Raw genomic sequence first — 110336 nt, 5'->3', positions numbered from 1 at the left:
CGGTCTGCACGAGAAAGCGCGCGCCAATCTGCGCCCGTTTCGCATTGCAACGGTGCACCTGTTGCTAGGCGACGGCATGATCGGTTACGCCAAGGGTGCGCCGTACGCAGGCATCATCGCGGCAGCGGGCGGCGAGTCAGTGCCGGAAGAATGGGTTTCGCAACTCGCGGTGGGTGGGCGTATCGTGGCGCCGACACACGCCATCTCGGGCGGACAAGCGCTCGTCGTGATCGACAAAACCGCCGGCGGCGTGCAGCGGCGCGTTCTTGAGGCGGTCCACTTTGTCCCCCTAAAATCGGGAATTGCTTGAAGGAAGAACTAATGCAGGGTATTGGCAATCGGAGCTGGGTCGCCGGCGTTGCGCTGGGGTTGACGCTCGTGATTGCGGGTTGTGCCACGCCACGCAGTCCCGCGCCCGTCGAGGACCGTGGCGTGATGACGAGGACGCCAGCAGCTTCCGTACCGGTTGTCCCCAACCCCGGTGGCTCGCCGTTGACCGTCGACCAGCAGGGTCGCCCGCTGGCTGGCATCGAGAACTACGGCAAGCCCGGGTACTACGCGGTGCGTCCCGGTGACACCATTCGCCGCATCGGCATGGACACCGGACAGCGCTGGCAGGACATCGCGCGCTGGAACAACCTTGAAAACCCCGATCAGATCGAAGTAGGCCAGGTGTTGCGCGTCATCCCGCCACCAGGCGGTGGTGCTACAGCGCCGACATCGGTTGCAGCGATCCCCTCGGCCGCCACGACGGTGCCCAGCACGACGACGGCCGCCGCCCCTGCCGTCGCGGCCACGGGGGCCGCGAGTGCCGCCGCCATCGCTGCGACTGCGGCTGCCGCGGCGCCCGCGCCAGCCAAGCCGCCTGTCACGACATCGTCAGTCGCCCCCGCGGCGGCGGCTTCGGGCGACGAGGACGTGGGCTGGATCTGGCCGGCCCAGGGCAGCCTGGTCGCTGGCTTCGACGAGGTCAAGAACAAGGGCCTGGACATTGCCGGCAAGGCCGGCGAGCCGGTGCTTGCGGCCGCTGATGGTCAGGTGGTGTATGCGGGTGCCAACCTGCGCGCCTATGGCAACCTGATCATTCTCAAACACAACAGTACCTACCTCACGGCGTACGCCCACAACCAGACGCTGCTGGTGAAGGAAGACCAGACGGTGCAGAAGGGCCAGAAGATCGCGGAGATGGGTAACAGCGGGACTGACCGCGTCAAGTTGCATTTCGAGATCCGCCGCCAAGGCAAGCCGGTCGATCCGGCCCGCTACCTGCCGCCTCGATAGCGACGTGCGCCCCGCCCCGGTCGAGCACAGGGGCGAGAGGCGACGGATTGCCAATGTGATCTCGCACAACGCCTGCGGATGCCGCTGGCTTGGAGGGAACAGATGGAGTCCCAAAGCGACGAGGACCCGCAGCGCCTCGCGGGTCAGGAACCCTTGCCGGGGCTTGAAGGTGGCGACTCGCTGACGCGCTACCTGCGTGAAGTCCGGCGCACGCAGCTCTTCACTTCCGCCGAGGAATTCCAGACCGCGTGCGCGGCCCGCGCGGGCGACTTTTCGGCGCGCCAGTCGATGATCGAGCACAACCTTCGGCTGGTCGTCAACATCGCCAAGGGCTACCTGGGCCGCGGGGTGCCGCTTGCCGATCTCATCGAAGAGGGCAACCTCGGGCTGATGCACGCCATCACCAAGTTCGAGCCTGAGCGTGGCTTTCGCTTTTCGACGTATGCGACATGGTGGATACGCCAGTCGACCGAGCGTGCCGTGATGAACCAGGGTCGCGCGATCCGCTTGCCGGTGCACGTGGTGCGGGAACTGCAGCAGGTGCTGCGTGCGCGGCGATCACTCGAAGGCGATCCCGATTTTGCCGCGCGTCGCCCTGAGGGCGTCCGCGTCGAAGACATCGCCGCGCTGCTTGGCCGTGACGTGCAGGAGGTGAGCGATCTGCTGGTGTTGGCCGAGACGCCGCGCTCGCTCGGCGCCGGCGGCGAGCATGGCGGCGAAGACGGTTTCAGCCTGGCTGACACGATTCCCTCCGATGACGAAACAACTGATCCGTCCGGCGTGACGCAATCGCATGAAGTCGAGCGGTTGCTCGACAACTGGATCGAGACGCTCAGCGGCCGCGAGCGCGAGGTGCTGGAAGGTCGCTACGGCTTGCATGATCGAGAGCCTGAAACGCTCGAAGTACTGAGCGTGCGTCTCGGCCTCACGCGCGAGCGCGTGCGCCAGATCCAGAACGAGGCGCTGGCCAAGATGCGCCGCCACCTGACGCGCGCAGGCATTGGGCGCGACGCACTTTTTTGAGGCGACGACGGACCCGGCGCCGCGCGGTGCGCCAGTACCCCCTTGCTGCGTCGAGCCGATGACAGTGCATGCGGCGCTGAGACAATCGGCGCATGACAACAGAAACAGCAGAGAAGAAGGCGCCGCCGTCCCCCGATGAGTGGCTGCAAGTCGAGTCCCTCGACCTGGACGCGCAAGGTGTCGCACACAAGTCCGATGGCAAGGTGGTTTTCATCGAAGGCGCATTGCCTTTCGAGGAAGTGCAGATCAAGGTCTTGCGCAAGAAAAACAACTGGGAGCAGGGCGTGCTCACCGCATTGCAGCGCGAGTCTTCGCAACGCGTGCGCCCCGGCTGCCAGCATTTCGGGCTGCATGCCGGCGCATGCGGCGGTTGCAAGATGCAGCACCTCGACGCCGCCGCCCAGGTGGCCGTCAAGCAGCGCGCGCTGGAAGATGCGCTGTGGCACCTCGGCAAGGTCAAGCCGGACAACATGTTGCGACCCCTGGAAGGGCCATCGTGGCACTACCGCTACCGCGCGCGGCTGTCGGTGCGGCACGTGATCAAGAAGGGCGTGGTGCTGATCGGCTTCCACGAGCGCAAGAGCAGCTACGTGGCCGACATGACCGAGTGCCCGGTGCTGCCGAAACAAGTGAGCGACCTGCTGGTGCCACTGCGCGGCCTCATCGATTCGATGGAGGCGCGGCAGACCTGCCCGCAGATCGAACTGGCTTGCGGCGATGCGCCTGGTGGTACGACGCTCGGTGTGATCGCGCTGGTGCTGAGACACCTCGAGCCCCTGGCCGCAGCCGACATCGCACGACTGCGGGCCTTTGCGGCCGCGCATCCCGCCGTCCAGTGGTGGCTTCAGGCCAAAGGCCCGGAAACGGTCAAGCTGCTTGACGAAGGCGGTGCGACGCTGTCTTACGATCTGCCAGATTTCGGCATCAGCATGCCGTTCAAGCCCACCGATTTCACTCAGGTGAACCCGCACATCAACCGCGTGCTCGTCACGCGCGCACTGCGCATGCTCGGCGTGCGCCGCGAAGAGAGGGTGATCGACTGGTTCTGCGGACTCGGCAATTTCACACTGCCGCTGGCCACCTGTGCCGGCGAAGTGCTGGGCATCGAGGGCAGCGACACGCTGGTCGCGCGCGCCAACGAGAACTTCATGCGGAACCAGGCTGCCGCGCCCGCCGGCCGCCCGTTGAGCCCGACCCGTTTCGTCTCGCGCAACCTCTTCGAGATGACGCCGGAAATGCTGATCGCCGATGGCCGTGCCGATCGCTGGCTGGTCGATCCGCCGCGCGAAGGCGCCTTCGCGCTGGCCAAGGCGGTGGCCGAGTTGCACCAGCAACCCGAACGCCGCGGCGACTGGACACCACCGAAGCGCATCGTCTATGTGAGTTGCAACCCGGCCACCCTGGCGCGCGACGCGGGTCTGCTGGTGCACCAAGGCGGCTACCGCTGCAGCAGCGCGGGAGTGATCAACATGTTCCCGCATACGGCACACGTCGAGTCGATGGCTGTCTTCGATCTCGAATAGTCCGCGATGCAAATGGAAAAAGGGGCCGAATGGCCCCTTTTTCATGTGCGCTCCGAGAGCGCTCGATCAAGCGAGGCACCTCGCGGGCACCTGCGCAATTCAGTCGCGTTCGCCGCCGAAGATGCCCAGCAATGCCAACAGGCTCTGGAACACGTTGAACAAGTCCAGGTAGAGCGAGAGTGTTGCGCTGATGTAGTTGGTTTCCCCGCCGTCGATGATCTGCTTCAGGTCATACAGCATGTAGGCCGAGAAGATGCCGATTGCGGCGACCGAGATGGCCAGCATGCCGGCGGTGGATCCAACGAATATGTTGATGATCGAGCCGATGAACAGCACCATCACGCCGACGAACAGGAACTTGCCCATGCCTGAAAGGTCGCGCTTGATCACCGTCGCCAGGGAAGCCATCACGAAGAAGACGCCCGCCGTGCCGCCGAAAGCCGTCATGACGAGTTCCGGGCCGTTCTTGAAACCGAGCACCTGCGCGATCAGGCGCGAGAGCATCAGGCCCATGAAGAAGGTGAAGCCGAGCAGGACCGGCACGCCGGCGGCCGAGTTCTTGGTCTTTTCGATCGCGAACATGAAGCCGAATGCGCCTGCAAGGAAGACCATCAGCCCGAGCCCGCCACCGAGGCGCATGGTAATGCCGGTCTGTACGCCGATCCAAGCGCCCAGCACGGTGGGAATGAGGCTCAGGGCCAGTAGCCAATAGGTATTGCGCAGCACGCGCTGTCGCTCTACCTGCGGTAGCGCCTGGCCGTAGCCGGCAGCGACGTCGATGGAAGTGACGCGGTCGTTCATCTTGAAATGCTCCTTTGGTACTGCTGACTGCAGTTGGGCGCATTTTAGGGGTCTGCAAGGGGGGCTCAGCAAAAACCGCGCCGACCTGTCGCCGTTATGCTTGAGCGTTCACTTCGCAACATACATCGATCATGAAGACCAAGTCCTATCTCGAACTTGCCGACGTCAAGGCCATCGCCGCCGGTGCCGAGGCGGAAGCGCTCAAGAACAACTGGGCGGTGACCATCGCCATTGCCGATGACGGCGGCAATCTGCTGTGGCTGCAGCGCCTCGATGGCGCCAATGCCCTGTCGGCGCACATAGCGCCCGCCAAGGCGCACACCGCCGCCATGGGCCGGCGCGACAGCAAGGGCTACGAGGACATCATCAACGGCGGACGCACTGCCTTCCTGACCGTGCCGGCGCTGCACGCCATGCTCGAAGGCGGCGTGGCCATCGTCAAGGACGGGCAGGTGATCGGCGCGGTGGGCGTGAGCGGCGTCAAGTCGAATGAGGATGCGCAGGTCGCCCAGGCCGGCATCGCTGCCATCGGGCTCTGATTTCTCGCTGCCGCCATGCAAAACGCCGACCCCATGGTCGGCGTTTTCATTTGGCTGTCATCGTGAAAAAAAGCTTGGCTAGTCGGCGAACCGTTGGCTAGCAAAAAACGACCTTTGGAGAATTGCTCTCCTCGGTCGCCCCACGATGAAACTTGCCCGGGGCGGCAGGCCGGCCCTACTTGGTGAGGATCAGCTTGCCCAATTTGGTGGCTTGAAGTCGGTACAGCGATCCGTTGTGCAGGATGCCCACCGTCTTGTTACCTTGCAGCAGCGCCGCGCTTTCAACCAGCGGCACGGGTTTTTCGCCGGGCGCCACGCCTCGGCCACCTGACCGATCCAGCGACGGATGGCTCAGCACTGAAAAGGAGGTCAGGGTGGTTTGCATGGCGAGGACCTTTGCTGAATCGATAAGGTAATGATAATGATTCGCAATACATTTGTCAATCGAAATGATCGAGAAATGCAGTCGAGGGGCTCTTGACTACTTCGCGTCGGGTTCGGTGATGAAGCCGATCTTGCGCACGCCCGCCTCGCGCGCCGCAGACATCGCCTTGGCCACGCGCTCATAGCGGACGTCCTTGTCGCCGCGGATGTGCAGTTCGGGCTGGGGCTCTTTCGCGGCTTCTGCAGCGAGGCGCGGTTCCAGCTCGGCGTCGCTGACGGGCTGGTCGTTCCAGAAGTAGCTGCCGTCGGCCTTGATGCTGAAAACGATGTTCTCGGGCTTGGTCAACTCGCGCTCGCTGCTGGCGCGCGGCAGGTCGATGGCGACGGCGTGCTTCATCACGGGCACGGTGATGATGAAGATGATGAGGAGCACCAGCATGACGTCGACGAGCGGCGTCATGTTGATCTCGTTCATCACCTCATCGGGTTCGTCCTGGGTTCCGAAAGCCATGGCGCTCAGCCTTTCTTGAGCGGCAGCACGGTGGCCGGCTCGCTGCTCTGGACTCGGGCGCCCGTCACGAAGTAGGCGTGCAGGTCGTGGGCAAAGCTGTTGAGCTTGGTCAGCACGAACTTGTTGCCGCGCACCAGCGCGTTGTAGCCGAGCACGGCGGGAATCGCCACGGCCAGGCCCAGCGCCGTCATGATCAGCGCCTCGCCGATCGGGCCGGCGACCTTGTCGATGGTCGCCTGCCCGGCAGTGCTGATGCTCATCAACGCGTGGTAGATGCCCCAGACGGTTCCGAAAAGGCCGATGAACGGCGCGGTGGAGCCAACAGAGGCCAGGATGGCCAGTCCGGTCTGCAGGCGCGCGGTGAATTCGTCGATGCCGTTGCGCAGGCAGCGGGTGACCCAGTCGCTCACGTCCAGCGTGTCGTGCAGGTGCGCCTTGGTGTTGCGATGGTGCGCGGTCGCTTCGCGGCCCTCCAGCGCGAGGGCGCGGAACGGGTTGCTGTCGTCCTTGCCCAGCTTGTTCAGCGCGGTGGCGAAGTCTTCGCTGTGCCAGAAGTCTGACGAGCCGCGCGCCAGACGCTTGTAGCGAATGACGTCCAGCGCCTTGACCAGGATGACGATCCAGGACGCAAGCGACATGCCGATCAACAGCAGCGCAACGCCGCGTGTGACGATGTCGCCCTGTGCCCAGAGGTTCATCAGTCCAAATTGGGAATCCATGTGTTGCTCCAGATCTACTCGGGTTTCGTGAAATTGATGGGCGCCAGGAAGTAGCGCAGCGTTTCGTCGCTGGCGCCGGGGCGGTTCAGCGGGGTGATTTGGGACTTCAGGACGGCATCGCGCGCGGCCTGGTCCAGCCGTTCGTAGCCGCTGGATGTCCGGATTTCGGCGCGTTTCGGAAAGCCGGCGTTGTTGAAGTACACGGCGATGACGACGCGGCCGTATTCGCCCATGCGTGCGCTCATCCGGGGATATTCGCGGGGCGGTTCGCGCACCCACTGAACATCGCCTTCCGACAGGTTGATGATGCGTGGCGGCGCAGGTGGCGCGGGTGGAGGCGGTGCTGGTGGGGCTGGCGGCTCGGGGGCGGCGACCGGCGCGGGTGGCGGTGGCGGCTCGACCGAGCCGGTCGGCGCGTTGGGCGCAGGCGGCGCGGGCGTGCGAATGGCCTGCGGACGCGGCGGCGGCGGGGTCTTGGTGATCTCGCGTTTCACCTGGGGCGGTGGCGGCGGTGGAGGAGGCGGAGGCTCTGCCGGCTTGGGCGGCGCGATCAGCTCGCTGAGGATCTCGACCGGGATCACCACTTCGGCGGCCTTGCGGATCAACCCGGTCTGGAGCGCCCAGAGGGCAGCGAGATGGAACACCACCACGCCACTGGCGATGACGGCATTGCGGGACATCCCCGCAGGAGCATTGAAGCGGTCAGACACGTTCGATCTTTTCGACAAGATGGGCCGCGTGATGCGCCCGGATGCAGCAAACGAACCGCTAGGTTTTTCGAAGAATCCACCAGGCCGAGCCGGCCACGAAAATCAGGCTGCCGCCGAGTGTTGCGAAGAGTTCCATGACTTGCTGCCCTTGATGGAGTTGGCAAGCTGGATCACTTGTGCCTCGTCGCCGCGATGAATCGCGGCAACCGGATGCGAGGCGCTGCACTGCGCGACCAGATCGCGCGCACATCCTTCGCACTGGCCACATTGGGTGGCCACGCCAAGTTCGAATTGCACTTCGTCGAAAGTCATGCCGGCTCGCGCATGACGCGCGATTTCTCGGTCGGACACTCGGCGGCAGACACAGACGATCATGGCGAAGAGGCAGCGGTTGGCTGGCTGTTGGTGAAGACCTGATTATAAATACGAATCTCTCGCATTTGCAATAACTATGCGATTGGCGGGGTCGGGCCGGGCCTTCCGCGAGGCGCAACCACACGCTTCAGACTTCCGACCAGAGCCTCAGCAGGTTGTGGTAGTGGCCGGTCAGGGCGACCGTCTCATCGCATTCGCCGATGCGCGCGCGCAGCTTCTGGATCTGCTGGTCGAGCTCGAACAGCATGGCGCGCTGGTGGTTCTCGCGCACCATGCTTTGCACCCAGAAGAACGAGCACACCCGCGCACCCTGCGTCACCGGCTGGACGCGGTGCAGGCTGGTCGAGGGGTACACGATGAGGTCGCCTGCGGGCAGCTTGACCTCGTGCGTGCCGTAGGTGTCGACCACTTCGAGTTCGCCGCCTTCGTATTCCTCGGGTTCGCTGAGGAAAAGGGTGCAGGACAAGTCGGTGCGCAACTGCTCGCCGGTGCCGGGCACGGAGCGCACCGCGCCGTCCACGTGCAGGCCGTAGTGCTCGCCGCTTTCATAGCGGTTGAACAGCGGCGGCACGAAGCGCAGTGGCAGTGCAGCGGAGAAGAAGAGCTGGTTGCGCGACAGGGCCGTTAGCACGCTCTTGCCCAACTCGCGGCTCACGGAAGAGTGTTCCGGCAACTGGCGATTGCGCTTGACCCTCGCACCTTGCTCGCCGACGGTTTGCCGGCCGTCGACCCAATCGGTGGCCTGGAGCGCGGTGCGCAGGCCACGCACCTGCTCCGGCGTGAGCACATCCGGGACATGAAGCATCATTTTTCGGGGTACCTCACAAGAAGAAAAGGCCCCGGCGGTGAAGCCGGGGCCCGAGTGTCGCACCGCGTCCAGCGCAGTGCGTTGTGATAGATCAGAACGTGAAGTTGGCCATGATCCGGCCCGAGCGCGGCGTACCCGGCAGGTAGCGGTAGCCGCTCTTGTTGATGGCCCCGACGTATTCCTTGTCGGCCAGGTTGTAGACGTTCAGCTGAATGTCGACGTTCTTGTTGATGCGATACGACGCCATCGCGTCGAACACCCAGTAGGCGTCGACGTAGGCCGGTGTGCCGACGGCAGCGTCATAGCCGCGCGTGAGCTTGCCGTTGTAGCGCGCGCCGCCGCCGATCGTCAGGCCGAACGGAAACACGTAGGTGGTCCAGGCGCTGAATGCGTTCTTCGGCGTGTAGGCCACCACCGCGATGGTGTCCGCCACGTTGGTGGTGCCATCGACCTTCGTGTCCTGCGTGGTGAATCCGGCGCTCACGCCCCACGCATTGGTGATGGCGCCGGCCACGCCCAGTTCAATGCCCTGGACGCGCTTCTTGCCGGTCTGGTAGTAGACGGTCGGGTTGGTCGCGTCCTGCACCACTTCGTTCTTCACGTTGGTGCGATAGAGCGCGGCCGTCAGCGAGAGCTTGTTGTTCAGGATGTCCCACTTGGTGCCGACTTCATAGGTCTCCGCTTCTTGTGGCTTGAAGTCGGTGCGTGCGGCGCTGTTGCCCGTGCCGCTCGCTGCCAGGGCGAAGTTGGAGCCACCCGGGGGCTGGGCGCCGTTGCTGTAGCCGGCGTAGATGCTGCCGTTGGGGGCTGGCTTGTAGACCAGGCCGAGCTTGCCGGTAAGCAGGTTGTCCGACGTATTCAGGCTGGTCGGGACCAGCGTGCCCACGGGCAGCGACGGGAAGGTCGTTGCCGTCGAGAGCGTCCTCGCGTCGAAGTCGGTCTTGTAGTGCTCGTAGCGCAGCCCGCCGGTGAGCGACCATTGCTCGTTGAACTTCATGGTGTCGAACACGTAGCCGGCGACCGTCGTGGTCGTGCCGTCGCTGTCGGCGCCGCTGCGAAGGCGGTTGTAGCCTGTCACGTACGGCTGGGGCGCATAGAGGTTGGCGGCTGGCCAGAACCCGTTGTTGACGGGGCGGCCGTTGAACGTGGCGTTCGGGCCGAAATAGCCGAGCGCTTGCTGCTCCTCGCGCATCAGTTCGAGGCCGACGTTCATCGTGTGCGAGAACGAACCCGTGTTGAACCTGGTGCTGACGTTGGTCTGGTTGACCAGGATCGTGTTTTCCTGGTTCTTGTTGGTGGGCAGGTTCCGGGTGACGGTCCAGCCCAGGGGGTTGGCCGGATTCGGCGTGGCCAGGAAGCCGGTGGTCGGCAGCGGCGGAGGCAGCCCGTTGGCCGCGAGGCCACCTGCCTGGAACGAGGTCAGCATGTAATCCTGCGTCGTCTTGCCGTAGCGCGTGGTGTTGCGCAGCTTCGTGTCGGGCGTGAAGTCGTGTTCCACGCGTGCCGTGAACATGTCCGACTTCACCTTGTCAAAGTCGGAACTGGTGCCGTAGAAGTTGCTGGAGTCGACCGGCTGCGCGTAGTTCAGGAAAGTGCGGCGACGCGCTCCGAGCGACAGCGGATCGGGGTTGGTGTAGCCGGGCAGGCCGACGGTGGGAACGCCGCCGTCCGGGATGTTGTTCTGGTCGATGTGGACGTAGTCGAGGTACACGCGCGTCGGCGAGTTCAGGCCGAATGCCAGCGAGGGCGCAATGCCCCAGCGCTTGTTCTTGACGAAGTCGCGGCCGGCCACGTCGGTGTCCTCGGCGACCGCGTTCAGGCGGAAGGCGGCGCCGATGCCGTTCTCTCCGCTCAGCGACTTGTTCCAGTCGACGTTGCCGCGCTTGTAGTTGGCGCTGCCGAAGCCCAGCGAGCCGTAGAAGCTGTCTTGTGTTTGCGGCTTCTTGGTGATCATGTTGATGTAGCCGGTCGGCGCGGTGCGGCCGATGTCGACGCCAGCCGCACCCTTGACCACTTCGACCTGCTCGATGTTGAAGGTGTCGCGGGACACGGTGCCCAGATCGCGGATGCCGTCGACGAAGATGCTGCTGGAGGTGTCGAAGCCACGCAGGTAGATCGAGTCGCCGGTGCTGGTGTTGCCGTTCTCACCGAGGTAGAACGCGCCTGCGCCGGGGGTGTTGCGCAGTGCTTCGGTGAGCGTCGTGGCGCCTTGCTCGCGAAGGATCTGCTCCTTGATCACCTGCACGGTCTGTGGCGTGTCGACCAGGGGCGCGGTGAACTTGGGGTTGGCGGAGGTGTCGGCCTTGTAGTCGACAACTGGGCCCTGGACCTGGATTTCCTTGAGGGTGCCGGTCGTCTGGGCGACTGCCGGCGAGGCAAACGCGACGAGAGTGGCTGCAGCGACGCTGCCAAAGGGGGGAACGGCACGCGCAACCGCGTGCTTGCGACTCTTGATGTACGCCATGAGAGAACTCCGGAATGAAGATGGGAAATCGTCTCGACTGGCGGGTCTGGCATTGCGCGGCCAAGGGCAGCAAGCAGATTGGCTGGGTCAGAGGGGCTGAAGCGCCCGAGGCCAAATGATAACCAATCGCATTCAGATTTTGTTCATCTAGTAGCAACTATTTCTGCGAAATGGCTCGCGCGTTGCATGACAGACACAATGCGTTAACCGGGAGGGTCCAGCGCGGAGTCAGTAGATGTCGCGTCGATAGCGTGCGGCTGCCACCATCGCTGCGAAGCGGTTCGTGCCGGCCACCTGACGCAGTGCGGCGTCGACATCGGTGGCCATGCCTTGCAGGCTGCCGCAGACGTAGATGGCGGCGCCGCGGTCGAGCCAGGCGTTGAGTTCATCCGCCGCCTCGAGCAGGCGGTGCTGCACGTAGTGCCGTTGGGGCTGGTCGCGGGAGAAAACCATGTCGAGCCGACGCAGCAGGCCTGCCGAGTGCCATGCCTCGATCTCGTGGCGGCACAGCCAGTCGTGCTCGGCGTTGCGCTCGCCGAAAAGCAGCCAGTTGTCGCCACACCCTGCCGCAGCGCGGGCGCGCAGATGGCTGCGCAGGCCTGCCAGGCCGGTGCCGTTGCCGATCAGCACCAAGGGACGCGCCACGTTATCGCCCAGCTGGAAGCTCGGATGAGGCTTGATTCGCAAGGACACCTGGCCTCCTGGCGCCAGCGTGTCGGTGAGCCAGCCCGAGGCAAGGCCCAGCCGGCCGTCGGCGCGCATTTCCTGGCGGACCAGCAATTCGATCGCGCCGTCCTCGGGAATCGAGGCGATCGAATATTCGCGCGGACGCGTCGGGTCGCCAGGCACTTCGATTTGCACCAGGTCGCCGGATTGCCACACGGGTGGATTGCCCTGTGGCGGTGCGAGCACCAGGCGATGGATCGACGTGCCGACGCTGCCCGGGTTGAGCAGTTCGCGCTCTGACAATCGCCACTGCGTGAAAGGCTGCTGGCTTTCCCCTTGATCGTCTTCCGCGAGCCCGAGCCGGGTGTTCCATTGCATCAGCGCCGCAGGATCGGCGTTGTCGACTTCGACGCATGCGAATTCGCGCTTCGCGCCCCTCGCGTGGAGCCATTCGTCGAGTTGCCGGCCGAAGCCGCAGAAGTTCTGATACTGCCGGTCCCCCAACGCCAGCACGGCATAGCGCAGGGAGGGCAGCGAGGGCAGGGCGCCAATGCCCGCCATGATCTTCTCGACGAAGAGGCTCGCGCCGTCGGGCGCATCGCCTTCGCCATAGGTGCTGGCCACGAACAAGGCGCGTGGTGCGGATCGCAACATGTCGGCATCGAGGGCATTGAGGGCCAACACGCGCACGGGTGTGCCAAGCGCATGCAAGCCCCTGGCGGTTTGCCACGCGAGGGCTTCGGCCTGGCCGGTCTGCGTGCCGAACAGCACCAGGGCGGGTGTTGCGCCGTTGCCCGCCAGTGCGCGGGCGGCTGCCCGGTCTGAGGCATGCCGGCGTTGCTCGCGCCACCAGATCGCGCCGCACAACGCTGCGTAGGCGAGCACGGTGCCGGCCGCCGCGGCGCCGCGAAGGGCATCGATGGTCATGGACGGTCCTGCGCTGCGCTCATTTCCAGGCCCGGGAAGTGTGTGCGGCCAAGCCGCCGGGTTCGCGCACAAGGAACAGGGCGGCGACTTTATGCGCGTCCGCAAAGGCAAGTCCATCGACGGGGCCGAGGACGGTGAGCACGGTGGCCAGCGCATCCGCATGCATGCATTCGGCGTGCATCACGGTCACGGAGGACAGCGCGTGACCTATCGGTTCGCCGGATCGCGGATCGATGGCGTGCGACCAGCGGCGACCGGCTTGTTCCCGGTGGTGCCAGCGGTCGCCCGATGTCGCGATGGCCATGTCGGCGAGGGCGATGGCCTGTGATGGCGCAGTGCCTTGTTCGGGCGCGGCGAGCTGAACAGACCATGGCCGGCCGCCAGGCCGGCGGCCAACGCCGCGCAGTTCTCCGCCGACTTCGACCAGGAAGTCCTTCAAGCCCAGCGCCTGCAGCCCGTCGACCATGTGGTCGACCGCGAACCCCTTGGCGATGCCGGAGAAATCCAGCGTGAGTCCGCCCGGCTGCGACAAGGTTCGGCCCTGTGCATTGAAGGAAAGACGGCGCCAGCCACAACGTGCCCGGGCCGCGTCTACGGCTTGGCGCGTGGGCGCCGGGGCGTCGGGGCTGGCATCGGGGCCGAATCCCCAGAGGGCCACCAGCGGCCCCACGGTCGGGTCCAGCGCGCCGCCGCTGGCTTCCGCCCAGTGCAGCGCACAGGCCAGCACGGTGGCGAACTCGGGCGCCAGCGCATGCACGCTGCCGGCGCGCGCGCGGCCATACAGGCTCAGGTCCGAATCGTGTTCCCAGTGACTCATCTGGTCGACCACCCGTCCGAGCGCGGCCTCGGCCGTCGCCCGCACCATGTCGAGCGCGAGCATGCGCGGATTGTCGAAACGCAGCGACCAGGTCGTGCCCATGCTGCGACCGGCCAGGGAATGCAGCGTGGCCGGGTCGGCCTGGCGTGGCGTGACCGCACCGGCGTTCGCGTAGCCGCCCGCGCGCCAGGTCGCAAAGGAAGGTCGCGGATTCAGGGCATCACTTCCAGCGTGGCCGCATAGCTCAGGCGGCGTTCCTTGGCTTGCGGCACCGAGGTCTTGTTGTCGCGCGTGTTGACGTCGAGCCAGTACATGCCGGCGGTCGGCCATGTCACGCTGAACTGGCCCTTGCCGTCGGTCTTGATCTTCAGGTCTTCGAGCTTGTCCCGGTATTGCGTGTTGCCCGCGGTCACGGTCACGTCGAGGTCCTTGGCCGGCTGGCCATCCAGATGGATCGTGAAGGTCGATTTTTCGCCCTTGACCAGGTCGGTCGGTGCAGCTGTCGAGATCAGTTCCAGGCCCTGGCCGATCGGCTTGAGCGGCGAGGGCTTGCCCACCGTGATGAAGGTCTCGATGCGGCCCATCGATTGCGTGATGTTCACTTCTTGCGCATCGGCCGGTATCTCCTTGCCGATGGATTCGGCCGTGCCGCGTGCGCGCTTCTGCTGGCCCGTGGCCTTGTCTTTCCACGCCGCGAACACGCCGGTGTTGAGCACGGCGATGCGGTAGGTGCCCGGCTGCGAGGCGTTCACGTCGAAAACGTTGCGTTGCTTCAGCTTGGCTTCGGACTCGGGCTTGAGGGCGCTGCCGTCGGGTGCGGTGATCTGCAAGCCTTCGAGGCGCAGCGGGTTGTGGTTGGCGACGAACAGGTCGTTCGACACAGCCGCATCGATCGTCACGATGTCGCCCTTCGACAGCACGGTGGTCGACGGCAAGAGCCAGGCGTTGTGCGCCTGGGCGGTGCCCAGTGCGGCGGTAAGTGCGATGGCAAGCAGGGAAGTCTTCATGGTGGCTCCTTTGGAAGGGTGCGCTGTCAGGGTTTGAGTTCGAGCTTGATGCCGCCGAGTTCGTCCTTGCCAGTGGCGGCGAGCGGCTGCGCCGACGTGGGCGGCCATTGGAAGGGGATGCTCACGACCTCGCGGCCGCCTTGTTCGCGCGCGGCCTCGACCACGAACTTGTAGGCGCCCGGCGCCAGCTTGGGCAAGGCGGCCGAGCCTTCGCTGGCGTTGATCTGGTGCGTGCCGGCGGGCTTGGTCGCACCGGTGATGCCATCGACCGGCACCGCCAGTTCACGCCCGCCCCGCCGCCACCACTGGCGCAGGTCCTTCAGCCACTTGGTGCCTTCGCCTTCGGGGTTGTTGGTCTTGACGCGGATGTCGTACCAGACGCTGAGCGTTGCGGCGACGGTGTTGTCGGCTCGTTCGATCCAGGCGGCGACATAGGGCCGGTGGTACTCGGCCACGTTCAGGCGCGGCACCTCGATGCTGGCGCCGAGCCCAGCCGCGAACGCCGGAGCGCCGAACAGTGCGCCGAGCGCGAGGGAATAACGGACTTTCACGAAGCAACCTCGTTTCTCTGGAATAAAGTCAATGGATCAGGAGGAGCGCGAGCAGCATCGGGATCACCAACCCCATCCCGACCATGGGCCAGGTGAAGGGGCGATTGCCGGCGTGCATCTTCAGGATGAACAACCCGGTGATGGAGAAGACCAGCGTGGCCGCCGCGAAGATGTCGATGAACCAGCTCCAGGCCACGCCGGTGTTGCGGCCCTTGTGCAGGTCATTGAAGTAGGAAAGCCAGCCGCGGTCAGTGCGCTCGTACTCGACCTCGCCATCTCCCAGGTTGAGGCGCAACCAGGCGTCGCCGCCGGGGCGGGGGAGGGAGAGATAGATCTCGTCGTCCGACCACTCGGCCTGCTTGTCGGCGGTGTCGATGGCCCAGCGCTCGTGAAGCCAGCTCTGCAGGTCGGGTGGCAATGGGGCCTTGCCTTTGGCGCGCTGCTTGACCTGCTCCAGTTGTGCTTCAAGCGTGGCGAGCAGCGGCGCCTCGACGGTGCCGCGCTGCGTCTGGACGATGGGCCTGGCCTCGATTTGCGCCGAATGATTCAGCGTGAATCCGGTGATGCCGAAGAGCAGGAGGCCGATCAGGCAGACCGCAGAACTGACCCAGTGCCACTCGTGCAAGGTCTTCAGCCAATAGGCTCGGCGGCGGTTGTCAGGAGGGCCACTCATCTCGTGGTGCGGGGTCGAATCAGCATGGAAATGCCGGCGATTCTAGCCACACAGATGAGAATGAATGTTATTTACACGTAAAGTCCGGGCATGAAAAAGGGGCCGAAGCCCCTTGGTAGTCCAGCCTCTTGCGGGGCGGGCTGTAGTTCAGCTCGCTTCGCCCATCTGGCTCTGCAGGTAGTTCTGCAAGCCGACCTTTCCCACCAGGTCGATCTGGGTTTCGAGGAAGTCGATGTGCTCCTCGGTATCGTCCAGGATCTTTTGCAGGAGGTCGCGCGATACGTAGTCACGCACCGACTCGCAATGCGCGATGCCGGCCTTGATGGTGGCTTGTGCACCGGTCTCGCTCTTCAGGTCGCAGTCCAGGATTTCCGGCACGTCTTCGCCCACGTTCAGCTTGCCGAGGTCCTGCAGGTTGGGCAGGCCATCGAGCATGAAGATGCGGTCCATGAGCCAATCGGCATGCTTCATTTCGCCGATCGATTCTTCGTATTCTTTCTTGGCCAGCTTGTCCAGGCCCCAGTGCTTCAGCATTCGGTAGTGCAGGAAGTACTGGTTGATGGCGGTCAGCTCGTTCTTGAGCTGCGCTTGCAGGTGTTCGATGACTTGAGGGTCGCCCTTCATGGTGTTTTTCCTTCTTGTAGAACCCGGGATTGTGCGAGTTTGTTCACACTGCATGCAAGGTGCGTTCCACAAGGCCCCGTGTTGACACTCTGCATGCGTTTGATCGTGATAGGCGTTCGCATTGGCGTCTCATAGTTGAGACGGCAGCGCTTAATAGTTAGGACCTATCAAAATGCGAAAGTGAATTGGGTATACTCATGGCTCACCCTTTTCATTCACGTCTCTCGATCAAGGATTCCAGGCATGTCTCTTATCAACACCGAAATCATTCCCTTCAAGGCGACCGCTTATCACAACGGCAAGTTCGTGCCGGTGAGCAACGAAAACTTCAAGGGCAAGTGGTCGGTCGTGGTGTTCTATCCGGCGGACTTCACTTTCGTCTGCCCGACCGAACTGGGTGACCTGGCCGACAACTACGCTGAATTCCAGAAGCTGGGCGTCGAGATCTATGGCGTGTCGACCGACACCCACTTCACGCACAAGGCCTGGCACGACACGTCGGACACGATCCGCAAGGTGCAATACCCGCTGGTCGGCGACCCGAGCGGCCAACTGGCTCGCGCCTTCCAGGTGATGATCGAAGAAGGCGAAGACGCCGGCCTCGCCTATCGCGGCACCTTCGTGATCGACCCCGAAGGCAAGATCAAGACCGTTGAAGTGCACGACAACGGCATCGGCCGTGACGCCGCCGAACTGCTGCGGCGCGTGAAGGCTGCCCAATACGTTGCGGCCCACCCCGGCGAAGTCTGCCCGGCCAAGTGGACGGAAGGCGCCGAAACGCTGAAGCCTTCGTTCGACCTCGTCGGCAAGATCTAACTCGCCTCTGCGACGAAGCCCGGGCGCTCGACTGGCCCCCGGGCTTTTTTGTTCCCAATCAATCCTTGAAAGTGAATTCTTCATGCTCGACGCAGCCACCAAAGCCCAGCTCAAAAGCTATCTCGAACGCGCCACGCAGCCGATCGAAATCGTCGCCTCGCTCGACGACGGCAAGGCGTCGGCGGATGTGCTGTCGCTGCTGAAGGACGTCGCTGAAGTCTCGCCGCTGGTCAAGCTGACCGAAAGCCGCGACGACGACCATCGCAAGCCCTCGTTCTCGATCAATCGTCCGAGCGAGAACCACGGCCCGCGTTTTGCCGGCCTGCCGATGGGCCATGAATTCACGTCGCTGATCCTTGCGCTGTTGCAGGTCGGCGGCTATCCCCCCAAGGTCGAGCAGGCCGTGCTCGACCAGATCCGCGCGCTCGATGGTGATTTCGAGTTCGAGATCTATGTTTCGCTGACGTGCCACAACTGCCCGGACGTCGTGCAGGCACTGAACCTGATGGCCGTGCAGAACCCGCGTATTCGCGCCACGATGATCGAAGGCGGCACCTTCCAGCAGGAGGTGAAGGAGCGCCAGGTCATGGCCGTGCCGACCGTGTTCCTCAATGGCACGGAATTCGGCCAGGGTCGCATGAGCCTGGAAGAGATCCTCGCGAAGATCGACACCAGTGGCGTCGAGCGCGAGGCGAAGAAGATCGCCGGCAAGGATCCGTTCGATGTGCTGATCGTGGGCGGTGGGCCCGCCGGTGCGGCCGCAGCGGTGTACGCCGCGCGCAAGGGCATCCGCACCGGTGTCGCATCGGAGCGCTTCGGCGGCCAGGTGCTGGACACCATGGGCATCGAGAACTTCATTTCGATCAAGGAAACCGAAGGACCGAAATTCGCCCATGCCCTGGAAGAGCACGTACGCGACTACGACGTCGACATCATGAATCTGCAACGCGCCAAGGCACTGGTGCCGGGCAAGGAATTCATCGAGGTTCAGCTGGAAAGCGGCGCCTCGCTGAAGAGCAAGTCCATCGTCATCTCGACCGGCGCACGCTGGCGCAACATCAACGTGCCCGGCGAGCACGAGTTCAAGAACAAGGGCGTGGCGTATTGCCCGCATTGCGACGGGCCGTTGTTCAAGGGCAAGCGCGTGGCGGTGATCGGCGGCGGCAACTCGGGCGTCGAGGCGGCCATCGACCTGGCCGGCATCGTCGGCCACGTCACGCTGATCGAGTTCGACACGCAACTGCGTGCCGACGCGGTACTGCAACGCAAGCTCAAGAGCCTGAAGAACGTCGACATCTTCACCAACGCACAGACCACAGAGATCACTGGCGACCAGAAGGTCACTGGCTTGATCTACAAGGACCGCGCGACGAGCGAGCTGAAGACGGTGCCGCTGGAAGGCGTGTTCATCCAGATCGGCCTGGTGCCCAACACCGACTGGCTCAAGGGGACGGTCGAGTTGTCGAAACACGGCGAGATCATCGTGGACGCCAAGGGCCAGACTTCGGTGCCGGGCGTGTTCGCTGCGGGCGACGTGACGACGGTGCCGTTCAAGCAGATCATCATCGCGGCGGGCGAGGGCGCGAAGGCGGCATTGAGTGCGTTCGATCACCTGATCCGCACGTCGGCACCGGCGGAAGAACCCGCGACGGCGAAGGATCTCGCGGTCGAATCAGTTGTCTGAATGAGAACGATTCGCATATAATCTGCGGCCCGGGCACATATCGCCCGGTCCACCGCCAGCCAGTCCCCGGCGCGCACGCGCGCCCGTCCAGCGAGCAGTTTCACGACGACTGTTTCCCTGGACCTTTTGTGCCCACTCACTGCGCCCCTGTATTCCGTCTCCGCCCCTTGACCCTGCTGATCGCCTGCGCTTACGCCGTGGGCGCCTCGGCCCAAGACAGCCCGCGCACGTCCGTGCTCAAGGAGGTCGTCGTCACCGCGACGCGCTCCGAGCAGAACAAGGACGACCTGCCCGCGACCATCGAGGTGATCGATCGCAAGACCATCGAGTCGGAGCAGATCAACGACATCCGCGATGCGGTGCGCGACGTGCCGAACGTGTCGGTCAAGCGCGCACCGGCCCGCTTTGGACTCGCGCTCGGCAACACGGGGCGCGACGGCAATGCCGGCTTCAACATCCGCGGGCTCGACGGCAACCGTGTGCTGCTGCTGACCGATGGCGTGCGCACGCCGCGCAGCTATGTGTTCAGCGCCAACGCCTTCGGGCGCGACTATTTCGACGTCAACCTGATCGAGCGCATCGAGATCGTCAAGGGCACGGTGTCGGTGCTCTATGGCTCCGACGGCCTGGCGGGACTGGTCAACTTCATCACGCGGGAACCGGCCTCGTACTTGCGCGACGGCAAGACCTTCGGCGGCAGCGCCAGCATTGCGTACAGCGGTGATGACGACGGCTGGAACACCGGCGTGACCTTGGCGGGCAAGCCAAGCGAGACAGTGCAATGGTTGCTTTCTGCAAGCGTCGGCCGCACGAATGAACTCGAGAACATGGGCCAGAACTACTCGGCCAACACCGACCGCACGGCCCCCAATCCGGAGCGCGACAAGAACCAGGGCCTGCTGGCCAAGGTCATCCTCACGCCAAATGCCGCCCAGCGCCACACCTTCACGCTGGAGCACGTCGACAAGACGGCGAAGTACGACCTGCTGTCGGGCCTTTCGAAGCCACCGCTCAATTCGACTTCGGTGATCGGGCTCGACGCCAAGACCGACATGCAGCGTGACCGGCTCACGTGGGACGGCCGCGTGCGCGTCGACACCGCGGTGGCCGACAACCTGCAAGCGGTGGTGAGCTACCAGAAGGCCAAGTCCCGCGAGTACATCTTCGAAAACCGCCTGTCCGCTGCCGACCGCTCGCGCGACGTGACCTTCGACGAAGCCACCTGGCAACTCAACCTGCAAGCCGGCAAGGCGATCCCCATGGCCAACGGCTGGGGTCAGCGCATCACCTACGGCGCCGATTACATCCGCACCGATGTCGAAAACCTGCAGACCGGCCTGACGCCGCCGGCCGGCGAAACCTATCCGCTCAAGCGCTTCCCGGACACCCGCGAGACCAGCGCCGCCCTCTACATCCAGGACGAGTTCATCCACGACCGTTGGAGCATCACGCCCGGCGTGCGCTACGACCGTTTCGACCTCGACGCGGACCAGGCCGGCTTCAACGCCACCGCCGTCTCGCTCAAGGGTTCGGCCGTGTCGCCCAAGCTGGGCGTGCTGTTCCATGCGACGCCGGACCTGGCGCTGTACGGCAACTACGCCTCCGGCTTCAAGGCGCCCAATGCCTTCCAGGTCAACAACTTCTTCGAGAACGTGATCCAGGGCTACAAGACGATTCCCAATCCGAATCTGAAGCCCGAGAAAAGCCAGAACTTCGAACTGGGCCTGCGCGGCCGCACCGGCATCTTCCGCTTCGAGGCCGCCGCCTTCACCGGCGACTACAAGAACCTCGTCGAGAACGACAGGCTGGTCGGCGGCCGCGGCATCCCGCGCATCGATCCGCTGATCTACCAGTCCGTCAACATCGGCCGCGCGCGCATCAGCGGCTTCGAATTGAAGGGCGAGTTCGACTGGCGCGAAGACGGCACCGGCATCTCGATGCCCTTCGCCTACGGGCAGACCAAGGGCACCGATCGCACCAACGGACGGCCGCTCAATTCGGTCGACCCGCAGAAGTTCAACGTCGGCCTCAGGTACACCGCGCCGACCTGGAACGTGCGGCTAGACGCGGTCTACCATGCGGCCAAGAAGCGTTCCGATGTCGACCCGACGGAAGTCGCGACCGGCCTGCAGTTCCTCACGCCATCGGCGACCACGCTGGACCTCAGCGCCCAATGGAGCATCCGAAAGGACTTGCGCCTCAACATGGCCATCGTCAATCTCACGGACGAGAAGTATTGGATGTGGAGCGACGTTCGCGGCGTCACACAGACCTCGCCCATCCGCGACGCCTACACGCAGCCGGGCCGCCATCTCAACGTCACGCTGGTGGCGGACTTTTGATCTTTGAACAACAAAGGAACCACACGATGAACCTGCAAGAGATTCGAGAACGCTTCGCCGTCCTGCGCGCCGAGGGCAAGCGCCACAAGGATGCCGCGGAGGCGATGGGCCTGAGCGAGGGCGCAGCCATCGCGGCCCACGTCGGCGCGCACGAGGCGCCGATCAAGTCCGTGCCCCTGCGAGGCCCCTGGCTGGACCTGTTGCAGGCGCTGGAACTGTGCGGCCCGGTGCTTGCGCTCACGCGCAACGCTTCGACGGTGCATGAGAAGACCGGCGTCTACCAGAACCTCTCGGGCAGCGGCCATGTCGCGCTGGCGCTCGGTGAAGACATCGACCTGCGCATCTTCTTCAATCAATGGCACGCAGGCTTCGCGGTGACCGAGGGTGCGAGCCTGAGCCTGCAGTTCTACAACGCGCATGGCGTTGCGGTGCACAAGGTTTTTGCACGCGATGCCACGGACCGCGATGCGCTGCAATCGGTCATCGACGCGCATGCGGAACCGGGGCAAGACGTCCTGTTCTCTCCCGCGGATCCGAAGCCTGCGCCGCGCGCCGACAGCGCGATCGACGCCGCCGCCCTGGCCGAAGCCTGGGGCGCCATGCAGGACACGCACGAGTTCTTCGGCCTGCTGAACAAGTTCGAGGTCGAACGCCAGCAGAGCTTCCGCCTCACCCAGGGCACGTTCACGCAGCGCGCCGAAAAGACCGCGGTGCGCGACCTGCTCAACGAGGCGGCCTTCGACGGCACGCCGATCATGGTGTTCGTCGGCAGCCCCGGCTGCATCCAGATCCACACCGGCCCCGTCGTGCGCGTGGAGCCGATGGAGATGCGCGGCATGCAGTGGCTCAACGTGCTGGACCCAGGTTTCAACCTGCACATGCGCGAGGACCTGATCGACGCGGTGTGGATCGTCGAGAAGCCGACCAGCGATGGCGTGGTGACTTCCGTGGAGGCCTTCGACCGCGAGGGTGGGTTGATGGCCATGTTCTTCGGTGCGCGCAAGCCGGGCGTGCCGGAGCGCGAGGCCTGGCGCGAGATCGTGCGCAAGCTGCCGCGGATGGAGGTGGTCGCATGACCAATCTCAAGACCGTGGAGATCAAGGCCTTCCTGCCCGCGAAGGACTACGCGCTGTCGCAGCGCTTCTACCAGGACCTGGGCTTCACCATGGCATCGGACGGTGGTGGCGTCTCCTACTTTCACTACGGCAACTCGAGCTTCCTCCTGTGCGAGTTCTACGTGCAAGCGTTTGCAGAGAACCTGTCGATGCACCTGCTGGTGGAAGACGTGCATGCCTGGTTCGAACAGGTGAAGGCCAGTGGCGTGGTCGAGAAGTACGGTGTGCGCCTCACGCCACTCGAAGAGCAGCCGTGGGCCATGATCGACTTCACGTTGGCCGATCCTGCGGGCGTGTGCTGGCGCATCGGCCAGAACATCGATCGAAAAACATGAGGAAGCCGTCGAATCTGCAGCGCCGCGACGTGCTTCGGGGCATCGCCGCATCGGCCGGGCTGCTTGCGCTGCCGGCGCTGGCGCAGGAGAAGATGCCGCGGCTCATCACCATCAGCGGCGCCATCACGGAGGTGGTCTACCTGCTGGGCGCGGAACGCCAGCTGGTCGGCACCGACACCACCAGCCTCTATCCGCAGGCCGCGCAGAAGACGCCCAAGGTCGGGTACATGCGCCAGCTCTCGGCCGAGGGATTGCTGTCGCTCAAGCCCGACGCGGTGATCGCGACGACCGAGTCGGGACCGCCCGTGGTGCTCGACCAGTTGCGCGGTGCCGGCGTCAGGCTGGAACTGGTCGAGGCCGATCACAGCTGGAGCGAGGTGCAACGCAAGGTGCAGGCGGTGGGTCGCGCGGCGGCGCGCGAGGCGCAGGCGCGTGAGCTTCAGGCGGGGCTCGACGGCGAGTGGAGCGAAGTGCAGAAGCGCGTCGCGGCGTCCACGGCGCGCAAGCCACGCGTGCTGTTCGTGTTGTCGCACAGCGCCAGCCCGCAGGTGTCGGGCGAGAAGACGGCAGCCCATGCCGTCATCGGATTCGCCGGTGGCATGAACTGCCTCGGCGGCTTTCAGGGCTACCGCCCGATGACGGCCGAGGCCATGGCCAGCGCGGCGCCCGACATCATCCTCACCAGCACGCAGAGCATCGAGGCGCATGGCGGCATCGACAAGTTCTGGGAGCGCCCCGAACTCGCCTTGACGCCCGCGTTCAGGAAGCGCGCGCTGGTCACTCGGGATGCCTTGCTGCTCCTCGGCTTCGGACCGCGACTGCCCGGGGCCATCGGTGAGTTGCACCAGCGGTTCCTCTCGGTATGAACGCCCGGCTATCGATGCGCGCCGCCATCGTGGGTGGCGGCGTACTGCTGGCAATGTCCGTCGCGCTGGGCGCCGCGTCGGGTGCCTACGCCATCAGCGTCTCGCAGCTCTGGCAAGTGCTCGCCGCAGTCTGGAACGACGCGGCCGACCCGTCGCCCCAGCAGCTGGTCTTCATGAACATCCGGTTGCCGCGGCTGCTTCTCGGCGTGGCCGCGGGTGCGGGCCTGGGCATGTCGGGCGCGCTGATGCAGGGCCTGTTCCGCAATCCGCTGGCCGACCCGGGCCTGATCGGCATCAGCAGCGGCGCGGCGCTGGCCGCCGGCGTGACCATCGTGCTCGGCGCCTGGCTGTGGCCGGTGCTGCCGCGCACGCTGGGGAGCTGGACTCTGGTGACCATGGCATTTGGCGGCGGCTTCCTGGTCACCTTGCTGATCTACAGCCTGTCGCGCAGCGAGGGCGGCACGCGCATGGCGCTGATGCTGCTGGCCGGCATCGCCATCAATGCCCTGGCCGGCGCGGGGCTCGGCCTGTTGAGCGTGATGGGCACCGATGAACAGCTGCGCAGCCTGCAGTTCTGGCTGCTCGGCAGCCTTGGCGGTGCGCGCTGGAGTGCAGTGATCCTCGTGAGCATGGTGGTTCTTGTCGCCTGCGCCTTTGCCTTGACGCTGTCGGCGCCGCTCAACGCCATCGCGCTGGGCGAATCGCAGGCCGCGTTGCTCGGTGTCGACGTCGAGCGCGTGAAGCGGCGCGCCATCGTGGTGACGGCCTTCGCGGTCGGCTCGGTGACGGCGACCACCGGGATCATCGGCTTCATCGGCTTGATCGCGCCGCATTGGGTGCGCATGGTCGCGGGGCCGGACCATCGGGTGGTGCTGCCGGCCTCGAGCCTGCTGGGCGCGGCGCTGGTGCTGGCGGCCGACACGGTGGCGCGCACCTTGATGGCGCCGGCTGAACTGCCGCTCGGCGTGCTGACGGCCTTCATTGGCGTGCCGATTTTCCTGCTGATGCTGCGCCACTTCCGGGATCGCGTATGACCTTGTCGTGTATCGCCGCAAGCGTGCTGATCGGCGCGAAGACCTTGCTCACGGAGTCCACGGTGCACCTGCATCCGGGTCGGGTCACCGCGATCCTCGGGCCGAATGGCGCCGGCAAGTCGACGCTGCTGTCATTGCTCGGCGGCCAGCGCCGGCCGACGCAGGGCGCGGTGCTGCTGGACGACCGGCCGCTGGACGCCTATCCGCCCGCGACGCTGGCCTTGCACCGGGCGCTGATGCCGCAGGAGAGCGCGGTCGCGTTCGACTTCAATGCGCAGGAGATCGTGGCGCTGGGCCGCTTCCCCCACCGACTGAAACCCGGCCGCGACGAAGACCAGATCATCGCCAGCGCAATGTCGCTGACCGACGTCTCGCCGCTGGCGCCGCGCATCCTCAACACGCTCTCGGGCGGCGAGAAGGCGCGCGTTCACATGGCGCGGGCGCTGGCGCAGCTCTGGCATCCGCGGCCCGACAAGGCGACCCGCTGGTTGCTGCTGGACGAACCAACCGCCGCGCTGGACATCGCGCATCAGCATGCCGCGATGCGCCTGCTGCGCGACTGGTCGGCCAAGGGGGTGGGCGTGGTTGCGGTACTGCACGACCTCAACCTGGCACTGCGCTATGCCGACGATGTGGTGGTGGTCCGATCCGGCCATTCCGCGATCCAGGGCGCGGCAGCGGGCGTGTTGCGGCCGGAGTTGATCGAGGAGGTCTGGGGCACCACCTGTCAGCCGGTGGCCGGCCGCGATGGGGCGGTCCAATACCTGTTCGGCTGAATTGCGCGAGTCGATGTGGCCATGCCATCCCGAGTGGGCGGGCATGGACCGGCGCTAGTACGTCAGCCGCTCCGGCCGCAACTCCTGCAGGATCGTCGTCGCGATTTCCTCGATCGACTTGGTCGTGGTCGACAGCCAGCGAATGCCGGCCCGCCGCATCATCGCCTCCGCCTCGGAGATCTCGTGCCGGCAGTTCTCGATGCTCGCGTAGCGCGAATTCGGCCGCCGCTCATTGCGGATCTGCGCCAGGCGCTCGGCCTGGATCGTGAGCCCGAAGATCTTCTTCTTGTGCGGCAGCAGGGCCGGTGGCAACTGCCGCCGGTCGAAGTCTTCCGGAATCAACGGGTAGTTGGCCGCCTTCAGCCCGTGCTGCATGGCCAGGTACAGCGAGGTCGGCGTCTTGCCGCTGCGACTCACGCCGACCAGGATCACGTCGGCGCCATCGAGGTCGCGATTGCTCTGCCCGTCGTCGTGCTGCAGGCTGAAGTCGATGGCCGCGATGCGCGCGTCGTATTCCTTGCTCTTGCTCACGTCGCTGAAGCGGCCGATGCGGTGGTTCGACTTCATCGCCAGTTCGATCTCGAGCGGCCGCACGAAGGTGCCGAACATGTCGAGCAGCATGCCCTTGCAGCCAGTCTCGATCACTTCGAGCACATCCATGTTGGCCAGGGTGGTGAATACGATGGGCCGCTGCCCCTCGATCTCGGCCGTGTGGTTGATGCGCCTGACGGCCTGGTGCGCCTTGTCGACCGTGTCGGTAAAAGGCAGTCGAACGTGGCGAGGCGTCAATTCGAACTGCGCCAGGACCGCGTTGCCGAAGGTCTCTGCGGTGATGCCCGTGCCGTCCGAAACAAAGAAAACTGTGCGAGTGTGCATGTTGGGTTGCCTTTGCTTGCGGCGCGCAGAAACGGTGCGGCGCCTACAATTCGGGCCAATTATGGGGAATCCGTTTCCCCCTGCCTCATTTCTCCCCATGCTCTCCGCGACCGCACCCAAAGCAACGACAACGATCGTGCGCCGCCGCCGGCATGGCCCAAAGGTTTTAACTTCTGGAGCTTTCCCATGTCTGACCTCTTTGAAGCGACCGCCCTGGTCGTTCCGTTTGAGAACCTGAGAATGACCGACGTCGAGTCGGTCGGCGGCAAGAACGCCAGTCTCGGCGAGATGATTTCCCAACTGCCGCAAGGCGTGCGCGTGCCTACGGGCTTCGCGACAACGGCGCATGCGTTCCGTCAGTTCCTGGCGCATGACGGCCTGGCCGACAAGATCAGCAAGCGCCTTGCCGCGCTCGACACCGAAGACGTGCGCGCACTGGCTGTGGCCGGTGCCGAGATCCGCGCAATGGTCGAGGCCCAGCCTTTCCCGGAAGACTTGCAAAAAGCCATTGCCGATGCCTTCGCCACGCTGAGCGCCGGCAACCCGCAAGCCAGCTTCGCCGTGCGCTCGTCCGCTACGGCAGAAGACCTGCCTGACGCATCCTTCGCCGGCCAGCAAGAGACTTTTCTCAACGTGGTCGGCATCGATGACGTGCTGCACAAGATGAAGGAGGTGTTCGCCTCCCTCTACAACGACCGCGCCATCAGCTATCGCGTGCACAAGGGCTTCGCGCATGACGTGGTCGCACTGTCCGCCGGCGTGCAGCGCATGGTGCGCTCCGACCTCGGCGCGGCCGGCGTGATGTTCACCATCGACACCGAGTCCGGCTTCGAAGACGTGGTGTTCATCACCTCCAGCTATGGGCTGGGCGAGACGGTGGTGCAGGGCGCCGTGAACCCCGACGAGTTCTACGTCCACAAGCCGATGCTCAAGGCCGGCAAGCGCTCGGTGATCCGCCGCAACCTCGGCTCCAAGTTGATCCAGATGGAGTTCGCCACGCCGGAGGAAAAGAAGGCGACCGGCAAGCTGGTCAAGACCACCGACGTGCCGACAGAGCAGCGCAACCGTTATTCGCTGACCGATGCGGACGTCGAGCAACTCGGCAGGTACGCGCTTGTCATCGAGGAACACTATGGCCGCCCGATGGACATCGAATGGGGGAAGGACGGCACCGACGGGCTGCTCTACATCCTGCAGGCGCGCCCCGAGACCGTGAAGAGCCAGCAGCAAGGCAAGGCCGAACAGCGCTACAAGCTGCTGGGCAAGGGCGCCGTGCTGGCAGAGGGCCGTGCCATCGGCCAGAAGATCGGCACCGGCCCCGTGCGCCTCGTGCACAACATCAGTGAGATGGACAAGGTGCAGGCCGGTGACATCCTCGTCACCGACATGACCGACCCGAACTGGGAGCCGGTGATGAAGCGCGCCTCCGCGATCGTCACCAACCGCGGTGGGCGTACCTGCCACGCGGCCATCATCGCGCGCGAACTCGGCATTCCGGCCGTGGTCGGCTGCGGCGACGCGACCGAGCTGCTGAAGGAAGGCACGCTGGTCACGGTGAGCTGCGCCGAGGGCGACACCGGCTTCATCTACGACGGCTTGCTCGAAACCGAAGTCACCGAGGTCACGCGCGGCGAGATGCCGCCGATCGACCTCAAGATCATGATGAACGTCGGCAACCCGCAGCTGGCTTTCGACTTCGCGCAATTGCCCAATCACGGCGTGGGGCTGGCGCGGCTCGAGTTCATCATCAACAACAACATCGGCGTGCACCCGAAGGCGATCCTCGACTATCCGAATGTCGACGTCGACCTGAAGAAAGCCGTGGAATCGGTGGCGCGCGGGCACGCGTCGCCGCGTGCGTTCTACGTCGACAAGGTGGCGGAAGGCATCGCCACCATCGGCGCCGCCTTCTGGCCCAAGCCGGTGATCGTGCGTTTGTCGGACTTCAAGTCGAACGAATACCGCAAGCTGATCGGCGGCTCGCGCTACGAGCCCGAGGAAGAGAACCCTATGCTTGGCTTCCGTGGCGCCGCGCGCTACGTGAGCGAGGAATTCCGCGAAGCCTTCCTCATGGAGTGCGAAGCGCTCAAGCGCGTGCGCAACGAGATGGGCCTGACCAACGTGCAGATCATGGTGCCCTTCGTGCGCACGCTGGGCCAGGCCGAGCGCGTGACAGGCCTGCTGGCCGCCGAAGGTTTGAAGCGCGGCGAGAACGAACTCAAGATCATCATGATGTGCGAGGTGCCGAGCAACGCCATCCTGGCCGACGAGTTCCTGCAGTACTTTGACGGCTTCTCGATCGGTTCCAATGACCTGACCCAGCTCACCCTGGGCCTGGACCGCGACTCGGGCCTCGAGCTGCTCGCCGCCGACTTCGACGAGCGCGATCCTGCCGTCAAGGCCATGCTGAGCCGCGCCATCAAGGCCTGCAAGGCGCGAGGCAAGTATGTCGGCATCTGCGGCCAGGGCCCCAGCGACCATCCCGACTTCGCGTTGTGGCTGGCAGAGCAGGGCATCGAGTCGATCTCGCTTAACCCCGACAGCGTGATCGACACCTGGAAGCAACTCGCGGCGCGCTGAAGGCCCGTCAGGCGGCCCGGGCTGAGGCGGGCCGGGCCGGGCGACACGCGCTGTGTTGCTCGCGCTACGCAATCGATCACACTGCGACGCTATTTGCCGCGACTGATTGTGTCAATTTGCAACTTGTTGCCAGTTTGGTGTCAGACTTCTATGTCATCAGGGAATGGAAGTCTGCCGTTTGCCATGGGCGCAAGACCCCGCACGGCTCCTGCGAATCAAATCGCGTGAGAGATAGCCATGATTCTCGTGAAGACCGAAGCCGGGCAACAGGCGTTCAGGGACCGGACGATCCGGCTTACGCCCCGCCAGCGCTCGGCATTCTTCCTTTGCGACGGCAAGCGCACCATCGAAGAAGTTCAAGCTGCCGGCGTGAACATTGCACGCGAAGACCTGGACGAGATGGTTTCGCTCGGCATGCTCAGGGCGATCAACGGCGTGACGCACGATGTCGTGCTGGGTGAGGTCGTCGCTTCGCCAGTCATCGTCACCGCTGAGGCGAGCAATGACGGTCGCTCTGCCCAGGACCGATACAAGGCTGCGTATCCGATCGCGACGCGCCTCTCCGGCAGCTTGGGCCTGCGTGGCTTCAGGCTCAACCTGGCGGTCGAAGGCACGTCCAGTTACGAGGAACTGCTCGCTTTGGCCCCCAGGATCCGCGCTGCCGTCGGGCCGGACAGGGCCGCGGAACTCGATAACGCGTTGGGAACCTGAGGCCGCTAAAACCGGGCTATAATAATCGGCTTTGCCTTGCCACACCGCGCACGACGCTGCGGGTGGCTTAACCCCTTCCCCAGGGAAGACCCATAAGGAGCGCCATGCGTCACTATGAAATCATTTTGCTGATCCACCCGGATCAGAGCGAGCAAGTTCCGGCCATGCTGGAGCGTTACAAGGGCCTGATCACGGCCGGCGGCGGCAAGATCCACCGCGTTGAAGACTGGGGCCGTCGCCAGTTGGCCTACCAGATCAACAAGCTCAACAAGGCTCACTACCTGTGCGTGAACATCGAGGCTGAACAAGCTGTGATGGCCGAACTGGAACACGCGTTCAAGTTCAACGACGCCGTGCTGCGCCACCTCACCGTCCAGAAGAAGAAGGCCGACACCGGTCCTTCGTCGATGATGAAGACGGTCGAGCGCGAAGAAGCCCGCAAGGCTCAACAGGCCGAATACGCTGCCGCCAACAACAACTGATGGCGTGAAGGCTGCCGCAGCCAACCAGGTCCGCCTGACTGCCTGCGTCGCCGAACTCGGAACCTTGCGATACACGCCTGCCGGATTGCCCGCCATCGACCTGAAGCTCGAACACGAGTCGACTGTCGAAGAGGCCGGAAAACCAAGGCAGGTGAAGGCGGCCCTCAAGGCCGTGGCGTTCGGCGCAATAGCCGAGCGACTCGCAAGGCAGGCGATGGGAAGTCTCTGGTTGTTTCAGGGCTTCCTTGCCACTCCGGGGAACGGCAAGCATCCGGTTTTGCACATCCAGGATTTTCAGCAAGATTAATTTTTCAGAGGTCCAACCATGGCCACGTTCAAGAAATTCAACAAAGACAAGCGCCCGAAGCGCAACACCCAGTCGCTGCTGTTCAAGCGCAAGCGCTTCTGCCGCTTCACCGTCGCTGGCGTCGAAGAGATCGACTACAAGGACATCGACACGCTGCGCGACTTCATCAGCGAAAACGGCAAGATCATCCCCGCACGCCTGACCGGCACGCGCGCGATCTACCAGCGCCAGCTCAACACCGCCATCAAGCGCGCACGCTTCCTGGCCATGGTGCCGTACAGCGACCAGCACCGCGTCTAAGGAGCCAGACACCATGCAAATCATTCTTCTGGACAAGGTCGTCAACGTCGGCGCCCTCGGCGACATCGTCAAGGTCAAGGACGGCTACGCCCGCAACTTCCTGATCCCTTCGGGCCGCGCCCGTCGCGCCACCGAAGCCAACAAGGCCGAATTCGCCGCCAAGCGCGCCGAACTCGAAAAGGCTGCGGCCGCCAAGCTGGCCGAATCGCAAGCTCAGGGCGAGAAGCTCGGTGGCACCGCCATCAAGCTGACGCAAAAGGCTGGCGTCGACGGCCGCCTGTTCGGCTCGGTCACCAACCACGACGTCGCCGAAGAGCTGAACAAGCAAGGCTACAAGGTCGTGAAGTCGCAAGTGCGCATGCCCAACGGCCCGATCAAGACCGTTGGCGACAGCACCGTGAGCGTTGCACTTCACACCGACGTGGTGGTCGACATCACCGTCACCGTGTACGGCGAAACCGCTTAAGTCACGCTGATCAGGGGCTGCCTTCGGGTGGCTTCGAACCAAAGGCCGCCTTCGGGCGGCCTTTGTCTTGTGGCGCGCAGGTTGTCCTTTGCGCTCCACCGAAATCCCACTGTTTATCCACAGCGTTATCCCATGACGCAAGCTGCCGTGCGCCTTAGCATGTCGGGTTGCAAGGAATTCCATGTCCGCCGTTTTTTCCTATGCCGACAATGACTCGTCGGCCGATCGCCAAGTCGCACAACTGCGCATCCCGCCCCATTCGATCGAGGCCGAGTCGAGCGTGCTGGGGGGGTTGCTGCTCGACAACGGCGCGTGGGATCGCGTCGCCGACCTGCTCGAGGAAGGCAACTTCTACCGCTACGAACACAAGCTGATCTACACGGCGATCAGCACCCTGATCAACGGCAGCAAGCCGGCCGATGTGATCACGGTGTTCGAGAACCTGCAGAGCCTGGGCAAGGCCGACGAGATGGGCGGCCTGGCCTATCTCAACTCGCTCGCGCAATACGTACCGAGCGCGAGCAACATCCGCCGCTATGCCGAGATCGTTCGCGAGCGCTCGATCCTGCGCAAGCTGGTGAGCGCGGCCGACGAGATCGCGACCAATGCCTTCAACACGCAAGGCAAACCGGTCGACAAGATCCTGGACGAGGCCGAGCAGAAGATCTTCCACATCGGGGAAGAGGGGACGCGCGGCAAGCAGGGCTTCCAGAGCATGGATTCACTCGTGGTCGAGTTGCTCGACCGCGTGACCGAGATGGCCGACAACCCGAACGACATCACCGGCATCCGCACCGGCTTTGATGAGTTCGACAAGATGACCTCGGGCCTGCAACCGGGCGACATGATCGTGCTGGCCGCGCGCCCGTCGATGGGCAAGACCTCGCTCGCGATCAACATCGCCGAGCACGTGGCGCTCAATGAAGGCCTGCCGGTGGCCGTGTTCTCGATGGAAATGGGCGCCTCGCAATTGGCGGTGCGCATCGTCGGCTCGATCGGCCGCATCGACCAGGGCCACCTGCGCACCGGGAAGCTCACCGACGAGGAATGGCCGCGCCTGACGGAAGCCATCGAGAAGCTGCGAACCATCTCGCTGCACATCGACGAGACGCCCGGCCTCACGACCAGTGAACTGCGCGCGAACTCGCGCCGGCTCGCGCGCCAGTACGGCAAGCTCGGCCTCATCGTGGTCGACTACCTGCAGCTCATGAGCGTGTCGAGCTCGATGAACGACGAGAACCGGGCCACGGCGGTGGGTGAAATCTCGCGCGGCCTGAAGATGCTGGCCAAGGAACTGAAGTGCCCGGTCATCGCCCTTTCGCAGCTGAGCCGCGGTGTTGAAAGCCGTACCGACAAGCGCCCGATGATGAGCGACTTGCGCGAATCCGGCGCCATCGAGCAGGACGCGGACTTGATCATGTTCATCTACCGCGACGACTACTACAACAAGGACTCGAAAGAGCCCGGTGTTGCGGAAGTCATCATCAGCAAGCACCGCAATGGCCCGACCGGCACGGTGAAGCTGGCGTTCCTGAAGCCGCTGACGAAGTTCGAGAACCTTGCCGGGTATGGCGGGCATGATTACTAGGGCGATGCCGTCCCTTCGGCCTGGTGATCTCCGCCAGCGCATGTGAACGGTTCTATCCGGCCACGTTGCGCTCGGCACGCACCTTGCGCATGAAGTCCGCCAGGGTCTTGCCGGGCTCGTCGTGGAAGCGTTGCGCCAACGGCTCGGCCATGTCGATGCGATCGACCCGGAAGCCGCGGAAGTCGTTGCGCATCTCGCACCAGGCCGAGAGCGTCCAGACCTTGCCCCAATAGAAGCAACCCAGCGGACGCACCGTGCGCTCGCTCGGCGCGTCGCTCAGGTCGCGATAGACCAGGTGCAGCTTCTGGCGCGAATGCACGGCTTCGCGCAGCGTCTGCAAGCGGGATCGCGTGGCGTCGTCGAGCGCCAGCGCCGGCGCATAGAGGGCGATGGCTTCGGCCGAGATGCGGGCCGCGGGCGGCAGTACCGACAGGATCTTGCCGAGCGCGCTTTCGATGTCGCGCGCCATCGCCGCGTCGACCCAGCTTTGCGCGAGGCGCGCGGCCGCCACGAGTGCGCTGGCCTCATCCTGCGTGAACATCAATGGCGGCAACTCGAAGCCCGCGCCAAGCCGGTAGCCGACGCCCGCCTCGCCCTCGATCGGCACGCCCTGATGCTGCAAGTCCGCCACATCGCGATAGATCGTCCGCTGCGAAACTTCGAGCCTTTGCGCCAGGAACGCGGCCGTGGTCAGGCGGCGTCCGCGGATGAGTTGCACGATCTGAAAAAGACGATCGGCGCGGCGCATCAGATCAGTCGTCTCTCGTAGTCTTCGACGAAAAAGCGCTTGCCGCGCTGCACGACGGTGTGGCCTTCTGCCTCGAGCTTGCGCATTTGCGACTCGATGCCACCGGGATACTTGGGGTTGAGTTCTCCGCCGATCTTCAGTGTGCGCCACCACGGTGTCGTTCCCTGCGCTTCCTCGACGGCATGCGCCACCATGTGCGCAAAGATCGCGGTGGTCACCGTGCAGCCGATGGTCGCATGGTGCCGCGCCGCGATGTCCTCGCCGATGCCGAACACGGTGGCAAGCCGACTCTCGGGCACGCCGCGCATCGCCGCCTCGACTTCCTGCGGCGAGGGCGTGGCGATGGTGCCATCGCCGCGGCGCGCGCGCATCGCGAACGGTATGGGTTTCACATTCGGCAGGTGCGGATAGCTGGCGAGGCGGCTCGTCCAACTCTTCTTCGGCGCGGTCATTCGGGAGTCAAAGCGCCAGCGATGGCAGGTCGGCCCGCATCGCGTCGGCAATCAGGCGCATGTCGTGCGCGCTGACCTCGAACAGTCCGAAGCGGAACCTGGCGCCCCAGCGCTTCGGGTCCTCGACGAAATCGAAGGACTCGATGAGCGGTGCGATCGGCGTCTCCGTTGCCTTGGCATACCTGACATCGCGACGCCATGGCACGAAGCCGTTGCCCATTTCGGCGGTGTACGGCTCGCCGGGCTGGACGATGCCGACGGAGACGAAGCTCTGCAGCTTGTCGGCGCCGCCGAACACTGTGGCCGGCGAATAGTAGGCAATCCTGTCGGCGGGCGCGACGCGCTTCAGCGGCGCGCCCTTGCCATGGCCGACCTGCATGAAGCCGACCGGCTGATGATCGCGGCCCATGCGCGCATGTTCCGCGCTGGCGATGGCGATCCAGTTGCGGGGTGCCGTCATGATCTCAGGCCGTCGCGTGCAGGCCGACCTCGTTGCCCTCGGTGTCGCGCATGTGGGCAATGAAGCCGATAGCCTGCGGCAGCTCGAATTTCGGCGAAACGACTTGACCACCGGCGCCTTCGATGCGGGCGAGCGCGGCGTCGATGCTGGGCATGCAGTCGAGGTAGATACGGATGCCCGCGCCGGGCGCCGCGCTCGCGTTGGCGCCGAGTTGCAGGCAGCCGCCGGTGGCCGGCGCATCGTACGGAAACACAGCCAGGTGTTCACCGCCGAAATCCTGGCGTCGCAAGGAGCGGCCCAGCACCGTCTCGTAGAAGCGCTGCGCGCGGTCCATGTCGGCGACGGGAATTTCGAACCAGTTGATCGCATTGCTCATTTCAAACTCTCTTTCGTTGGAAGGGAGCCCGCATGGTGCGAGGGTGCTGCTGACAGCGTATTGTCAGTAGCCTGTCACCCGGTCGCAAAAAAGCCCACTGCGTCGATGGCGACGAGCGGGCCCATTGTGGAGTGCTGGCGAGATGCGGGAACCGAACGCAGAAGTCGCAAAGGCTCGCAGAGGTCGCAAAAAACAAAGAAAAGATGGAAGCTCTCTCCTTCTGCGACTTTTGCGTTCCTTTGTCTTCCTTCTGCGTTCGGCTACCCGATCCCGATCCTTGATTTCAGAGCACTTCGCTGGCGAAATCGGCCAGCCGCGAGCGTTCGCCGCGTGCCAGCGTGATGTGCCCGCCGTGCGGCCAGCCCTTGAATTTGTCGACCGCGAAGGTCAGGCCGGACGAGCCCTCGGTGAGGTAGGGCGTGTCGATCTGCGCCAGGTTGCCCATGCAGATGATCTTGGTCCCCGGACCCGCGCGCGTGATGAGCGTCTTCATCTGCTTGGGCGTAAGGTTCTGCGCCTCGTCGACGATCACGTACTTGTTCAGGAAGGTGCGGCCTCGCATGAAGTTCATGCTCTTGATCTTGATGCGCGAGCGGATCAGTTCGTTGGTCGCCGCGCGGCCCCATTCGCCGGCGCTGCCACCGTCGCCCTTGGCCAGGAATTCGAGGTTGTCGTCGAGTGCGCCCATCCACGGGCCCATCTTCTCTTCCTCGGTGCCGGGCAGGAAACCGATGTCTTCGCCGACGCTCACGGTGGCGCGCGTCATGATGATCTCGGTGTAGCGCCGGTCGTCGAGCACCTGCGTCAGACCGGAGGCCAGGGCCATCAGCGTCTTGCCGGTGCCGGCCGTGCCGGTCAGCGTGACGAAGTCGATCTCCGGGTCCATCAGCACATTCATCGCGAAGTTCTGCTCGCGGTTCTTGGTCGACACGCCCCAGACGCCGTTTTTGGCGGAGCTGTAGTCCTTCAGCGTCTTGAGTACCGCGGTCTTGTCGCGGATCTCGGTGACGCGGGCGTACATGCTGGGCTCGCCGGGTGCCTCGAAGTACACGAATTGGTTGATGTAGAGATTCGGAACGATCGGGCCGGTGATCCGGTAGAAAGTCGTGCTGCCGCTCTGCCAGCTCTCGACGGTCTTGCTCTGGCGCGTCCAGAAGTCGGGCGGCAGCGCGAGCGAGCCGGAGTAGAGCAGGTCGCCGTCTTCCAGCGTCTTGTCGTTCTGATAGTCGTCTGCGGCAAGACCCAGCGCGCGCGCCTTGACGCGCATGTTGATGTCCTTGGACACCAGCACCACTTCCTGCTTCGGATGGCCGGGGCGATCCTGCGAGTACAGGTCGCGCAACGCGTGCACCACGCCGAGGATCTGGTTGTCGGCCTTGCCCTGCGGCAGGCTGCTCGGCAGCGAGAAGTCCATCACCTCGGTCTGGAAGAACAGCTTGCCGCCGGCACCCGTATGCCCAGTGGTGTCGAGTCGCAGGCCCTTCGCAATGTCCGCGCCTTTGGCGCCAGCAAGCGCATCGAGCGTGCGGCTGGTCTGGCGGCCGTTGCGTGCGACCTCGGTCGTGCCCTTCTTGTGGCCATCGAGTTCCTCGAGCACGATCATCGGCAGGTAGATGTCGTGTTCCTCGAATCGGAACAGGCACATCGGGTCGTGCAGCAGCACATTGGTGTCGAGCACGAAGAGCTTGGCAGGGCCGTTCGACTTGGCACGGCGCGGGCGGCTTTCCTGCGGCGCCGCCTTGGGCCGTGCGATCGGCGCGGGAACGGACACTGGCAGTGGCTCTTGCGGGCCGCGTGCCTGCATCGGCTCGGGAGCCCTTTCGACGATGCGCTCCGGCGCCGGTTGTGGGCGCGGCTTGGTTTCGACCTGGTGCATCACCTCGTTCGACGCCGGGCCACCGGCTTCGTTCGCGCGGGTGTCGAACAATTCCAGCGGCTGCGGCGCCACGCCGCGCGCATTCTCTGCGTGCCGGCTGCCGCTGCTGCGGCGCGAGGGCTTGGATGACGAATGCGCAGGCGCGTCAAGCGCGTCGGGCGAAAGAAGGGCGGCACGCTTCGTGGGGGCGGGGGGCAGGGGCATGGAGTGGTGTGCTCGCAAAGGTGATGGAACCAGAAAATAAAAAAGCCGCCTGGCGAGCCGGGCGGCTTTTTTGGGGGAGCGCGGTTGTTGCGATCAACAGCATTAGGCCACTATACACGCCGCATTACCACGTCAACCTCGCGCGTGGCGAGATTGAAACATACTGTTTCAGGCTGCCTTCTTGAGCGCCTTGACTTCCTTGAGGACGTCGTCGACATGCCCGGGTACCTTGAGGCCGCGCCATTCAGCCTTGAGGATGCCATCGGCGCCGATCAGGAAGGTGCTGCGCTCGATGCCCTTGACCTTCTTGCCATACATGATCTTGTTCTTGACCACGCCGAACATGTGACACATTTTTTCTTCCGTGTCGGCGATGAGTTCGAAAGGAAGCTCGAGCTTGGCCTTGAATTCATCGTGCGACTTCATGTTGTCGCGCGAGACGCCAAACACCGTGGCGCCGGCCTTCACGAAGTCCTTGTAGCGGTCGCGAAACTGCATGGCTTCGGTGGTACAACCGGGTGTGTTGTCCTTCGGGTAGAAATACATCACCAACACGTGGCCGAGGTGGGAGGTGTTCGAGACCTTGATGCCACCGGTCGCGTTGGATTCGAACTCGGGAATGGGTTTGTTGACAACGATCGCCATGAAACTTGTTTTCTCCGTTATGGTTCCCGAGGGAAGATTGGCCGTTGCTTACCGAAAACCGCCGGGACGGCCTTGGGCGCCCGCGGTGAGCGTCCGCCAGCCTTTTTCGCAACCCATGATTTTACCCCGAAATGCCTCAGTCTCCCGCGGCTGGGCTCTCGATCAGCAGCGCCGCCAGGACGTGCCGTCCCTCGCCCGCAAGGATGTTGTAGGTACGGCAGGCTGCGGCGGTATCCATCGTTTCCACGCCTGTGCGCAGGGCCATCAACGGCTGTAGCCATTGCGGCTGGGGGAAGCGAATGCGCACACCGCTGCCGAAAATCACCAGTTCGGCGCCCAGTGATGCAAATTGCGCGAAATGCGAGGAATTCAAGTCCTCGAAACGTTCGCAGTCCCAGGCAAAACGCTCGCCGCGAGAGCCGACCACGACGCTGTGACCGACCTTCTCGTTGTTGATCGCGACCCAGCCCGGGCCGTGTGCAGTGATGGTTTGGGTGTCGGATTTGTCGGGCTGGAGCTTCATCAGATGGGGTGTGGAACTGTGGTCAAATTATAGGTTTTCCCCAGTGACAAGCCGCCCGGGAGGGCCTTTGAAAACGCTCAAGAAATCGACCAAGCTCGCCAACGTGCTCTACGACATCCGTGGCCCGATCATGGATGCGGCCAAGCAAATGGAGGAAGAGGGTCAAAAAATCATCAAGCTCAATATCGGCAACCTCGCGATATTCGGCTTCGACGCGCCGGAAGAGGTGCAGCAGGACATGATCCGGAACCTGCCGGCATCGGCGGGTTATTCCGACAGCAAGGGCATCTTCGCCGCGCGCAAGGCGGTGATGCATGAGACGCAGAAGCAGGGCATTGCCGGCGTCGCGCTCGATGACATCTACCTGGGCAACGGCGCGAGCGAACTGATCGCGATGGCGACCAATGCGCTGCTGAACGACGGCGACGAACTTCTGCTGCCCGCGCCCGACTATCCGCTGTGGACGGCGGTGTCGAGCCTGTCAGGCGGCAGGCCGGTGCACTACATCTGCGACGAGGCCGATGGCTGGATGCCGAGCCTCGACGACATTCGTTCGAAGATCACGCCGCGTACCAAGGGCATCGTGGTCATCAACCCGAACAACCCCACGGGCGCGCTGTATTCGGTCGACCTGCTCAAGGGAATCGTCCAGATCGCGCGCGAGCACAGCCTGGTGATCTTCGCCGACGAGGTCTACGACAAGGTGCTCTACGACGGCGTCAAGCACACGGCCATCGCCAGCCTGAGCAACGACGTGGTCACGCTCACCTTCAATTCGCTCTCGAAGAGCTATCGCTCCTGCGGCTACCGGGCGGGCTGGCTCGTGGTGTCGGGCGACAAGAAGCGGGCGCAGGACTACATCGAGGGGCTCAACATGCTCTCGAACATGCGCCTGTGCGCCAACGTGCCGGGGCAATGGGCGATCCAGACGGCGCTGGGCGGCTACCAGAGCATCAACGACCTGGTGGGCGAAGGCGGCCGGTTGCGCCGCCAGCGCGACCTGGCCTACGAGCTGATCACCGCGATCCCGGGCGTGACCTGCGTCAAGCCGGTGGCGGCGCTCTACATGTTCCCCAAGCTGGACCCAAAGATTTACCCGATCGAGGACGACCGCCAGTTCTTCCTCGAACTGCTCAAGGAAACCAAGGTCATGCTGGTGCAAGGCACCGGCTTCAACTGGGCCACGCCGGACCATTTCCGCATCGTGTTCCTGCCCCATGAAGAAGACCTGCGCGAAGCGGTGAACCGCATCGCGAAGTTCCTTGAGCGCTATCGCAATCGAAATGACTGAATCCATGAAACCCATCCAGGTCGGCCTTCTGGGCATCGGCACCGTCGGCAGCGGCACCTTCAACGTCCTCAAGCGCAACCAGGAAGAAATCAAGCGCCGCGCCGGTCGCGGCATCGAGATCACGATGGTGGCTGACCTCGACACTGCGCGTGCCAAGGCGGCTGTCGGTGAAGGTGTGCAGGTGGTGAGCGACGCACGCGCAGTGATCGCCAACCCCGACATCGACATCGTCATCGAACTCATCGGTGGCTACGGCATCGCGAAGCAACTGGTGATGGAAGCCATCGCCGCGGGCAAGCACGTGGTCACGGCCAACAAGGCGCTGTTGGCCGTGCACGGCACGGAGATCTTCGAGGCCGCGCAGCAGAAGGGCGTGATGGTCGCTTTCGAGGCCGCAGTGGCCGGCGGCATCCCGATCATCAAGGCGCTGCGCGAAGGCCTGACGGCGAACAGCATCCAGTGGATCGCCGGGATCATCAACGGAACGACCAACTTCATCCTGTCCGAGATGCGCGACAAGGGCCTGGATTTCGCCACCGTGCTGAAGGAAGCGCAGCGCCTGGGCTACGCCGAAGCCGATCCGACCTTCGACATCGAAGGCGTGGATGCGGCGCACAAGGTCACGCTGATGAGCGCGATCGCGTTCGGCATCCCGGTGCAGTTCAGCAAGGCGCATGTCGAGGGCATCACCAAACTGGCGGCGCAGGACATCAAGTACGCGGAACAGCTCGGCTATCGCATCAAGCTGCTGGGCATCACCAAGCGCGCCAAGGGCGGGATCGAGCTGCGTGTGCATCCGAGCCTGGTGCCGGCCAAGCGCCTGATCGCGAACGTCGAAGGCGCGATGAATGCGGTGGTGGTGCATGGCGATGCCGTTGGCACCACGCTGTATTACGGCAAGGGGGCGGGCAGCGAGCCGACCGCGAGCGCGGTGATCGCCGACCTGGTCGACATCACGCGCCTGCACACGGCCGATGCGGCGCAGCGCGTGCCGCATTTGGCCTTCCATCCGAACGCGATGAATGACCACCTCGACGTGCTGCCGATGCGCGAAGTCGTGACGAGCTACTACCTGCGCCTGCGCGTGGCCGATGAGGCCGGCGTGCTGGCGAAGGTGACCGGGTTGCTGGCCAGTGCCGGCATCAGCATCGATGCAGTGCTGCAGCGCGAAGCCGACGAAGTCGGCGGCGAGGGGTCCACGCAGACCGACCTGATCATCCTCACGCACGACACGCGCGAAGGCACGGTCGACGACGCGTTGGCGGAGTTGCAGGCGCTGCCGACGGTGCTGGCGCCGATCGTGCGGATTCGCAAGGAAGAGTTGAGCTGATGCGGTATCTCTCGACCCGCGGCGACACCACGCCGCGCAAGTTCTGCGACATCCTGCTCGAAGGGCTCGCGCCCGATGGCGGCCTTTACTTGCCCGAGCGTTATCCGCAAGTCGACACGGCAACGCTCGCCAGGTGGCGCAAGCTGCCGTATCACGAACTGGCCTTCGAAGTCCTCTCGCTCTACATCGACGACATTCCGGCCGCCGACCTGAAGACGTTGTGCGCGAAGACGTACACCGCCGAAGTCTTCGGCACCGAAGAGATCGTGCCGCTGCGCGAGCTCGAGGACGGCGTGTACCTCGAAGCGCTGTCGAACGGCCCGACGCTCGCGTTCAAGGACATGGCAATGCAGTTGCTCGGCAACCTGTTCGAGTACGAACTGGCGCGCCGCGGCGAAGAGCTCAACATCCTCGGCGCGACCAGCGGCGACACTGGCAGCGCGGCCGAATACGCGATGCGCGGCAAGCATGGCGTGCGCGTGTTCATGACCTCGCCCGAAGGCCGCATGAGCCCGTTCCAGCAGGCGCAGATGTTCAGCCTTCAAGACGCGAACATCCACAACATCGCGATCGCCGGCGTGTTCGACGATTGCCAGGACATCGTCAAGGCGGTGTCGAACGACCTGGACTTCAAGCGCAAGTACAAGATCGGCACGGTCAACTCGATCAACTGGGCGCGCCTGCTGGCGCAGGTCGTCTACTACTTCGCGGGGTATTTCCAGGCGACGGCGAGCAATGACAAGCCGGTGAGCTTCACCGTGCCCTCGGGCAACTTCGGCAATGTGTGCGCAGGCCACGTGGCGCGCATGATGGGCCTGCCGATCCAGACGCTGGTGGTCGCCACCAACGAGAACGACGTGCTCGACGAGTTCTTCCGCACCGGCGTCTACCGCGTGCGTTCGGCCGCCGACACGCACGAGACGTCGAGCCCGTCGATGGACATCAGCAAAGCCAGCAACTTCGAGCGTTTCGTGTTCGACCTGGTCGGGCGGGACGGCGCAAGGCTGCGTGGCTTGTTCGAAGACGAACTCGGCAAGACCGGCCGCTTCGACCTGAGCCAGGACCCGGCCTTCGCGCAGGCTGCCGCACGCTTCGGCTTCCGCAGCAGCCGCAGCACCCATGCCGACCGGCTCGCTACCATCCGCGACACCAACAAGCGCTTTGCCACGCTCATCGACACGCACACGGCCGACGGGCTCAAGGCCGCGCGCGAGCACCTGGTGCCGGGTGTCCCGATGGTCGTGCTTGAAACCGCCTTGCCAATCAAGTTCGCCGAAACCATCGTCGAGGCGCTGGGCCACGAGCCCGACCGGCCGAAGAGATTCATCGGCATCGAGTCGCTGCCCAAGCGGGTCATGTCGCTGCCCGCCGATGCGAAGGCCGTCAAGTCGTACATCGCCGCGCACTGTGACTGAGCAGGGCCACGGCGCCCATCCGGCATGAAAGTCATCGGCTTCGCCGGCTATTCCGGTGCCGGCAAGACCACCCTCGTCGAACGCCTGATTCCCGTGCTCAAGCGGCACGGACTGCGCGTGTCGGTGGTCAAGCATGCGCACCACAAGTTCGACATCGACCATCCGGGCAAGGACACGTTCCGCCATCGAGAGGCCGGTGCATTCGAAGTCGTCGTGGCGTCAGACCGCCGCCTGGCGCTGATGCGCGAGTTCGAGCAGCCGGCACAACTCTCGGTGCATCAACTTGTTGCCGAACTGGACGCCGGTGTCGACTGGGTGCTGGTCGAGGGATTCAAGCAGAGCGACCTGCCGAAGATCGAGGTCTGGCGGGCGACGGCCGAAGGCGAGACGGAGCGGCCGGCTTGCTATGTCGAAGACGAACGCGTCGCCGCCATCGCGACCGATACGCCCGAATCCTTGCCGTTGCCAACGAGCCTGCCGTTGTTCGACCTCAATGACGCAGAGGCCATCGGGCAATGGCTGATCGACAGCGGTACGCGCTTCGAATACAACCGTGACCATCATGTCTGAAGCTCCTTCCAAACGCCCGCCCTTGATGCCGCTCGACGAGGCGCTCGCCACGCTGCTCGCGAAGGCTGTTCCGGTGATCGGCAGCGAATCGGTGTCGACCTTCGAGGCCGATGGGCGTGTGCTTGCGCAGGAAGTGGTGTCGGGGCTCACCGTGCCGCCGCGCGACAACAGTTCGATGGACGGCTATGCCGTGCGCGTCGCGGACTGCGGTGCGCCCGGCGCGGTGCTCACGGTCGCGCAGCGCATTCCCGCCGGTACGGTCGGCGTGCCGCTGGCCGCGGGCACGGCTGCGCGCATCTTCACCGGGGCGCAGATCCCCGCCGGTGCCGACGCGGTGGTGATGCAGGAGGACACGACGGCCTTGCCAGAGGAGGGTTCGCTGGGCCGGGTGCAGATCGACCTGGTGCCGGCCACCGGTCAATGGATTCGTCGCGCCGGCGAAGACGTCGCCTGCGGCGACGTGGTGCTCTCGCGCGGCGAGCGCCTTTCGCCTGCGGCGCTCGGCTTGGCGGCCAGCGTCGGCATGGACCGCCTGCAAGTGGCCCGGCGCCCGCGTGTCGCGTTGCTGTCGACCGGCGACGAACTCGTGATGCCCGGCGAGGTGGCGCCCGAGGCGATGAAGCCCGGTGCCATCTACAACTCCAACCGCTTCTTCATGCGTGCGCTGCTGAACCGGCTGGGCTGCGAGGTCCATGACCTGGGCATCGTGCCGGACAACCGAGAGACGACGATCGACGCGCTGCGGCGCGCGGCCGAAACCAACGACGTGATCATCACGACGGGCGGCGTTTCCGTCGGCGAAGAGGACCACATCAAGGCCGCCGTGCAGGCGCTCGGCGAATTGCAGCTGTGGTCGCTGTCGATGAAGCCGGGCAAGCCGTTTGCGTATGGGCGCATCGGCAACGCACATGTGACGGGATTGCCCGGCAATCCGGTGTCGAGCTATCTGACGTTCATGCTGCTGGTGCGTCCCTTCCTGCTCACGCTCCAGGGCGCGACGCGCGTCGCGCCGCAGCCGATCGCCGTGCGGGCCGATTTCGACTGGCCGCGCGCGGACAAGCGTCGCGAGTTCCTGCGCGCGCGCCGCAATGCGAAGGGCGGGCTCGACCTGTTTGCGAACCAGAGTTCAGGCGTGCTCACGTCAGCGGTCTGGGGCGACGGCGTCATCGACACGCCTGCGGGCCAACCCTTCAGGTCCGGCGACATCGTGCAGTTCATCTCGTTCGCTTCGCTGCTCGCATGATGCGCGTCACGGTTCGCTATTTCGCTTCGGTGCGCGAGGCGCTCGGCAAGGGCAGCGAGACGGTGGAGACCGGAGCGTCCACGCTGGCCGCCCTGCGCGACGAATTGATCGGGCGCGGCGAGCCCTATGCGAGCGCGCTTGCGCGTGGCAAGGCAGTGCGCATGGCCCTGGACCAGCTCATGAGCGCCGAGGATGCGGCATTGAAGGACGGGAGCGAAGTCGCGTTCTTCCCTCCGGTCACCGGCGGGTAAACGAGCTCGCCCCCAGGCTCCGCGCACTTCGTGCGCTTCTCCTCCCCCCTGCCGGGGGCAGCACCAGCAGCCCGGCAAGGCCTGTTCTGCGGTGCTTCGGCGGATTCACATCACGCCGAAGATCTCCAGCGCCTTGCACGCGCTCATGCCGCCGCGGATCGCGTCGGCGACCTTGTTCTCCGTTCGCACCTTCTCCAGCGCCTTGGCCACGGCCTCCGCTTCGACCGCGCGCGGTATCACGATGACGCCTTCGCGGTCGCCGAAGAGCAGGTCTCCGGGGGCGATGCGCACGCCGTCGATCTCGATGGTGCAGCGGTAGTCGATGACCTGGCCGCGCACGCCCTGGTCCTGCGCGTAGGTGCCGCGGCAGAACACGGTGAAGCCGAGGCTTTCGATCTCGTTGGCATCGCGCACGTAGCCGTCCAGCACGGCGCCTGCCGCTTTCAGGTGCTGTGCGCGGGTGGACATCAGGCCGCCCCACAGGGCGTAGCGCAGCGATGCGCCGGTGGCGATGTAGATCTCGCCCGGCTTCAGGTCGTCGAGCGCTTCCAGCATCAGGCCGAAGGACTTGCCCGAGAGCGGGCCTTTCGATTTCGTGCCGTCGTTGATGACGTCCGCCTCCAGCACCGGCATGGCGCGGCCGATGATGCGCATGGACTTGTCCAGCGGCGTGATGCCGGGCGGCAGGAACTGGTGCTGGTAGCCCATGGTGTCGAGCACGTCTCCCACCGCGGCGACGAAGAGTTCGTCGCGCATCTGCTGGAACAAGGTTGCATCGCTGTGGTCGCTCATGATGTCTCCGGAGTTGGGTGTCGGACGATGCTACGCAAGCGCGGCCAGCAGCGCATGCAGGCGAACACGCATGGACTCGGACGCGCCGGTCATGGGGGCCCGCAGGGCGTCGCCCATGAGGCCTTCCAGCGCCAGCGCAGCCTTGATCGGCGCCGGGTTCGGCTCCGCGAAAAGGCATTCGATCAGCGGCAGCAGCGGTTGCCAGAGCGACCGTGCCTCGGCGAGTCGGCCTTCGCGCAGCCGCTGGATGACATCGACGAATCGCGCCGTCTGCAGGTGCCCGCTGGCCGCGATGGCGCCGACGCCGCCTTCCGCGACCGTGCTGAAGATCTGTGCGTCTTCGCCGGCCAGCACCTGGAGGCGGCCGTCCGCGATCAGGGTGCGGACCTTGTCGGCATCACCGCTGCAATCCTTGACCCCGACGATGTTCGGGTGCGCCGCCAGCGCCAGCAGGGTGGCGCGTTCCAGCGTCGCGCCGGTGCGGTAGGGGATGTCGTAGACAAGGACCGGCGCCGTGCTCGCATCGGCGATGGCTGTGAACCAGTCGACGAGCCCTTGCTGCGACGGCCGGATGTAGTGCGGTGGTGGCACCAGCAGCCCGGCCAGCGGCTCGCGGTTCAGGTGCCGCACCCATTCGAGCGTCTGGCCGAGGTGATAGCCGGAGATGCCCATGACGCGCGGCAATTCCGGTGCGGCGCCGGCGACGGTGGCAAGGGCGGCCATTTGCTCGCGCTCGTCGAGCGCAGCGGCTTCACCGGTCGAGCCGCAGACCACGGTTCCTGCAATGCCTGCGGGCACCAACCGCCGGACCAACGCGCGCAGCGCCGCATGGTCGACCGCATCGCCCTCGAAGGGCGTGACAAGCGGGACCCAGAGGCCGGAAAAATCGGGAGTGAATGAAGAATCGATGGACACGCAGTTTCCTTTCAGGAATCGACCGATGGAATGAACCATCGTCGGATGCGCGCACATCAACACGTGGGGGCCGGGAGGGCTCCTGCTGGTTCCGTCGCTCATCCGACGACGGAACCGAGGCTCCGGTCAGACGAGCTTTGGTTTTTTGGCTTTGCCACCCATGCGTGCGAAGTCCAAGCCTTCCGCAGAAGGCGATTGGAGAAGCAGGAGCCGGGGAGACATGGCCCGCAATGTACTACGGCTTGCGGCGCAAGCGCCAGATTTGCCATGGGCCAGACGCCGCGCGTAGCCTTCCGGACACACGACCTCGACTTGATGGTCGAGAGGGGTCATTGGGGCTTGAGCGGGATCGGCTCCGGGTGCCGGGCGTGCCATGCACGCAAAGCCTGCCGATACTCGTCCATGGCCAGATCGTAGAGGTCGAAGATGCAGGGGTTGCAGCCATCGCCGCAGCAAGCATCCAGGTCGGGTTGCTCGGGCGCCTGGGGCATCGGATCGGGGTCTTGTGCAGTTGGCGATGTCATTGACGCAACAGTAACGGGTCTGTGGTGGCCTTGATGGCGACGCAGGTGTAGCAGGCGCTCATTTCAGTGGCCCATGACGCCGGGCGTCTTCTGCGACGTATGAAACTCGGACGGGGGCGCGGTCCGAGGGCGGTGGGTATCCCCCTCCAAGCGTCCCCGACTCAGCGCCTCGATTGGCACCGAACGTTGCTTTCGTCGGGATGTTTCATCTACGTGTAGCGTTTCTCCAGCGCATCCCATTCCGGCTTGCCGACCAAACGCTGGCGTTCGGCGAAGGGCGTCACCAAGGCCGGGTCTTCGTCGATGCGCCGGGTCTCGCGCAGCACGGTCAGCGCCTTCTGCATGCCGGCCACGGCGCCTTGCAGCGCGGCATTGGCGTACAGCACGATGCCGTAGCCCAACTCGCCCAGTTCCTCTGCGCCAAAGATCGGCGTGCGGCCACCGATCACCATGTTCATCAACTGCGGCTTGTACAGGCGCCTTGGCAGCGCGCGAATCTCCTCGGCCGTGGTGACGGCTTCGACAAAGAGGATGTCGGCGCCGGCCTCGGCGAATTGCTGGGCGCGCTCGATCGCTGCTTCGAAGCCTTGCGTGGCGCAGGCGTCGGTGCGGGCCATGACGAGGAAGTCCGGGTCGTGCCGCGCATCCACCGCAGCCTTGATCTTGCTGACGGCCTCCTCGGTGGAAATGACTTCCTTGCCCGAGAAATGGCCGCAGCGCTTGGGCGCGACCTGGTCTTCGAGCTGGATGCAGTCGGCGCCGGCGCGTTCCAGAACGCGCACCGTGTGGCGCACGTTCAGCGCATTGCCGAAACCCGTGTCGGCGTCGACGATCAGCGGCAGGTTGACGGCGTCGCGGATGCGCGCGGTGTGGTCGGCGATCTCGTGCAGGCCCATGAAACCCTGGTCCGGCATGCCGAACCACATGTTGGTGACGCCGGCGCCGGTGATGTAGACGGCTTCGTAGCCCAGGTCTTCGATGACCTTGGCCGACAGCGCGTTGAACGCGCCGGGCACGATCACGCCGCGGCGTGCTTCGGCCAGGACCTTGAGTTGTTTGCGGGTGGACATTGCTGGATTTCCTCAGGGATTCAAAAACTGTCGGCGGGCACGCGGACCGTGCCTTCCATCAGCACGCGTGCGCTGCGGCTCATCGTGGCCTTGGTGACCGTCCATTGGCCGTCGACGAGCGCAGCCTCGGCGCCCACGCGCAAGGTGCCGGAGGGATGGCCGAAGCGCACGGCCGTGCGCTCGCCGCCGCCCGCCGCCAGATTCACCAGCGTGCCGGGGATGGCGGCGGCGGTGCCGATGGCCACGGCCGCCGTGCCCATCATCGCGTGGTGCAGCTTGCCCATGGACAGGGCGCGCACCAGCAGGTCGACGTCGCCGGCCGCGATCGCCTTGCCGCTGGACGCGGTGTAGCTCCTCGGCCTGGCGACGAAGGCGACCTTGGGCGTGTGCTGGCGCCTGGCGGCTTCGTCGACGTTCTGGATCAGCCCCATGTGCACCGCGCCGTGGGCGCGGATGGCCTCGAACTTGGCCAACGCCTTGGCATCGCCGTTGATGGCGTCCTGCAACTCGGTGCCGGTGTAGCCGATGGATTCGGCGTCCACGAAGATGGTCGGGATGCCGGCGTTGATCAGCGTGGCGTTGAGGGTACCGACGCCGGGAACCTCAAGATCGTCGACCAGCCGGCCGGTGGGGAACATGGCGCCGCCGCCTTCGCCCTCGCCTTCATCGGCGGGGTTGATGAATTCCAGTTGCACCTCGGCGGCCGGGAAGGTCACGCCGTCCAGCTCGAAGTCGCCGGTCTCCTGCACCGCGCCCTCGGTGATCGGCACATGCGCGACGATGGTCTTGCCGATGTTGGCCTGCCAGATGCGCACCACCGCCACGCCGTTGCGCGGCACGCGGCTGGCATCGACCAGGCCGTTGCTGATCGCGAAGGGGCCGACGGCGGCCGACAGGTTGCCGCAGTTGCCGCTCCAGTCGACGAAGGCGCTGTCGATGGACACCTGGCCGAACAGGTAGTCGACATCATGGCCGGGCCGCGTGCTCTTCGACAGGATCACCGTCTTGCTGGTGCTCGAAGTGGATCCGCCCATGCCGTCGATCTGCTTGCCGTAGGGGTCCGGGCTGCCGATCACGCGCATCAGCAGCGCATCGCGCGCGGGCCCCGGCACCTGCGCGGTCGCGGGCAGATCGTGCAGGCAGAAGAACACGCCCTTGCTGGTGCCGCCACGCATGTAGGTGGCGGGGATCTTGATCTGTGGAAGGTGTGGCATCAGGCAGCCTGAGGTTCAGCTTGGTGGGTGGATGCAAGGAAGTCCTGCGCAAAGCGTTGCAGCACGCCGCCGGCCTCGTAGATCGACACTTCCTCGGCCGTGTCCAGCCTGCAAGTCATGGGCACTTCGAGGCGTTCGCCATTGCGGCGCGTGATGATCAGTGTCAGCTCGGCGCGCGGGCGGCGTTCGCCCACCACATCGTAGGTCTCGGTACCGTCGATGCCCAGCGTCAGCCTATTCACGCCCCGCTTGAATTCCAGCGGCAGCACGCCCATGCCGATCAGGTTGGTGCGGTGGATGCGCTCGAAGCCCTCGGCCACGATGGCTTCCACGCCCGCCAGGCGCACGCCCTTGGCCGCCCAGTCGCGCGAGCTGCCCTGGCCGTAGTCGGCGCCGGCGATGATGATGAGCGGCTGCTTGCGCTGCATGTAGGTCTCGATGCCTTCCCACATGCGCACCACCAAGCCCTCGGGCTCGATGCGGGTCAACGAGCCCTTCCTGACCTTGCCGTCGACCACGGCCATCTCGTTGACGAGTTGCGGGTTGGCAAAGGTCGCGCGCTGCGCGGTCAGGTGGTCGCCGCGGTGCGTGGCGTAGGAGTTGAAGTCCTCTTCCGCCAGGCCCATCCTGTGCAGGTACTCGCCGGCCGCGCTGTCCATCATGATGGCGTTGGAGGGCGACAGGTGGTCGGTCGTGATGTTGTCGGGAAGCACGGCCAGCGGGCGCATACCTCGGAGTGTGCGCTCGCCGGCCAGCGCGCCTTCCCAGTACGGTGGGCGGCGGATGTAGGTGCTTTGCGGGCGCCAGTCGTACAGCGGGCTGATCTTCTCGTCGCTGGCCACGCGGATCTTGAACATCGGGTCGTACACGCGGCGAAAGTGCTCGGGCTTCACGCTCTCGGCGACGATCGCGTCGATCTCTTCGTCGCTGGGCCAGATGTCCTTGAGCGTGACGGCCTGGCCGGCGGCGTCGATGCCCAGCACGTCCTTCTCGATGTCGAAGCGCACCGTGCCGGCGATGGCATAGGCCACCACCAGCGGCGGCGAGGCCAGGAAGGCCTGCTTGGCATAGGGGTGGATGCGGCCGTCGAAGTTGCGATTGCCCGAAAGCACGGCCGTGGCGTACAGGTCGCGCTCGATGACTTCCTGCTGGATGGCCGGGTCGAGTGCGCCGCTCATGCCGTTGCAGGTGGTGCAGGCGAAGGCCACGATGCCGAAGCCCAGCTTCTCCAGTTCAGGCAGCAGGCCGGCTTCTTCGAGGTAGAGCTGCACCGCCTTCGAGCCGGGCGCCAGGGACGACTTGACCCACGGCTTGCGCACAAGCCCACGCGCGTTGGCGTTGCGTGCCAGCAGGCCGGCCGCGATGACGTTGCGCGGGTTGCTGGTGTTGGTGCAGCTGGTGATGGCGGCGATGATGACCGCGCCGTCGGGCAATTTGCCGGGGACTTGCTCCCACTTGGCCGCGATGCCACGCGCCGCCAGGTCCGAGGTCGGCAGGCGCTTGTGCGGGTTCGATGGCCCGGCCATGTTGCGCACCACCGAGGACAGGTCGAATCGCAGCACCCGCTCGTATTCGGCGGTCGCCAGTGCATCGGACCACAGGCCCGCTTCCTTGGCATAGAGCTCGACCAGCCGCACCTGCTCGTCCTCGCGCCCGGTCAGGCGCAGGTAGTCGATGGTCATCTGGTCGATGGAGAACATCGCCGCCGTGGCGCCGAATTCCGGCGTCATGTTGGAGATGGTCGCGCGGTCGCCCAGCGTCAACGCCGACGCGCCCTCGCCGTAGAACTCGAGGTACGCGGCGACCACCTTCTCCTTGCGCAGGAATTCGGTCAGCGCCAGCACGATGTCGGTGGCGGTGATGCTGGGCTGCGGCTTGCCGGTGAGTTCCACGCCCACGATGTCCGGCAGGCGCATCCACGATGCGCGGCCGAGCATCACGCTCTCCGCTTCGAGCCCGCCGACGCCGATCGCGATCACGCCCAGCGCATCGACATGCGGCGTGTGGCTGTCGGTGCCGACGAGCGTGTCGGGGTAGGCCACGCCGTCCTTCGCGTGCACCACGGGGCTCATTCGCTCCAGGTTGATCTGGTGCATGATCCCGTTCCCCGGCGGGATCACCTCGACGTTCTTGAACGCCTTCTTCGTCCACTCGATGAAGTGGAAGCGGTCTTCGTTGCGGCGGTCTTCGATGGCGCGGTTCTTCGCGAAAGCGTCCGGGTCGAAGCCGGCGAACTCGACGGCCAGCGAATGGTCGACGATCAATTGCGTCTGCACCACGGGGTTGACCTTGGCCGGGTCCCCGCCCATGTCGGCGATCGCGTCGCGCAGGCCGGCCAGGTCCACCAGCGCGGTCTGTCCCAGGATGTCGTGGCACACCACGCGCGCGGGAAACCAGGGGAAGTCGCGCTCGCGCTTTCGTTCGATGAGTTGCAGCAGCGATTCGCTGAGGATGGCAGGGTCGCAGCGGCGCACCAGGTTCTCGGCATGCACGCGCGAGGTGTACGGCAGTCTGGCCCAGGCGCCGGGTTGGAGCGCGTCGACCGCTTCGCGGGCATCGAAGTAGTCGAGCGTCGTGTGGGGCAGTCTTTTTCTGTATTGGGTGTTCATGGTCACTTTCGCTCGCCGATCGGCACGAAGACGAGGTCTTCCGGGCCGGTGTAGTTGGCGCTCGGGCGGATGATCTTGTTGTCGATGCGCTGCTCGATGATGTGCGCGGCCCAGCCCGAGGTGCGCGCGATGACGAAGAGCGGCGTGAACATGGCGGTGGGCACGCCCATCATGTGATAGCTCACGGCGCTGAACCAGTCCAGGTTGGGGAACATCTTCTTGGCATCCCACATCACGCCCTCCAGGCGCTCGGCGATGTCGAACATCTTGGTCGATCCGGCCTCCTGCGACAGCGTCTTTGCCACGCCCTTGATGACCACGTTGCGCGGGTCGCTCACCGTGTAGACCGGGTGGCCGAAGCCGATCACGACTTCCTTGGCCTCCACGCGGCGACGCACGTCGGCCTCGGCCTCGTCGGGCGAGTCGTAGCGCTTCTGGATCTCGAAGGCGACCTCGTTGGCGCCGCCATGCTTGGGGCCGCGCAGCGCGCCGATGGCGCCGGTGACGGCCGAGTACACATCCGCCCCGGTGCCCGCCACCACGCGGGCGGCGAAGGTGCTGGCGTTGAACTCGTGCTCGGCGTAGAGGTTGAGCGAGGTGTGCATCGCGCGCTCCCAATTGGGGGAGGGCTTGCGGCCATGCAGCAGGTGCAGGAAGTGCGCGCCGATGGAGTCGTCGTCGGTCTCCACCTCGATGCGCTTGCCCTGCGTCGACCAGTGGTACCAGTACAGCAGCATCGAGCCGAGCGAGGCCATCAGGCGGTCCGCAATGTCGCGCGCGCCGGGCAGGTTGTGGTCGTCCTTCTCGGGCAGCACGCAGCCGAGCGTCGAGACGCCGGTGCGCATCACGTCCATCGGGTGCGCGCCGGCCGGCAACTGCTCCAGCGCCTGCTTGACGCTGGCGGGCAGGCCGCGCATGGCCTTCAGCCGGTCCTTGTAGGCGCGCAGTTCGGCGGCCGTCGGCAGCTTGCCGTGCACCAGCAGGTGCGCAATCTCCTCGAACTCGCAGACCTCGGCGATGTCGAGGATGTCGTAACCGCGGTAGTGCAGGTCGTTGCCGGTGCGCCCGACGGTGCACAACGCGGTGTTGCCGGCGGTCACGCCCGACAGGGCAACGGATTTCTTCGGCTTGAAGCCGTTGGGCGACGCGAGGTCGTTCATGCAATCTCCAGTTCTTTTTTCAGGTAGGTGTGGGGAATCGGGGCAGGCCGCCCTTGGGCATCGACTGCCACCATCTCGAAGACGCCGTTGAGCGCCATCTCGGCCTCTTCGCCGAAGCGCTCGGCCATGCCGGTGACGCAGACGGTCATCGAACTGCGGCCGACGCGGCTCACGAAAGCACGCAGGCGCAGCACGCTGCCGACCGGCACGCGCGCCACGAACTGCGCGTCGACGCAGCGGGCCATCACGACATCCGATTTCGCGTGCTGCCGCGCCACCAGGAAGGCGGCCTTGGACATCAAAAGCAGGGCATTGCCGCCGAACAGCGTCCCGTAGTGGTTCGCGTGCTCGGGGAACACGATTTCGGCGACCTCGATGGTGGGAGTTTCTTCAGTCATGCTTCGCAATATACGCAAAGCAGGCGCCATAATGAAGGACTGAAATGGCGAATGATTGCGAATGAAAAACCGTCAAGTTGCGAAGATTGCGAATGATAAGACTCTGGCTTGGAGTGACACCTGATGCGCAAGACCTTCATGGGCGTGCGCCTGCGCAAACTCCGCGCCGAGCGCGGCCTGAGCCAGGTGGCGCTCGCAAACGCGCTCGGCTTGTCGCCCAGCTACCTGAACCAGCTGGAGCAGAACCAGCGGCCCCTGACGGTCGCGGTGCTGCTCAAGATCAGCCGCACGCTCGGGGTCGACGTGCAGCAGTTCTCCGACGACGAGGAAGCGCGGCTCGTTGCCGACATGCGCGAGGCCGTGGCGGACAACCCCGGCGGCGAAGTCATCGCGTTGCCCGAGCTGACGGAAATCGCCTCGCAGATGCCTGCCGTGGGCCACGCACTCATCGCGCTTCATCGACGCCATCAGGAGGCGCTGGAACGCCTTGAAGCCATGTCCACCGAGCTGGGCGACGGGCGCGGCGACTTGGCGCGTGGGCGCCCGATGCCTTTCGAGGTGGTGCGAGACTTCTTCTTTGCCAACCAGAACTACTTCGACGCGCTGGACAGCGCGGCGGAAACGCTGGCCGCCGAGGCACGCGCACACGGCGGACCGCTGGGTGAGTGGCTGATGGGGAGGCTGATGAAGCAGCATGGGGTGCGCGTGGTGCCGTCCGACGAAGGGGCGGAGCTCAGCCAGCGCCGATACGACCCGGCCAGCCGCGTGCTTCGGCTGTCATCCAGTCTGGAACCAGGGCAGCAGGCTTTCCAGCTCGCCACGCAACTGGCGTTGCTGGAGCAGTCGGCGCTCATTGAGGCGCTGGTCGAAAGCGCAGGCTTTGGCGACGCCGCGGCGCACGGACTGGCACGCATCGGACTGGCCAATTACTTTGCAGGCGCCTTGCTGCTGCCCTACGCGGCTTTTCTCGGCGCTGCCGAAAACCTCCGCTACGACATCGACCAGCTGGCGCGACGCTTCGGCGTCGGCTTCGAGACCGTCTGCCACCGCCTGAGCACGTTGCAGCGGCCCGATGCACCGGGCGTGCCTTTCTTCTTCATCCGCGTGGACCGGGCCGGCAACATCTCCAAGCGCCAGTCGGCCACGCACTTCCACTTCTCCAAGACTGGTGGCACCTGTCCCCTGTGGAACGTGTATGAGGCCTTTGCGCAGCCGGGGCGCATCCTGCCGCAACTCGCACGCATGCCCGATGGCCGGGCCTACCTCTGGATCGCGCGAACCGTCTCGCACGGCCAGCGCGGCTACGGCTCACCGAGCAAAACCTTCTCGATCGGGCTGGGCTGCGACGTGCGCTATGCGCCGCGGCTGGTCTATGCCAAGGGGCTGGACCTGAAGGACCCGGAGGTGCCGACGCCCATCGGCATGGGCTGCAAGGTGTGCGAGCGGATGGCGTGCCCGCAGCGGGCCTTCCCCTTCGTCGGCCGGCCGCTGGACGTGAACGAGAACGAGAGCCGGTTCACGCCGTATGCGGTGGCGGGCGGCCAGCCCGGAGCCCCGCCACCCGCACGCAAGGGCAAGGCCACCGGTTAGCGCCGGTTCGCAGGACCCACGGAGTCGCGGTTACTGGTGCGAAACGGTGTCCGTCAACTTGGCGCCAGTTCAGCGCGCAACGCTCGCGCCGCAGCAACCATGTTCGACAGCGCAGCCTCCGTCTCCGGCCAGCCGCGCGTCTTGAGGCCGCAGTCCGGGTTGATCCACAGGTTGGCAGCCGGCACGACGGCCGCCGCCTTGCGCATCAGCCGCACCATCTCGTCGGTCGTGGGCACGCGCGGCGAGTGGATGTCGTAGACACCGGGGCCGATCTCGTTCGGATACTTGAAGTCGCCGAAGCCGCGCAGCAGCTCCATGTCGGAGCGACTGGTCTCGATGGTGATCACGTCCGCATCCATCGCGGCGATCTCCGGCAGGATGTCGTTGAACTCCGAATAGCACATGTGGGTGTGGATCTGCGTGCGGTCGGCCACGCCCGAGGCGCTGATGCGAAACGAGCGCGTGGCGCCTTCCAGGTAGCTCTTCCAGCCCGCGCGGCGCAGCGGCAGGCCTTCGCGGATGGCCGGCTCGTCGATCTGGATGATGCCGATGCCGGCCTTCTCCAGGTCCACCACCTCGTCGCGGATGGCCCACGCGATCTGCTCGGTGGTGACGCTGCGCGGCTGGTCGTCGCGCACGAAGGACCATTGCAGGATGGTGACGGGGCCGGTGAGCATGCCCTTCATCGGCAGCTTCGTCAGGCTCTGGGCATAGGCGGTCCATTCGACAGTCATTGCTGCCGGACGAGCCACGTCGCCATAGATGATCGGCGGCTTCACGCAGCGCGAACCGTAGGACTGCACCCAGCCGTGGGTGGTGAAGGCGAAGCCGTCGAGTTGCTCGCCGAAGTACTCGACCATGTCGTTGCGCTCGGCCTCGCCGTGCACCAGGACGTCGATGCCCAGCGCTTCCTGCTTGCGCACGGCCAAGGCGATCTCGGCCTTCATCTTTTCGGCATAGGTGGTGGCGTCGAGTTCGCCGCGCTTGAAGGCGGCGCGGGCTGCGCGGATCGCAGCGGTCTGGGGGAAGGATCCGATGGTGGTCGTGGGCAAGGGAGGCAGCGCGAAGCGGGCGCGCTGCGCGGCCTGGCGCTTTGCAAAGCCGGAATTGCGGCGATCGTCGCTGGTCACGCTGCGCGCAATGCGCAGGCCGACATCGGCGCGGTGCACACGCGGGCTCGCACGGCGGGCGGCCACCGCGGTGCGGGCGGCGATCAGCTCGGCCTCCACGGCGTTTTCCTCGCCGTCCAGCGCGGCGCGCAGCACGCGCAGCTCATCGAGCTTTTCCACGGCAAAGGCCAGCCAGGGCTTCACTTCCGCATCGAGCCGGGTCTCGCCCGCCAGGCTGAAGGGCACGTGCAGCAGCGAGCACGACGGCGCGATCCACAGCTCACCCCGATGCTTCGCGGTCACCGGCCCCAGGCGCGCGAGCGCGGCGTCCAGGTCGGTGCGCCAGATGTTGCGGCCGTCCACGATGCCGACCGAGAGCACCTTGTGCGCTGGCAACCAGTCGGCCACGCTGGTGAGCTCGGCCGGCGCGCGCACCGCATCCACGTGCAGGCCGGCCACCGGAAGCTGGCAGGCCAAACGCAGGTTATCCGACAGCGGAGAGAAATAGGTGGCGAGCAGCAGCTTGGGCGCGCTGCGGGCGAGCTGCCAGTAGCTCCGCTCGAAGGCGTTGCGCCAGGCGTCGGGCAGGTCCAGGCCGAGGATCGGTTCGTCGATCTGCACCCATTCGACGCCCAGCGACTTGAGCCTGGCCAGCACCTGCTCGTAGACCGGCAGCAGCGAATCCAGCAGCGTGAAGCGATTGAAGCCAGGCTGCTTTTCCTTGCCGAGCCAAAGGAAGCTCAGCGGCCCGAGCAGCACCGCCTTGACCTTGTGGCCGAGCTTCTGGGCCTGGGCAACTTCATTGAACAGCCGCACCGAGGCCAGGCTGAAGCGCGTGTAGGCGCTGAACTCCGGCACGAGGTAGTGGTAGTTGGTGTCGAACCACTTGGTCATCTCCAGCGCAAAGGTCGCGTGGCTGCCGTGCGTGCAGCCTTCGTGGCCGGCCTCGTCGGCCACGCCGCGCGCCATCGTGAAGTAGCGGGCCAGTTCGGGCTCGTCACCCGGAAAGTCGAAGCGCGGAGGCTCGCAACCCAGCATCTGGATGTGATTGGCAACATGGTCGTAGAAAGCAAAGTCGCCGACCGTCACGAAGTCCAGGCCGGCATCGCCCTGCGCCTGCCAGCGGCGTGCGCGCAGCTCGGCGCCAACGGCTTCGAGGCCAGCGGCATCGATCTCGCCGCGCCAGTGCTTTTCGAGGGCGAACTTCAGTTCGCGTTGGGCGCCCATTCGTGGGAAGCCGAGGGTGTGTGTACGTGTCATCCGTCGATCATCCCGTGCCATGCAATATGATTCAAACGAAACTTATTGCCAATCAACGTGAAATTGATTCAAGATGCAGTCGATCCTCGAAATCCGCCACCTGCGCACCCTGGCCGCCTTGCGTGACACCGGCAGCCTGGTGCGCGCGGCGCAGATGCTCAACCTGACGCAGTCGGCGCTGTCGCACCAGGTCAAGCTGCTCGAAGAACACTTCGGCATGCCATTGTTCGAGCGCAAGTCGGTGCCGCCGCAGTTCAGCGGTGCGGGCCAGCGCATCCTGCAATTGGCCGATACCACGCTCGCGCTGGTCGACGAGGCGGAGCGGGACGTCGCCCGCCTGGCGCAGGGCGCCGACGGGCAACTGCGCATCGTGGTCGAGTGCCACACCTGCTTCGACTGGTTGATGCCGGCGATGGACGAGTTCCGCAGCCGCTGGCCCGAGATCGAACTGGACATCGTCTCGGGCTTTCATCCGGACCCGATCGCGCTGGTGTTGCAGGACCGGGCCGAGGTGGCGATCGTGTCGGAACAGGATGCGGACGAGGTAGTCGACTACCACCCGCTGTTCCGCTTCGAGATCGTGGCGCTGCTGGCCAACGACCATCCGCTGGCCGCGAAGGAATACCTCACGGCCCGGCATTTCGCCGACCAGACGCTGATCACCTACCCGGTGCCCGACGACATGCTCGACATCGTGCGCCAGGTCCTGGCGCCGGCGGGCGTCGAGCCCCTGCACCGCCGCACCACCGAACTCACGGTCGCCATGCTGCAACTGGTGGCCAGCGGCCGCGGTGTCGCGACCTTGCCCTTGTGGGCGGTCCAGGGCTATCTGGAGTGCGGCTATGTCACGGCCAGGCCGGTGGGGCGCAAGGGCCTGACGGGCGAGCTGCACATGGCTTGCAGTTCGGCGACTTCGAGCCGCCCCTGGGCTGACGACTTCGTGCGCATCACGCGCGAGACCTGCTTCAAGACATTGCCGGGCATCGAGTTGCTGTAACGGAGCCGACAGATCAAGGTCGGCTTCGATTCGGAACCGGCCTGCGGCGCAAGTGCCACAATTTACCCATGAGCCAGACCCCGCGCGTAGCCATCCAGACACACGACTTTGACTTGGCCGCCGAGGTGGCACTCCTGCGTGGCACCGATACGCGCGTGGGCGCGGTCTGCGCTTTCGTCGGCACGGTGCGCGACCGCAACGACGGATCGGCTGTGGCCTCGATGGAGTTGGAGCATTACCCCGGCATGACCGAGAAGGCGATCGAAGCCATGATCGACGAGGCGCAGCGCCGCTTCGACGTCCTTGGCGCGCGCGTGGTGCATCGCGTGGGCCTGATGCAGCCGCTGGACCAGATCATGATGGTGGCGGTCGTCTCGGCGCACCGCGGCCAGAGCTTCGAGGCCTGCGAGTTCCTGATGGACTACCTGAAGACCCAGGCGCCGTTCTGGAAGAAGGAACAAACGCCCGAAGGCGCCCGTTGGGTCGATGCGCGCGTGGCCGACGACAAGGCGTTGGCACGCTGGGGCATCGACGCTGCCAACGCGGAGAAGGCGTGAATCTTTCTATCGTGGACTCCGATCCCGGGTCTGCGGCGTTGGCTCCGGCATCACAAGCGCTTCCGCGCATACGCGCTCTGGATCAGGGAGCCACAGTGCTGGAGCCCGCGATCGTCGCGCCTTCGGCAGCGCACGCCGCCGCCTGCGGCGCGCCGGCGGCACGGGCCTTGGCGACCTCGTCGCGCGCCGCTGCCAGCTGCGCGTTGAACACCGCGTTGCTGTGCAGGCGCGCCACCGTGGCGGACCCGACCAGTCGGCCGGCCTCGATGTCGCTCTGCCAGTGAACGCCGCAGATGGCGCGGCTTTGCGAGAACGCGCGGCCGCGCTGCAGGATCGCATCAGCGCGATCGGGCGCGACTTCCGCCAGCACCAGCGCCCAGCCCCAGCCGACGGACGAGTGGCCGGACGGGTACGAACCATCCTTGGCCAGAAAGGCTTCTTCCTTCGGCGTGCAGCTCGCGGTCTTGTAGACGACAAAAGGCCGCGTGCGCACGTACTTGTCCTTGGCCTTGTAGGTCGCCAGGCCGGCGTCGGTCAGCGTGCGGCGCAGCAGCATGCTGAGGTTGGGCGTGCCTTGCTCGGAAATCTGTACGCCCAGGGCGCATGAGAAGACCGACGCGGCTTCGGGGAAATGCAGGTTGGCATCCGACACGGCCATGGCGCCGCGCGGCGTGCCCTGCAGCTTGGTGAGGTTGCGGAAGGTGGCGGTGTCGGCGGCGTAGGCCGGCGAATCCGCGGCGGGCGGGGCCGGGAGCAATGCGAGGCTGTCGGGCAACTCGGCGGGCGCGAGGTAGCCCTTGAGGTAGCCGGTGCCAGCGCGCAGTTCGCCCACCTCGGCAGCCGATGTGGGCGCGACGACGCGCGGTGACGTGGTGCATGCGCCGGCCAGCAGCGCGACGGCCAAGGTGGCCGTCAACGTCTTGATCTCCATGGATGTCTCCTCCTTTTTTTCGGGAGCGCCATGGTAACGGTACAGCTACAGCGCCTTGAAGCCGCTCGCCTGGATGATGCGCTCCCACGACTGCGTGTAGGTGCGCACGCGGCCCGAGAACTGCCCTTGCGGTTCATAGCCCACGCTGAGACCCATGTTGGTGAGCTTGTCGCGCACGTCGGGCATGGCCAGCACTTTCTGCAGCGCCGTGCCGAAACGGTCAATGAAGGCCTGCGGCGTGCCGACCGGCGCGAAAACGCCGTAGTAGGGCAGGTCGTTCAGGTTGGCAAAGCCCAGTTCGGTGAAAGTCGGCACCTGCGGCAGCAAGGCCTGGCGCTTGGCGCCGATGGTGGCGACGATGCGGACCTTGCCGGCGCGATGGTTCTCGATGAAGTCCGGCACCGACGCGATGCCGGCGCTGATCTGGTTGCCCAGCATGTCCGCGGTCATGGGGGCGCTGCCGCGGTAGGGCGCCGACTGGATGTCGAGCTTCGATTTCTCCGCGATCATCTTGACCAGGAACTCCGGGATCGAGGCGGGGGCGGGAATGCCGATGGTGTCCTTGCCGCCCTTCTGGGTCTTGACCCATTTCAGGTATTCATCAAAGGTCTTTGCCGGCGTGCCGCCCGAGACGGCCAGCACGTTGGCGAAGGTGGCGAATCCGGCCACGGGCACGAAGTCGGTAGCCGGGTTGAAGCCGGGGTTCTTCACCACTTGCGGAAGGATCGAGATGGTGTGGTCGTGCGACAGCAGCAGCGTGTGGCCGTCGGCCGGCGAGGCCTTGAGCGCCTGCGCGGCAATCTGTCCGCCAGCGCCGGCACGGTTCTCGACGACGATCGGCACGCCGAGTTCGTCCTTGAGCTTTTCGCCGAGCATGCGGGCGATGGCGTCGGTGCCGGCGCCGGCCGGAAAGCCGACGAGAAGACGGATCGGGGCGCCGCCTTGCGCCTGGGCGAGGCCCGAGAACGCGGTGAACGCAGCCAGCGCCACCGCGCTGCGCACGCCGCGCGACAGGACACCTCGTCTTGAAAAGAACATGATCGACTCCAGAGCAGTGATTTGAGGAAAGTCGGCGGCCGGGCGAGATTTGCCCTTGAATCGCCGCGCAACAGTCCTATTTTGAATGCAGGAATCAAGCCATGCGCCAAGACAAACTCACCACCAAATTCCAGGAAGCCCTCGGCGACGCCCAATCGCTCGCCCTCGGCAATGACAACGCCTACATCGAGCCGGTGCACCTGCTGCTCGCGATGCTGCGCCAGGACGAAGGTCCGCGCGCGGTGCTCGAACGCGCCGGCGCCAACGTGCCGGGCCTCGTGCAGGCTGCAGAAGCCGCGATCAAGAAGCTGCCGCAGGTGCAGGGGCACGACGTCGTGCAGGTCGGGCCGGACCTCAACAAGCTGCTGCAAGCCACCGAGAAGGAAGCGATCAAGCGCAATGACCAGTTCATTGCCGGAGAACTCTTCCTGCTCGCGGTGGCCGACAGCAAGGCCGAGATCGGCAATCTCGCGCGCAGCAACGGCCTCACGCGCAAATCGCTCGAAGCCGCGATAGAAGCCGTGCGCGGCGGGCAGGGCGTGAACAGCGCCGATGCCGAAGGGCAGCGCGAAGCGCTCAAGAAATACTGCATGGACCTCACCGAGCGCGCACGCCTCGGCAAGCTCGATCCGGTGATCGGCCGCGACGAGGAAATCCGCCGCGCCATCCAGGTGCTGCAACGCCGCACCAAGAACAACCCCGTGCTCATCGGCGAACCCGGCGTGGGCAAGACCGCCATCGTCGAAGGGCTGGCGCAGCGCATCGTCGCGGGCGAGGTGCCCGAGTCGCTGAAGGGCAAGCGCGTGCTGTCGCTCGACATGGCCGCGCTGCTGGCCGGTGCCAAGTTCCGCGGCGAATTCGAGGAGCGCCTGAAGACGGTGCTGAACGAACTAGCGAAGGACGAAGGCCAGACCATCGTCTTCATCGACGAACTGCACACCATGGTCGGTGCCGGCAAGGCCGAAGGCGCGATGGACGCGGGCAACATGCTCAAGCCGGCGCTGGCGCGCGGCGAACTGCATTGCGTCGGCGCCACCACGCTCGACGAATACCGCAAGTACATCGAGAAGGACGCCGCGCTGGAACGCCGCTTCCAGAAGATCATCGTCGGCGAGCCGAGCGTGGAGGCGACCATCGCCATCCTGCGCGGGCTGCAGGAAAAATACGAGTTGCACCACGGCGTGCAGATCACCGACCCGGCCATCGTCGCTGCGGCCGAGCTGAGCGACCGCTACGTCACCGACCGCTTCCTGCCCGACAAGGCCATCGACCTGATCGACGAGGCCGCGGCCAAGATCAAGATCGAGATGGACTCCAAGCCCGAGGTCATGGACCGGCTCGACCGCCGCCTGATCCAGTTGCAGATCGAGCGCGAAGCCGTGCGCCGCGAGAAGGACGAGGCCTCGCAGAAGCGGCTCGGCCTGATCGAGGAAGAGATCGTCAGGCTGCAGAAAGAGATCGCCGACTACGACGAGATCTGGCAGGCCGAGAAGGCGCAAGCCCAGGGCAGCGCGCACATCCGCGAGGACATCGACAAGATCAAGTTCCAGATCGCCGAATTCACCAGCAAGGGTGATTTCAACCGCGTCGCCGAACTGCAATACGGGCAGCTTCCAGCGCTCGAAAAGCGCCTGAAGGAAGCCGAAGCGAGCGAGGCGAAGAAGGGCACCGCGAGCGCGCCGAAACTGCTGCGCACGCAGGTCGGCGCGGAAGAGATCGCGGAGGTCGTCGCGCGTGCCACCGGCATTCCCGTGGCCAAGCTGATGCAGGGCGAGCGCGACAAGCTGCTCGTGATGGAAGGCAAGCTGCACGAACGCGTGGTCGGGCAGGACGAGGCCATTGGCGCCGTCGCGAATGCCATCCGTCGCTCGCGCTCCGGCCTGAGCGATCCGAACCGTCCGACCGGCTCCTTCCTGTTCCTCGGCCCGACGGGCGTGGGCAAGACCGAGCTGTGCAAGGCGCTCGCAGGCTTCCTGTTCGACGCCGAAGACCACCTCATCCGCATCGACATGAGCGAGTTCATGGAGAAGCATTCGGTGGCGCGCCTGATCGGTGCGCCGCCCGGCTACGTGGGCTACGAGGAGGGCGGCTACCTGACCGAGGCCGTGCGGCGCAAGCCCTACAGCGTGGTGCTTCTCGATGAAGTGGAGAAGGCGCATCCGGACGTCTTCAACGTGCTGCTGCAAGTGCTCGACGATGGCCGCCTGACCGATGGCCAAGGGCGCACCGTGAACTTCAAGAACACGGTGATCGTGATGACCAGCAACATCGGTTCGCCCATCATCCAGGCGATGGTGGGCAAGCCGTACGATGAGATCAAGGACGCGGTGTGGGACGAGTTGAAGAACTACTTCCGTCCCGAGTTCCTGAACCGCATCGACGAGACGGTGGTGTTCCACGCGCTCGACGCTAAGAACATCGAGGCCATCGCGGCGATCCAGCTCAAGGTGCTGCAGGCGCGTCTGGCGAAGATGGACCTGGGACTGGAAGTGTCCGCTGCCGCACTGGCGGAAATTGCCAAGGTCGGCTTCGATCCGGTGTTCGGTGCGCGGCCGCTCAAGCGGGCGATCCAGCAGCGCATCGAGAACCCGTTGTCGAAGCTGCTGCTCGACGGCAGTTTCGGGCCGAAGGACACGATCCACGTGACGACCGACACGATCCATTCGCCGGGTGTGTTTCAGTTTGCGAAGTCGGAGGAACCAACCGACGAGGTGGTAGCCTAAGTGCCGATGCTGACCTTTCTACTGCGCGTGATCCTGTTTTGCATGGGGCTGGTGCTGGCCGCTAGCCTCGCCGTGGCCGTGCTGTTTTTGGCCGCGCTGTGGATCATGGGGTACGTGTGGGCCCGCATCACCGGAAAGCCGGTGAGGCCGTGGGTGATGCGATTCAATCCGGGCAGCGGCTTCGACCGTTTCCGCCAGGCCACGAAGCCGCCGGAGCCCAATGCCGCCGACGTGGTGAATGCGCGGGCACGCGGCGAGTCGGTGGAGCAACCGGCGCGCATCGTTCGCGGCGCGGCCGGCGACGTGACCGACGTGATGCCGAAGACGCCGTCGAACCGCTGATCCTCCTTCACGGTACGCGCAAACCTGCGGCCGGTTGCGCGTTGCTGGCGCCTGCGAAAATCGCCGCCTGAGAAAGTAGATGTCGAACAAGTCCCCGGCGGGGCTTTCAGCGTCTCCCTCACCCGATTTTCATAACCAGGAGCTTTTCTCATGAGCACTCGCGACATCTTCGTGGTCGGCACCGCCCGCACCGCCATCGGCACCTTCGGCGGTTCGCTGAAGGACGTTCCCAACACCCAGCTCGCCACCACTGCCGTCAAGGCCGCCATCGAGCGCAGCGGCGTGGCAGCGGACGCCATCGGCCACGTGGTGATGGGCAACGTCATCCCGACCGACGTCAAGGACGCCTACCTCAGCCGCGTGGCCGCCATCGATGCGGGCTGCCCCATCGAGACGCCGGCCTTCAACGTCAACCGCCTTTGCGGCTCGGGCCTGCAGGCCATCGTGTCGGCGGCGCAAGCCATCGCGCTGGGCGATTGCGACGTCGCGATCGGCGCCGGCTCGGAATCGATGAGCCGCGGCCCGTACTTCGACACCTCGGCCCGCTATGGCGCGCGCATGGGCGATGCGGTGCTGGTCGACTACATGCTCGGTATCCTGCACGACCCGTGGGAAAAGATGCACATGGGCATCACGGCAGAGAACGTCGCGGCGCGCCACGGCATCACGCGCGACCAGCAGGATGCGCTGGCCGTGCTGAGCCAGCAGCGCGCCGCCGCCGCCATTGCCGCGGGCCGCTTCAAGGAACAGATCGTCCCGGTCGAGGTGAAGACCCGCAAGGGCGTCGTGCTGTTCGACACCGACGAGCATGTGCGCGCCGACACCACGCTTGAGACGCTCGCCAAGATGAAGCCGGCGTTCAAGAAGGACGGCCTGGTCACCGCCGGCAACGCCTCGGGCATCAACGACGGCGCGGCCGCCATCGTGCTGGCCGAGGGTTCGCGCGTGCAGGCGCTGGGACTGAAGCCGCTGGCCCGGCTGGTCGGCTACGCGCACGCGGGTGTCGAGCCGGCGTACATGGGCATCGGCCCGGTCCCGGCCACGCGCAAGGTGCTGGAGCGCACCGGCCTGAAGGTCTCGGACCTCGACGTGATCGAGTCGAATGAAGCCTTCGCGGCGCAGGCCTGCGCGGTGATCCAGGAACTGGGCTTCGATCCGGCCAAGGTCAACCCGAACGGCTCGGGCATTTCGCTGGGCCACCCGGTCGGCGCGACCGGCGCGATCATCACGGTGAAGGCGATCGCCGAGCTGCATCGCACGGGCGGGCGCTATGCGCTGGTGACGATGTGCATCGGCGGCGGCCAGGGCATCGCCGCGATCTTCGAGCGGGTCTGATCGTGAGCTTGGCCTCTGCGCAAGTCGACGAGCGCGAGGTCGAGTTCAGCGCCATCCGCGCGCAAGGCGCGGGCGGGCAGAACGTCAACAAGGTGTCGAGCGCGGTGCACCTGCGCTTCGACATCCCGGCTTCGTCGCTGCCGGAAGGCGTGAAGGAGCGGCTGCTCGCGCTGCGCGACAGCCGCATCACGCAGGAGGGGGTGCTGGTGCTCAAGGCGCAGACGCACCGCAGCCAGGACATGAACCGGGCCGATGCGCTGGCAAGACTGCAGGAACTGGTCGACAGCGTGGCCGTGGCGCCGCGTGTGCGCAGGGCCACCAAGCCGACCTATGGCTCGAAGCAGAGGCGTCTGGAGGGCAAGAGCCAGCGCTCGGCGATCAAGCAGTTGCGCGGGCCGTTGAAGGACTGATGCCGGCCTCGGCCCGCCGGGCCAGGCTGCGCACCGATGTCGGCAATGACCGGACCATCTCTGCCAGGTAGGTCGTCAGTTCGGACTCGTCGTTGCGGCGGCGGTTCATGATCACCGGCGTCGTCACCCCTTCGTCGCCCAGCGGCAGGTAGAGCACGCCCTCGCGGTGCAGGTTCTGCACCGATTGCGGTACCAGCGCGTAGCCAAGGCCCGCGACGACGAGGCCGATGGCGGTCTGCACCTCGTTCGACTCCAGCGCGATCACCGGCTTCAGCCCGCGAGACTGGAACATTTCCAGCACCTGGTCGGCATAGCTGGGCCGTGGCTTCGAGGGGTACAGCAGCAGCGGCTCGGTCGCCAGCTTGGCAAGGGTGATCTTCTTGTGCTTGACCAGGCGATGGTTGACGGACAGCGCCACCATCACGGTCTCCTCGCGCACCAGTTCGCCCACCACGTCGTCGTCGTCGAAGTTCAGCCGGCCGAAGCCCATGTCGATGCGACCGGCCTTGAGCGCCTCGACCTGCTGCACCGTCGTCATCTCGTAGAGGTTCAACTCGACCATCGGCTGCGCTTCGCGGAACTGGCGGATCACGTCCGGCAGCTTGCCGTAGAGCGTCGAGGGCGCGAAGCCGATCGCGTACCAGGTGCGCCGGCCGCCGGCGATGCGCACCGTCGCAGTCTGGATCTCGGACATGCGGTCGAGCATCTGTTGCGCCTGGATCTGGAAGAAGCGCCCGGCCGGCGTGAGGCGCAGCGGGCGCGACGTGCGGTCCAGCAACTCGGCGCCGAGTTCCTCCTCCAGCGTCCGGATCTGGCGGCTCAGGGGCGGCTGCGCGATATGCAATTGCTCGGCCGCGCGGCTGAAGCTCAGCTCGCGCGCGACCGCGCAGAAATAGCGCAGGTGGCGCAATTCGATGTGCATGGGAGGCTCCTGTTGCGGATTCGTGTGGGTCAGTGAAAACCCGATGCCTGTATACCTTAAAGGTATTTTGCCGGACTCAATCGATATTGGACCGCAGGGCGCGTGAGGAGGACCATTCAGTCCATGAACACGAGCCCCACCATCCACTCCATCGAGGCCATCCTGGTCGACCTGCCGACCATCCGCGCCCACAAGCTGGCGATGACGACAATGATGCGCCAGACGCTGGTGATCGTTCGCATCGCCTGCAGCGACGACGTCGCCGGCATCGGCGAGACCACCACCATCGGCGGCCTGGCCTACGGCGACCAAAGCCCCGAGAGCATCAAGAGCGCGATCGACAACTACATCGCGCCGCTGCTCATCGGCACCGACGCCACCCGCGTCAACGTGGCGATGCGGCGTGTGTCGGCCTCGGTGCAGGGCAATTCGTTTGCCAAGTCGGCGGTCGAGATCGCGTTGCTCGACGCGCAGGGCCAGCGCCTCGGCCTGCCGGTGCATGCGCTGCTGGGCGGTGCGATGCGCGATTCGCTGCCGGTGCTGTGGACGCTCGCCAGCGGCGACGCGACACGCGATGTCGACGAAGCCCTCGCCCTGATCGAAGCCCGCCGCCACAACGTCTTCAAGCTGAAGATCGGCAGCCATCCGCTGGCCGAAGACATAGCCCATGTGCAGGCGATCCGCCGCGGCCTTGGCGACGACGTGATGCTCACCGTCGACGTGAACCAGGCCTGGGACGAACCCACGGCGGTGCGCGGCATCGCCGCCCTCGAAGCCATCGGCGTCGCCCTCATCGAGCAACCCGTGGCCCGCCGCAACCGGCAGGCGCTGAAGCGGCTCGCGGCCCGCTTCGACGTGGCCATCATGGCGGACGAAGCGGTGCACGACGCCATCGATGCCTTCGACCTGGCCGCGGATGCCGCGGCCGATGTCTACGCGCTGAAGATCTCGCAAGCCGGCGGCCTGTGGCCCACGCTGCGCGCCGCTGCCGTCGCCGATGCGGGCGGCATGGGCATCTACGGCGGCACGCTGCTCGAAGGCAGCGTCGGCAGCATCGCCGCGGCCCATGTGTTCGCCGCCTGCCCGACGCTGGCCTGGGGCACCGAGCTGTTCGGCCCCTTGCTGCTGAAGGACGACATCGTGGTGCAGCGCCCCGAATACCGCGACTTCGAGCTGCAGCTTCCGCAAGTGCCCGGCCTGGGCGTGCAACTCGACCTCGACAAGCTCGCCTTCTACCGCCGCGACCGCGCGTCGCAGCCTGTCGCAGCCACCGCCTGAGAGGACCAAGACCATGCTTTTCCACGTCGAAATGACCGTCAATCTCCCGCACGACCTGGCGCCGGCGCAAGCCGACCAGCTCAAGGCGCGCGAGAAGGAGATTGCGCAAGGCCTGCAACGCGACGGCGTCTGGCGCCACCTCTGGCGCATCGCCGGGCGCTACGCCAACGTCAGCATCTTCGACGTCGCCGACAACGCGGCGCTGCACGACACGCTGATGACGCTGCCCCTGTTCCCGTACATGGACATCGTCGTGCGGCCGCTGTGCCGGCACGGCTCGTCCATCCGCGAAGACGACCGCTGATCCATTCCACTTTTCCCCTCCACCCCACGATCCCAAGGAAGACAACGCCATGAACGAACTCACCCAGACCCAACTGCTCGAACGCGTCACGTTCGCCAACCGCCCCGACGGCGACCCGCGCGTGCAGAAGATCACCGCGCGCATCGTCGGCGACCTGTTCCGTGCCATCGACGACCTCGACATCCAGCCCGACGAGTTCTGGGCCGGTGTCGACTGGCTCTCGCGCCTCGCCTCGAGCGGCCAGGCCGGCCTCATCACCGCGGGCCTGGGCTTCGACCGCCTGCTCGACATTCGCCTGGACGAAGCCGACGAACGCGCCGGCCGCAATGCCGGCACGCCGCGCGCCATCGAAGGACCGCTCTACATCGCCGGCGCCCCCCTCTCGAAGTACGAGACGCGCGTCGACGAAGAAGGCGACGAGCAACGCGGCGAGACCATGGTGATGGAGGGCCGCGTGCTCGACGTCAACGGCAAGCCGGTGGCCGGCGCCATCGTCGACGTGTGGCATGCCAATGAACTGGGCCGCTACTCGCACTTCGATCCGGACCAGGCCGAGTACGCGCTGCGCCGCAAGATCGAGACCGATGCCCAGGGCCGCTACCGTTTCCGCAGCTTCCTGCCGCCGGGCTACGCGATTCCGCCGAACAGCCCGACCTCCGAACTGTTCAGCGCCATCGGCCGCCACGGCAACCGTCCGGCGCACATCCACTTCCTGGTGGTCGCACCCGGCCTGCGCACGCTGACGACACAGGTCAACGTGCCGGGCGACAGCTTCATCGACGACGACTTCGCCTTTGCCACGCGCGACGGGCTGATCCTGAAGCTCGAGCGGAACACCTCGCCCAAGGGCTACGAATCGCTCGGCGTGACGACCCAGTTCACCCGCGTGCCTTTCGACTTCGTCATGCAACCTGCCGTGGACGAAAGCGAAGCCGATCCACAAGCACGGATCGCGCGCGCCCTGGCCTGACCTGAGCCACTGCTCCTGCGCCGGCATGCCCGGCCAGGAGCCTCTCTCCCCAACCCCCGATCGTCGATGGTGAAGCAGCGTGCTTCGGCTTTGCGACGACCTCCTTTCTGCAAATCGCCAAATCGCAAACCTTTTCGGAGACACGACATGATCCCCATCTACCCCGTCAAGTCCACGCCAGACCTCTCGAAGCTCGACGCCTTGCTCGAGGACGATCCGGTCGCGCACAAGTACCGCCTGGACCGCTCGGTCTTCACCGACGAGCAGTTGTTCGACCTGGAGATGAAGCACATCTTCGAAGGCAACTGGGTCTACCTCGCGCATGAAAGCCAGATCGCCAACGTCAACGACTACCTGACCGTGTACGTCGGCCGCCAGCCGGTCGTCATCACACGCAGCAAGGACGGCAAGCTGAATGCGCTGGCCAACACCTGCACCCATCGCGGCGCCATCCTGTGCAGGCATAAAAAGGGCAACAAGTCCAGCTTCACCTGCCCGTTCCATGGCTGGACCTTCAACAACGCCGGCAAGCTGCTCAAGGTCAAGGACAACAACGCCGAAGCCGGCTACCCGTCCAGCTTCAATTGCGAAGGCAGCCACGACCTGGCGAAGCTCGGCGCCTTCGAGAACTACCGCGGCTTCCTGTTCGGCAGCGTCAACCCCGATGTGGTGCCGCTGAAAGAGCACCTGGGCGAGGCCGCCAAGATCATCGACATGATCGTCGACCAGTCACCCGAAGGCCTGGAAGTGCTGCGCGGCGCGTCGACCTATACCTTCGACGGCAACTGGAAGCTCGGCGCGGAGAACGGCGCGGACGGCTACCACGTCTCGTCGGTGCACTGGAACTACGCGGCCACCACCAGCCGGCGCAGCGTCGACGGCAAGGTCGACACCGTCAAGGCCATGAATGCCGGCAAGTGGGCGCAGCAGGGCGGCGGCTCCTACACCTTCAAGCATGGCCACCTGCTTCTGTGGACCAACTGGTCGAACCCGGAAGACCGGCCGCTGTACTCGAAGCGCGACGAGTGGATCGGCAAGTTCGGCGAGGCCCGCACCGACTGGATGCTTGGCAAGTCCCGCAACCTGTGCCTGTACCCCAACGTCTACCTGATGGACCAGTTCAGCTCGCAGATCCGCATCGTGCGGCCGATCTCGGTCGACAAGACCGAAGTGACGATCTACTGCATCGCGCCGAAGGGCGAGGCGCAGGAAGCCCGCACGCGCCGGCTGCGCCAGTACGAAGACTTCTTCAACGCCACCGGCATGGCCACGCCGGACGACCTGGAGGAGTTCCGCTCCTGCCAGCACGGCTACGGCGCACGGGCCGTCAAGTGGAACGACATGAGCCGCGGTGCCACGCACTGGATCAAGGGCCCGGACGCCACGGCCGAGCTGATCGGCTTGAAGCCGGACCTGAGCTGCGTGAAGACCGAGGACGAGGGCCTCTACATCGGTCAGCACGAGTACTGGCTCGACACCATGAAGAAGGCCGTGGTTGCCGAATCGGAAGGGGCGCTGTGATGCTCGACTACCAAGCCATCCAGTCCTTCGTCTACTCGGAAGCCCGCGCCCTGGACGAGCACCGCTGGGCCGACTGGCTCGCCTGCTACGCGGACGACGCCGAGTTCTTCATGCCCTCGTGGGATGACGACGACAAGCTCACGACCGACCCGCAGAACGAGGTCTCGCTCATCTACTACCCCGACAAGCAGGGGCTGGAAGACCGCGTGTTCCGCATCCAGACCGAGCGCTCAAGCGCCACCATGCCCGACACGCGCACCGGCCACGCGATCAACAACCTGGAGGTGCTGTCGCAGGACGACCAGCAATGCGTCGTGTCCTTCAACTGGACCACGCACAGCTTCCGCTACGACATCGTCGACGTGTACTTCGGCAGCTCGCAATACACGCTCGACACGAGTGGCGACAAGCCGCTGATCAAGCGCAAGTACGTCGTCCTGAAGAACGATTACATCCACCACCTGCTCGACATCTATCACATCTGATCCACGAGACAAGGAGACAAAGCATGACCTACAACATCGCCCTGCAGTTCGAGGACGGCGTCTCGCGCATCATCCCGTGCGAGCCCAACGAACTGGTTGCAGACGCGGCCTACCGCGCCAAGATCAACATCCCGCTCGACTGCCGCGACGGCGCCTGCGGCACCTGCAAATGCCACTGCGAGAGCGGCAGCTTCACGATGGGCGACTACATCGAGGATGCGCTCGCCGACGACGAAGCCGCGAACGGCTACGTGCTGACCTGCCAGATGAAGCCCACCTCCGATTGCGTGGTGCGGGTGCCGGCTTCGTCGGCCGCGTGCAAGACGGAGGTCGGCGCGCACGGCGGCAAGCTCACGAAGATCGAGCGCGACTCGGCAACCACCGTGTCGTTCGCGCTGCAATCGGAACGGCCGCTGGCATTCCTGCCGGGGCAGTACGTCAATCTCATGGTGCCCGGCAGCAAGGAAACGCGCTCGTACTCCTTCAGCTCCGCGCCGAACACTTCCGAGCTGGCCTTCCTGATCCGCGACGTGCCCGACGGCCTCATGAGCACCTACATGCGCAAGCAGGCGCAGCCCGAGGACTTCCTGATGTTCACCGGCCCCTACGGCAGCTTCTACCTGCGGCCGGCAGTGCGACCCATCCTGATGCTCGCGGGCGGCACCGGCCTGGCGCCCTTCCTGTCGATGCTCCAGTGGCTCAAGGACAACCCGACGGACCATCCGATCCGCCTGGCCTACGGCGTCAACACCAACGACGACCTGGTCGAACTCGAGACCCTGTCGGCGCTGAAGTCCAGCCTGCCGGATTTCGAATTCTTCACCTGCGTCGTCGACGCGGAGAGCGGACATCCGAAGCAGGGCTACGTCACCAACCACCTCTCGGGCGACGACCTGCACGACGGCAATGTCGATGTGTACGTCTGCGGCCCGCCGCCGATGGTCGAGGGCGTGCGCAAGTGGATGTCGGGCGTCGGCGTCACGCCGAAGAGCTTCCACTTCGAGAAGTTCTCGTCGGCCAACGAAGCGGTGGCGGCATGAGCGCTGCTCATCAAATGACCGGCACACGCTTCACGAACAAGGTCGTCATCGTGACGGGTGCCGCCCAGGGCATCGGCCGTGGCGTTGCGCTGAAGGTCGCCGCAGAAGGCGGCACCGTGCTGGCCGTCGATCGTGCCGAGATCGTCAACGAGGTCGTCGCGGAGATCGGGGAGGCCGGCGGCATCGCCTCCGGCTTCCAGGCCGACCTCGAGACCTTCGCAGGTGCCCAAGCCATGGTCGCGGAGTGCCTCGCGAAGTTCAAGCGCGTGGACGTGCTGATCAACAACGTCGGCGGCACGATCTGGGCCAAGCCCTACGAGCACTACGAGGAGGCGCAGATCGAGGCCGAGATCCGGCGTTCGCTCTTCCCGACGCTGTGGTCCTGCCGCGCCGCGCTGCCTTTCATGGTGAAGAAGAAGCGCGGCGTCATCGTCAACGTGTCGTCCATCGCCACGCGCGGCGTGCACCGCGTGCCGTACTCGGCAGCCAAGGGCGGCGTCAATGCGCTGACCGCCTCGCTGGCGATGGAGCACACGCACAACGGCATCCGGATCAATGCCACGGCGCCCGGCGGCACCGATGCACCGCCGCGCCGCGTGCCGCGCAATCAGGCGAAGGCGAAGCCCAGCCGGCAGGAAGCAACCTGGTACCAGGGCGTGGTCGACCAGACGGTCGATTCCAGCCTCATGCACCGCTACGGAACCATCGACGAGCAGGTCGCCCCGATCCTGTTCTTCGCTTCGGACGAGTCCTCCTACATCACCGGAACCGTGCTGCCCGTCGGCGGCGGCGACCTCGGCTGACCAGCCCCTCGACATCCACAGCAAATCCAACGAGAGACAACCATGCGCCACATCGACCTCCACAAGCTGTCAGACGAAGCCCGATTCAACGGCTTCCACGGAAAGGTGCTCTTCTGGTGCGCCCTGATCATCATCTTCGACGGCTACGACCTGGCCGTCGCCGGCATCGCACTGCCGTCGATCATGAAAGAGATGGGCGTGAGCCCGACGAACGCGGGCTTCATGGTCAGCTCCGCGCTGTTCGGCATGATGTTCGGCGCCATCTTCCTGGGCACCATCGCGGACAGGATCGGCAGGCGTCGGGCGATCGCGATCTGCATCGGCCTGTTCAGCGTCTTCACGGCCGCGGCCGGCTTCACCCACGATCCGGTGACGTTCAGCGTGATGCGCTTCCTGGCCGGCCTCGGCATCGGGGGCGTCATGCCCAATGTCGTCGCCCAGATGACCGAATACTCGCCCCGCAAGATCCGCAGCACCATGGTCACGCTGATGTTCAGCGGCTATGCGGTAGGGGGCATGCTGGCCGCGTTGCTGGGCAAGGGATTGATCGAAGCCTACGGTTGGGCTTCGGTGTTCCTGGCTGCCGGCGTGCCGGTGCTGTTGATCCCGCTCATCCTGCGCTCGATGCCGGAATCCATGCCCTTCCTGATCAAGGCGAAGCGCGTCGACGAATTGAAGGCGATCGCCAGCCGCCTCGATCCGGGCTACCGTCCCGACGCGGCGGACAGTTTTGAATTGCCGCGCGAGGACAAGGCCGTGAGCGCGCCGATCGGTCGACTGTTCCAGGAAGGCCGCGGATTCAGCACCGTGATGTTCTGGATCGCCTTCTTCATGTGCCTGTTCATGGTCTACGCGCTCAGCTCGTGGCTGACCAAGCTGATGGCCGGTGCGGGCTACAGCCTGGGCTCGGCGCTGACCTTCGTGCTGGTGCTGAACTTCGGCGCCATGATCGGCGCGGTGGGCGGCGGCTGGCTCGCGGACCGCTTCCACATCAAGTACGTGCTGGTCGGCATGTATGCACTGGCGGCGGTGTCGATCACCTTGCTGGGCTATCGCGTGCCGACGGAAGTGCTGTTCCTGCTGGTCGGCCTGGCGGGCGCCTCGACCATCGGCACGCAGATCGTGACCTACGCCTACGTCGGGCAGTTCTATCCGATGGCGGTGCGCGCCACGGGCATCGGCTGGGCCTCGGGCGTGGGGCGCAGCGGCGCCATCCTGGCGCCCATCGTGATCGGCAGCCTGGTCGGCCTGGCCTTGCCGCTCCAGCAGAACTTCATGGCGATCGCGATCCCCGCGGTGATCGCGGCCATCGCGGTGGCCTTGATCAACCATGGTCGCGCGACGGGTGCCCAACACGCGAGCACAGTCGACGCAAGCCGCCAGGGGCCGACGGCTGGCGTGAAGCTTGCTGTGCCTGCGAAGTAGTGCGAGCCGCGCTGTGTCGCCTTGCCAAGAGCCATGGATCGGCTTTTTTTTGCGCCGTGGCAGGAGCTTTTTCGTCATGATCCAGCGACTGCGCAACATCGTCGCTGCCCTTCATCGACTGGTGGAGGCTTCGGGCGCACTGATCGATGATGCGACGCCCTCCGTGGGTCGCACCGCTCACATCCAACTGGAGAATTCAAGATGATTCATGCTCTCGTTCGCCGCAGCGCAGTCTTCGGCGCTGTCCTGCTCGCCGCAACGGCGGGCGCGCAGACGCCCTCGCCACTGCACACGCAGGTCGCGCCCATCGTGAGCGGCATGTACCCGTCACTGGAGACGCTCTACAGGGACCTGCATGCGAATCCGGAGATCGCGTTCCAGGAAGTGCGGACGGCCGCGAAGATGGCCGACGAAATGCGCAAGCTCGGCTTCGAAGTGACCGAGAAGGTCGGCGGCACCGGTGTGGTCGCAATCTACAAGAACGGGGCCGGGCCCACGGTGCTGGTCCGCACCGAGCTCGACGCCCTGCCGATGGAAGAGAAGACCGGCTTGCCCTACGCGAGCAAGGCCAGGACGCAGTCCAACGGCCGCGAGTCCTTTGTCGCGCACAGTTGCGGCCACGACATCCACATGGCCAGTTGGGTCGGCACCGCGCGCACGCTGCTGGCCATGAAGGACAGATGGAAGGGCACCCTGATGTTCGTCGCGCAGCCCGCCGAGGAAACCGTGTCGGGCGCCAAGGCGATGATCGCCGACGGGCTGTTCAAGCGCTTTCCAAAGCCCGACTACGCCTTCGCGCTGCACACCTCGCCATCGCCGTACGGCTTCGTGGGCTACAAGGTCGGCGCCATCAGTTCGAACTCCGATTCGCTCGAGATCACCTTCAAGGGCCGTGGCGGCCATGGATCCGCGCCCGACAAGACCATCGACCCGATCGCCATCGCGGCGCGCTTCGTCACCGACGTGCAGACCGTCGTCAGCCGCGAGAAAGACCCGGCGGAATTCGGCGTCGTCACGATCGGTGCGATCCAGGGCGGTACCGTGGGCAACATCATTCCCGACACGGTGGTGCTGAGCGGCACCGTGCGCTCCTACAGCCCGCAAGTGCGCGAGAAGTTGCTCGCCGGCATCCGTCGCACGGCCAATGCGGCGGCGATGATGGGAGGCGCGCCGGAGCCGGTGGTCGAACTCGTGCCCGGCGGCGCGGCGGTCGTCAATGACGAGGCCGTGGTCGGACGCACCGTTGCCGCGCTCAAGGCCGCGTTCGGCGACCCCAAGGTGGTGGCGGTGCCGCCGATCACCGCCAGCGAGGACTTCTCGGAGTTCGTGAACGCCGGCGTGCCGTCGATGTTCTTCTTCGTCGGCGTGCTCGCCCCCGAGGACGTGGCCGCTTCGATGAAGCCCGGCGGCAAACCCATCGCATTCAACCACTCGCCCTTCTTCGCGCCGGTGCCGGAGCCTTCGATCAAGACCAGTGTCGAGGCGATGAGCGTGGCCGTGCTGACGACGATGGCGCCGAAGTAGTCTTCGGGCTTGCGCGCCAGAGGCGCAGGCCGTAGTGTGAACGCACAAGCATTCAAAGGAGAAATCCATGGCCTATGTCGACGGATACGTCCTGCCCCTGCCCAAGGCCAATGTCGAGGCCTATCGCGCGATGGCCTTCAAGGTGGGCGCCGTCTGGCGCGAGCACGGTGCGCTCGAATACCGCGAGGCGCTGGCGGACGATGTGCAGCCGGGGGAGCACACCTCGTTTCCGCAGGCCGTGCAGTTGAAGGACGACGAGGTCGTGGTGTTGTCGTGGATCGTCTTCGAGTCTCGAGCGAAACGCGACGAAGTCAATGCCAGGGTCATGGTGGACCCGCGGCTGAAGGAGTGGATGGATGCATCGAAGCTGCCCTTCGACGGCAAGCGCATGTTCTGGGGCGGCTTCGAGATCATGATGACCTTGTAGCCAGCCTCCAGCCTACTTGGCCGCCTGCACCACGGCCGACCCCGGCGCCGTGACCTCGATGGTCAGCTTGACGAGCGCACCGTCGCGCCAGACGGCCAGCGGCGCCTTGTAGCCGGGCGCCATCAGGCCCACGATGGATTGCAGTTCGAGCGGCGTCTGCACGCGCTGGCCGGAGATCTCGACAACCACATCGCGGGCGTGCAGGCCGGTCTGCCCGACGCCGGGTTCCACCACCAGGGCGCCGTAGGCATTGCGCATGCCCAGGGTGCGCGCCATCGCCGGCGTCAGCGCTTCGAATTGCACACCCAGGTGCCCGCTCACCACCGGGTTGGCGGACGTTCCGGCCTGGACGTTGGCGCAGCCCTTTTCCTGTTGCACCTGCTGGATCGCATCGACATGCCAGCCGTAGACCTTCTGCGGAAAGCCGACGGTCACGCGGTAGCCCTGCTGCATGACGCCCAGGAAGCGGCCGAGCATGTAGCAGTCGTTGCCGCGGTAGTCGGCAGGCGTCGCGTTCATGCGCGCAGGTGTCTGGGCCGAGAGCGCGGCAGCGCTGTCTTCGTCGACGATGGGGTTGACCTGGCCCGCGCAGGCCGACAGCAGCACCGCGAGCGGGAGAAGCGCGCGCCACGGCGCACATCGCAATGAACCGTTCCTCGTCATGGTGTCCAGCCTACGCCGGTTCGCTTGCAAGTGCTGCCAGTGCGTCGGCGTCGGTGCGGTAGACGAACAGCAGCGGTCCCGGCGCCAGCAGGCCTGCGCGTTCCAGCACCTGTTGCGCGGGTAGCTTGAGACCGCTCAGGTGCAGGCGCACGCCGCCGTTCTCGAGCGTGCGGCGGATCGAGCCGAACACCTCCGCGCCGGTGATGTCGATGCGGTTGATGGGCTGTGCGAACAGGCAGACATCGGTCAGCCCCGGCCGCGCCGCCATGGCTTCCGAGACGGCGCGCTCCAGCGTGCTGGCGGAGGCGAAATCCAGTTCGGCATCCATGCGCAGCGCATAGAGGTCGGGGGCCAGCGCCGGCAGCTGCCAGAGGTGGCGATCGCGCAGGCTGCCGTCGCCGTGCAGGCCGACTTCGATGATGCGCGGATGCAGATGGCGGTACATGTAGTTGGCCAGGCTGGCCAGCAGGCCGCCCAGCACGCCCCAGTAGATCGATGGCGCCGTCGCCATGGTGAGCACGAAGGTGGCCAGCGCGATGCCAGCCTCGACGCGCGAGACCTTCCACAGCGCGGTGAAGGTGTGCGGCTTGAGCAGCCCGATGATGGCCGTCATCACCACCGCCGCCAGCACCGACTGCGGCACGTGGTACATCAGCGGCATCAGCCACACCAGCGCGATGGCGACGAAGACCACGCTGAACAAGGTGGCCCAGCCGGTCTGCGCGCCGGCGTAGAGCGTGATGGCCGAGCGCGAGAACGAAGAGCTGGTCGGGAATGCGCCGGTCAGGCCCGACGCCACCTTGGCCAGGCCCTGGCCGATCAGGTCCTGGTTCTCGTTCCAGAGCGTGCCGGCGCGGGCGTTGTCGATCTTGGCGCTCGACGCCGTTTCCAGGAAGCTCACCAGCGTGATCATGAGCGCGGGCAACAGCAGCGCGGACAGGCTGTGCAGCGACGAGAAGTCGGGCAGGTAGAGCGAGGGCAGGCCCGACGGCAACGCGCCCACCACGGCGCCGCCCAGCAGCGCGTAGCTCACCGCATAGCTGAGGGCCGCGGCGCCGCCCACCAGCGCCATCGTCGTCGGGAACCTGGGTGCCCAGCGCTTGCCCATCCACATCACGGCCATGCTGCCGAGGCCGAATGCCATGGCGGTCCAGTCCGGCGGCGTGCCGCCTTGCAGGGCCTGCAAGACGGTGCGGCCGGTGAAGCCGAGCAGCGAAGGCAATTGCGACAGCGCGATCAGGATGGCTGCGCCCTGCGTGAAGCCGCTGAGCACCGGCGAGTTGACCAGCCGCAGGATCCAGCCGAAGCCGCCCGCGCCGATCACGATCTGGATGGCGCCCGAGATCAGCGTGAGCCACACCGCCATCGCCACCCATTCGGCGCTCCCGGCCACGGCGAGCGGCGCCAGCGAGGCGCCCACCAGCAGGCTGGTGAGGGCGGTCGGACCGACCGAGAGCCGTTGCGAGGAACTGAACAGCACCGCCACCAACGCCGGCCACAGCGCCGCGTAGACGCCGGTGACGAGCGGCATGCCGGCCAGCGCGGCGTACGCCACCCCCTGGGGCAACACCATGAGCGCGACCGTGATGCCGGCCAGGGCTTCGCTCTGCAGCAGCTTGCCGCTCGGGCGGGGCCAGCCCAGGCATGGCATGAAGCGGGCGAGGCGCTGGCGCAGGGGGACGTTGGCGATCGGATTCATGGGGAGCCGGCGACCGAGGGACTGCTGCACGAGGCCGGGGAATTCATACGGACTCGGCGGTCACAAGGTGATTCGCCGCATGGTGGAGGGCAATCCGCGTAGCCCAAGGTCGCCGGAGACGAATGCATCCGCCTCCGCCAGCGTTGCGGTGGCGACGTGGATTGCGTCTGGCGTCTTGAGCGACGGCAAGTCGGCCCGCAACTGCGCGGCGAGGAGCAGGACCTCGCGGCTGACAGGCCTTGCGTCGACCAGTGTGTCGAACAGTCGCTCGTAGGTTGCGATCAATTCGGTGTCGTTCTGGCGAATCGGGCGCACGAGCACTTCAGTCAACGCGAGTTCACTTGTGATCAGATGCGCCCCCGCCGCTTCGACCGACTTGAACAGTGCGGCGATCGATTTCTTGAAGAGCGGATTCCCCTCTGTCAGGTAAATGATCGGATTAGTATCGAGGTAGAAGGTTGCACCGCGCTCGAGGGCGAGCTTCTCGCTCACCTCACTCGTCCCATGCAGCACGCTCCGCGGTGACCTGCGCATCGATGTCCACGCGAGTGCGGCCGGGGCCTCGCCGTTCATTGAGGAAGGCCACGATGCCGGCTTTGGCCTTCGCGGCCTTGCGGGCAGAGGCGGGCCTCAACAAAATGCCGTCGCCCCATTGCGATGCTTCCAGGTAGTCGCCCGTCTCCAACGCCGCCGCCTTGCGCAACGTCACCGGGATGGTGACCTGGAATTTATCCTTGACACGAACAAGTTCAGACATGATGACGGCGGTTTGAAAGTTGGAAATTCTAACTCGCCGCCACGTACCTCACACCAGCGACTTCGCATTCTTCAGTACATAGTCGCAAGCCTTCGTCTTGAGCTTGCCCGAGACGCTCTTCAAGTCGAAGGACTGGCCATCGGTGCCTTGCAGCAGGCCCTTGGCCCCGCTGGCATAGCCCTCCTGCTGCGGCTGCTGGCCAGTGACTGCGCCCAGGAGCTTGTCCTTGACGGCACTGGCGTCGCCACCGGCCAGGTAGTTGTTCTTCACGCAGTACTGCAGCACGCCGGCGGCATTGCCCATCGTGCTGGAACCCATCTCGGGCATCGAGAGATTGCCGGCCTGGGACTTGAGGCTGCCCAGCAGGTCGGCGGCCGAGGCGGTGCCGGCGACGCTGAGGGCAAGGCAGCCGGCGATGAGGGCGATGTGCGATTTCATGGAGAGACTCCTTGGGTTGGGCGGCCTTACGACTTCTTCTTGTGTTGAAAAGCGGTAGGCGACTGGCCGGTCGCGGCCTTGAACATGGCACAGAAGGCGCTGTCGGTGGCATAGCCGCTGGCGGTCGCGACCTGGCTCACCGGCATGCCGCGCGCCAGCAGCGGCAGTGCGTGCGCCATCACGGCCTGCTGGCGCCATTGCTGCCAGCTCATGCCGAGCTGGTCGCGGAACATGCGCGCCACGGTGCGCTCGCTGGCGCCGATGGCATGCGCGCGCTCGGCCAGCGTGGCGCGGCTCGCGGGAGCGCGCAGCATCGTCTCGCACAACTGGCGCAGGCGCTTGTTGGCGGGCAGCGGCACGTCGATGCGGATCTGCGTGGCGCGCTCCAGTTCGTCGACCAGCAGCGGCGCGATCCAGCGCTCGCGTTGCGCCGCGTGCGGGTCGGCCGGCGGCAGGCCATCGGGCGTGGTGTCGAGCGCGAGCATGAGCGCGCGCAACAGGCCGCTGATTTCCAGCACCTCGCAGCGCTCCCAGCTCGGGGCAATCCATCCGTGCAGGTAGACCGTGCGCAATTCGGCGTCCTCGATCAGCGTGATGCTGTGCGGCATGTTGGCCGGCACCCAGAGCGCGCGCGACGGCGGCACGATGTAGCTGCCGTCCTCGGTGCTGAGGCGGATCACGCCACGCGTCGAGAAGGTCAGTTGCGGCCAGGGGTGCTGATGCAGTTCGACCAGCGTGTCGGCCTTCAGGAAATGTTCCTTGGCGCGCAAAGGGCGCACCGCATCGGGCGCGTAGAGGTGCGGCGTCAGCGGGCCGACGCTGGTGGTCGGCGCATTCGCGCCGCCGCGCGCCAATTCACGGAGGCGGTCGGGGGTTTCAGTGCTTGGCATGATTGCGACAATTGTTGTCCCTCTATCGCCATTCTGACGCTGCTTGCCCGGCTAGCATCAGAGTCCGCTTTCGAATTTGTAGCCAGACATGACCGCCGCCTCCCACTCCGCCGCCGCCACGCCGACGACCTTGCGCTCCGACGCGAAATTGATCGGCCTGGTCGGCCTGGCTCACGCCATCAGTCACTTCAGCCAACTGACGCTGGCGCCGCTTTTCCCTTGGATCAAGGATGCCTTCAACGTCAGCTACACGGAACTGGGCGCGGTGCTGACCGTGTTCTTCGTGGTCTCGTGCGTCGTGCAGGCGGCTTCCGGTTTCGTGGTCGACAAGCTCGGGCCGCGGCCGGTGCTGTTCGTCGGACTGGGCCTGCTCGGCCTGGCTGCCATCGGCTATTCGGTCGCGCCAAACTACTGGATGCTGCTGTTATGCGCTGTCTTCGCGGGCATGGGGAATGGGGTGTTCCATCCGGTCGACTACACGCTCTTCAACCGCAAGGTGGCGCCGTCGCGCCTGGGCCATGCCTACAGCGTGCACGGCATCACCGGCAGCCTGGGCTGGGCGCTGGCGCCGGCTTTCGTGGTGCCGTTGGCCATAGCCTTTTCCTGGCGCGTGGCGCTGGCTTCCGCGGGCGTGCTCGCATTGGCCGTGCTGGTGGTGCTGTGGCTCTACCGCGAGGTGCTGGCGCTCGACGTCAAGGAGGTGCACAAGGCGACGGGGCAGGGCGCCGGTGCGCACGTGGGCGGTGAGTTCGGCTTCCTGCGCATCCCCGCCGTGTGGATGTGCTTCGGCTTCTTCCTGTTCTATGCCATGGTGATCAGCGTGGTGCAGACCTTTGCGCCGGTCGCGGCGGGGCATTTGCATGCGGTGCCGGTGGCGTTGGTGGCCGTGTGCCTCACTGTCTACATGGTGGCGAGCGCGGGCGGCATGGTGGTGGGCGGTTTCCTCGCCTCCGACCCTTCGCGTTGCGAACGCATCGTGGGCGCGGGCTTCGGCATCGCGGCGGCGCTCGCGCTGGTGCTGGCCTTTGCCAGCTTTCCGGCGGCGATGGTGCCGGTGCTGTTCGGGGCGATGGGTTTTGCCTCCGGCATTGCCGGGCCGTCGCGCGACCTGCTGGTCAAGAAGTCGACGCCGCCGAACGCCACCGGCCGGGTCTACGGCGTGGTGTATGCCGGCCTTGACATCGGGCAGGCGGTGGCGCCGCTGGTCTTTGGTCCGCTCATGGACCGCGGCCAGTATCTCAGCGTGATCCTCGGCCTGGCGCTGACGCAGGGTGTGCTGATTGCCAGCGCGTTCAATGTGCGTCGCGTGCGGCGCACGCTGCTGGTTCCTGCCTCTGCCTGAGCGCGCCCGATGCGCGCTCAGATGGCGCGCAGGTCGACGCGTTGCCGTAGCGCTTGCGCGCTTTCCTTGCGTTCGCTGTAGCGGTCGACGAGGTAGGGCGCCATGTCGCGCGTGAGCAGTGTGAACTTCACGAGTTCTTCCATTACGTCGACAACGCGGTCATAGAAGGCGGACGGACGCATGCGGCCGGCATCGTCGAATTCCTGGTAGGCCTTGGCCACGGACGACTGGTTCGGAATGGTCAGCATGCGCATCCAGCGGCCGAGCACGCGCATCTGGTTGACGGCGTTGAAGGACTGGGAACCACCGCTCACCTGCATCACCGCGAGTGTCTTGCCTTGGGTGGGGCGCACGGCGCCGAGCGCGAGTGGAATCCAGTCGATCTGCGCCTTGAGGATGCCGCTCATGGCGCCATGGCGCTCGGGCGAGGTCCAGACCATGCCTTCTGCCCAGGATGCAAGCCGCCTCAACTCATCGACCTTGGGATGGATGGCCGGCGCGTCGTCGGGCAGGGGGAGGCCGCGCGGGTCGTACACCTTGACCTCCGCGCCAAGCGCAGCCAGCAGCCGCGCCGCTTCGTGGGTCAGCAGGCGGCTGAACGAGCGCTCGCGCGCCGAGCCGTAGAGCATCAGGATGCGCGGCGCGTGCGTGGCGCGCGTGGCCGGCCAGAGCCGCGTCGCGTCGGTGGTTTGGAAGAGCGATGCGTCGAGTGCGGGCAGCGTCGGGTCGTCACTCCACACGACGGCCATCCTTGTCGACCACGCGCTCGCCGTCTTCCTTGTCGAATGCGCCGAGCTGCGCCGCGGGCAGGATGTCGAGCACCGTTTCCGACGGCCGGCAGATGCGCGTGCCGAGCGGCGTGACGACGATGGGGCGCTGCAGCAGCACCGGATGCTTCCGGATGAAGTCGAGCAGCTGCGCGTCAGTCCACTTGGTATCGCCCAGGCCGAGTTCATCGTAGGGCGTGCCCTTTTGCCGCAGCAGGCCGCGCACACCGGTGCCGATGGCGGCGGCCAGGTCGCGCAGGCGCTCGTTCGACGGTGGTGTCTTCAGGTACTGGATCACCTCGGGCTCGACGCCACTGTTGCGGATCATCGCCAGCACGTTGCGCGAGGTGCCGCAGTTGGGGTTGTGGAAGATCGTGATGGAAGGGGCTTGGGATTGCATCATTCCAATTATCCAAATATTATTGAAATATGGAAGCTCCGGATGTCGTCAAGTCGCTGGCCGCGCTCGCGCAGCCGGTTCGGCTGCAGGTTTTTCGCGCGCTTGTGGTCGCCGGGCCCTCGGGCTTGACGCCGGGCGCGCTGGTCGAGGCGATCGCCGTGCCGGGCACGAGCTTGTCGTTTCACCTGAAGGAACTTCTGCATTCGGGCATGGTCACGCAAGAACGCAATGGGCGCAACCTGATCTATCGCGCCGCCTATGGCCGGATGAATGAACTGATCGGTTACCTCACGGACAACTGCTGCGACGGCGAGGCCTGCGAGGTCGCTCCGGCCGGTGCCTGCGCCGGCGCATGCTGAAGCAGGCGCCGGTCATCGGCTTCTTCGAGCGCAACCTGACGTGGTGGGTGGCGTTGTGCATCGTCGCGGGCGTCGGCCTCGGGCAATGGCTGCCGGGCCTGTCGCACGCCGTGGGCGCCATGGAGGTGGCACGCGTCAATCTGCCGGTTGGCCTTCTGATCTGGATCATGATCATTCCGATGCTGCTGAAGATCGACTTCGGCGCGCTCGGGAAGGTGGGCACGCACTGGCGTGGCATCGGCGTGACGCTGTTCATCAACTGGGCGGTCAAGCCGTTCTCGATGGCGCTGCTGGGCTGGGTCTTCATTCGCCATGTGTTCGCGCCGCTGTTGCCGCCAGGGCAACTCGACAGCTACATCGCGGGCCTGATCCTCCTGGCGGCCGCGCCTTGCACCGCGATGGTGTTCGTCTGGAGCCAACTCTGCCGGGGCGACCCGTACTTCACCTTGTCGCAGGTCGCGCTCAACGACGCGATCATGGTCATCGCCTTCGCGCCCATCGTCGCGCTGCTGCTGGGCCTGTCTTCGATCACGGTGCCCTGGGACACGCTGCTGACCTCGGTCGGCCTCTACATCGTGGTTCCGGTGGCCATCGCGCAAGGGTGGCGGCGTGGCCTGTTGCGCCGGGGGGAAACGCACCTGCGAGCGGTGGCGGCGCGGCTTGGCCCATGGTCCATCGCGGCCTTGCTGCTCACGCTGGTGTTGCTGTTCGCCTTCCAGGGCAAGGCGATCCTGCGCCAGCCACTGGTGATCGCGCTGCTCGCGGTACCGATCCTGCTGCAGGTCGTCTTCAATTCGGGCCTGGCGTACTGGCTGAACCGCAGGTTGGGTGTCGCCCACTGCGTGGCAGGTCCGTCAGCGCTGATCGGCGCGAGCAACTTCTTCGAACTGGCCGTGGCCACCGCGATCAGCCTGTTCGGCTTCGAGTCGGGGGCGGCCCTGGCCACAGTGGTCGGTGTGTTGATCGAGGTGCCGGTGATGCTGGCGGTGGTTGCGGTGGTGAACCGTTCGCAGGCCTGGTACGAGCGCGGCACGTCCGTCCGCGCCGCGTAGCCCCGTTCAGGCCGTCGTCAGCGCCTCGACCACGCGCAGGCTCTCCAGCGTCTTGATGCACGCATCCGCCGCCTCCGTGCCCTTGATGGCGAAGTGGCGGTGGAAGTACTTGCGGTGTTCCACATGCTCGTGGAAGTGGTGCGGCGTGAGCACCGCGGAGAGCATCGGGACGTTGGTCTCCAGCTGCAGCGACATCAGCGTGCTGACGACGGTGTTGGCGACGAACTCGTGGCGGTAGATGCCGCCGTCGACCACCAGTGCGCAGCCGACGATGGCGGCGTAGCGGCCCGACAGCGCGAGCCGCTTGGCATGCAGCGGGATCTCGAACGCGCCGGGCACGTCGACGACGTCGATGCGGTCGCGGGCGAAGCCCTGGCGCTCCATCTCGTCGAGGAAGGCATCGCGTGCCTGGTGCACGATGTCCGAATGCCATTGCGCCTGCACGAAGGCGACGCGCAGTCCGCGCGATGCGTCGGACGCCGGGACGGCGGAAAGGGGAAGGTCGTTGATCTGACTCATGGTGCCTCTTTTGCAAAGCAGGTTGTATGAATCAGGGCGCACGAAACCACATGCAAGGCGGCGCGACAAACGCGCGCAGCCCGGCCTGCGGTTCGCGCTCTCTTTCATCCGGACTGTGACCGTCGGCTTCGGAATCGCACCGAAATCTGCTGACCCTGAACCTCGTGGAGGCCAGGCGCTCGCGGGCTTGTGCGACTTTCGCCGCCATCACCGCCGGTGGGGAGTTACACCCCGCCCTGAGAACGCTTCGCCCCGGCTTGCGTCGGGGCGAAGCGGATTCTATGCAGCAGCGCCAAGTTGCGCTGTCACCCAGGAGCAAAGACCCTGCGAGAACCGGATCCGGGATTTTCCAAAGGGCGCGAGCAACGCGCTACTGACCGCCAACTGACGGGCATTTCAGGTTCTGCCGGAGTTCGTACTGCTTGCAGAGGGTGCGCCGCGCGGGCGATCCGGATACCTTGTGACTCCTGCCTTGTCCGCACGACTTCAAAGGCAGGCTCTGTGCAAGTTCACACTTGAGGAGACCGAAATGTTCAACAGTACCGTCTTGGAAGTTGCCATCGGGTTGGTGTTCTGTTTTGCGTCCGTCAGCCTGATCGTCAGTCAGATCCGCGAGGCCGCGGCCTCGGTCCTGAAGCTTCGGGCCAATGGCTTGCTTCAGGGGGTCAAGGACTTGCTCAACGATCCGGGTTTTACGGGTCTGGCCCGCGCGATCTACGACCATTCGTTGGTCAATCCCTTGAACACCCCATCGGCCGGCGGCGGGTCGGCCCCCAGCGTCAAACCCTCCTATATCAAGCCCATTCACTTCGCCAGGGCGCTCCTGGACAGCGCCCAGGCCGCCGCGACGGCCGCTGGAATGGACGGTGCCAACCTTCAGATTGCGATAGGGCAAATCAGCGATCCACAGACGAGGCAGTTGTTGACGGGGATCTACCAGCGGGCGAACGGAGGCCGGGCGGAGATCGAGGCCGAGCTGGCGTCATGGTTCGACTCGGGCATGCAGCGCTTGTCGGGCGCGTACAAGAGGCGCACGCAATTCTGGACCCTCATCATCGGGTTGCTGGTGGCGGGCGCACTGAACATCGACAGCGTCAACCTTGCGGGTGCGATCTGGGCGCGTCCTGCCTATTCGGCGCTGATCACGGCCGGAAATGACATCGGGCAAACGAAGCCCGAGGCGGCCTTCAACACGATGGAAACGCTGCCGCTGGGGTGGCAACTCCGCGCGCCCGACTCGGACCCTCTTTCGCCTTGGCCCTGGCCTTTGCCTGCGGGCTGGTCATGGTCTTGGCTTTCGCATGTTCCGGGATGGTTCTTGACCGCCTTGTCCGCCCTTTTCGGCGCACCCTTCTGGTTCGACACCCTCCAGAAACTCGTGCAACTGAGAGGGACGGGCAAGAAGCCCGGGGAGGATGACAAGAAGAGTTGACGGGAGCCACCTGCGTGCCCCCCACGGCCTCGGCTCAGCGAGGCGCAAGGAACTGCGCGAGACGCTGCAACTCCTCGTCAAGCGCGGCGCCGAATGCCGCCTCCCGCGGCTTGCGCTCGACATAGCCGAAGCTCGGCTGCAAGCGGCCCTCGCTGGCTGACACGTTGGCCCAGCCGATCACCCGGTCGCGCCAGAGCAGCGGCAAGGCGTAGTAGCCGTATTGGCGTTTCGGCGCCGGCGTGTAGGCCTCGAACTTGTACCTCCAGCCCCAAAGCAGTTCGAAGCGGCGGCGGTCCCAGACGACGGGATCGAAGGGTGCGAGCAGGCGCACGGCTTCGTCCGGCGCATGGCGTCGCGAGGCCGGATTCTCATCGGCGGGCCAGTACCAGGTGGTGCCGTCGATACGGCAGGAGGCCAGTTTCTCGCGCGCATGCTGCAGGGCCGTCTGCGTCTGGGGCGAGAGGTGCGGCGCGCCGTAGCCGAGCAGGCGCACGAGGTAGGTGAGGCTCGCGGCGGGCAGTGGCGCGTATTTGCGGATGACGAGCTCGACCAGTGCGGCGGCGCGTTGCGCGCGGCCCGTGTCGCTGTCATCGGTGGGTGCATGCGTCACCGCCTCGTAGACGCGCGTGCCGCTGTCGCGCCGGGCCACGCGCAGCATGCCGCGGTAGTGCATGCCGTCGAGCAGGTGCGTGGTCGCGTTGCTCTGTCCGCCCCAGTAGTTCTTGATGCGGCCATGCGCGAAATGCAGTTCGACCTCGCGCGGATGCACCGCGCCGCGCTCGCGCACGAAGGCGAGCACCTCCTCGGCCTTGCGCCGGGTCGCTTCGTCCCAGGCTTGCCTCGATTCGCGCGGATGCATCAGCGCCAGGTGTTCGCGCGGCAGGAAGCCGTAGTTGACCAGGCAGTCCTCCTCCACCGCCAGCCGGGTGTACTTGCGCTCGAGGTCGCCGGCCCGATAGTCCTTGACGCGATGGCGCAGCGTCAGGTCCTGCGCACGCGCGGGCGCCCGGATCGGATCCGCCTGCACGAAGCCCAGGCGCTGGATCGCGCGCGGCAAGGTGGTGGGCTTGAACAGCGTTCGCGCGATGGCATAGCGCCGGAGATCGTCGAGAGTCGGCGTGGCCATGGGAAGGGGGCGGGAATGCGGGCGGCCGACTGCGTTCGACGCTCCGCCTTCGAAGGGCATCAAACGCAGCTGCGATGGCGCTCGATGCAGGTGTCCAGCGTTTCCTCCCCGCTGCGCTGCCACCAGTCCAGCGACGAGAAGATCTCGACTTCGCAGAAGCCTTCGAATCCAGCCGCTTCGACCCAGCCGCGCACCTTCCTGAGTTCGACCACGCCGTCGCCCATCATGGCCCGGTCGGTCAACAGGTCGCGCGTGGGCGTGCGCCAGTCGCAGAGGTGGTAGGCCAGCAGGCGCGGCTTGCCGGCGCGCGCGGTCTGCTGCTCCAGCTTCGGGTCCCACCAGACGTGATAGATGTCGAGTGCGACGCCGAGCATGCCGCTTTGCTGCGGATCGAGTTCGTCGCAGATGTCGAGCGCGTGTTCGAGCGTGTTGATGCAGGCGCGGTCGGCGGCCTGCATCGGGTGCAGCGGCTCGATGGCCAAGGGCATGCCGACCTCGCGCGCATATTCGAGCGAGGCCGCGATACCGTCGTGCACCTCGCTGCGCGCGCGGGCGATGTCCTTGTAGGCAACCTTGCCTTCGAGCGCGCCGGGCAGGGCGCCGACGACCAGCACCACGCAGGGCGCGTCAAGGGTCCTGGCTTCGTCGATGGCGCGGCGGTTGTCGTCGAGCGCGGCCTTCAGCCCCGCCGCGTCGGCCGCCGGAAAGAAGCCGCCGCGGCAGTAGCCGGACAGGCCGATGCCGTGCGCCTTCAATTGCTTGGCGATCTTGTCGAGCCCGACCGCCGTGACCTGGTCGCGCCAGGGAGCGATGGCGCGGATGCCGCGCTCCGCGCACTGATCGATGATGCGGTCGAGCGGTACCTCGACGCCCCGTTGCTTGCGCACGGTCGCGGTGTTGATGGAAAGCCAGTCGTGGTCGTTGGAGAAGTCGCGCATCGCATCACTCTAAGGCAACACGCGACGGACTCGCGGTCGCCGTTCTACGTTTCGAGGCCATGCATCGCCAGCAAGGTCTTCATGCGATGCACGGCCAGGCCGGGTTGCTCCAGCAGGTTGGCGGCGTCGGCCAGGCGGAACAGTTCGGCCAGGTGCAGCAGCGATCGCGTGCTCTGCTGCCCGCCCACCATGGTGAAGTGCGACTGGTGGCCATTGAGCCAGGCCATGAAGACCACGCCAGTCTTGTAGAAGCGCGTGGGCGCCGCAAAGATGTGGCGCGACAGCGGCACCGTCGGGCCGAGGATCGCGTGGAACCTGTCCAGATGGCCTTGCGCGAGCTCGCCCAGCGCGGCGCTGGCGGCGGGCGCGATCGCATCGAAGATCCCGAGCAGCGCGTCGCTTTGGCGGTGCGTCGGTTCGCTGCCCTGGCCGTCGCCGGCGATCAGCTCGGCGTAGTTGAAGTCGTCACCGGTGTACATGCGCACGCCCGCGGGCAGGCGGCGGCGCATGGCGATCTCCTTGTCCTTGTCGAGCAGCGAGATCTTGATGCCGTCGACTTTGTCGGGGTGCGCGGCGATGATGCCGAGCGCGGTGTCCATCGCGGCATCGATATCGTGCGAGCCCCAGTAGCCGGCCAGCGCCGGGTCGAACATGTCACCGAGCCAGTGCAGCAGCACGGGTTGCCGGGCTTGCGACAGGATGCGGTCGTACACGCGTTCGTAGTCGGCCGGGCTGGTGGCGACGCGGGCCAGCGCGCGGCTGGCCATGACGATGAGCTTGCCGCCCAGCGCCTCGATGGCGGCCATCTGCTCCTCGTAGCCGCGGATCACGTCGTCGACGCTCTTCACGTCGTCGAGATTCAGGTGATCGGTGCCGCAACCCGATGCGACGAGTGCGCCGGGCATGTCCTTCGCGGCATCGAGCGAGCGGCGGATCAACGCCAGCGAGGTCGGCCAGTCCAGCCCCATCCCGCGCTGCGCGGTGTCCATCGCCTCGGCCACGCCCAGGCCGAGCGACCACAGGTGGCGCCGGTAGCCGAGGGTCGCGTCCCAGTCGACCGCGGCCTGCAGCCAGGGATCGACCGCCGCCAGCGGGTCCGCCACGACGTGCGCGGCCGAGTACGCGATCCGGTTGAACGCGATGCCCGCGCGTGGCTTGACCGGCACTGTGCCGCGCAGCGCGTAGGGAGCGAGCGCGCCGCTTGCGACGGGGAGGGTGAGCGTCAGGGTCATGTCTCTTCTCGGTGCTTCTCAGTGCTTCTCGATGCCAGGCGAAGCATGTTCGCGGCGGCCCGCGGCGGGGGTGGTCATCTAGACGTGCAGCGGGGACACGTCGACCCAGCGCCGCTCCTTCCAGCTTGCGAGCGCGGCCTCGACCAGTTGCACGCCTTTCGCGCCTTCGGGCAGCGTCCACCGGTACGGCGCGTCCTCCACGACGTGGCGGATGAAGTGCTCCCACTGGATCTTGAAGCCGTTGTCGTACACCTGCGAGTCTGGAATCTCCTGCCACTGGCCGAAGAAGTCCATGCTCTGCTTCTCGTCCGGGTTCCACACCGGGCGCGGCGTGGCCACGCGCGACTGCGCACGGCAGGCCGAGAGCCCCGCGACGGCCGAGCCGTCGGTGCCGTCGACATGGAAGGTCACGAGGTCGTCGCGCCGCACGCGCGTGGCCCAGCTCATGTTGAGCTGCGCGATGACGGGTTCGCCGTTGTGGCCGATCAACTGGCAGGTCGCGTAGGCCGCATCGTCGGCGGTCGCTTCATAGGGTTGCCCGGCTTCGTCCCAGCGCTTCGGGATGTGCGTGGCGCCCAGGCAGGACACCGACTTCACTTCACCGAACAGGTTGTCCAGCACGTAGCGCCAATGGCACATCATGTCGAGGATCATGCCGCCGCCGTCTTCCTTGCGGTAGTTCCAGCTCGGCCGCTGGATCGGCTGCAGGTCGCCTTCGAACACCCAGTAGCCGAACTCCAGGCGCACGCTGAGCATGCGGCCGAAGAAGCCCGCGCGGCGCAGCATGTCGAGCTTGCGCAGGCCGGGCAGGAAGAGCTTGTCCTGCACCGCGCCGTGTTTCAGGCCGGAGCCCTGGGCAAGACGCGCGATCTCCACCGCCTCGTTGAGGTTGGTCGCGATCGGCTTCTCGCAATACACGTGTTTGCCGGCGCGAATGGCCTTGGCCAGCAGGGCGGGCCGCATCTGGGTGGTGCCAGCATCGAAGAACACCGTGTCCTCGGCGTTCGCCAGCGCATCGTCGAGGTCGGTGCTCCAGCGTGTCACGCCGTGCGCTTTTGCCAGGGCCTCGACCTTGGCGGCATTGCGGCCGATCAGGATGGGGTCGGGCATCACCTTGTCGCCATTCGAGAGCAGGACGCCGCCCTGCGTGCGGATGGCGCAGATCGAGCGGATCAGGTGCTGGTTCGTGCCCATGCGTCCTGTGACGCCGTGCATGATGATTCCGAGTCGTTGGATTGCCATGGGGTAGATGTCTCCGGGGTTGGAACTAGACAAGCAGTGGCGCGTCGGCCAGCGGGCGCAGGCTGTCGAAGTCGGGAATGGCGCTGGAGGCGAAGCCCGTGCGGGCGAGCGAGCCGATCGCGATGCGGCCGTCCTGGATGGCAAGCCGCGCGCGCCCCGATGACGCTTCGTACAAGCCCATGTGCGCGACGGCGAAGGCGATCTGTTCCTGCTCCGGCGCGTCGCCGAAACCGTCGACGTAGTGATGACCGTTGCGCTCGCAATGGCTCAGGCCGAGCAGCGCGGCCAGCGCCAGGTCCTGCTGTACCGCAACGCCGGCCTGGCAGGTCAGGTCTTCGGCAGACATGAAGTAGGGGTGGCCTTCGGGCGCGCGTGCGTTCCACTTGTCGCAGCGGGCGCGGTTGATGATCGCCTTGTAGAGGCCCTTGCAGCCCTTGCTCGACACGCCGCGCCATCCCGCCTTGCGGCCGGCCGGGAAGGCATCGAGCGTGCCGTCGGCTTCGTCGAGCAACAGCGGCGCGGGGCTGTCGAGCGATGCGAGATCGGCCTCCAGGCTGGCGTCGCGTGCGAGCGGTTGCTCGATGTAGAGCAGGGCGTCAGGCCGCGCCGCGAGCCGGGGCATGGCACGCAAGCCTGCGTACAGCGCGGCGAGTGCATCGGTGCCGGGATATTGCTCGTTGCCGTCGAGCGTGAAGCAGTGGCCCGGCTGCACGGCGTCCAGCGTGGCCAGCACCGCATCGAGACGTGCCAGGTCGGTGGCCACGTCGCCACCGAGCTTGATCTTGAAATGGCGATGCCCGTAGCGGCGCACGATGGCTGGCAGGCCCACGGGCAGCGCGGCCGGGTCGTCCGCGAGGCCGTCGTCGTCCAGCGCATCGAGCATGCCGATGGTGTGGCGGGCGTGAAGGGTCGTCGAGGGCACGAGGGTCCCGAGCCAATGGTTCCAGTCCCAGTCGGCCATGTCGGCGGCAATGGCCGTGTCGGTGAGGCCGACCAGGTTGCGCTGGATGGCGCCGTACACGGAGCTTCGCGTGGCGCGGCACAGCGCATCGAGCACCGCGCGGTCGAGCACGGCCTGACCGAAGGCGGTGGAAAGCTCGGTCGAATCGCGGAAGGCGCCTTCCGCCATCAGCTCGGCATAGTGGCGCTCGAACAGGCCGAAGGCGGGCTGCGCGGCACTGTGGGTGTAGGCGTCGGCCGCGGCGGCCACGGCCAGTTGCAAGTCGCGCACGTTGCCGGCATGGCTCGGGCCGCTGCGCTTGTCGAACCAGCGCGGCACCATCATCTCGGCAGCCCACCCGGTCGTGGTGCCCTGCAGGCCGCAGTCCACCACGGCGCGCACGAAGAGTTGCGGGCAGCGCGTGAGCGTGGCGGCGCCGAACTTGAAGGGCAGGCGCAGGTGCATCGGGCGTACGCCGCAGTCCACTGCGAGCACGCGCACCGTGGGAACGGTCACGATGGTTGTGTCAGCCATGCGCGTTCTTCATCGTGCAGCGGGCGCTCGGAGGGTGGGCGTCATGTCAATCGAGATGGCCCTGCGCGAAGAAGTGCGCGCGCAAGGTCCTGGCATGCGCCGCGAACTTCGCGCTGCCCATCACGTCGAGCGCGCGCGGGCGCGGCAGGTCGATGTCGTACACCGCAGCAAAACGGCCGGGCCGCTCGGTCATCACGAAGACGCGGTCCGACAGGAAGATCGCCTCTGAAATGCTGTGCGTGATGAGCAGCACGGTCTTGCCCGCGGCCATCCAGATGCGTTGCAGCTCGACATTCATCTTCTCGCGCGTCATGGCGTCGAGTGCGCCGAACGGCTCGTCCATCAGCAGCACAGGCGGGTCGTGCAGCAGGGCGCGCAGGATCGCGACGCGCTGCTGCATGCCGCCGGAAAGCTGCCAGGGGTACTTGTTCTCGAAGCCTTGCAGGCCGGCCATGGCCATCAACTGGTCGGCACGATCGCGTGCGGCAGCCTTGGGCAGGCCGCGGATCTCCGCCTGCAGCAGGATGTTGTCGATCACCGTGCGCCAAGGCAGCAGCAAGGCGCTCTGGAACACGATGCCGACATCGGTCTGCGGCCCGCGCACCACCTTGCCCGAGAGCTCCAACTCGCCGCCACTGATCGGCAGCAGGCCGGCCACCATCTTCATGAGCGTGCTCTTGCCGCAGCCCGAAGGTCCGATGACCGAGACGAATTCGCCGGCGCGGATCTGGAAGTCGAGCGGCTTCAGCGTTTCCACATCGCCTTCGCGCGTGCGGTAGGTCTTGCTGACGCCACGCCCCTCGATCAGCACCGGCGCGAGCGCCTGCACCGCGCGCTCGGCGGGGTCGAGCGGGATGACGACGGCGGTCATGCCGCGCGACTCATTGCGGCAGGAAATCGTTCGTCACCCAGTCCTCCGCCTTGCCGCGCGACGCGGCCTCCAGCCCACCGTATTGCACCAGCAGGTCGAGTGACTCGTTGATGTCCTTCATCGATGCACGCAGCGGGCGCTGCGACTTCGTCTCGGCCGAGTGGTAGAGCGGCGTGGTCAGCTTGATGCCGACGATGAGCGTGTCGCGCTGGCCGGCCTTGCTGTTGGCCGCGAGCATGGCGTCGATCGCGGCCTCCGGCGCCTTCTCCGTCTCCTCGAAGGCCTTGGTCGTGGCGCGCATGAAGCGCTTCACCAGGTCGGGCTTGCTGGCCAGCGTGTCCTTGTGCGCCACGATGCCGGAGCTGACCAGCGTCACGCCGTAGTCCGCGAAGCGGATCACTGTCACCGGCTTCTTGGTCGCGTCCTGCACCTTGATGTTCTGGTCCATCACATAGCCCAGCAGCAGGTCGGCCTGGCCGTTGATGACGGCGTTGAGCTTGGTCTGCGCGTCGCCCGAGACCACCTTGTACTGCCCCTCCTGCAAGCCCGTCTTCTTCAGGAAAAGCGGCCAGATCTGGCTCATCGAATCGCCGGGCGTCATGGCCACCGTCTTGCCGACGATGTCCTGCGGCGTCTTGATGTTCTTCTCGCTGAACCCCATGGCCGCCATCGGGCTCACCTGCAAGGCGACGCCGACGGCCTTCACCGGCGCGCCCTTGGTCGCGGCCTTGATCATGGTCGGCACGTCGACATAGCCGAAGGTGGCCGAGTTCGCCGCCACCGCCTGGATCGACACGGCCGAGCCGCGGCCCTCCTGGATGTCGAGATCGATGCCTTCCGCTTCATAGAGCCCCTTGGCCTTGCCGATGAAGAAGGGCGCATGCTCGCTGTACACATACCAGTTGAGCAGCAGGGTCACCTTGTCGCGCTGCTGCGCCATCGCACCTGGTGCCAGCCCCGCTGCCAGTGCGGCGGCGGCCACCATTCGAATCCAGTTGCGACGTTCCATGCTGTGTCTCCTGTAGGTTGAGGTTGCGAAAGGGATACCGAAGGGGGTGGTCAGGCCATGGTCTGCTGGACGTCGTGCCGCTGCGACGCGTGCCAGGGCATCAGCCAGCGCTCGATCAGCTCGACGATGAGGAACAGCACCACGCCCATCATCGACAGCACCACCAGCGCGGCGAACATGAGCGGCAGGTCGAAGGTGCCGGTCGCGCGTTGCAGCACGAAGCCGATGCCCGAGTTGGACCCGACGAATTCACCGACCACTGCGCCGACCACGGCCAGCGTGACCGACACCTTGAGCCCGCTGAAGATGGCCGGCAGCGCATGCGGCAGGCGGAACTTGAGGAAGATCTTGAGCCCGTTGGCGCCCATCGAACGCGCCAGGTCGATCACATCGGGCTCGACCGACTTGAAGCCCTGCACCGTCGACACCACCACCGGGAAGAATCCCAGCAGGAAGGCCGCAATCACCTTCGGCACGATGCCGAAGCCGAACCACACCACGAACAGCGGCGCGATCGCCACCTTCGGCACCGACTGCGAGAACACCAGCAGCGGATAGACGAAGCTCTCGACCAGCCGCGAGTAGGCGATCCACATCGCGATCGGCACGCCGATGATGGCGGAGAGCGCAAAGCCGCCGAGCGTTGCATAGAGCGTCGGCATCATCTCGCGCAGCAGCATCGGCCATTCGGCGAACAACTGCTTGACCACCGCGAGCGGTGGCGGGATCAGGTAGGGCGGGATCTTGAATACCCGGATCGCGATGTCCCACAGCACCAGCAGGATCAGGATCAGCCAGAACGGCCGCGTCGCCGGATGCATCCAGTGCCTCATGTCATGACACCCGGAACTTCAAGGAATGGTCGTAGGGCAGGGCGGGGTGGTCGAAGCTGTTCCCATCGCTCACGAAGTGCAATGCGCAGGCGCGGCGCCACTTGTTGCTGTTGTTCGAACCCGAGCAGTGGAAGGTGTTGCCGTGATGAAAGCTCACGCCGCCCTTGCGCACCGGCGCCGGCACCATGGGCTGGCGCGCCAGGATGTCCGTTGGAATCTGCAGGTTGAACGGCTCCCCCTCCGGCGCGAAGTGCGCATAGACCGGCCCCAGGTTCGTCCCGTCGCCGAAGTAGAGGCAGCCGTTTTCCAGCGTCGCATCGTCGAGCGCGATCCATGCTGTCACCACGCCTTCCGGGTCGGCAGGGCCGAAGTAGAAGTTGTCCTGGTGCGCCGGCTTGGGGCCGCCGCCTTCCGGCGGCTTGAAGAAGATCTGGCTGAAGTACACCGACACGCCCGGCCCGATGAAGGCTTCCACCAGGTCGAGCAGCCGGCGATCGCGCGCCAGCGCCTGCACCGCAGGTCGATGCGCATGCGGGTTGTCCAGCTTGCGCAGCACCGTCCGCGCGGTCACGCCGCCGTCGATGTACCAGCTGCGCTGCTCCGCCGGCAGCGTCTGCAGGAAGGACTCGCCCCATTGCTCGATGTCGCGCACGACGCTGTCCATCTCGTCGGACGGGAACACGCCGTTCACCGTCAGGTGGCCGTGATGCCGGTAATACGCTGCGTCGTACGAATCCATTCGGTCTCCGCTCTTGTCGTTAACTCCCTGGTGAACTGCCGCCCGCCGTTGCTATTTGCGCAACAGGTATCCCATCACCACATCCGTCATGTGCGAAAGCCGCTCCTGCAGCGCCGCGGGCGTGCGCAGGTCGCGTCCGAAGATCGTCGACAGCGTGGGGTTGTTCGACAGGTAGAAGTAGCAGAGCGCCGCGATCGAGATGTAGAGCTGCACCGGGTCCACACCTTCCCGGAACAAGCCTTCGCGCTGCCCGCGCTCCACCACGTCGCGCAGCAACTGCACCAGCGGCGAATTCATCTCCTGGATGTGCGATGAGCGCTGCAGATGACTCGCGCGATGCAGGTTCTCGCTGTTGAGCAAGGCCAGGAACTCCGGGTGCTCCAGGTAGTAGTCCCAGGTGAATTCCACGAGTCGGCGCACGGCCGTGGCGGGCTCCAGGTTCTCCAGCCGCAGCGTGCGCTCGGCCGCGCGGATGCGCGCGTAGGTGTCCTCGAGCACCGAGAGAAAAAGCAGTTCCTTGCTCTCGAAGTAGTAGTACACCAGCCGCTTGTTGACCCTCGCCAGCGCGGCGATGCGTTCCATGCGCGCACCGCCCAGGCCGGTCGTCGAGAACTCCTGCGTGGCAGCCTTCAGGATCTCCTGTTGCGTGCGGTCCGCGTTGCGGCTGCGCAGTTCGGCAGGTGCTGCGTCAGTCGTCGACAACAGGGTTGCGGGACTCAACATGGCGGCCATAATTCACCGCGTCGTGAATAGCTGCCACATCGTTTTCCCGAGGGGCCACGGTGAATTGCGCGCTCCCGATAATCGGCCACCACTTCAAGAGGCCCGCGTGACACAAGCCAACCCCACCCTCCCGCAAGACGCCGTTGCCGGTGCAGCCGCTCCATCCCCCGTCATGGCTGGCCACCTGCTCGTGTCGTGCCTCGTCGCGCAAGGCGTCACACACGCCTTCGGTGTGCCCGGCGAAAGCTTCCTTGCCGTGCTCGACGGCTTTCATGCGCACGGCGATTCGATCCGCTTCATCGTCAACCGGCAGGAGGGCGGCGCCGCTTTCATGGCCGACGCGCATGCGCGCATCACCGGGCGGCCGGGCATCTGCTTCGTCACGCGCGGCCCGGGCGCGACCAATGCATCGATCGGCGTGCACAACGCCTTCCAGGACTCCACGCCGATGGTGCTGTTCATCGGCGATGTGGGCAGCGACTTCCGCGATCGTGAAGCCTTCCAGGAGGTCGACTACGGCAGCTTCTTCGGGCCCAGCACCAAGGGCTTCGCCAAGCGCGTCGAACGCATCGACGACGCCAGCCGCATCCCCGAGTACGTCGCCCGTGCCTTCTCCACCGCGATGAACGGGCGACCAGGCCCCGTCGTGCTGGTGCTGCCCGAGGACATGCTGCGCTCGATGACGACGGCGAAACCCCTGCCGCGCGTGGAGGCGGTGCAGCCGTGGAGCGACCCGGGCGCGTTGCGCACGCTGCGCGAGTTGCTGCTGGAATCGAAGCGCCCCTTCGTGATCGCCGGCGGCAGCGGGTGGACACCGCAGGCGGCGCAGGCCCTGCAGCGCTTCGCCGAGAACTGGCAGCTGCCGGTGGGCAATGCCTTCCGCTTCCAGGACACGTTCGACAACCACCATGCGCTCTACGCCGGCGATGTCGGCATCGCCATCAATCCCAAGCTCGCGCAGCGCGTGAAGGACAGCGACCTGGTCATCGCCATCGGGCCGCGCCTCGGCGAGATGACAACCAGTGGCTACACCCTGCTCGAAGCGCCCAGGCCGAAGCAGAAGCTGGTGCACATCCACGCCAGCGCCGAGGAACTCAACCGCGTCTACCAGGCCGACCTCGCCATCAACGCCGGCATGAGCGCCGCGGCCCGCAGCCTCGAGGTGCTCACGGCGCCGCCGGAACTGCCCTGGCAAACCTGGACCGATGCGGCCCATGCCGACTATCTCGCCAACCTGCAGCCGCAGCCGCTGCCCGGACTCCCGCCCGCGGCCCCGCGCGGCGCGGTCGACATGGCGGCCGTCGTCGCACTGCTGCAGCAGCACCTGCCGCATGACGCCGCCATCACCAATGGCGCGGGCAACTTCGCGAGCTGGGTGCACCGCTTCTTCCGCTATCACGGGCTCGTGAAGGGCCACAAGACGCAGCTCGCGCCGACCAGCGGCGCCATGGGCTACGGCGTTCCCGCGGGCATTGCCGCAAACCTCGTGAGCGGGCGCATCGCCTTCACCATCGCCGGCGACGGAGACTTCCTCATGAACGGGCAGGAGCTTGCGACGGCATCGCAGCACGGCGGCAAGAGCATCATCGTCCTGCTCAACAATGGCATGTTCGGGACCATCCGCATGCACCAGGAGCGCGAGTACCCCACCAACGTGAGCGGCACGGCGCTGCGCAACCCGGACTTCTGCGCGCTCGCACGCGCCTATGGCTACGCGGCCGAGCGGGTGACCGCCACCGACCAGTTCGAGGCGGCGCTGCTGCGTGCATTGAAGGCCGACACCGGCACGCTGATCGAGGTACCGCTCGACCCCGAGATCATCACCACGCGCGGCACCTTGAGCGGCATCACGAAGGCGGCGTTGGGGAAGTGAAGCACCGCTGAAGAGCGGTCACCCCCAAACGAAAAAAAGCCGGCACAAGGCCGGCTCTTCGGGCAGGCGCACGAAGCGCCTGGGGCTTACTTGACGTGCTTGCCGATCAGCGAAGCGAGCTCGAACATCGACACTTGCGGCTTGCCGAAGATTTCCTTCAGCTTGGCGTCGGCGTTGATGTTGCGCTTGTTGGCCTTGTCCTGAAGGTTGTTCTTCTTGATGTAGTCCCACAGCTTGCTGACCACGGCAGTGCGTGGCAGCGGGGTGGAACCGACCACAGCGGCGAGCGCCGGGCTGGGGGTCAAGGCCTTCATGAACGCAGCGTTGGGGGTGCGCTTCTTGGCGGGAGCCGCCTTCTTTGCCGGTGCGGCCTTCTTGGCCGGAGCTGCTGCCTTCTTCGCGGGTGCAGCAGCCTTCTTCGCCGGGGCCGCCTTCTTTGCTGGAGCCGCCTTCTTTGCCGGAGCAGCCGCTTTCTTTGCCGGTGCGGCCTTCTTTGCGGGAGCCTTTTTGGCCGGAGCCTTCTTTGCAGTTGCCATGATTGATTTCCTTGTTTTGGATGAGATATTCACCAATGAAAAACAGAGCATCCACTGGTAGTGCGGATGCTAAATGAGAAAAAACGCGTTTCCAAGGGAAATGAGGGTTTTTTCATTGGGAGATGTTGTTTTTTCAGAGGAGAGAAGACCCCTCGCTTCACCCTCGGCGCGCGGGCCATGTCGCGAGTACCACGCCGAGTAGTGCAAGTGCGAACGCCAGCACCTGCAATTGCGACAGTGTTTCCCCTAACACCAGCACGCCGACCAGTGCCGCGCTGACCGGCAACATCACCGCAAACACGCCTGCCTTCGCTGCCGGAACGTGGCGCAGCCCGGTCATCCAGAGCCACACCGTCCAGATGCTCGCGGCCAGTGCATAGGCCACGAGCAGCACCCACGTGCCTGCATGCACAGCGCCAAAGTCGAAGCGCAACGCAAGCCAGACGCCGAACGGTGTCGAGAGCACGAAGCCCCAGAGATTGATCAGCGACGAGATCCGACGAGGCCCGAGCCGCCCCGTCAGCGACTTGCCGATCACCGCATAGGCTGCTTCGCAGAGCACCGCGCAGAACACCAGCAGGTTGCCCAGCCACGGCATCGCGACCTTCGGTGCGTCCGGCGCGGCAGCGTGCGCCGGCGTGAGCGCGAGCAGGCCGATGCCCACGGCCGCACAGCCGATCGCCGTCACGATGCGCGCGGTAATGCGCTCGCGCAGGAACATCCAGCTCGCCACCGCGACCACTGCAGGCAGCGACGCCATGATCACGCCCGCCGACACCGCGCTGGTCATGCTCACGCCAAACAGCATGCAGAGCGAAAACATGAAGTTGCCGAGAAAGGATTCGAGGAACACCAGGCCGCGCGTGCGCCGCGTCATCGGCGGTTCGTCGGCTGGGCCGCGCAACCAGTGCGGCATCGCGAGCCCCGCGATGCCAAAGCGCAGCCACGCCAGCAGCAACACGGGAAAAGTCGCGACCAATGGCTTGGAAAGGGCAACGTAGCAGCCGACGAGCGACATGCTGAGCGCGAGACAGCCGTACGCGAGCAAGCGCTGGCCGTTGGTGCGTGGGGTGTTCAATAGACTGCGAGCCGTTCAGACAAAAGAGATTCGATGATGCCGCAGCCAGCCCTCGCAGCCCGCCACGTGTTCGTCTACGGCACCCTGCGTGCGGGCGGCAGCAACGACATCGCGCGCTATCACCCGCGGCCCCAGCGCGTGGGCGATGGTGTGATCGCCGGCACGCTGTATGACCTGGGCGCCTATCCCGGCGCCGTGCTGGGTGGTGAGGGAAGCATCCGTGGCGAGGTCTATCGCATCACGCCGGAGGTTGAGGCCGCGCTGGACCTGCTGGAGGGCGTGGCGGCGGACGGCTCCGGCGAATACCTGAAGCGCGAACTCGATGTGATGGTCGGGCCGCAGCAAGTGATGTGCCTGGTCTACGAAATCCATCCCGGCCGCATCGAAGGCCGGACCGCCATCGACAGTGGCGACTGGCTTGCGCGGGGTTGAGCGTCGAAATGTGGCGCGATGCGCGCGTCTTTTTCACGGCAAAGGACGTCATTGCGCATCATGAAAAAGCGCGGTGCTGCGCCGCAATATTTTTTCTCAATATGAGAGAACTCGTTTCACATTGAAGGAAGCGTTCGTAACCTATTGATTTTGTTGAGTGAAATTTATGTCTTCTATAAGACATAAGACTGGTGATTCCAGCTACATTTAATCCCCGAGGCGCCACCGCCGACCCATCAACAACTCTGGAGTGACCATGCCCCAATCCATCACCGAACAACTGAGCCGAGAACAACAGATCGCCGCCCTCGAAAAAGACTGGGCCACCAACCCCCGCTGGAAGGGTGTCAAGCGCGGCTACAGCGCAGCCGACGTCGTGCGCCTGCGCGGCTCGCTGCCGATCGAGCACACGCTGGCCAAGCGCGGCGCCGAGAAGCTCTGGGAAAAGATCAACGGCGGCGCCAAGAAGGGCTACGTCAACGCATTCGGCGCCATCAGCGCCGGCCAAGCGATGCAACAAGCCAAGGCCGGCCTCGAAGCCGTGTACCTGTCGGGCTGGCAAGTCGCTGCCGACGGCAACACGTCTGAGACGATGTACCCCGACCAGTCGCTCTACGCGTACGACTCGGTGCCGACCATGGTCCGTCGCATCAACAACACCTTCAAGCGCGCAGACGAAATCCAGTGGGGCCGCGGCATCAATCCGGGCGACAAGGAATTCATCGACTACTTCCTGCCAGTCGTTGCGGACGCGGAAGCGGGCTTCGGCGGCGTGCTCAACGCCTTCGAACTCATGAAGAACATGATCGCTTCGGGCGCTGCCGGCGTTCACTTCGAAGACCAACTGGCTGCCGTGAAGAAGTGCGGCCACATGGGCGGCAAGGTGCTCGTGCCGACGCAGGAAGCTTGCGAGAAGCTGATCTCGGCCCGCTTCGCAGCCGACGTCATGGGCGTCTCGACCATCGTGCTGGCCCGCACCGATGCGGAAGCCGCCAACCTGATCACGTCGGACCACGACGCGAACGACAAGCCCTTCCTCACCGGCGAGCGCACGCAAGAAGGCTTCTACCGCGTCAAGAACGGCCTGGAGCAAGCGATCAGCCGTGGTGTCGCCTACGCGCCCTACGCCGACCTGGTGTGGTGCGAAACCGGTGTGCCGGACATCGGCTTCGCCCGCGAATTCGCGCAAGCCGTGCACGCCGCCTGCCCGGGCAAGCTGCTGTCGTACAACTGCTCGCCGTCGTTCAACTGGAAAAAGAACCTGAACGACACGCAGATCGCGTCGTTCCAGGAAGACCTGTCGGCACTGGGCTACAAGTACCAGTTCATCACGCTGGCCGGCATCCACATCAACTGGTTCAACACCTTCCAGTTCGCCCACGCATACGCCCGCGGCGAAGGCATGAAGCACTACGTCAACATGGTGCAAGAGCCGGAATTCGCAGCGCGGGACAAGGGCTACACCTTCGTGTCGCACCAGCAGGAAGTCGGCGCTGGCTACTTCGACGACGTGACCACCGTGATCCAGGGCGGTTCGTCGAGCGTCAAGGCGCTGTCGGGCTCGACCGAAGAAGAACAGTTCCACTGATCCGGGTTCGCTGTCACGTTATTCAAGCCCGGCCTGCGCCGGGCTTTTTTTCGTCTGCGGCGTCCTTTGCCGGGGGGCTCACTGCGCATCGAGGAAGCCTGGAAGAGCGGTCACTGCAAGCGGAGACATTTCCCCCTGCGCTATTCGCTCATGCGCATCTCGCGCACGCCGCGTCCCAGCTTCTGCCGAAGCAGGCTGCGCAACGTGACGCCATCCGCATAGCCGACCAGCCCGGCAATCTGCTCCAGGCTCTTGTCGCTGGTCTTCAGCAGGTGCACCGCGCGCTCGACGCGCAGGTCCTGGAAGTACGAGAGCGGGCTCTTGCCCAGGACCTGCTGCATGCGCCGGGCTAGCGTCCGCTTGCTGGTGCCGGCTGCATCGGCCGCGTCGTCCAGCGAGAAACCATCGGCCAGCCGGCCGCGCGCCCAACGTTCGAAGCGCTCCACCAACGGGTCCGAGTGCGCGAGGTGGTCCTGGATCACATAGGCCGATTGAGAAGGCCGCGAGTCGACGATCAGGTAGCGGGCCACCAGCGACGCCAACTCCGGACTGGCTTGCCGCACCAGCCAGAGCGCCATGTCGACGTGGCTCAGCGCGGCACCCGCGGTCACCATGTCGCCGGAAGCCACCACCATGCGCGAGTCGTCGAGTTGCACGGCCGGGTAGCGCTGCCTGAACATCGACGCGAGCCACCAGGTGGTCGTGGCCTTGTGGTGATCGAGCAACCCCGACTCGGCCACCACGAACGTGCCGACGCAGGCCGCCGCAACCTTGCTGCCCGCGCCCGCGCCCTCTTTCAATGCGGTGCAAGCATCACGCACATCCGGGCGTTGCAGCGCGGGTGCCAGCACGTCGGGCATCTTGCAGCCCAGCGCGGGCACGATGAACCAGTCGGCTGCGCCTCCATTGGCGAGCCGGGTCACCGGAACCGTGAAGCCTTGCGCGGTGCGCACCCGAGCGCGCATGCCCACCACCGTCAGCTCGAAGCGCGCGACATCGAGTTGCAGCATGCCGGCAAGCTCGTTCGCCGTCGTGAACACGTCGAGCACCGTGGCGAGGCCGGTATCGAATACGCCGTCGAGGACCAAGACTTGGAGCTTCATGGCAATAACGATATCAAAGATGTCAAAAATGCCAATAGCCCCACCCCGCGTGGCTGCCTAGAGTCCACCTTGGGGCGCGCAATACCGCACGCCGCATCACGCACACACCGGAGTACCCACATGATCAAGCTCGGACTGTTCGCCCGCCTCGAAGCCAAGCCCGGCAAGGAGGCCGATGTCGAGAAGTTCCTCGAGACCGGCCTGGCGCTGGCGCACGAGGAAAAGACAACTCCGATCTGGTTCGCACTGCGCATCGGGCCGACGACATTCGGCGTGTTCGACGCGTTCGCGGACGAGGCCGGCCGGCAGGCTCACCTGAGCGGCCCCATCGCGCAGGCGCTCATGGCAAAGGCCGATGAACTGTTCAGCGAGCCACCGTCGATCCAGCCGATCGAGGTGCTCGGTCTGAAGAACCTTGCCTGATGTCGCGCCACTGAGAGATCGCGATGATCGAGACGAACCTGCGTTGCCGAACGTACAGGCGGTGTCGCGACGGCCGCTTCAGGCAATGCCGCTCAAGTTTGCTTTTTGAGGCGCGCGGCTAGAATGGCGGGCTCTACTCTCAACAAGGGCGAGAAAGGCAATCTGGTTATGACACCGCGAACTACGGCAACCGTTTTCAACGGCTCTTTCCTTCAAGGAAGCGGCCGGTAGCCCGCGCACGCTGGTCTCGACCGGCACCCAGAACCAGCAAAGCGCGGCTCCCACCGCGCTTTTTGCTTTTATCTCCAGAGGTTTTCTTCATGATCCAGATCACGCTCCCCGACAACTCGCAGCGCGAGTTCCCCGGCCCCGTCTCCGTGGCCGAAGTGGCCCAGTCCATCGGCCCCGGCCTGGCCAAGATGACGCTGGCCGGCAAGGTCGACGGCAAGCTGGTCGACGCCAGCGACATCATCGACCACAGCGCCAAGCTCCAGATCATCACGCCGCGCGACGACGAAGGCCTGGAAATCATCCGCCACTCGACGGCCCACCTGGTCGGCCATGCGGTGAAGCAGCTCTACCCGACGGCCAAGATGGTGATCGGCCCGGTGATCGAGGAGGGTTTCTACTACGACATTTCCTACGAGCGCCCCTTCACGCCCGAAGACATGGCCGCCATCGAGGCGCGCATGCGCGAGTTGATCGCGCAGGACTACGACGTCGTCAAGAAGATGACGCCGCGCGCCGATGTCATCGAGGTCTTCAAGTCCCGCGGCGAGGAATACAAGCTGCGTCTGGTCGAGGACATGCCCGACGAGCAGGCCATGGGCCTCTACTACCACCAGGAATACGTCGACATGTGCCGCGGCCCGCACGTGCCGAACACGCGCTTCCTGAAGGTCTTCAAGCTCACGAAGCTGGCCGGCGCCTACTGGCGCGGCGATGCCAAGAACGAGCAGTTGCAGCGCATCTACGGCACGGCCTGGGCTGACAAGAAGCAGCTCGACCAATACATCCAGCGCATCGAGGAGGCCGAGAAGCGCGACCACCGCAAGCTCGGCCGTGAACTCGACCTGTACCACATCGACGAGGTGGCGCCGGGCGTGGTGTTCTGGCACCCGAAGGGCTGGGCGCTGTGGCAGCAGGTCGAGCAGTACATGCGCGCGGTGTACCGCGACACGGGCTACCAGGAAGTGAAGGGCCCGCAGATCCTCGACAAGAGCCTGTGGGAGAAGACGGGCCACTGGCAGAACTACCGCGAGAACATGTTCGTCACGGAGTCGGAAAAGCGCGAATACGCGTTGAAGCCGATGAATTGCCCTGGCCATGTGATCATCTTCAAGAGCGACCTTCGCAGCTACCGCGACCTGCCGCTGCGCTACGGCGAGTTCGGCCAGTGCCACCGCAACGAGCCGTCGGGCGGCCTGCACGGCATCATGCGCGTGCGCGGCTTCACGCAGGACGACGGCCACATCTTCTGCACGGAAGACCAGATCCTCCAGGAGTGCATCGACTACACGGTGCAATTGCAGGAGGTCTATGCCGACTTCGGCTTCACGGACATCCTCTACAAGGTCGCCACGCGGCCGGAGAACCGCGTCGGCTCGGATGAGCTGTGGGACAAGGCGGAGCATGCCGTGATGGAGTCGCTGCGCCGCTCCGGCGTCGATTTCGTCATCGCCCCGGGCGACGGCGCCTTCTACGGCCCGAAGATCGAATACACGCTGAAGGATGCCATCGGCCGCCAGTGGCAGTGCGGCACGATGCAGGTCGACTTCAACACGGCCGAACGCCTGGGCGGCGAATACGTCACGGAAACGAGCGGCCGCGCCTTCCCGGTGATGCTGCACCGCGCCATCGTCGGCAGCCTGGAGCGTTTCATCGGCATGTTGGTCGAGCACCATGCCGGCGCCATGCCGGCGTGGCTGGCGCCGGTGCACGTCGCGGTGCTGAATATCAGCGAGGGGCAGGCCGATTACGCCTTCGAAGTAGCCAAAACGCTGCGGAATCAAGGGCTTAGGGTGACGCTTGACCTGCACAACGAGAAGATTACGTATAAAATACGGAAGCATTCGTTGCAAAAGCTCCCTTATATCCTCGTCGTGGGCGACAAGGAAAAGGAAGCAGGTGCCGTCGCAGTGCGCGCTCGAGGCAACAAAGACCTCGGAGTCATGTCGATGCAGGCGTTCTCAGAACTGCTCGCCGAAGACATTCAACACAAACGCTGATTTTGAGATAAACGGTCGCTTGTGCGCGTGGTTGCTACGGTTTTCGCTACAGATTCTGTAGCAAATTGATTGAAGGATTCAGACCATCGCTACTGCATTTCGCGACCGCCGCCACCGCGAGGAACGCCAACACCGCCTTAACCGGGAAATCATGGCCCCGGAAGTCCGCCTTGTCGGCCCGGAAAACGAGCCAATGGGTGTGATGAGCCTCTCCGAGGCATTGCGCCTCGCCGGTGAGGCCGATGTGGATCTGGTGGAGGTCGTCGCGGCGGCCAACCCGCCGGTCTGCCGACTGATCGAGTACGGAAAGTTCAAGTACCACGAGCAGAAGAAGGCAGCCGAAGCGAAGTCGAAGCAGAAGGTCATCGAGGTCAAGGAAATCAAGTTCCGGCCCGGTACCGACGATGGTGACTACAACATCAAGATGCGCAACATCCGGCGCTTTCTTGAGGACGGCGACAAATGCAAGATCACGCTGCGCTTCCGCGGCCGCGAGATCACGCACCAGGAGCTGGGTCTGGCACTCTTGCAGCGCATTCGCGACGAGTTGGGTGACACGATCATGGTCGAGCAGTTTCCGAAGCTCGAAGGCCGGCAGATGATCATGATGATCGCGCCGGGCCGCAAGAAGGCCGGTGGGGCTGCACCGAAGGCCACGACCGAGCCGGCAGCCGCCGCTTGATCGTCAAAGTTCGGTCGGGCTGAACTTGCCGAAGTGTTTCGGCATCGCTCAGTTCGAACGGCAGATAAGTTTTGCAGGGATTTCGCGCCGGCCGCAAGGCGGGCGTGGGATGAAGAAGTGTCTCGGGGCCAACAAGCATGCGGAGCATCCGCATCGCCTCACGAGCACAATTTAAGGAGCATTCAATGCCCAAAATGAAGACCAAGAGCAGCGCGAAAAAACGTTTCCGCGTTCGTCCCGGTGGCACCGTCAAGCGCGGTCAAGCCTTCAAGCGTCACATCCTGACCAAGAAGACCACCAAGAACAAGCGCCATCTGCGCGGTGCAGTGACGGTTCATGAAACCAACATGGTTTCGATGGCCGCCATGTTGCCCGGCATGGGCATTTAATCAAGACGAACAAGGAGTACTCACATGCCTCGCGTCAAACGTGGTGTAACGGCTCGCGCCCGCCACAAGAAGGTTCTCAAGCTCGCCAAGGGTTTCCGCGGCCGCCGCGGTAATGTCTATCGCATCGCCAAGCAGGCGGTGATGAAGGCAGGCCAATACGCCTACCGTGACCGCCGCACCAAGAAGCGCGTCTTCCGTCAACTGTGGATCGCGCGTATCAACGCCGCCTCGCGTGAACTGGGCCTGACCTACAGCCAGTTCGCCAACGGCATCCGCAAGGCTGGTATCGAGATCGACCGCAAGGTCCTGGCCGATATCGCCGTGCACGACAAGGCCGCTTTTGCCGGCATCGTGGAGCAGGTCAAGGCCAAGCTGGCTGCTTGATCCTGTATCGCAGATCGCCGTCTTCCCGAAGATGGCGGCTTGTGTCCACGGCCTGAACGGCATTGAGGGCTGGCGCTAGAAATGGCACCAGTCCTTTTTTATTTCCTTCTCCCGAATTTCTATGAACGAGCTGGACACCCTGGTCGACACCGCCCGCGCTGACTTCGCACAAGCGAACGCGCCGGCCGATCTGGAAAACGCCAAGGCACGCTTTCTCGGCAAGGCCGGTCGCATCACCGAATTGATGAAGGGCATGGCCCAGCTGTCGGTTGACGAGAAGAAGTCGCGCGGCGCCGCCATCAACGTGGCCAAGCAGGCGATCGAAGCGGCGTTGAATGCGCGCCGCCAGGCGCTGGCCGATGCGGAGCTCGACGTGCAACTGCGTGCCGAAGCGCTGGACGTGACCTTGCCCGGCCGCCATCGCGTGGGTGGCGGACTGCACCCGGTGAGCCGCACGATGGAGCGTATCGAGGCCATCTTCTCGAGCATGGGCTTCGACGTCGCCGACGGCCCCGAGATCGAGTCCGACTGGCACAGCTTTACCTCGCTCAACAACCCGCCGAATCATCCGGCGCGTTCGATGCAGGACACCTTCTACGTCGACATCGACGGCGAAGACGGCATCCCCTACAACCTGCGCCCGCACACCAGCCCGATGCAGGTCCGCTATGCACACCAGCAGATCAAGAAGCACGCGGCCGTGTTCGAGGCCGCGGAGACCGATCCAAACGTGAAGCCGCCCGAGATTCGCGTGATTGCGCCGGGCCGCACCTACCGCGTCGACAGCGACGCAACGCACTCGCCGATGTTCCACCAGTGCGAAGGCCTGTGGCTGGGAGAGAACGTGAGCTTCAAGGACCTGAAGGTCGTATTCACCGACTTCTGCCGCACCTTCTTCGAGACCGACGACCTCGTGCTGCGCTTCCGCCCCAGCTTTTTTCCGTTCACCGAGCCGAGCGCCGAGATCGACATCCAGTTCCAGAGCGGCCCGCTGGCCGGGCGCTGGCTCGAAGTCGCCGGTTCCGGCCAAGTGCATCCGAACGTCGTGCGCAACATGGGGCTGGACCCCGAGCGCTACATCGGCTTCGCCTTTGGCATGGGCCCGGACCGGCTCACGATGCTGCGCTACGGCGTGAACGACCTGCGCTTGTTCTTCGACGGCGATCTGCGTTTTCTCAGCCAATTCCAGTAACCAGACAAAGATCGAGACGACATGCAATTCCCCGAGTCCTGGTTGCGCGAGTTCTGCAACCCGCCGCTCACGAGTGAACAACTGGCCGAGACGCTCACGATGGGCGGCTTCGAGGTCGAAGAACGCAAGCCCGCCGCGCCGCCTTTCACGAAGATCGTGGTCGGTGAAATCAAGGAAGCCGTCCAGCATCCGAACGCCGACAAGCTCCGCGTGTGCCAAGTCGATGTGGGGCAGGGCAGCCTGCTCAACATCGTGTGCGGTGCGCCCAATGCACGCGTCGGCATCAAGGTGCCGTGTGCGTTGGTCGGCGCCGAACTGCCGCCCGGCGAGGACGGCGAGCCCTTCCTGATCAAGGTCGGCAAGCTGCGCGGTGTCGAGAGCTTCGGCATGCTGTGCTCGGCGCGCGAACTGCAACTCAGCGAGGACCATGGAGGACTGCTGGAGCTTGCGGCCGATTCGCCCGTTGGCGGCGACATCCGCGAGGTGCTGAACCTCGACGACGCGCTGCTCACGCTCAAGCTCACGCCGAACCTCGCGCACGGCCTCAGCGTGTATGGCGTGGCGCGCGAACTGGCGGCGTTGACGCGCGCACCCTTGCAGACGCCCGCCGTGTCGCAGGTCGCGACTGCCTTTACCGATGTGCTGCCGGTCAAGGTTGAAGCGCCCGAACTCTGTGGCCGCTTCTCGGGTCGCATCGTGCGCGGCGTCAATACCAAGGCCGCGACGCCGGCCTGGATGGTCGAGCGCCTGGCGCGATGTGGCCAGCGCAGCGTGACCGCGCTGGTCGACATCTCGAACTACGTCATGTTCGAACTGGGCCAGCCCTCGCACATCTTCGACCTCGACAAGATCCACGGCGGCCTCACGGTGCGCTGGGGCAAGGCGGGCGAACAGCTCAAGCTGCTCAACGGCAACACGATCACCGTCGACGAGAAAGTCGGCGTGATCGCGGACGAGCGCGAGGTCGAATCGCTGGCCGGCATCATGGGCGGCGACGCTACCTCGGTGACGGACGACACGCAAAATATCTATGTCGAGGCCGCGTTCTGGTGGCCTGAAGCCATTCAGGGCCGATCGCGCCGCTTCAACTTCAACACCGATGCAGGCCACCGCTTCGAACGCGGCGTGGACCCCAGCCGCACGGTGCAAGTGATCGAGCGCATCACGCAACTGATCATCGACATCTGCGGCGGCCAGGCCGGCGCGATCGACGATCAGACCCTGCGCCTGCCGGAAGCCAGGCCCGTGACCTTGCGCGTTGCGCGCGCGGCGCGCGTGATCGGCATGCCGCTGTCGCAAGCCGATTGCGTCGCGGCGCTGAAGCGCCTCGGCCTGCCGATGGAAGAGGGTGAAGGCACGATCCGCGTGACCCCGCCGCCGCATCGTTTCGACCTCTTGATCGAGGAAGACCTGATCGAGGAAGTTGCGCGCCTCGTCGGCTACAACAACCTGCCGACCACACCGCCGCTCGCGCCGATCACCGCGCGCGTGCGCCCCGAGGTGCAACGCGGTCGCTTCGACGTGCGCCGCCGCGTCGCAGCGCTGGGCTACCAGGAAACGATCAACTTCAGCTTCGTCGAGGCGCACTGGGAGCAGGACCTGGCCGGCAACGCGAACCCGATCAAGCTGCTGAACCCGATTGCCAGCCAGATGAGCGTGATGCGCTCCTCGCTGCTGGGCTCGCTGCTGCAGGTGCTCAAGTTCAACATCGACCGCAAGGCGCCACGCGTGCGCGTGTTCGAACTGGGTCGCGTGTTCAGGCGCGACGACAGCGTCGCCACGACCGACAGCACCGTCAAGGGCATCCACCAGCCGATGCGGGTGGCCGGCCTGGCCTGGGGCGATGCGGAAGGCTCGCGCTGGCAAGGCAAGGCCCAGGGCGCCGACTTCTTCGACATCAAGGGGGATGTCGAGGCGCTGCTCGCGCCGCTGCTGCCGACCTTCGAGCCGACCGAGCATCCCGCGCTGCATCCGGGCCGCGCAGCGCGCGTGCGCGTCGACGGTTGCGACATCGGCGTGGTGGGGGAGTTGCACCCGCGCTGGCGCCAGAAGTGGGAGTTGCCGCAGGCGCCCATGCTGTTCGAGCTGGATCTCGATGCGGTGACTGCGCGACCGTTGCCCGTTGCGCAGCCGGTGCCGCGGCACCAGGCCGTTGAGCGCGATATCGCGGTGGTGGTGGCGGAAG

The 110336-nt window shown here is 65.5% G+C and carries 114 protein-coding genes and 1 riboswitch (2 of these 115 running past the window's edge); of the genes, 58 read left to right on the top strand and 56 right to left on the bottom strand.

The window, feature by feature from the left end:
• The 4 genes from HCU76_RS07465 to rlmD form a co-directional block, all read left to right on the top strand.
• Positions 1 to 310 carry the end of a protein-L-isoaspartate(D-aspartate) O-methyltransferase gene (locus HCU76_RS07465; protein WP_213956365.1) on the top strand. It extends 467 nt beyond the left edge of the window, so only the last 310 of its 777 coding nucleotides appear in the window; the start codon falls outside the window, past its left edge; the stop codon is at positions 308 to 310.
• 11 nt (positions 311 to 321) lie between these two features.
• Positions 322 to 1281, top strand: a complete 960-nt coding sequence (locus HCU76_RS07460) for a peptidoglycan DD-metalloendopeptidase family protein (protein ID WP_213956366.1) — start codon at positions 322 to 324, stop codon at positions 1279 to 1281.
• Between the two features lie 102 nt (positions 1282 to 1383).
• Complete coding sequence (locus tag HCU76_RS07455; RefSeq protein WP_256354071.1) at positions 1384 to 2304, top strand: sigma-70 family RNA polymerase sigma factor; 921 nt, start codon at positions 1384 to 1386, stop codon at positions 2302 to 2304.
• Positions 2305 to 2396: 92 nt separating this feature from the next.
• Positions 2397 to 3827 carry a 23S rRNA (uracil(1939)-C(5))-methyltransferase RlmD gene (rlmD, locus tag HCU76_RS07450; protein ID WP_213956368.1) on the top strand — a complete coding sequence of 477 codons (1431 nt, stop codon included), beginning with the start codon at positions 2397 to 2399 and terminating at the stop codon, positions 3825 to 3827.
• Positions 3828 to 3926: 99 nt separating this feature from the next.
• Here the strand turns inward: rlmD and HCU76_RS07445 are convergent, their stop codons facing one another.
• Complete coding sequence (locus HCU76_RS07445) at positions 3927 to 4628, bottom strand: Bax inhibitor-1/YccA family protein (protein WP_213956369.1); 702 nt, start codon at positions 4626 to 4628, stop codon at positions 3927 to 3929.
• A gap of 131 nt (positions 4629 to 4759) precedes the next feature.
• Here HCU76_RS07445 and HCU76_RS07440 point away from each other — a divergent pair, with 131 nt between their 5' ends.
• A complete protein-coding gene (locus HCU76_RS07440; RefSeq protein WP_213956370.1) occupies positions 4760 to 5167 on the top strand; it encodes a heme-binding protein in 408 nt (135 codons plus the stop codon).
• Between the two features lie 175 nt (positions 5168 to 5342).
• Here HCU76_RS07440 and hemP read toward each other — a convergent pair whose 3' ends face one another.
• The 13 genes from hemP to bfr form a co-directional block, all read right to left on the bottom strand.
• Positions 5343 to 5552 (bottom strand): hemin uptake protein HemP, encoded by a 210-nt coding sequence (gene hemP / locus HCU76_RS07435; protein ID WP_218508890.1) that lies wholly within the window; start codon positions 5550 to 5552, stop codon positions 5343 to 5345.
• Positions 5553 to 5648: 96 nt separating this feature from the next.
• Positions 5649 to 6062 (bottom strand): biopolymer transporter ExbD, encoded by a 414-nt coding sequence (locus tag HCU76_RS07430; protein WP_213956372.1) that lies wholly within the window; start codon positions 6060 to 6062, stop codon positions 5649 to 5651.
• 5 nt (positions 6063 to 6067) lie between these two features.
• Entirely contained in the window at positions 6068 to 6781 is a 714-nt protein-coding gene (locus tag HCU76_RS07425; protein WP_213956373.1) for a MotA/TolQ/ExbB proton channel family protein, read from the bottom strand.
• 14 nt (positions 6782 to 6795) lie between these two features.
• Positions 6796 to 7461 (bottom strand): energy transducer TonB, encoded by a 666-nt coding sequence (locus tag HCU76_RS07420; protein ID WP_213956374.1) that lies wholly within the window; start codon positions 7459 to 7461, stop codon positions 6796 to 6798.
• Between the two features lie 132 nt (positions 7462 to 7593).
• Positions 7594 to 7866 carry a bacterioferritin-associated ferredoxin gene (locus HCU76_RS07415; protein WP_213956375.1) on the bottom strand — a complete coding sequence of 91 codons (273 nt, stop codon included), beginning with the start codon at positions 7864 to 7866 and terminating at the stop codon, positions 7594 to 7596.
• Between the two features lie 127 nt (positions 7867 to 7993).
• Complete coding sequence (locus HCU76_RS07410; RefSeq protein ID WP_213956376.1) at positions 7994 to 8674, bottom strand: Fe2+-dependent dioxygenase; 681 nt, start codon at positions 8672 to 8674, stop codon at positions 7994 to 7996.
• A 91-nt stretch (positions 8675 to 8765) separates the two neighbouring features.
• A complete protein-coding gene (locus HCU76_RS07405) occupies positions 8766 to 11138 on the bottom strand; it encodes a catecholate siderophore receptor Fiu (protein ID WP_218508889.1) in 2373 nt (790 codons plus the stop codon).
• A 228-nt stretch (positions 11139 to 11366) separates the two neighbouring features.
• A complete protein-coding gene (locus HCU76_RS07400) occupies positions 11367 to 12731 on the bottom strand; it encodes a sulfite reductase subunit alpha (protein WP_213956378.1) in 1365 nt (454 codons plus the stop codon).
• 19 nt (positions 12732 to 12750) lie between these two features.
• Positions 12751 to 13650 carry an FAD:protein FMN transferase gene (locus HCU76_RS07395; RefSeq protein ID WP_256354070.1) on the bottom strand — a complete coding sequence of 300 codons (900 nt, stop codon included), beginning with the start codon at positions 13648 to 13650 and terminating at the stop codon, positions 12751 to 12753.
• A 110-nt stretch (positions 13651 to 13760) separates the two neighbouring features.
• Positions 13761 to 14555 carry a DUF4198 domain-containing protein gene (locus tag HCU76_RS07390; protein ID WP_213956380.1) on the bottom strand — a complete coding sequence of 265 codons (795 nt, stop codon included), beginning with the start codon at positions 14553 to 14555 and terminating at the stop codon, positions 13761 to 13763.
• A gap of 26 nt (positions 14556 to 14581) precedes the next feature.
• Positions 14582 to 15106 (bottom strand): DUF2271 domain-containing protein, encoded by a 525-nt coding sequence (locus HCU76_RS07385; protein WP_213956381.1) that lies wholly within the window; start codon positions 15104 to 15106, stop codon positions 14582 to 14584.
• Between the two features lie 28 nt (positions 15107 to 15134).
• Positions 15135 to 15779, bottom strand: coding sequence for a PepSY-associated TM helix domain-containing protein (locus HCU76_RS07380; RefSeq protein ID WP_213956382.1), 645 nt, complete (start codon positions 15777 to 15779; stop codon positions 15135 to 15137).
• Between the two features lie 147 nt (positions 15780 to 15926).
• A complete protein-coding gene (gene bfr, locus HCU76_RS07375) occupies positions 15927 to 16403 on the bottom strand; it encodes a bacterioferritin (protein WP_213956383.1) in 477 nt (158 codons plus the stop codon).
• Between the two features lie 243 nt (positions 16404 to 16646).
• Here bfr and ahpC point away from each other — a divergent pair, with 243 nt between their 5' ends.
• From ahpC to HCU76_RS07335, 8 genes are all read left to right on the top strand, one after another.
• Positions 16647 to 17219 (top strand): alkyl hydroperoxide reductase subunit C, encoded by a 573-nt coding sequence (gene ahpC / locus HCU76_RS07370; protein WP_213956384.1) that lies wholly within the window; start codon positions 16647 to 16649, stop codon positions 17217 to 17219.
• A gap of 82 nt (positions 17220 to 17301) precedes the next feature.
• Positions 17302 to 18903: an alkyl hydroperoxide reductase subunit F gene (gene ahpF, locus HCU76_RS07365; protein WP_213956385.1), complete on the top strand. Its 1602-nt coding sequence runs from the start codon at positions 17302 to 17304 to the stop codon at positions 18901 to 18903.
• 167 nt (positions 18904 to 19070) lie between these two features.
• Positions 19071 to 21245 (top strand): TonB-dependent hemoglobin/transferrin/lactoferrin family receptor, encoded by a 2175-nt coding sequence (locus tag HCU76_RS07360; RefSeq protein WP_256354069.1) that lies wholly within the window; start codon positions 19071 to 19073, stop codon positions 21243 to 21245.
• A 26-nt stretch (positions 21246 to 21271) separates the two neighbouring features.
• Positions 21272 to 22321 (top strand): hemin-degrading factor, encoded by a 1050-nt coding sequence (locus HCU76_RS07355; protein ID WP_213956387.1) that lies wholly within the window; start codon positions 21272 to 21274, stop codon positions 22319 to 22321.
• Positions 22318 to 22695 (top strand): VOC family protein, encoded by a 378-nt coding sequence (locus HCU76_RS07350; RefSeq protein WP_213956388.1) that lies wholly within the window; start codon positions 22318 to 22320, stop codon positions 22693 to 22695. Before HCU76_RS07355 ends, HCU76_RS07350 begins: the two co-directional genes overlap by 4 nt.
• On the top strand, positions 22692 to 23561 hold the full coding sequence (locus tag HCU76_RS07345; RefSeq protein ID WP_213956389.1) for a hemin ABC transporter substrate-binding protein: 870 nt from the start codon (positions 22692 to 22694) through the stop codon (positions 23559 to 23561). The genes HCU76_RS07350 and HCU76_RS07345 overlap by 4 nt, the downstream gene beginning before the upstream one ends.
• Complete coding sequence (locus HCU76_RS07340; protein ID WP_213956390.1) at positions 23558 to 24595, top strand: iron ABC transporter permease; 1038 nt, start codon at positions 23558 to 23560, stop codon at positions 24593 to 24595. The genes HCU76_RS07345 and HCU76_RS07340 overlap by 4 nt, the downstream gene beginning before the upstream one ends.
• Positions 24592 to 25371, top strand: coding sequence for a heme ABC transporter ATP-binding protein (locus HCU76_RS07335; RefSeq protein WP_213956391.1), 780 nt, complete (start codon positions 24592 to 24594; stop codon positions 25369 to 25371). Before HCU76_RS07340 ends, HCU76_RS07335 begins: the two co-directional genes overlap by 4 nt.
• 54 nt (positions 25372 to 25425) lie before the next feature.
• On the opposite strand, the gene HCU76_RS07330 is transcribed toward HCU76_RS07335, so the two are convergent.
• Positions 25426 to 26247 carry a pyruvate, water dikinase regulatory protein gene (locus tag HCU76_RS07330; protein ID WP_213956392.1) on the bottom strand — a complete coding sequence of 274 codons (822 nt, stop codon included), beginning with the start codon at positions 26245 to 26247 and terminating at the stop codon, positions 25426 to 25428.
• Between the two features lie 186 nt (positions 26248 to 26433).
• Between HCU76_RS07330 and ppsA the strand changes: the two genes are divergently transcribed.
• The 7 genes from ppsA to dnaB all read left to right on the top strand — a co-directional run bounded on the left by ppsA (position 26434) and on the right by dnaB (position 32681).
• A complete protein-coding gene (gene ppsA, locus HCU76_RS07325) occupies positions 26434 to 28827 on the top strand; it encodes a phosphoenolpyruvate synthase (RefSeq protein WP_218508887.1) in 2394 nt (797 codons plus the stop codon).
• A gap of 237 nt (positions 28828 to 29064) precedes the next feature.
• The gene (locus tag HCU76_RS07320) at positions 29065 to 29538 is read left to right on the top strand and encodes a hypothetical protein (RefSeq protein ID WP_213956394.1); all 474 of its coding nucleotides are present in this window, start codon (positions 29065 to 29067) and stop codon (positions 29536 to 29538) included.
• A 104-nt stretch (positions 29539 to 29642) separates the two neighbouring features.
• Positions 29643 to 30020 (top strand): 30S ribosomal protein S6, encoded by a 378-nt coding sequence (gene rpsF, locus HCU76_RS07315; RefSeq protein ID WP_213956395.1) that lies wholly within the window; start codon positions 29643 to 29645, stop codon positions 30018 to 30020.
• A 4-nt stretch (positions 30021 to 30024) separates the two neighbouring features.
• On the top strand, positions 30025 to 30327 hold the full coding sequence (gene priB, locus HCU76_RS07310) for a primosomal replication protein N (RefSeq protein WP_213956396.1): 303 nt from the start codon (positions 30025 to 30027) through the stop codon (positions 30325 to 30327).
• Positions 30328 to 30345: 18 nt separating this feature from the next.
• A complete protein-coding gene (rpsR, locus tag HCU76_RS07305) occupies positions 30346 to 30627 on the top strand; it encodes a 30S ribosomal protein S18 (RefSeq protein ID WP_007830781.1) in 282 nt (93 codons plus the stop codon).
• 13 nt (positions 30628 to 30640) lie between these two features.
• Positions 30641 to 31093 carry a 50S ribosomal protein L9 gene (gene rplI / locus HCU76_RS07300; RefSeq protein WP_213956397.1) on the top strand — a complete coding sequence of 151 codons (453 nt, stop codon included), beginning with the start codon at positions 30641 to 30643 and terminating at the stop codon, positions 31091 to 31093.
• 181 nt (positions 31094 to 31274) lie between these two features.
• Entirely contained in the window at positions 31275 to 32681 is a 1407-nt protein-coding gene (gene dnaB, locus HCU76_RS07295; protein ID WP_213956398.1) for a replicative DNA helicase, read from the top strand.
• A gap of 52 nt (positions 32682 to 32733) precedes the next feature.
• Here dnaB and HCU76_RS07290 read toward each other — a convergent pair whose 3' ends face one another.
• The 7 genes from HCU76_RS07290 to HCU76_RS07260 form a co-directional block, all read right to left on the bottom strand.
• Complete coding sequence (locus HCU76_RS07290; protein ID WP_213956399.1) at positions 32734 to 33429, bottom strand: YafY family protein; 696 nt, start codon at positions 33427 to 33429, stop codon at positions 32734 to 32736.
• Positions 33429 to 33881, bottom strand: coding sequence for an MGMT family protein (locus HCU76_RS07285; RefSeq protein WP_213956400.1), 453 nt, complete (start codon positions 33879 to 33881; stop codon positions 33429 to 33431). The genes HCU76_RS07290 and HCU76_RS07285 overlap by 1 nt, the downstream gene beginning before the upstream one ends.
• A 7-nt stretch (positions 33882 to 33888) precedes the next feature.
• Positions 33889 to 34341 (bottom strand): EVE domain-containing protein, encoded by a 453-nt coding sequence (locus tag HCU76_RS07280; RefSeq protein ID WP_213956401.1) that lies wholly within the window; start codon positions 34339 to 34341, stop codon positions 33889 to 33891.
• A 4-nt stretch (positions 34342 to 34345) separates the two neighbouring features.
• Complete coding sequence (locus HCU76_RS07275) at positions 34346 to 34717, bottom strand: VOC family protein (RefSeq protein ID WP_213956402.1); 372 nt, start codon at positions 34715 to 34717, stop codon at positions 34346 to 34348.
• 283 nt (positions 34718 to 35000) lie between these two features.
• On the bottom strand, positions 35001 to 36797 hold the full coding sequence (locus tag HCU76_RS07270; RefSeq protein ID WP_213956403.1) for a PhoH family protein: 1797 nt from the start codon (positions 36795 to 36797) through the stop codon (positions 35001 to 35003).
• A 168-nt stretch (positions 36798 to 36965) separates the two neighbouring features.
• Complete coding sequence (locus HCU76_RS07265) at positions 36966 to 37442, bottom strand: peroxiredoxin (RefSeq protein ID WP_213956404.1); 477 nt, start codon at positions 37440 to 37442, stop codon at positions 36966 to 36968.
• A gap of 136 nt (positions 37443 to 37578) precedes the next feature.
• The gene (locus tag HCU76_RS07260) at positions 37579 to 37965 is read right to left on the bottom strand and encodes an Mth938-like domain-containing protein (protein WP_213956405.1); all 387 of its coding nucleotides are present in this window, start codon (positions 37963 to 37965) and stop codon (positions 37579 to 37581) included.
• A gap of 67 nt (positions 37966 to 38032) precedes the next feature.
• Between HCU76_RS07260 and HCU76_RS07255 the strand changes: the two genes are divergently transcribed.
• Genes HCU76_RS07255 through moaD form a run of 6 tightly spaced genes read left to right on the top strand, consistent with a single transcriptional unit; the run spans position 38033 to position 44065 of the window.
• Positions 38033 to 39256: a pyridoxal phosphate-dependent aminotransferase gene (locus tag HCU76_RS07255; protein ID WP_218508886.1), complete on the top strand. Its 1224-nt coding sequence runs from the start codon at positions 38033 to 38035 to the stop codon at positions 39254 to 39256.
• A gap of 4 nt (positions 39257 to 39260) precedes the next feature.
• Entirely contained in the window at positions 39261 to 40586 is a 1326-nt protein-coding gene (locus HCU76_RS07250) for a homoserine dehydrogenase (RefSeq protein ID WP_213956407.1), read from the top strand.
• Positions 40586 to 42001 (top strand): threonine synthase, encoded by a 1416-nt coding sequence (gene thrC / locus HCU76_RS07245; protein WP_218508885.1) that lies wholly within the window; start codon positions 40586 to 40588, stop codon positions 41999 to 42001. Before HCU76_RS07250 ends, thrC begins: the two co-directional genes overlap by 1 nt.
• 24 nt (positions 42002 to 42025) lie before the next feature.
• Complete coding sequence (gene mobB, locus HCU76_RS07240) at positions 42026 to 42571, top strand: molybdopterin-guanine dinucleotide biosynthesis protein B (protein ID WP_213956409.1); 546 nt, start codon at positions 42026 to 42028, stop codon at positions 42569 to 42571.
• Complete coding sequence (glp, locus tag HCU76_RS07235; RefSeq protein WP_256354068.1) at positions 42564 to 43814, top strand: gephyrin-like molybdotransferase Glp; 1251 nt, start codon at positions 42564 to 42566, stop codon at positions 43812 to 43814. Before mobB ends, glp begins: the two co-directional genes overlap by 8 nt.
• Complete coding sequence (gene moaD, locus HCU76_RS07230) at positions 43814 to 44065, top strand: molybdopterin converting factor subunit 1 (protein ID WP_213956440.1); 252 nt, start codon at positions 43814 to 43816, stop codon at positions 44063 to 44065. The genes glp and moaD overlap by 1 nt, the downstream gene beginning before the upstream one ends.
• 105 nt (positions 44066 to 44170) lie before the next feature.
• Here the strand turns inward: moaD and HCU76_RS07225 are convergent, their stop codons facing one another.
• The 8 genes from HCU76_RS07225 to HCU76_RS07190 all read right to left on the bottom strand — a co-directional run bounded on the left by HCU76_RS07225 (position 44171) and on the right by HCU76_RS07190 (position 52747).
• Entirely contained in the window at positions 44171 to 44857 is a 687-nt protein-coding gene (locus tag HCU76_RS07225) for an RraA family protein (RefSeq protein ID WP_213956410.1), read from the bottom strand.
• 30 nt (positions 44858 to 44887) lie between these two features.
• Complete coding sequence (dapA, locus tag HCU76_RS07220) at positions 44888 to 45772, bottom strand: 4-hydroxy-tetrahydrodipicolinate synthase (protein WP_345944701.1); 885 nt, start codon at positions 45770 to 45772, stop codon at positions 44888 to 44890.
• 329 nt (positions 45773 to 46101) lie between these two features.
• Entirely contained in the window at positions 46102 to 46296 is a 195-nt protein-coding gene (locus tag HCU76_RS07215; protein ID WP_213956412.1) for an oxidoreductase-like domain-containing protein, read from the bottom strand.
• A gap of 209 nt (positions 46297 to 46505) precedes the next feature.
• Positions 46506 to 47366 carry an oxaloacetate decarboxylase gene (locus tag HCU76_RS07210; RefSeq protein WP_213956413.1) on the bottom strand — a complete coding sequence of 287 codons (861 nt, stop codon included), beginning with the start codon at positions 47364 to 47366 and terminating at the stop codon, positions 46506 to 46508.
• Positions 47367 to 47386: 20 nt separating this feature from the next.
• On the bottom strand, positions 47387 to 48580 hold the full coding sequence (gene prpF, locus HCU76_RS07205) for a 2-methylaconitate cis-trans isomerase PrpF (protein WP_213956414.1): 1194 nt from the start codon (positions 48578 to 48580) through the stop codon (positions 47387 to 47389).
• A complete protein-coding gene (acnD, locus tag HCU76_RS07200; protein ID WP_213956415.1) occupies positions 48580 to 51189 on the bottom strand; it encodes a Fe/S-dependent 2-methylisocitrate dehydratase AcnD in 2610 nt (869 codons plus the stop codon). Before acnD ends, prpF begins: the two co-directional genes overlap by 1 nt.
• Positions 51190 to 51191: 2 nt before the next feature.
• Positions 51192 to 52349: a 2-methylcitrate synthase gene (gene prpC / locus HCU76_RS07195; RefSeq protein WP_213956416.1), complete on the bottom strand. Its 1158-nt coding sequence runs from the start codon at positions 52347 to 52349 to the stop codon at positions 51192 to 51194.
• Positions 52346 to 52747, bottom strand: a complete 402-nt coding sequence (locus HCU76_RS07190) for an acyl-CoA thioesterase (RefSeq protein WP_213956417.1) — start codon at positions 52745 to 52747, stop codon at positions 52346 to 52348. The genes prpC and HCU76_RS07190 overlap by 4 nt, the downstream gene beginning before the upstream one ends.
• A 123-nt stretch (positions 52748 to 52870) precedes the next feature.
• On the opposite strand from HCU76_RS07190, the gene HCU76_RS07185 reads away from it, so the two are divergent.
• Positions 52871 to 54337 (top strand): short-chain fatty acyl-CoA regulator family protein, encoded by a 1467-nt coding sequence (locus tag HCU76_RS07185; RefSeq protein ID WP_213956418.1) that lies wholly within the window; start codon positions 52871 to 52873, stop codon positions 54335 to 54337.
• 53 nt (positions 54338 to 54390) lie between these two features.
• Here HCU76_RS07185 and metE read toward each other — a convergent pair whose 3' ends face one another.
• Positions 54391 to 56706, bottom strand: coding sequence for a 5-methyltetrahydropteroyltriglutamate--homocysteine S-methyltransferase (metE, locus tag HCU76_RS07180; protein WP_218508884.1), 2316 nt, complete (start codon positions 56704 to 56706; stop codon positions 54391 to 54393).
• A 73-nt stretch (positions 56707 to 56779) separates the two neighbouring features.
• Here metE and HCU76_RS07175 point away from each other — a divergent pair, with 73 nt between their 5' ends.
• The gene (locus HCU76_RS07175; protein WP_213956420.1) at positions 56780 to 57703 is read left to right on the top strand and encodes a LysR family transcriptional regulator; all 924 of its coding nucleotides are present in this window, start codon (positions 56780 to 56782) and stop codon (positions 57701 to 57703) included.
• 68 nt (positions 57704 to 57771) lie between these two features.
• Complete coding sequence (locus HCU76_RS07170) at positions 57772 to 58260, top strand: molybdenum cofactor biosynthesis protein MoaE (RefSeq protein WP_213956421.1); 489 nt, start codon at positions 57772 to 57774, stop codon at positions 58258 to 58260.
• Positions 58261 to 58342: 82 nt separating this feature from the next.
• On the opposite strand, the gene HCU76_RS07165 is transcribed toward HCU76_RS07170, so the two are convergent.
• Both HCU76_RS07165 and HCU76_RS07160 read right to left on the bottom strand, forming a co-directional pair.
• The gene (locus HCU76_RS07165) at positions 58343 to 59191 is read right to left on the bottom strand and encodes a phosphatase PAP2 family protein (RefSeq protein ID WP_213956422.1); all 849 of its coding nucleotides are present in this window, start codon (positions 59189 to 59191) and stop codon (positions 58343 to 58345) included.
• Positions 59192 to 59236: 45 nt separating this feature from the next.
• The gene (locus HCU76_RS07160; RefSeq protein ID WP_218508883.1) at positions 59237 to 60229 is read right to left on the bottom strand and encodes a Bug family tripartite tricarboxylate transporter substrate binding protein; all 993 of its coding nucleotides are present in this window, start codon (positions 60227 to 60229) and stop codon (positions 59237 to 59239) included.
• Positions 60230 to 60330: 101 nt separating this feature from the next.
• Between HCU76_RS07160 and clpB the strand changes: the two genes are divergently transcribed.
• From clpB to arfB, 4 genes are all read left to right on the top strand, one after another.
• Positions 60331 to 62952 carry an ATP-dependent chaperone ClpB gene (gene clpB, locus HCU76_RS07155; protein ID WP_213956424.1) on the top strand — a complete coding sequence of 874 codons (2622 nt, stop codon included), beginning with the start codon at positions 60331 to 60333 and terminating at the stop codon, positions 62950 to 62952.
• Between the two features lie 6 nt (positions 62953 to 62958).
• Complete coding sequence (locus tag HCU76_RS07150) at positions 62959 to 63294, top strand: hypothetical protein (protein ID WP_213956425.1); 336 nt, start codon at positions 62959 to 62961, stop codon at positions 63292 to 63294.
• 150 nt (positions 63295 to 63444) lie between these two features.
• Positions 63445 to 64629, top strand: a complete 1185-nt coding sequence (locus HCU76_RS07145) for an acetyl-CoA C-acyltransferase family protein (protein ID WP_218508882.1) — start codon at positions 63445 to 63447, stop codon at positions 64627 to 64629.
• Between the two features lie 2 nt (positions 64630 to 64631).
• Positions 64632 to 65039 (top strand): alternative ribosome rescue aminoacyl-tRNA hydrolase ArfB, encoded by a 408-nt coding sequence (arfB, locus tag HCU76_RS07140; RefSeq protein ID WP_213957651.1) that lies wholly within the window; start codon positions 64632 to 64634, stop codon positions 65037 to 65039.
• Here the strand turns inward: arfB and HCU76_RS07135 are convergent.
• Positions 65008 to 65961, bottom strand: a complete 954-nt coding sequence (locus HCU76_RS07135; protein WP_218628305.1) for a LysR family transcriptional regulator — start codon at positions 65959 to 65961, stop codon at positions 65008 to 65010. The two genes, arfB and HCU76_RS07135, sit on opposite strands and share 32 nt — an antisense overlap.
• Before the next feature lie 123 nt (positions 65962 to 66084).
• Here HCU76_RS07135 and HCU76_RS07130 point away from each other — a divergent pair, with 123 nt between their 5' ends.
• The 11 genes from HCU76_RS07130 (at position 66085) to HCU76_RS07085 (ending at position 75738) form a co-directional block, all read left to right on the top strand.
• The gene (locus HCU76_RS07130) at positions 66085 to 67239 is read left to right on the top strand and encodes a muconate/chloromuconate family cycloisomerase (RefSeq protein WP_213957652.1); all 1155 of its coding nucleotides are present in this window, start codon (positions 66085 to 66087) and stop codon (positions 67237 to 67239) included.
• A 13-nt stretch (positions 67240 to 67252) separates the two neighbouring features.
• Positions 67253 to 67543: a muconolactone Delta-isomerase gene (gene catC, locus HCU76_RS07125; protein WP_213957653.1), complete on the top strand. Its 291-nt coding sequence runs from the start codon at positions 67253 to 67255 to the stop codon at positions 67541 to 67543.
• Between the two features lie 49 nt (positions 67544 to 67592).
• Entirely contained in the window at positions 67593 to 68513 is a 921-nt protein-coding gene (locus tag HCU76_RS07120) for a dioxygenase (protein WP_213957654.1), read from the top strand.
• 147 nt (positions 68514 to 68660) lie between these two features.
• Positions 68661 to 70034: a benzoate 1,2-dioxygenase large subunit gene (benA, locus tag HCU76_RS07115; protein ID WP_213957655.1), complete on the top strand. Its 1374-nt coding sequence runs from the start codon at positions 68661 to 68663 to the stop codon at positions 70032 to 70034.
• Positions 70034 to 70519 carry a benzoate 1,2-dioxygenase small subunit gene (benB, locus tag HCU76_RS07110; protein WP_213957656.1) on the top strand — a complete coding sequence of 162 codons (486 nt, stop codon included), beginning with the start codon at positions 70034 to 70036 and terminating at the stop codon, positions 70517 to 70519. Before benA ends, benB begins: the two co-directional genes overlap by 1 nt.
• 23 nt (positions 70520 to 70542) lie before the next feature.
• Entirely contained in the window at positions 70543 to 71559 is a 1017-nt protein-coding gene (benC, locus tag HCU76_RS07105) for a benzoate 1,2-dioxygenase electron transfer component BenC (RefSeq protein ID WP_213957657.1), read from the top strand.
• 14 nt (positions 71560 to 71573) lie between these two features.
• On the top strand, positions 71574 to 72362 hold the full coding sequence (gene benD / locus HCU76_RS07100; RefSeq protein ID WP_213957658.1) for a benzoate diol dehydrogenase BenD: 789 nt from the start codon (positions 71574 to 71576) through the stop codon (positions 72360 to 72362).
• A 42-nt stretch (positions 72363 to 72404) separates the two neighbouring features.
• Positions 72405 to 73787, top strand: a complete 1383-nt coding sequence (locus HCU76_RS07095; protein ID WP_213957660.1) for an MFS transporter — start codon at positions 72405 to 72407, stop codon at positions 73785 to 73787.
• Positions 73788 to 73863: 76 nt separating this feature from the next.
• The gene (locus HCU76_RS36550) at positions 73864 to 73992 is read left to right on the top strand and encodes a hypothetical protein (RefSeq protein ID WP_256354067.1); all 129 of its coding nucleotides are present in this window, start codon (positions 73864 to 73866) and stop codon (positions 73990 to 73992) included.
• Positions 73989 to 75311: an amidohydrolase gene (locus HCU76_RS07090; RefSeq protein ID WP_213957661.1), complete on the top strand. Its 1323-nt coding sequence runs from the start codon at positions 73989 to 73991 to the stop codon at positions 75309 to 75311. Before HCU76_RS36550 ends, HCU76_RS07090 begins: the two co-directional genes overlap by 4 nt.
• A gap of 67 nt (positions 75312 to 75378) precedes the next feature.
• Positions 75379 to 75738: a DUF1428 domain-containing protein gene (locus tag HCU76_RS07085; protein ID WP_213957662.1), complete on the top strand. Its 360-nt coding sequence runs from the start codon at positions 75379 to 75381 to the stop codon at positions 75736 to 75738.
• Positions 75739 to 75750: 12 nt separating this feature from the next.
• Here HCU76_RS07085 and HCU76_RS07080 read toward each other — a convergent pair whose 3' ends face one another.
• Genes HCU76_RS07080 through HCU76_RS07055 form a run of 6 tightly spaced genes read right to left on the bottom strand, consistent with a single transcriptional unit; the run spans position 75751 to position 80185 of the window.
• The gene (locus HCU76_RS07080) at positions 75751 to 76401 is read right to left on the bottom strand and encodes a PDZ domain-containing protein (RefSeq protein WP_213957663.1); all 651 of its coding nucleotides are present in this window, start codon (positions 76399 to 76401) and stop codon (positions 75751 to 75753) included.
• Positions 76402 to 76411: 10 nt separating this feature from the next.
• On the bottom strand, positions 76412 to 78100 hold the full coding sequence (locus HCU76_RS07075; protein WP_213957664.1) for a SulP family inorganic anion transporter: 1689 nt from the start codon (positions 78098 to 78100) through the stop codon (positions 76412 to 76414).
• A 60-nt stretch (positions 78101 to 78160) separates the two neighbouring features.
• On the bottom strand, positions 78161 to 78592 hold the full coding sequence (locus HCU76_RS07070; protein WP_213957665.1) for a PIN domain-containing protein: 432 nt from the start codon (positions 78590 to 78592) through the stop codon (positions 78161 to 78163).
• Between the two features lies 1 nt (position 78593).
• Complete coding sequence (locus tag HCU76_RS07065) at positions 78594 to 78857, bottom strand: AbrB/MazE/SpoVT family DNA-binding domain-containing protein (RefSeq protein WP_213957666.1); 264 nt, start codon at positions 78855 to 78857, stop codon at positions 78594 to 78596.
• 48 nt (positions 78858 to 78905) lie between these two features.
• Positions 78906 to 79295 carry a DUF2501 domain-containing protein gene (locus HCU76_RS07060; RefSeq protein WP_213957667.1) on the bottom strand — a complete coding sequence of 130 codons (390 nt, stop codon included), beginning with the start codon at positions 79293 to 79295 and terminating at the stop codon, positions 78906 to 78908.
• A 26-nt stretch (positions 79296 to 79321) separates the two neighbouring features.
• On the bottom strand, positions 79322 to 80185 hold the full coding sequence (locus HCU76_RS07055) for a helix-turn-helix domain-containing protein (RefSeq protein WP_213957668.1): 864 nt from the start codon (positions 80183 to 80185) through the stop codon (positions 79322 to 79324).
• 88 nt (positions 80186 to 80273) lie between these two features.
• On the opposite strand from HCU76_RS07055, the gene HCU76_RS07050 reads away from it, so the two are divergent.
• Positions 80274 to 81527, top strand: coding sequence for an MFS transporter (locus tag HCU76_RS07050; RefSeq protein WP_213957669.1), 1254 nt, complete (start codon positions 80274 to 80276; stop codon positions 81525 to 81527).
• Between the two features lie 17 nt (positions 81528 to 81544).
• Here the strand turns inward: HCU76_RS07050 and arsH are convergent, their stop codons facing one another.
• Together arsH and arsC are read right to left on the bottom strand one after the other, a co-directional pair.
• On the bottom strand, positions 81545 to 82267 hold the full coding sequence (gene arsH, locus HCU76_RS07045) for an arsenical resistance protein ArsH (RefSeq protein WP_371319775.1): 723 nt from the start codon (positions 82265 to 82267) through the stop codon (positions 81545 to 81547).
• On the bottom strand, positions 82257 to 82694 hold the full coding sequence (gene arsC / locus HCU76_RS07040; RefSeq protein ID WP_213957672.1) for an arsenate reductase (glutaredoxin): 438 nt from the start codon (positions 82692 to 82694) through the stop codon (positions 82257 to 82259). Before arsC ends, arsH begins: the two co-directional genes overlap by 11 nt.
• Positions 82695 to 82723: 29 nt before the next feature.
• Here arsC and HCU76_RS07035 point away from each other — a divergent pair, with 29 nt between their 5' ends.
• Together HCU76_RS07035 and arsB are read left to right on the top strand one after the other, a co-directional pair.
• Complete coding sequence (locus tag HCU76_RS07035) at positions 82724 to 83053, top strand: helix-turn-helix transcriptional regulator (RefSeq protein WP_213957673.1); 330 nt, start codon at positions 82724 to 82726, stop codon at positions 83051 to 83053.
• Positions 83047 to 84105 carry an ACR3 family arsenite efflux transporter gene (arsB, locus tag HCU76_RS07030; RefSeq protein WP_213957674.1) on the top strand — a complete coding sequence of 353 codons (1059 nt, stop codon included), beginning with the start codon at positions 83047 to 83049 and terminating at the stop codon, positions 84103 to 84105. The genes HCU76_RS07035 and arsB overlap by 7 nt, the downstream gene beginning before the upstream one ends.
• Positions 84106 to 84111: 6 nt before the next feature.
• Here the strand turns inward: arsB and HCU76_RS07025 are convergent, their stop codons facing one another.
• Positions 84112 to 84624 carry a 6,7-dimethyl-8-ribityllumazine synthase gene (locus HCU76_RS07025; RefSeq protein ID WP_213957675.1) on the bottom strand — a complete coding sequence of 171 codons (513 nt, stop codon included), beginning with the start codon at positions 84622 to 84624 and terminating at the stop codon, positions 84112 to 84114.
• A 92-nt stretch (positions 84625 to 84716) separates the two neighbouring features.
• Positions 84717 to 84872: riboswitch (FMN riboswitch) on the bottom strand.
• Positions 84873 to 85153: 281 nt separating this feature from the next.
• Between HCU76_RS07025 and HCU76_RS07020 the strand changes: the two genes are divergently transcribed.
• On the top strand, positions 85154 to 86056 hold the full coding sequence (locus HCU76_RS07020; RefSeq protein WP_213957676.1) for a hypothetical protein: 903 nt from the start codon (positions 85154 to 85156) through the stop codon (positions 86054 to 86056).
• 34 nt (positions 86057 to 86090) lie between these two features.
• On the opposite strand, the gene HCU76_RS07015 is transcribed toward HCU76_RS07020, so the two are convergent.
• The 10 genes from HCU76_RS07015 to HCU76_RS06970 all read right to left on the bottom strand — a co-directional run bounded on the left by HCU76_RS07015 (position 86091) and on the right by HCU76_RS06970 (position 96243).
• Positions 86091 to 87182: a DNA glycosylase AlkZ-like family protein gene (locus HCU76_RS07015; protein ID WP_213957677.1), complete on the bottom strand. Its 1092-nt coding sequence runs from the start codon at positions 87180 to 87182 to the stop codon at positions 86091 to 86093.
• Positions 87183 to 87241: 59 nt separating this feature from the next.
• Positions 87242 to 88120 (bottom strand): sugar phosphate isomerase/epimerase, encoded by an 879-nt coding sequence (locus HCU76_RS07010; protein WP_213957678.1) that lies wholly within the window; start codon positions 88118 to 88120, stop codon positions 87242 to 87244.
• A gap of 44 nt (positions 88121 to 88164) precedes the next feature.
• Positions 88165 to 89352 carry a dihydrodipicolinate synthase family protein gene (locus tag HCU76_RS07005; protein ID WP_218508881.1) on the bottom strand — a complete coding sequence of 396 codons (1188 nt, stop codon included), beginning with the start codon at positions 89350 to 89352 and terminating at the stop codon, positions 88165 to 88167.
• A gap of 78 nt (positions 89353 to 89430) precedes the next feature.
• A complete protein-coding gene (locus HCU76_RS07000) occupies positions 89431 to 90594 on the bottom strand; it encodes a Gfo/Idh/MocA family protein (RefSeq protein ID WP_218508880.1) in 1164 nt (387 codons plus the stop codon).
• Between the two features lie 25 nt (positions 90595 to 90619).
• On the bottom strand, positions 90620 to 92068 hold the full coding sequence (locus HCU76_RS06995) for an enolase C-terminal domain-like protein (protein ID WP_218508879.1): 1449 nt from the start codon (positions 92066 to 92068) through the stop codon (positions 90620 to 90622).
• 46 nt (positions 92069 to 92114) lie between these two features.
• On the bottom strand, positions 92115 to 92939 hold the full coding sequence (locus HCU76_RS06990; RefSeq protein WP_218508878.1) for an ABC transporter ATP-binding protein: 825 nt from the start codon (positions 92937 to 92939) through the stop codon (positions 92115 to 92117).
• A gap of 10 nt (positions 92940 to 92949) precedes the next feature.
• Positions 92950 to 93948: an ABC transporter substrate-binding protein gene (locus HCU76_RS06985; RefSeq protein ID WP_218508877.1), complete on the bottom strand. Its 999-nt coding sequence runs from the start codon at positions 93946 to 93948 to the stop codon at positions 92950 to 92952.
• A gap of 50 nt (positions 93949 to 93998) precedes the next feature.
• Complete coding sequence (locus HCU76_RS06980; RefSeq protein ID WP_218508876.1) at positions 93999 to 94781, bottom strand: ABC transporter permease; 783 nt, start codon at positions 94779 to 94781, stop codon at positions 93999 to 94001.
• A 1-nt stretch (position 94782) separates the two neighbouring features.
• Positions 94783 to 95520 (bottom strand): phytanoyl-CoA dioxygenase family protein, encoded by a 738-nt coding sequence (locus tag HCU76_RS06975; RefSeq protein ID WP_213957685.1) that lies wholly within the window; start codon positions 95518 to 95520, stop codon positions 94783 to 94785.
• A gap of 51 nt (positions 95521 to 95571) precedes the next feature.
• Complete coding sequence (locus tag HCU76_RS06970; RefSeq protein WP_218508875.1) at positions 95572 to 96243, bottom strand: TetR/AcrR family transcriptional regulator; 672 nt, start codon at positions 96241 to 96243, stop codon at positions 95572 to 95574.
• 172 nt (positions 96244 to 96415) lie between these two features.
• On the opposite strand from HCU76_RS06970, the gene HCU76_RS06965 reads away from it, so the two are divergent.
• The gene (locus tag HCU76_RS06965) at positions 96416 to 98116 is read left to right on the top strand and encodes a thiamine pyrophosphate-binding protein (RefSeq protein WP_218509071.1); all 1701 of its coding nucleotides are present in this window, start codon (positions 96416 to 96418) and stop codon (positions 98114 to 98116) included.
• A gap of 86 nt (positions 98117 to 98202) precedes the next feature.
• Here HCU76_RS06965 and HCU76_RS06960 read toward each other — a convergent pair whose 3' ends face one another.
• Together HCU76_RS06960 and HCU76_RS06955 are read right to left on the bottom strand one after the other, a co-directional pair.
• On the bottom strand, positions 98203 to 98652 hold the full coding sequence (locus HCU76_RS06960) for an SWIB/MDM2 domain-containing protein (protein ID WP_213957788.1): 450 nt from the start codon (positions 98650 to 98652) through the stop codon (positions 98203 to 98205).
• Positions 98653 to 98809: 157 nt separating this feature from the next.
• Positions 98810 to 99670 (bottom strand): DMT family transporter, encoded by an 861-nt coding sequence (locus tag HCU76_RS06955; protein WP_218509070.1) that lies wholly within the window; start codon positions 99668 to 99670, stop codon positions 98810 to 98812.
• 96 nt (positions 99671 to 99766) lie between these two features.
• Here HCU76_RS06955 and HCU76_RS06950 point away from each other — a divergent pair, with 96 nt between their 5' ends.
• The gene (locus tag HCU76_RS06950) at positions 99767 to 100162 is read left to right on the top strand and encodes a gamma-glutamylcyclotransferase (RefSeq protein WP_218509069.1); all 396 of its coding nucleotides are present in this window, start codon (positions 99767 to 99769) and stop codon (positions 100160 to 100162) included.
• 256 nt (positions 100163 to 100418) lie between these two features.
• Positions 100419 to 101750: an isocitrate lyase gene (gene aceA, locus HCU76_RS06945; RefSeq protein ID WP_213957687.1), complete on the top strand. Its 1332-nt coding sequence runs from the start codon at positions 100419 to 100421 to the stop codon at positions 101748 to 101750.
• Positions 101751 to 101890: 140 nt separating this feature from the next.
• Here aceA and HCU76_RS06940 read toward each other — a convergent pair whose 3' ends face one another.
• The gene (locus tag HCU76_RS06940) at positions 101891 to 102853 is read right to left on the bottom strand and encodes a GlxA family transcriptional regulator (protein WP_218508874.1); all 963 of its coding nucleotides are present in this window, start codon (positions 102851 to 102853) and stop codon (positions 101891 to 101893) included.
• Positions 102854 to 102973: 120 nt separating this feature from the next.
• Here HCU76_RS06940 and HCU76_RS06935 point away from each other — a divergent pair, with 120 nt between their 5' ends.
• From HCU76_RS06935 to pheT, 7 genes are all read left to right on the top strand, one after another.
• Positions 102974 to 103276, top strand: a complete 303-nt coding sequence (locus HCU76_RS06935; protein WP_218508873.1) for a putative quinol monooxygenase — start codon at positions 102974 to 102976, stop codon at positions 103274 to 103276.
• A 320-nt stretch (positions 103277 to 103596) separates the two neighbouring features.
• Positions 103597 to 105504, top strand: a complete 1908-nt coding sequence (thrS, locus tag HCU76_RS06930) for a threonine--tRNA ligase (RefSeq protein ID WP_218508872.1) — start codon at positions 103597 to 103599, stop codon at positions 105502 to 105504.
• A 76-nt stretch (positions 105505 to 105580) separates the two neighbouring features.
• The gene (gene infC / locus HCU76_RS06925) at positions 105581 to 106186 is read left to right on the top strand and encodes a translation initiation factor IF-3 (protein ID WP_213957791.1); all 606 of its coding nucleotides are present in this window, start codon (positions 105581 to 105583) and stop codon (positions 106184 to 106186) included.
• A gap of 185 nt (positions 106187 to 106371) precedes the next feature.
• Positions 106372 to 106575, top strand: a complete 204-nt coding sequence (gene rpmI, locus HCU76_RS06920; protein ID WP_132733279.1) for a 50S ribosomal protein L35 — start codon at positions 106372 to 106374, stop codon at positions 106573 to 106575.
• A 24-nt stretch (positions 106576 to 106599) separates the two neighbouring features.
• Positions 106600 to 106959, top strand: a complete 360-nt coding sequence (gene rplT / locus HCU76_RS06915; protein ID WP_213957691.1) for a 50S ribosomal protein L20 — start codon at positions 106600 to 106602, stop codon at positions 106957 to 106959.
• Between the two features lie 121 nt (positions 106960 to 107080).
• The gene (pheS, locus tag HCU76_RS06910) at positions 107081 to 108151 is read left to right on the top strand and encodes a phenylalanine--tRNA ligase subunit alpha (protein ID WP_213957692.1); all 1071 of its coding nucleotides are present in this window, start codon (positions 107081 to 107083) and stop codon (positions 108149 to 108151) included.
• A 21-nt stretch (positions 108152 to 108172) separates the two neighbouring features.
• On the top strand, positions 108173 to 110336 hold the 5' portion of the coding sequence (gene pheT, locus HCU76_RS06905; protein WP_218508871.1) for a phenylalanine--tRNA ligase subunit beta. Its footprint extends 278 nt past the window's final position; the window shows 2164 of its 2442 coding nt (coding positions 1-2164); the start codon lies at positions 108173 to 108175; its stop codon lies off the right edge, out of view.

The organism is Variovorax sp. dw_308, assembly GCF_019207085.1.
GTDB lineage: Bacteria > Pseudomonadota > Gammaproteobacteria > Burkholderiales > Burkholderiaceae_C > Variovorax.
This window is presented reverse-complemented; position numbering and strand designations above follow the sequence as displayed.

What these genes read in the sequence shown, in the direction of transcription:
- arsB (WP_213957674.1), top strand. Translation starts at nt 83,047, where the DNA reads ATGCTGAAGCAGGCGCCGGTCATCGGCTTCTTCGAGCGCAACCTGACG.
- HCU76_RS07380 (WP_213956382.1), bottom strand. Translation starts at nt 15,779, where the DNA reads ATGAGTGGCCCTCCTGACAACCGCCGCCGAGCCTATTGGCTGAAGACC.
- HCU76_RS07320 (WP_213956394.1), top strand. Translation starts at nt 29,065, where the DNA reads ATGATTCTCGTGAAGACCGAAGCCGGGCAACAGGCGTTCAGGGACCGG.
- HCU76_RS07405 (WP_218508889.1), bottom strand. Translation starts at nt 11,138, where the DNA reads ATGGCGTACATCAAGAGTCGCAAGCACGCGGTTGCGCGTGCCGTTCCC.
- benD (WP_213957658.1), top strand. Translation starts at nt 71,574, where the DNA reads ATGACCGGCACACGCTTCACGAACAAGGTCGTCATCGTGACGGGTGCC.
- HCU76_RS06970 (WP_218508875.1), bottom strand. Translation starts at nt 96,243, where the DNA reads ATGTTGAGTCCCGCAACCCTGTTGTCGACGACTGACGCAGCACCTGCC.
- HCU76_RS07335 (WP_213956391.1), top strand. Translation starts at nt 24,592, where the DNA reads ATGACCTTGTCGTGTATCGCCGCAAGCGTGCTGATCGGCGCGAAGACC.
- aceA (WP_213957687.1), top strand. Translation starts at nt 100,419, where the DNA reads ATGCCCCAATCCATCACCGAACAACTGAGCCGAGAACAACAGATCGCC.
- HCU76_RS07410 (WP_213956376.1), bottom strand. Translation starts at nt 8,674, where the DNA reads ATGATGCTTCATGTCCCGGATGTGCTCACGCCGGAGCAGGTGCGTGGC.
- HCU76_RS07445 (WP_213956369.1), bottom strand. Translation starts at nt 4,628, where the DNA reads ATGAACGACCGCGTCACTTCCATCGACGTCGCTGCCGGCTACGGCCAG.
- clpB (WP_213956424.1), top strand. Translation starts at nt 60,331, where the DNA reads ATGCGCCAAGACAAACTCACCACCAAATTCCAGGAAGCCCTCGGCGAC.
- arsC (WP_213957672.1), bottom strand. Translation starts at nt 82,694, where the DNA reads ATGCAATCCCAAGCCCCTTCCATCACGATCTTCCACAACCCCAACTGC.
- HCU76_RS07080 (WP_213957663.1), bottom strand. Translation starts at nt 76,401, where the DNA reads ATGACGAGGAACGGTTCATTGCGATGTGCGCCGTGGCGCGCGCTTCTC.
- HCU76_RS06980 (WP_218508876.1), bottom strand. Translation starts at nt 94,781, where the DNA reads ATGAGGCACTGGATGCATCCGGCGACGCGGCCGTTCTGGCTGATCCTG.
- rpmI (WP_132733279.1), top strand. Translation starts at nt 106,372, where the DNA reads ATGCCCAAAATGAAGACCAAGAGCAGCGCGAAAAAACGTTTCCGCGTT.
- HCU76_RS06960 (WP_213957788.1), bottom strand. Translation starts at nt 98,652, where the DNA reads ATGGCAACTGCAAAGAAGGCTCCGGCCAAAAAGGCTCCCGCAAAGAAG.
- benA (WP_213957655.1), top strand. Translation starts at nt 68,661, where the DNA reads ATGATCCCCATCTACCCCGTCAAGTCCACGCCAGACCTCTCGAAGCTC.
- prpC (WP_213956416.1), bottom strand. Translation starts at nt 52,349, where the DNA reads ATGAACGACCTCGCGTCGCCCAACGGCTTCAAGCCGAAGAAATCCGTT.
- HCU76_RS07250 (WP_213956407.1), top strand. Translation starts at nt 39,261, where the DNA reads ATGAAACCCATCCAGGTCGGCCTTCTGGGCATCGGCACCGTCGGCAGC.
- HCU76_RS07165 (WP_213956422.1), bottom strand. Translation starts at nt 59,191, where the DNA reads ATGGAGATCAAGACGTTGACGGCCACCTTGGCCGTCGCGCTGCTGGCC.
- HCU76_RS07130 (WP_213957652.1), top strand. Translation starts at nt 66,085, where the DNA reads ATGAACACGAGCCCCACCATCCACTCCATCGAGGCCATCCTGGTCGAC.
- HCU76_RS07025 (WP_213957675.1), bottom strand. Translation starts at nt 84,624, where the DNA reads ATGAGTCAGATCAACGACCTTCCCCTTTCCGCCGTCCCGGCGTCCGAC.
- pheS (WP_213957692.1), top strand. Translation starts at nt 107,081, where the DNA reads ATGAACGAGCTGGACACCCTGGTCGACACCGCCCGCGCTGACTTCGCA.
- moaD (WP_213956440.1), top strand. Translation starts at nt 43,814, where the DNA reads ATGCGCGTCACGGTTCGCTATTTCGCTTCGGTGCGCGAGGCGCTCGGC.
- HCU76_RS07460 (WP_213956366.1), top strand. Translation starts at nt 322, where the DNA reads ATGCAGGGTATTGGCAATCGGAGCTGGGTCGCCGGCGTTGCGCTGGGG.
- HCU76_RS07020 (WP_213957676.1), top strand. Translation starts at nt 85,154, where the DNA reads ATGTTCAACAGTACCGTCTTGGAAGTTGCCATCGGGTTGGTGTTCTGT.
- HCU76_RS06965 (WP_218509071.1), top strand. Translation starts at nt 96,416, where the DNA reads ATGGCTGGCCACCTGCTCGTGTCGTGCCTCGTCGCGCAAGGCGTCACA.
- HCU76_RS07150 (WP_213956425.1), top strand. Translation starts at nt 62,959, where the DNA reads ATGCTGACCTTTCTACTGCGCGTGATCCTGTTTTGCATGGGGCTGGTG.
- HCU76_RS07350 (WP_213956388.1), top strand. Translation starts at nt 22,318, where the DNA reads ATGACCAATCTCAAGACCGTGGAGATCAAGGCCTTCCTGCCCGCGAAG.
- HCU76_RS07420 (WP_213956374.1), bottom strand. Translation starts at nt 7,461, where the DNA reads ATGTCCCGCAATGCCGTCATCGCCAGTGGCGTGGTGGTGTTCCATCTC.
- HCU76_RS07340 (WP_213956390.1), top strand. Translation starts at nt 23,558, where the DNA reads ATGAACGCCCGGCTATCGATGCGCGCCGCCATCGTGGGTGGCGGCGTA.
- HCU76_RS07015 (WP_213957677.1), bottom strand. Translation starts at nt 87,182, where the DNA reads ATGGCCACGCCGACTCTCGACGATCTCCGGCGCTATGCCATCGCGCGA.
- HCU76_RS07035 (WP_213957673.1), top strand. Translation starts at nt 82,724, where the DNA reads ATGGAAGCTCCGGATGTCGTCAAGTCGCTGGCCGCGCTCGCGCAGCCG.
- HCU76_RS07260 (WP_213956405.1), bottom strand. Translation starts at nt 37,965, where the DNA reads ATGAAGCTCCAGCCCGACAAATCCGACACCCAAACCATCACTGCACAC.
- HCU76_RS06955 (WP_218509070.1), bottom strand. Translation starts at nt 99,670, where the DNA reads ATGTCGCTCGTCGGCTGCTACGTTGCCCTTTCCAAGCCATTGGTCGCG.
- HCU76_RS07210 (WP_213956413.1), bottom strand. Translation starts at nt 47,366, where the DNA reads ATGTCCACCCGCAAACAACTCAAGGTCCTGGCCGAAGCACGCCGCGGC.
- thrC (WP_218508885.1), top strand. Translation starts at nt 40,586, where the DNA reads ATGCGGTATCTCTCGACCCGCGGCGACACCACGCCGCGCAAGTTCTGC.
- HCU76_RS06990 (WP_218508878.1), bottom strand. Translation starts at nt 92,939, where the DNA reads ATGACCGCCGTCGTCATCCCGCTCGACCCCGCCGAGCGCGCGGTGCAG.
- HCU76_RS07060 (WP_213957667.1), bottom strand. Translation starts at nt 79,295, where the DNA reads ATGAAATCGCACATCGCCCTCATCGCCGGCTGCCTTGCCCTCAGCGTC.
- HCU76_RS07010 (WP_213957678.1), bottom strand. Translation starts at nt 88,120, where the DNA reads ATGCGCGACTTCTCCAACGACCACGACTGGCTTTCCATCAACACCGCG.
- HCU76_RS07415 (WP_213956375.1), bottom strand. Translation starts at nt 7,866, where the DNA reads ATGATCGTCTGTGTCTGCCGCCGAGTGTCCGACCGAGAAATCGCGCGT.
- HCU76_RS07095 (WP_213957660.1), top strand. Translation starts at nt 72,405, where the DNA reads ATGCGCCACATCGACCTCCACAAGCTGTCAGACGAAGCCCGATTCAAC.
- mobB (WP_213956409.1), top strand. Translation starts at nt 42,026, where the DNA reads ATGAAAGTCATCGGCTTCGCCGGCTATTCCGGTGCCGGCAAGACCACC.
- HCU76_RS07395 (WP_256354070.1), bottom strand. Translation starts at nt 13,650, where the DNA reads ATGGGCACGACCTGGTCGCTGCGTTTCGACAATCCGCGCATGCTCGCG.
- HCU76_RS07275 (WP_213956402.1), bottom strand. Translation starts at nt 34,717, where the DNA reads ATGAGCAATGCGATCAACTGGTTCGAAATTCCCGTCGCCGACATGGAC.
- HCU76_RS07175 (WP_213956420.1), top strand. Translation starts at nt 56,780, where the DNA reads ATGCAGTCGATCCTCGAAATCCGCCACCTGCGCACCCTGGCCGCCTTG.
- HCU76_RS07145 (WP_218508882.1), top strand. Translation starts at nt 63,445, where the DNA reads ATGAGCACTCGCGACATCTTCGTGGTCGGCACCGCCCGCACCGCCATC.
- rplI (WP_213956397.1), top strand. Translation starts at nt 30,641, where the DNA reads ATGCAAATCATTCTTCTGGACAAGGTCGTCAACGTCGGCGCCCTCGGC.
- HCU76_RS06985 (WP_218508877.1), bottom strand. Translation starts at nt 93,948, where the DNA reads ATGGAACGTCGCAACTGGATTCGAATGGTGGCCGCCGCCGCACTGGCA.
- ahpC (WP_213956384.1), top strand. Translation starts at nt 16,647, where the DNA reads ATGTCTCTTATCAACACCGAAATCATTCCCTTCAAGGCGACCGCTTAT.
- HCU76_RS06940 (WP_218508874.1), bottom strand. Translation starts at nt 102,853, where the DNA reads ATGAAGCTCCAAGTCTTGGTCCTCGACGGCGTATTCGATACCGGCCTC.
- thrS (WP_218508872.1), top strand. Translation starts at nt 103,597, where the DNA reads ATGATCCAGATCACGCTCCCCGACAACTCGCAGCGCGAGTTCCCCGGC.
- HCU76_RS07270 (WP_213956403.1), bottom strand. Translation starts at nt 36,797, where the DNA reads ATGCCCCTGCCCCCCGCCCCCACGAAGCGTGCCGCCCTTCTTTCGCCC.
- rplT (WP_213957691.1), top strand. Translation starts at nt 106,600, where the DNA reads ATGCCTCGCGTCAAACGTGGTGTAACGGCTCGCGCCCGCCACAAGAAG.
- HCU76_RS07075 (WP_213957664.1), bottom strand. Translation starts at nt 78,100, where the DNA reads ATGAATCCGATCGCCAACGTCCCCCTGCGCCAGCGCCTCGCCCGCTTC.
- benB (WP_213957656.1), top strand. Translation starts at nt 70,034, where the DNA reads ATGCTCGACTACCAAGCCATCCAGTCCTTCGTCTACTCGGAAGCCCGC.
- HCU76_RS36550 (WP_256354067.1), top strand. Translation starts at nt 73,864, where the DNA reads ATGATCCAGCGACTGCGCAACATCGTCGCTGCCCTTCATCGACTGGTG.
- HCU76_RS07190 (WP_213956417.1), bottom strand. Translation starts at nt 52,747, where the DNA reads ATGACTGAAGAAACTCCCACCATCGAGGTCGCCGAAATCGTGTTCCCC.
- bfr (WP_213956383.1), bottom strand. Translation starts at nt 16,403, where the DNA reads ATGAAGGGCGACCCTCAAGTCATCGAACACCTGCAAGCGCAGCTCAAG.
- prpF (WP_213956414.1), bottom strand. Translation starts at nt 48,580, where the DNA reads ATGCCACACCTTCCACAGATCAAGATCCCCGCCACCTACATGCGTGGC.
- hemP (WP_218508890.1), bottom strand. Translation starts at nt 5,552, where the DNA reads ATGCAAACCACCCTGACCTCCTTTTCAGTGCTGAGCCATCCGTCGCTG.
- HCU76_RS07290 (WP_213956399.1), bottom strand. Translation starts at nt 33,429, where the DNA reads ATGCGCCGCGCCGATCGTCTTTTTCAGATCGTGCAACTCATCCGCGGA.
- HCU76_RS07185 (WP_213956418.1), top strand. Translation starts at nt 52,871, where the DNA reads ATGCGCAAGACCTTCATGGGCGTGCGCCTGCGCAAACTCCGCGCCGAG.
- HCU76_RS07160 (WP_218508883.1), bottom strand. Translation starts at nt 60,229, where the DNA reads ATGTTCTTTTCAAGACGAGGTGTCCTGTCGCGCGGCGTGCGCAGCGCG.
- HCU76_RS06995 (WP_218508879.1), bottom strand. Translation starts at nt 92,068, where the DNA reads ATGGCTGACACAACCATCGTGACCGTTCCCACGGTGCGCGTGCTCGCA.
- HCU76_RS07285 (WP_213956400.1), bottom strand. Translation starts at nt 33,881, where the DNA reads ATGACCGCGCCGAAGAAGAGTTGGACGAGCCGCCTCGCCAGCTATCCG.
- HCU76_RS06975 (WP_213957685.1), bottom strand. Translation starts at nt 95,520, where the DNA reads ATGGATTCGTACGACGCAGCGTATTACCGGCATCACGGCCACCTGACG.
- HCU76_RS07005 (WP_218508881.1), bottom strand. Translation starts at nt 89,352, where the DNA reads ATGACCCTGACGCTCACCCTCCCCGTCGCAAGCGGCGCGCTCGCTCCC.
- HCU76_RS07000 (WP_218508880.1), bottom strand. Translation starts at nt 90,594, where the DNA reads ATGGCAATCCAACGACTCGGAATCATCATGCACGGCGTCACAGGACGC.
- glp (WP_256354068.1), top strand. Translation starts at nt 42,564, where the DNA reads ATGTCTGAAGCTCCTTCCAAACGCCCGCCCTTGATGCCGCTCGACGAG.
- HCU76_RS06950 (WP_218509069.1), top strand. Translation starts at nt 99,767, where the DNA reads ATGCCGCAGCCAGCCCTCGCAGCCCGCCACGTGTTCGTCTACGGCACC.
- HCU76_RS07390 (WP_213956380.1), bottom strand. Translation starts at nt 14,555, where the DNA reads ATGAAGACTTCCCTGCTTGCCATCGCACTTACCGCCGCACTGGGCACC.
- HCU76_RS07400 (WP_213956378.1), bottom strand. Translation starts at nt 12,731, where the DNA reads ATGACCATCGATGCCCTTCGCGGCGCCGCGGCGGCCGGCACCGTGCTC.
- HCU76_RS07225 (WP_213956410.1), bottom strand. Translation starts at nt 44,857, where the DNA reads ATGAGCGACCACAGCGATGCAACCTTGTTCCAGCAGATGCGCGACGAA.
- HCU76_RS07065 (WP_213957666.1), bottom strand. Translation starts at nt 78,857, where the DNA reads ATGTCTGAACTTGTTCGTGTCAAGGATAAATTCCAGGTCACCATCCCG.
- HCU76_RS07050 (WP_213957669.1), top strand. Translation starts at nt 80,274, where the DNA reads ATGACCGCCGCCTCCCACTCCGCCGCCGCCACGCCGACGACCTTGCGC.
- rpsF (WP_213956395.1), top strand. Translation starts at nt 29,643, where the DNA reads ATGCGTCACTATGAAATCATTTTGCTGATCCACCCGGATCAGAGCGAG.
- HCU76_RS07355 (WP_213956387.1), top strand. Translation starts at nt 21,272, where the DNA reads ATGAACCTGCAAGAGATTCGAGAACGCTTCGCCGTCCTGCGCGCCGAG.
- metE (WP_218508884.1), bottom strand. Translation starts at nt 56,706, where the DNA reads ATGACACGTACACACACCCTCGGCTTCCCACGAATGGGCGCCCAACGC.
- rpsR (WP_007830781.1), top strand. Translation starts at nt 30,346, where the DNA reads ATGGCCACGTTCAAGAAATTCAACAAAGACAAGCGCCCGAAGCGCAAC.
- HCU76_RS07330 (WP_213956392.1), bottom strand. Translation starts at nt 26,247, where the DNA reads ATGCACACTCGCACAGTTTTCTTTGTTTCGGACGGCACGGGCATCACC.
- HCU76_RS07280 (WP_213956401.1), bottom strand. Translation starts at nt 34,341, where the DNA reads ATGACGGCACCCCGCAACTGGATCGCCATCGCCAGCGCGGAACATGCG.
- benC (WP_213957657.1), top strand. Translation starts at nt 70,543, where the DNA reads ATGACCTACAACATCGCCCTGCAGTTCGAGGACGGCGTCTCGCGCATC.
- HCU76_RS07440 (WP_213956370.1), top strand. Translation starts at nt 4,760, where the DNA reads ATGAAGACCAAGTCCTATCTCGAACTTGCCGACGTCAAGGCCATCGCC.
- HCU76_RS07455 (WP_256354071.1), top strand. Translation starts at nt 1,384, where the DNA reads ATGGAGTCCCAAAGCGACGAGGACCCGCAGCGCCTCGCGGGTCAGGAA.
- HCU76_RS06935 (WP_218508873.1), top strand. Translation starts at nt 102,974, where the DNA reads ATGATCAAGCTCGGACTGTTCGCCCGCCTCGAAGCCAAGCCCGGCAAG.
- HCU76_RS07425 (WP_213956373.1), bottom strand. Translation starts at nt 6,781, where the DNA reads ATGGATTCCCAATTTGGACTGATGAACCTCTGGGCACAGGGCGACATC.
- HCU76_RS07090 (WP_213957661.1), top strand. Translation starts at nt 73,989, where the DNA reads ATGATTCATGCTCTCGTTCGCCGCAGCGCAGTCTTCGGCGCTGTCCTG.
- HCU76_RS07085 (WP_213957662.1), top strand. Translation starts at nt 75,379, where the DNA reads ATGGCCTATGTCGACGGATACGTCCTGCCCCTGCCCAAGGCCAATGTC.
- HCU76_RS07170 (WP_213956421.1), top strand. Translation starts at nt 57,772, where the DNA reads ATGAGCCAGACCCCGCGCGTAGCCATCCAGACACACGACTTTGACTTG.
- HCU76_RS07265 (WP_213956404.1), bottom strand. Translation starts at nt 37,442, where the DNA reads ATGGCGATCGTTGTCAACAAACCCATTCCCGAGTTCGAATCCAACGCG.
- HCU76_RS07215 (WP_213956412.1), bottom strand. Translation starts at nt 46,296, where the DNA reads ATGACATCGCCAACTGCACAAGACCCCGATCCGATGCCCCAGGCGCCC.
- HCU76_RS07055 (WP_213957668.1), bottom strand. Translation starts at nt 80,185, where the DNA reads ATGCCAAGCACTGAAACCCCCGACCGCCTCCGTGAATTGGCGCGCGGC.
- HCU76_RS07135 (WP_218628305.1), bottom strand. Translation starts at nt 65,961, where the DNA reads ATGCACATCGAATTGCGCCACCTGCGCTATTTCTGCGCGGTCGCGCGC.
- dnaB (WP_213956398.1), top strand. Translation starts at nt 31,275, where the DNA reads ATGTCCGCCGTTTTTTCCTATGCCGACAATGACTCGTCGGCCGATCGC.
- HCU76_RS07430 (WP_213956372.1), bottom strand. Translation starts at nt 6,062, where the DNA reads ATGGCTTTCGGAACCCAGGACGAACCCGATGAGGTGATGAACGAGATC.
- catC (WP_213957653.1), top strand. Translation starts at nt 67,253, where the DNA reads ATGCTTTTCCACGTCGAAATGACCGTCAATCTCCCGCACGACCTGGCG.
- HCU76_RS07345 (WP_213956389.1), top strand. Translation starts at nt 22,692, where the DNA reads ATGAGGAAGCCGTCGAATCTGCAGCGCCGCGACGTGCTTCGGGGCATC.
- ahpF (WP_213956385.1), top strand. Translation starts at nt 17,302, where the DNA reads ATGCTCGACGCAGCCACCAAAGCCCAGCTCAAAAGCTATCTCGAACGC.
- acnD (WP_213956415.1), bottom strand. Translation starts at nt 51,189, where the DNA reads ATGAACACCCAATACAGAAAAAGACTGCCCCACACGACGCTCGACTAC.
- HCU76_RS07120 (WP_213957654.1), top strand. Translation starts at nt 67,593, where the DNA reads ATGAACGAACTCACCCAGACCCAACTGCTCGAACGCGTCACGTTCGCC.
- rlmD (WP_213956368.1), top strand. Translation starts at nt 2,397, where the DNA reads ATGACAACAGAAACAGCAGAGAAGAAGGCGCCGCCGTCCCCCGATGAG.
- ppsA (WP_218508887.1), top strand. Translation starts at nt 26,434, where the DNA reads ATGTCTGACCTCTTTGAAGCGACCGCCCTGGTCGTTCCGTTTGAGAAC.